Origin of the sequence: Paenibacillus sp. O199, assembly GCF_001636635.1 — a bacterium.
GTDB classification, from domain to species: Bacteria; Bacillota; Bacilli; order Paenibacillales; family Paenibacillaceae; genus Paenibacillus; species Paenibacillus marchantiae.
This window is the reverse complement of the sequence record NZ_LGRP01000004.1, coordinates 271,730-387,072: the sequence shown is the minus strand read 5'-3', so window position 1 is coordinate 387,072 and position 115,343 is coordinate 271,730. Positions and strand designations below refer to the sequence as shown.

The following is a 115,343-nucleotide window of genomic DNA, read 5'->3' as shown; positions in this document are numbered from 1 at the left end:
GCCGCCGGTGACAACGGCGCCACTTCCTCAGCCAGCAGCTTGAACCCTTCGTCCTGCTGCTGCACTTTGGCGCGCACGACGAGCAGTTCACCTTTCCCGACATGCTGCTGGCTGCGCCGCCATACTTCGGGAAAGAGAACCACTTCACAGCGTTCGATCTGGTCTTCCAGCTCCATGAACGCCATAGCCTTACCCTGTTTCGTCGTAATCGACTTCACAGACACAACCATCCCGGCTGCCACGGCCATCGTATCGTCAGCCGCTTCCGTCAGCTCCATAATGCGATCTGCGCCGCTGGATTCAAGCACATCTTCATAGTCATCTAATGGATGACCAGATAGATACAAACCTAACAGCTCACGTTCCAACTCCAATTGCTGACTCCCGGAATAAGGCGGAATTTGAGGATATTCAATCTCCCAGTTCGGCGTCTCGACAAAATCAAACAATTGAATTTGCAGATCCTCGCGTTCTTTGCGCCATTTCAAAGCCGCTTCCACAGTCTCATCCAGCATGGCAAGTAATTGGGCACGGTGCCCAGGCAATGTGTCAAAGGCTCCCGCCTGAATAAGCGATTCAATTACACGTTTGTTGCATACCCGCAAATCGACGCGACGACAAAAATCGAGCAAACTGTCGAACGGTCTTTCCTGCCGTACAATCATAATACTTTCCATCGCCTGGGTGCCTACATTTTTCACCGCAGCCAGACCGAAACGTATCGCCCCGGTTGCTGTATCTGCATCAGAGTTCTGATTCGACAATCCATCTTTCTCCTGTACAGCAGACATTTCATGCTGTTCAGAATGCGAGGACTCCTCTTCCCCAGTTCCATGCAGACGTTCTGCTGTAGAAACAGTCACTACGCCCGAATTAATCCGATCCTCGGACTGCTCTGGCACAGCCGTCGCTGCCTGCCACTCATAGGCACTACCGTCTTCGTCTGGTGAGGGACCCGGGTCATCTGGTAGAGGTGCTTCACCGTACTCCGCTTGTCCGGAATAATGATCATCAACATGTATGGCATGTTCCATCGTAGAACTTGCTGTACCGTCCTCCCCATGTTCTCCCTCTAAACGTTGGGTTTCCGCCGCTTGTCCAGCCTTTGTTCTGTTGGATGATGCAAGTACAGGTGTAAACAGAATGCCGCTCTCATTCACATCTGGTGGAAGTACTTCAATATCCATGCGACGGCATTCCACAACGTACTCCGCTACTTTGCGGTGACTGCCCATAACGGCTGTTAACATCGATGCCATAAAATGAATGGGATAATGTGCTTTCAGATAAGCCGTCTGGAAAGCAAGCACGCCATACGCAGCGGCATGAGCACGCGGGAAACCGTAGTTGGCAAACTTGACGATCATGTCATAGACCAGGTCTGCCTCCGCTTCACTGTATCCTTGCTTAAGACTGCCCTGGACAAAATGTCCACGTTCGAGATCCAGTACTTCCCGTTTCTTCTTGGAAACCGCTCTACGGAGCAAATCCGCTTCGCCGAGAGAGAAGCCCGCCATCCGGGAAGCAATCTGCATAATTTGTTCCTGATATACAATGATGCCGTACGTATCCTTGAGGATGGACTCCAGATCCGCATGCGGGTAATCCACTTCGATCTGTCCATGTTTGCCCTGAATGTATTTGGAGATGAATTCCATTGGGCCCGGACGATACAAGGCCAGCACGGAAATAATATCTTCAAATACACTTGGCTTCAGCTCCTTCAGGACACGACGCACTCCTGCGGATTCGAGCTGGAATATCCCCATCGTGTCGCCTCGACCAAGCATCTCATATGTGAGTGCGTCGTCATCCGGAATATGACGAAAATCCGGAATTTCGCCATTTTCCCCAATCCAGCGCAGACAGCGTTCAATAATTGAAAGGGTACGCAGACCGAGGAAGTCCATTTTGAGCAGTCCAATAGCCTCCAGGTTTCCCATGGAATATTGCGTTAAGGCCGTTCCCTCACTGCCCTCCTGAAGCGGAACAGCATCCGTCAGCGGATCACGGGAGATGACAACCCCCGCCGCATGTGTGGAAGCATGACGAGGCATACCTTCCACCTTCATGGCCATATCGAGCAATTCACGTGTTTTCGGCTTGGTCTCATACAAAGCCTTTAGTTCAGGGGTGGCTTCCATTGCCCGCTGAATGTTAATACCAAGCTGTGCAGGAATCAGCTTCGCTGCCTTGTCCACCTCGCCGTAAGGCACATTCAGTGCACGTCCGACGTCCCGAACGGCTGCACGGGCAGCCATCGTACCAAAGGTAATGATCTGGGCGACATGGGCTTTGCCATATTTTTTCGCCACATATTCAATGACTTCGTCCCTACGTTCATCGCTGAAGTCGATATCAATATCCGGCATGGAGATCCGTTCCGGATTCAAAAACCGCTCGAAGAGCAGGTTATACTTCATGGGATCAACGTCTGTAATACGCAAGGTATAGGCAACCAGACTACCTGCCGAGGAGCCACGTCCCGGTCCGGTAACAATTCCCTGCTGGTGAGAATAGGCGATAAAATCCCACACGATCAGAAAATAATCCGAGAATCCCATACTGTCTATAACCCGGAGCTCATAATCCAGCCGCTGTTCAAGTGCGGCTCTGAGCTCCGAGTCCGTCCAACGTGATGATTCACTATAGCGCTCTTCCATTCCCTCTTCGCACAACTGACGCAGATAGGTAGAAGGACTTTTCCCTTCAGGAAGCGGTCTGTACTCCGGCAAAATGGATTTGCCGAATTCGAGCTGCAACTCACATGACTCCGCGATGCGAACCGTATTCGCCAAAGCCTCGGGCACATGTGGGAACAAACGCGCCATTTCTTGTTCACTCTTGAGATAGAGCTGATTGGTTCCAATGCGCAGCCGATTCTCGTCATCTACCGTTTTCCCTGTTCCGATGCAGATCAACACATCCTGAAGCTCAGCGTCCTCTTCGGACAGATAATGCGCATCATTAGTCGCCACCAATGGAATATCCAGTTCTGCTGCCAGACGAATCAGCTGAGGGTTCACTCTTTTTTGCTCAGATAGCCCATGATCCTGCAGTTCCAGATAGAAATCGGCACCAAAAATATTTTTGTAACGCAGCGCCGCACGCTTTGCCTCTTCCTCTCGTCCATGCAGCAGATGCTGGGGAACCTCGCCTCCCAGACATGCACTTAAACAGATGATACCCTCGTGATGGGCAGCCAGACTCTCCATATCAATACGTGGTTTGTAATGGAAGCCTTCCAAATGTCCGATGGAGCATAGTTTCATCAGATTTTGATAACCCGTCATATTTTTGGCTAGTAAAATCAGATGATGGATCGGCTGATCCTTGCGGCTTCCCCGCTCTTTGCGAGACCCGGCAGTCATATAAGCCTCACATCCAATGATCGGCTTAATTCCCCGCTCGACGCATGCTTTATAGAAAGGAATAGCACCATACATTACACCGTGGTCGGTCAATGCCAGCGTAGTCATTCCGAGATCCGCGGCCTTATTCACGAGATCCGGTATACGCGCAGCGCCGTCCAGCAAACTATATTCACTGTGAACGTGCAAATGCACAAAAGAACTCATGTTTTTTTCTTCCTTTCGCCATGGACAGTCGCATCAACCTTTTTGCATCAGGTTACTGCACTGTCTTCTTCTATCCGTATTTTTCATCCTTCGGTTCAGACCGAAAGTCGTTTTCTGTATTCATGTAAAATGCTCTATTAATGAAATGAATGAAATATAAGGATTCATCCTAATGGAGCGCGTTTTATTATTCTATTTTATCATAACGTTCGGGGGCACGCCCATACAATAGAAGTACAAGCCGCTCCCCCTGTTACGGACCGAAGACAGGAGGTGTGCTGCTGGGTCTGAAAGGGGTGTTGCCGGATGAGCACATTTTTGTCCAAAGCTATTCTTGATTTCTTCATTGCGTTTGGGATCGTGCTGGGCGGCGCGATGATTGGAGGTATAGGAGCGGTGGTCTCTCTCCAGCCTCCGACACAGACGATGCTTGATGTCGCTGGGAAAATTAAAATTTGGGCGCTCGCAGCGGCCGTTGGCGGTACAATCGATCCGATGCGGGTGATCGAAAGCAACGTGCTGGACGGCAATCTGTCTCCGGCAGTCAAACAAATTTTGTACTTGATATCCGCCTTTATGGGCGCACATATGGGTACTGAACTGGTGAAATGGGTTTGCGGTGGAGGACGGGGTTAGCATGACTCCAGGACAGCGCCCATGAGAATCCCGCCTTTTTCACGTTACCGCCCGCTTATGCGCATGACTGCTGTCTTTGTTCTGGGAATGATCGCCGGTTGTGTCGTGTACAACGGTGTATTTCACCTGAGTTACAACGAGTTGTGGCTCAACAATCAGGAGTTGCAGCTTCAGCTGCATCAGAATGAGGAGGATATTAAAACGCTGAAAAAATACAGTAAACGCCAAACCGTCATCAAGGAAATCAAGGTCCGTGCAGAAGACTCTGACAAAGGTCCGGACGAGGCCTCCCTAAAAGTGATGTTGCAGAAACTGGGGGATGAACTTGAGGTGCTCCGGGGTCGCGACGTCTTCAATATCGATGAGTACAGCAAAATGACGCGGATTATGCTGAACCAAAAAGTGTATACGGTCAGAGAAAAGGAATATACCGTCCAGGTGAAAACGATGCTGGTGATGGAAGGTGTGCTGCAAGTTTGGGTACAGATTCGGATGCACGTTCCGGCTTAGGAAATGGATGACAGCCCCGGAAAAAAACTGCCCTTGCCCTCTGCCTGCATGGTACAATAAGGGCAGTAAATGCTTTCCAGAAAAGGAGCTGCGTCTTTGTGTTCATCGATGTACTCAAATATGCCCTAATCGCCATCTTTGCCCTGGCCATGGTCTGTTCAGCTCTGAACAGCATTCGTTCGCGCAGGACCACTGATCCCATCGCCATAGGTCTTTATCGCTCATGGACCAACATCTGGATGGGTAGCATGCTGATTATTCTTTCCCTCATCCTGATGTTTGTGTTTACCGGTTCTACGCTATCCGTTGTTGTGGAAGCGCTATTTCTGATTATGGGAGCGTACAATCTGTTCGCCGGATTACGTAACCGCAGTTACTATGCCCGTCTTCAGCAGCATGCAGACGGTGGAACTGGCAAGACATCCGGACAATCTGCCTGATGCACTTAGCACGATGTCATTGCTTTTTGCCAAAAAGAGAGTATCCTCATCTATCGAACAAGCCTGAACCACGTCGATTTCGGGGTACAGTTCGCTCTTTCGATAAGAGGATACTCTCTTTTTCTAGGCATGGTCAATGGATTGCAGGGTCATTACCGCTTTGCATACAACATTCCCATCACGGGAAATGACAATATCCATTTTGCAGGTCCGACGACTTGTCTCCAGAATAATGGGACGAACCAGAATCTGATCTTCAATCTGTACCGGACGAACAAAATACGTTGTTACATTATCCACGACATGGTCGTTTCCTGTAACATCCCAGGCTGCGCGCCGTCCCGCCTGTGTCATCACATTCAGCAGAACGCCTTCCGAGATGGTACCAAGGTCTGTCGCCATCTGCGGAATGATGAATCCGTGGAAAAACAATTCGTTCTGCTCTCCGCGCTCTTCCGCAAACCCGTTCCAGATCAGATGATCAAACGTCTCTCCAAGCTGTGGCTGCTTCTGTGCATCACGCATCGCCTGCAATACTTCCTTACGTGTGACGGATGCAATCAGTTTACGGTTCCGATCTACAATCGGCAGGAAGTCAATGCCTTCCCACGTCATGATCTGTGCAGCCGAAGCCAGTGAGGTTTGCAGCGAAGCTGTGATCGGGCGGCGTACGACACACTTCTCAATACTCTGATCCTCTTTTAACTCACTCACATCTTTCAGACTGACAATACCGATAACCCGGTTCCATTCATCTACTACCGGGAAGCGATGCTCTCCCGTTTCGGAAACCAGCAGATGAAAATCCGCGGCTGAACTGGTCACCTTTAGCACCTGAAGGCGGGGTTTCTGACCGATAATATCCTCTACCAACATAATCTTTTTCTTAATCAGTCGATCAAAGATCGCACGGTTAATCATTGAAGCCACTGTGAACGTATCATGTCGGGAGGAAATAATGGGCAGACCCAACTCATCAGCCATCACTCTCACTTCACGGCTTGTACCGAAGCCACCTGTAATTAATACACCGCGCCCTGTTCGAGTGCGAGGGAATGTGCATTGTCCCGGTTACCAACAATCAACAGGCTTCCCGCGTCAATGTATCGGGCCATGGCCTGCTCTTTCATCGCACCGATCACGTACTTGTGAAGCGGTTTGGCTAGACCGTCACTTCCACCCAGCACATGACCTTCGACGATGGTTACCACATCGGCAAAAGTCAGCTGCTCGGTCATACCGCGAGGTCTTTTCTCGATCCGCACTGTTCCAATTCGTTCCTTGGTCACGACCAGGCCGAAGTTCTCTGCCTCTTTTACCGCACGATATGCTGTTCCTTCGCTTACCCCCAGCTCCCGCGCCAGTCCGCGCACCGATATTTTACTGCCTACCTTCAGTTGTTCAATATGTTGAAGCAATTGTTCGTGCTTCGTCACGTTTTCTTCCTGTCCGTCCATCTGTACCACCCCCGAAGATGCATCTGTACTATTCTGTATCTATTATAACACGACCTTAGGAAAATAACCCCATTCTACGTACCTTTCTCCTAAAGAACCTCGCTACATGGATCTGAATAATCGGAGCAGCAAATTACGGGCATAAAAAAAGACCGGTTCCTTTTATGCCAAAGGGAATCCGGCCTTACTTAGACAGATAGAACCATCTCTATTACCATGTCGTATGTGATCCAAACCTTATACAGATTTGCTCTGCTCCTGCTTGTCCACCAGTTTCATCTCCCACTGCCGCAGCTTTGCCCGTCGAACAGCTTCCAGTGCACGCTTCTTCTCTTCATCCACACCAAGAATAAAATGCAGATGTGCACCAATGATTAATAACGAGAACAGCACCCATACGATGCCAAAAATATTAACCCAGTCCATTCCACCAGCAAAGGAAATCCGCGGCAACGCAATAACCAGCATCGACAACGCGATAACCAGATAGATCACATGTTTTGCTTTCTTTAACCTTTTCACCATTCACAGCTCCTTCGTTCTTGATCGACTCTATATGTCTAGTCTATGAACGATAAGGAGCTAATATGAGAGGTTCAGGCAAAAAAACGGGACAAGGTTTAAGTTTAGGCTTCAGCGCCACCGTACAGATGACCCAGGCTGTCTGCAATAATTTTGTTCACGTCTTCGATAATGACACTCAGGCGACGTTCAGCGTCAAACAGACGACGGATATTCAGGTTCAGGCTCAATACTTCGAACAGTTTCTCCATTTTCTCCATTTCGTCCGGTGCAGGCATATCCCCACTCATCATACGTTGTTGCAATTCCATCTGTTGATCACGAAAATTATCCAGCATAGCCTTTGCTTCCGGGTCTACTTCGATCAGCTTCATCGCAGAAGTTATTTCTTCCACCTCGCTACTTTCTCTCAGTGCTTTGGCCAAATCATTGGCTTTGTCATAAATGTTCACTATAATTCCTCCTCAAATTGGGTTGTTCTTCTGTTATTCATTCGTATTCATTCGCATTCTCATCGCAACGTTCACCCGTGTTAATACACGTATTTCACTTCCGTCAAACAAAGGTTGCGGAAACATGCCATCCATTACCTACCGAGCATCAAATGCATTTAATCCAAATGGGTCAATCACCAAGGGTTATATGTCCTCATATGATGAAGCACATGCCATGTTCAGATGCCGTTCAACTTCGAGATCAGACATCAAGTTGCCGCCCGGAAGGAGATCCGTGATGTCCACTAAAAAAGTAACGATTCAGGTTACCGGCTCGGGCATCCTGCAGGACGACGTCATCATGCTCGGTGAAGGGCTGCTCAAGGCGCTTAAAATCCCTTCGGGAAGGCCGCTTCAGCTGCAATTCGGCTCTTTCCGCCGTGAAGTTACTGTCATCCCTGTTCCCAGGTATGACGGTCTGCGCATCAATCAGACGGTAGCCAGCAAGACCGGCCTTGTTTCCCGTTCGGTCCTGAGCATATCTTATCGTTCAACCAGCCGTACTTTGCGTCTTGGACCCTACATCAGTGTATTGGTCAGCCAGGATTACCCCGATCAGCCCGATCGGCCCTTTGGCTCCATCACGATGTTCTGTCAAGAACTGGTGAACGCCTGCCGGAAGAAGGGCGCCTATGTATCCTTTTTCACACCGGAGGATATTGGAGCGGTAACGGGTTATATGAAAGGCTGGGTGTATGATGACGGCTGGAAAAAGACCGTTCTGCCTATAGCAGACGTCGTCAATAACCGGCTGACGTCCCGTAAGCTTGAGAACAAACCTAGCGTACAGCATTTTATGAAAGAAGTAAAATCGCTCTACGGTACACAAACCTTCAACGAAAAGTTTCTGGACAAAAATGAAGTATTCGATGCCTTGAAGTCCATTTCAACACTGAAGAGGGTACTACCCGAATCCCATTTGCTCAAAGCTTCCGCCACACTCAAAACGATGTGCAATCGATATCCGGTTGTCTTTCTGAAGCCTGTTCGCGGGTCGCTTGGCAAAGGTATCATCCGGGTCTCTCGTCAAAGCGACGGCAGCTTCCTCACCCTCGCTACAAGCGTTGGGGGGACCCGAAAACAAACGTATGCTTCTCTGGATAAACTGTATGCCAGTCTGTCTGGGAAAATGAAAACAACGCGCTACCAGATCCAACAGGGTCTTTCCCTGATTGATAACAGCGGCAGACCCGTAGACTTCCGTGCGCTTGTGCAAAAAAACCGTACGGGCAAATGGAGTGTCACTTCCATCGTCGCACGTATTGCAGGCGGCAGTCACTATGTATCCAACCTGGCACGAGGTGGAAGTCTCAGCACCGTCAAGGAAGCTGTAGCCAAAACCCAATTATCCTCATCAGCCAAAGCTTCTGCGTATGCAGGATTGCATACGGCGGCGCTGGATATCGCCAAAGGCATTGAAGGTGCCATCCCCGCCCATTTCGGTGAACTCGGCATCGACCTTGCCTTGGACACCAGCGGAAGGGTCTGGCTGCTTGAAGTAAACTCCAAACCATCCAAGAACGATAATACGCCACTTAGCGAGAGCAAAATCCGGCCTTCGGTCAAAGCGATGCTGGAATACTCCACCTATCTGGCCGGATTCTGAAGAGTCATCCATTAGAGGAGGTGCAGCGGCATGTTCCTGCAACATCAGACAAACACACTAGCCATCCTGGTTCGGGCAACAGAAGGCTCGCCTCCTTTCGTGGATGAACTCTTCTGTCGTCGTCTCAGTTTGGAAAGCGACCGTTACGGCCTAAATATCATTGTGCTGGCCGTAGCGAATAACCCCAGCGTATCTCGGCTCACACAGGGCTATGTATTTGACAGAGGAGAATGGAACATCGTGCCTCTTCCTGCTGTGGACCTAATCATGGACCGCTGTCTGCTCCCACTTCCCAGAACATTCAAACAGCAGCTTCAGCAGCTAGTTTCCTCAGGCAACGGACACCACGGTCGTTACTGGTCTGCTTCCTTGCCTGGTAAATGGAAGGTATATCGCGCCTTGTCTACTGATATAAGACTGCGTGCTCTTCTTGCGCCTACGACACTTCTTCAGTCGGATACCCGATGGGAGAAATGGCTGGAGCGCTGGCCGAAAGGCATTTTCTTCAAACCTGTATCGGGCACCCATGGTAAAGATACGTTTCGCCTTTATCGCGAAGATCACCACACCTCCTGGATTATGGAGGGCAGAAATACTCGCAATGAATTGATTCACCGTACATTTGAGCATCGCCAGGATGTCTCTGCCTGGCTGGATTCACACAAGGCCGGTAAAAAGATGATCTTACAGCCGTACCTGGAACTGAGTCATCACGGACGACCATTCGACATTAGGGCCTTGATGCAAAAAAATGGGCAAGGACGCTGGTCTCTAACCGGATGTATGGTACGGGAAGGGCCGGCTGGCTCACTCACTTCCAATTTGCATGGAGGGGGAAAGGCGTACCCTGTGCATCCTTATCTGCTGGAACGATATGGGAGCAAGCAAACCAGCACTCTACTGGAGAAGATCAGGCAGGCTGCTGCCCGCATCCCTACCCTGTTGGAAAGCCAATTTGGCAGACTGGCCGAACTGGGTCTTGATTTCGGAGCAGATGTTCAGGGTCGCCTCTGGCTGATCGAAGTGAATTCGAGACCGGGACGTTCCTCATTCGCAGAGGCGGGTGACCCCCGTATGCACAGTCTGACCTACACCCAGCCGCTTGCCTATGCCCGTTATTTGCTGCAACAACATGTTCTCACGGACGTGAAGCGTCCAATGAAAATGCCGAATACATCCAGCACAGCTGGCCTGAAACCCATCCCGATTCACGGCGGTTGAGGCACGCAGCGCCCCGCTGCCATGGAGCCGAAGGATCTTTTCAGGATAGGAGGATAAATCATGAGTTTGACCTTTTGCAATCTGCATTTCACACAGCAACCGGATAAAGTGGTTTATGTATCCAACGCATTAATGAAAAGCCTAAATCTAACCGGCAAAAAAACGATTCATCTGCGGTTTGGCCGTGACCGGGTGCCCGCAACCATCAAACCGATCAAAAAGGCTGGCAAACATCTCTATCTCGCTTCTGGCATACGCAATCTGATGAACGTTCCGAAACGGGGCAGCATCTACCTCCGCAACTTGCAGAACGATGAAGTCCAGTTGGGTCCACTGATCGGGGTGCTGTCTGACGGACCTTCGTCTGGCTCCAATCCGTTTGGTTCCCGTACCGGTTTTATCAAACAACTGCTCCGCGAAGGAAGCCGTAAATCCTATATTTATGCGTTCACTCCAAGAGATATCAACTGGCAGAACGAAACGGTGTCCGGTTTTTTCCTTAATGACAATGGAAGCTTCAGTCGGAAAACGGTACCTCTTCCAGACGTCGTGTATAACCGATTACCCAGCCGTCGCTCTGACTTCTCACCAGCGATCAATCAGCTTCGGGAGCGATTCGTTCGGCGCAAAATTCCTTTCTTCAATTGGAGTTTCTTCAACAAGTCGGATATTTATAAACTGCTGGAGAACGACCCGGCAGCAGGACGCTATATACCTGAGTCCATCACCAACCCGACGGTAGAGCAAATGAAAGAAATGCTGGAACGCCATCAGTTTGTCTATTACAAACCAACAGCGGGAAGTCTGGGCAACGGTATCTATCGATTGACCTACTCTCCCAAACGTGGATATTTTGCCCGATATCGCAAAAAAAGCGGCAACGCACTTCTGCGCTTCGGCTCATTTAACAGCCTGATGCGCATGCTTCAAGGCAGACATGGCAAACAACTTCGCGGTTATGTTGTTCAACAAGGCATCCGGCTTATTGAGATTGACGAATGCCCCATTGATTTTCGTTTTCACATGCACAAGAATGGCAACAATCAATGGGTCGTCGTTGGAATCGGCGCCAAAAAAGCTGGTCGCGGCAGTGTAACCACACATATCAAAAACGGCGGCTCCCTGATGACACCTGAGCAGGCACTCAAACGAAACTTTGGTGACCGCTCTGGAGAAGTGCTTCAGCATGCCAAATCTGTCGCTATTACACTGGCCCAGGCGATTGAAACCCAGCACCAGCATCTGATTGGTGAGATTGGCTTTGATCTGGGCATTGATCAGGAGGAACATGTATGGATGTTCGAAGCGAACGCCAAACCCGGCCGCTCCATTTTCCGTCACCCTTCGCTGCGGCTGGAAGGAAAATCATCGGTGGAGCACATCCTGGAACATTGCCTGTATTTGAGCAAATTCCGGAAGAAAGACGGCATTTGATGAGCTTGCAGGATGATTTTAGACCCGTTATTGCTATCCTGACCATGCATGATGATCAACGGATGTTCAGAGGAAACCATCAAAACTTCCTGGATATTGTGCAGACGGGCGAAAATATGGGATATGTGGTGTACGTCGTGACTGTAAGAGATTTAAACGTGAGCGGCCCCACCGTAAAAGGATACACGTACAACAATGGGAGTGGGAGATGGACTTCACAGTCCTTCCCCCTTCCCCATGTACTCTACAATCGGATTCCCAACCGGGAAGATGAACGCAAATCTTCAGTACAGCGAAAAATTGAAGAATGCATGCATTCTGGAATCGAACTGTATAACCCGTTTTTTTTCAATAAATGGAATCTGTTCGAATGGCTTAAGAAATCCAAATCCACCCAGCAGCTGGTCCCCCATACTCGCCGGATGCGAACAGCAACTGCTCTCGGGACGGTGCTGCGATCACATCCCTACCTATATCTGAAACCAGAGAGCGGCAAGGCCGGCAAAGGCATCATGATGCTCAAGTTCCAGGAAAAAGAACGTCTTCCTTACCGACTTAAAATACAGAGTACCCGAAAAAGCACCACGTACAAAGCAGCAACCCTTTCCAAGTTATGGGCAAGAATTCGCAAGGAGACCGGTCACACGCCCTATATCATGCAACAGGGTATTGAGCTGGCGTCATCTCACAAGCGCCCATTCGATCTCAGGGTACTCGTGCAGAAAAACGGCAAGGGACAGTGGAGCGTAACCGGTGTTGGCGCCCGTCTCGCTGGCTACCGAAGCATTACCACCCACGTTCCGCGTGGAGGTACGGTGGAGGACCCGGAGAAGCTGCTCACCGATCTCTTCGGGGAAGAAATGTCGAATACACTGATGAAGCGGGTGAAGTCCACTTCATTGTTGATCGCGAGACAAGTGGAACGAGGCTCAGGGCATACGCTCGGTGAGATGTCCATGGACCTGGGCGTTGACGATCTGGGCGAGATCTGGTTCTTTGAAGCGAATGCAAAGCCGATGAAGTTCGATGAACCGCAGATTCGGCGGAAGTCACTGGAACGTATTTTTCAGTACAGCGCCTACCTTGCCCGTCAGTCCAAACGATGATGAACAGGAATAACAGCAAAAGAAGGTGATTGTTTGTGTCCTCACCTGTTCTGGGCATTATGACGTTGTACTTAAATGAACATCGCGCTCTGGAAGAACGGAGCATATACCGCAGAATGATCCTTGAAGGGCGCAAGCGGGGACTCGATATATATGTGTTCACACCTGCCGATGTACATCCAGGAGGCAAACAGATTGAGGCCATGGTCTTTCATTCGGGAAAAGGCTGGTCCCGGGAATGGCGTTCATTCCCGGATATCATCTTCGACCGCTGCCGCATACAGCGCAATCGCAGATTCCAGCAGCTGCTTGCCTTTCGGCAAAGGTATGGTCACTTGCTCTTTCTCAACCGCCCATTGCGTAATAAGTGGACCATCCATCAGACACTCTCGGCGAAATCAGCCTTTCGTGAGCATTTGCCCGACACTTTTCTGTATCAGGATATGTCCGACGTCAATCGAATGCTGAAGGCCTCCTCCCTGCTCTACCTGAAGCCCATTAATGGAACCGGAGGGCGCGGAATTCTCCGCATCGAACGCAGTGGCAGCGAGGCCAATACAGTTCTCGTACAGGGACGGGACCAGAAGCGGCGGATCATCACCCCGCGTAAAGTCCATCTGTCACGCTTGGGTTCACTTCTCCAGAACTGGAATATGAAAGACAAATATCTGGTTCAACAGGGGATTCAACTCCAGCTTCCGAATGGCCGTGTTCATGATTATCGAATGCTGGTCCAGAAGAACGGCGAAGGACAGTGGGAATTGACCGGATGTGCCGGACGGATGGGTGCGGAGAAAAGTGTTACCTCTAATCTGCATGGTGGTGGTCAGGCCATAGCGATGCACAAACTGATGAAACAATGGATCACGGATGAGAAGCAGCGAACAGAAATTTACGCAACGGCCGAGAAATTCGGGATTGATGTAGCTACGTTTCTGGAAAACACCTATGGCAACTTGTGTGAATTGGCTCTCGATTTGGCGATTGACAAGAGCGGGCACATCTATCTGCTTGAAGTGAATCCGAAGCCTGCGCGTGAGGTGTTTGCCCGCATTGGTGAGAATGATATCTATTCCAAAGCGATCACCCAACCATTGGAGTACGCCTTGTGGGTGTACCGCAATCATGCAAATACAATTCGTCCCCCTCGGGGGGTGAAGGTAACTAAACCGGTCAAACGCGTAAAAGGTAAATCCGCCACCCTCAAAAGAACCAGAGGATCCCGGTGATGACCGTCAGACTTCATTGGTAGTGAACCAAATCCTCCTTGAACTAAAAAACCGACCACTCCAATGTCCGAATGGACTAGGGGTGGTCGGTTTTTTGGGTTTTGTTCTACTCGGCTTCCCGATACAAACGAAGCAGTTCCGTAAAATCAGAGATCAGTACATCTGATCCTGCCAGTTCTTCGTCCCGTCCGAACCCTGCATAGGCACAGCCGATAACGGTCTGGTTATTCATTTTGCCTGCCTCCACATCCGAAGAGCGATCCCCTACCATCCATGCATCCTGAATCCGATGCTTCTCAAGCAGGATCTGAACCAAGTTAACTTTGGAAGCGGTCTTGTACTGTCCAGCACTATACACGCCTTCAAAGAGCGGCATGATCTCATGGGCAAAGGCCACGCCTTTGACATAGTCCTCCAGCCCGTTGCTGGCGACAAACAACCGCACACCCTGTTCTTTCAACGCTTTCAGCGTCTCTTTTACTTGTGGGTACAGCTGCGAGCTTCCCCCATCCAACCCTTCAATCTCCAACTGAAGCAGCAATTCGTCTGCACGTCGATGGGCCGCAACTGAAGCTTCGGGCATAACCACTTTCCATATATCCTCTAGCAACATCCCCAGGCTTCCCAGCATTCGTTCTTCAGGAGGAGTCTCTCCCTCAAAATGCCCTTCGGCCCGCAATGTATCAAACAGCTGATGATAGGCTGGCAACAACAGAGTTTCCGTCTGAAACAAAGTACCATCCATATCAAAAATCATTGCTTCCGGTTTACGCAATACCGTCTCTTTTGTCATGTCCAATGTTCCTTTCGGATTGGGATATGTATTCGGAATCGTTCCCCTTCCATGATAAACATAAACGTTTGGCAGTGTAAACCGCGCAATGTAAAACATCTGTATCGTCAACGCCATACAATATCCACAAACATTATACATAAATCATTCAAACTATGTACATTAATAATTTCTTTAAGTATAATACTGAAAAAATAGTTCTTTAGACACCACACCTAAAGAACTAAAAAAATCTATCATTCAAGTTTATTCGACAAATACATATACCCCAAGGAGAGGCATAACAAACATGAAAAAGCACAGGACCTTCAAAATTTTTTATAAGATTGGTTTGGGCTATTTGCTCGTACTCGCGGTGCTCGCTGGCTCTATTTTATTGATTCAAAACAGTATCAGCCAGTTGCAACGAGAACTGGACTTTCTGGTGGATCACGATATGAAGGTACATGATCTAACCTATGAGATTGAAAATATTATGGTGAACATGGAGACAGGACAACGAGGTTATGTAATTACAGGACAAGAAAACTACCTGGACCCTTATAACACAGGCGTTCAACAGAAGAATATACTCAAGGATCAGCTTGCGGTGCTTGTCTCGGATAACCCGGCACAGCAGGCACTTCTTGAAGAAATCTCAGCTAAAATGGATGACTGGATTCAAATCGCTGGCGAACCGGTTATTGCGCTTCGAAAAGCGAATGATATGGCGGCGATAAGGCAATTTTTTGTGGAGGACCCCGGCAAGAAGGATATGGATGAGATTCGCGGTTTATTGAATACATTTCGCACCAATGAGCTGGCGTTGACTGAAAATCGCACCGAAGCGCTGAAGCAAAAGAACAAAATTTTGAATTGGGAGCTTTACGGAGCGCTTATCGTTGTGGCCTTGATCTCGATCTTTGCAGCCTTGATTCTATCCCGTTCCATTGTAAAAAACATCCGAACAGTAATCCGCGCGCTGAATGACATCGGCTCCTCCAATGGCGATCTGACACTGCGCATTGCCACGCCGATGAAGGATGAAACGCGGGAACTTGCGGAGGCAGCCAATACGATGCTCCTTGGTTTGCAGCAGATGATGCTGGACGTCCAAAGCAACGCTACCACCCTGAACGCCGCATCTGACCGGCTGGATAAAGGCGTGTCCGACAGTCATCTGGCTGGAAAAGAGGTTGCCGCAGCCATGGAACGTGTGGCCGAAGGCGCAGATGAGCAAGTTGCACTTACACAGACGATGGTTGCCGCCATGGAACAATCCCTGACCGGACTCAACCGGGTTGCTGGCTCCGCATCGGAGGCTGCTGAACGCGCTGTACGCACAGAGTCCATTGCAGTCGATGGACAGCAGCGAATTAATAATGCGGTTGGCAAAATGGGGACCATCGAACAATCCTTCCTGTCTGTTCAGGGAGCCATTCATGAAATATCCAAAATGTCCGATCAGGTCATCAACATTGCCGATTCCATGTCAGGCATTGCAAGACAAACGAATCTACTCGCGCTCAATGCCGGAATTGAAGCGGCGCGTGCAGGGGAGAATGGACGCGGATTCGCTGTAGTCGCTGGCGAAATTCGGAATCTGGCAGATCAAAGCGCCACCTCTGCCAAAGAAATTACAAGCATTCTGGAGACGGTCGTAGCTGGTATACAGAGCACCGTTCATGAAGTCGAAGGCAGTACACAGCATGTCAGCGAAGGCTTACAGACGATTGAAGACGCGGGCCAAGCCTTTGCGAATATTACGCAGCACATTCAAGACCTCAGCGCTGAGATGCTGGATGTATCCGCTGTGGTTGAAGAGCTCACCACAGGCAGCGAAGCAGTAATGACATCCATTAACGAAGTATCAGCCGTTGTAGAGGACACCGCATCTGCCACGGAGGAAGTATCGGCTATGACCGAGGAGCAGCTTGCGTCGTTACAGGAAATGGCGGATACGTCCAAGCAATTGAACGAAATGTCAGATGCGCTTGATCAATTGGTTAACCGATTCAAGCTGTCCTGACCCTATTGATCAGTCCCAGATAACACAAAGAAGCAGATCCTACTCTATAGGGATCTGCTTCTTTTTTCAAAATGAAAGAACATTTAACACGAATCCTTTTCTAGCTCAGTACCTTTTTCGATCAGGATTGATCCGGATTACGCAGCGCTTCAAGGACAAGCTGTGCATGATAGCCATCGTTGAAATCGTATATTTTGGCAGGTTGGCCTTGAATACGGGCAATGACGTGTTTAAGTACAGGCAGCTGGCTTAAGGATTCATCCACTTCGACGGGAACAAGCGGCTCTCCGATGCGCCCACTCCATAGTTGGTCCCAGTTTTCCAAGGCAATCGTTCCTTCTGTACCGTAAACCACCATGGATACACGCTCTTCACCTGCAAAATGAGCAATCCCATTTAATTGAATTCGGGTTCCATCCTCTAGCTCCATCGCGGCCTGAACTTCATGTTCACATTCACCTGTATTTTGAGGAAATTGAACCTGACTGTTAATCACACGGATAGCACCAAACACATTTTGGATCATATGAATCCAGTGGATTCCCACTTCAAGAATGAATCCGCCCTGCTCGCGGCTGGTAATCCAGGCATTTTGCTGCCACGCTCGTGGCCACTGAGGGAATTGCAGAATCAGATCGATTTTGCGAATCTCACCAATCGTTTCCTGACGAATCAGCTCTTGCAATTTCACTACTGATGGTTCATGCGGCATGGAGAAATGAATTGCATGTACTACACCAGCCTTCTCGGCTGCCTCGAGCATTGCTCTAGCTTCCTCCACGCTATTGGCCAATGGCTTCTCACAGAATACATGAATCTTGCGCTTTAATGCCCCCATAACGACTGGATAATGATATTTAGGTGGAACTGCTATGTACAGCAGATCAACCGGATGTGTGTCGAGCAATTGCTTGAAATCCATATACGTCTTCGTCTCCGGATGCGAGGAAGCAAACGATGTCAAATTTTCCTCACTGGAATCGCACACTGCTACAATCTCTACTTTTTCGGATAGTTCTGCCTCTGTTGCCTGATGTATCATATGTATTCCCATTTTGCCCAGACCAATTACGGCCATTTTTATCGTTGTCATTTAACTCACTCCCATCGAATTTCAGTATAACAGAAAGCATAATATTGCCAATCCTTGCACGGGACGAAATGGAAAGCATACGCTTCTAATTTGATCTACACAAAAAAATACATCATATTATATATTATTTTACATTTAATTCTATAAATCTTGTTTATAGGTAATTCGTTGCAGGAATATATAACCAATTTATTTTCTCATATGGGACAAGACATTAAGCGTTTCCAACCTAAGAATCAGGAACTTATACTCATAAAAGCGGTTGACAAAAAACCACAAAAAAAGCTACTCTTCCTATTAACAAGGATTTATTTCCTTTTACAACCTTAGACAACGACATACACTCCAAAAATGGAACTTGACCTGTGGGTCCAAAAACCTATTTTGTGAAGCGAGGTGTCCCGCATGAGAACAGTTGCGGACTATTTGGCAGAAGCTCTGCGTAATTTAGGCGTTACTCATGTCTTTGGTATTATCGGAAAATCCATCTGTCCTGCTGTCCTGAAAATGGTCGATTACGGTTTGGAATTCATTCCAGGTCGCCATGAATCCAGTTCAGGCTTTGCCGCATCGGGCTATGCCCTCCAAACAGGGAAACTGGGTGTGGCCTTCGCCACTTCTGGTCCGGGCGGAACCAACTTGCTCACCGCTGCAGCCCATGCCAAGGCCAATAATTTGCCCGTCCTGTTTATTACGGGTCATCAATCCATTCAGGAATTGGGGCTTCCGCAATGTCAGGACTCTTCTTCCTACTTGGCTGATCTGGCGGAGATGTTCCGTCCTGCCACGCTATTCAGCAAACTGGTGGAGCGTGGTGATCATTTCAGCACCATATTGAATCACGCCCTTTCCATTGCACTCGGTCCCAACAAAGGGCCCGTCCATCTCTGTCTTCCTTTTGATGTACAAACCGAACAGCTTGCTGACTTTCGGGTTGTCATCCCGGAGCCAGAACCCCTGATTAGCGTATCCAACTTGAATCGTATCCTCCCCTTACTTCAACAGTCCAGTCATCCTTTAATTATTGCAGGCAAAGGCGTCAGCCGCGCCAGAGCCCATGATGAATTGCTCCATTTTGCCGAACATTTCAATATTCCTGTCATTACTTCTCCTGGCGGAAAAGGTGCCATTGCTTGGGATCATCCCCTATATCATGGGCCCTGCGGTGTTGGTGGCTTCCCTCATGCAGATGAACTACTGAATCAAAGTGATCTCTATATCGTACTCGGTTCACGTCTAAGTGATATGACGATCTGTAATTTGAAGCCTGAGAACCATCCTGCACATCTGATTCAATTCGACGCTGATCCTACATTCGTTGGTAAAATACTTAACGCTCAAACCTTACATATCACCGGAGACTTGAAGGACAACCTGCAGTTTTTGCTCGGTACACTGACAGAACAACCTATTGTTCCAAAAGAAACGACAACTGTAGATTACACCGTACCTCTCCCGGATCTGCCGAACCTGTCCCTGGCATCCGTGCTGGAAGAAATGAGTGAACTGCTTCCATATGATCATAAGCTGTTTGTAGATGATGGTAGTCATGGTTTTCATGCCGTTCAACGATATAAAGTCAAGAAACCCGGCAGCTTTGTGTTTGACGCCTACTTTGCCTGCATGGGTAATGCCATCGGCATGGCTATTGGGGCCAAGACTGCCGCACCGGAAGAAACCATCGTATGCATTACAGGTGACGGATGCTTCATGATGCTTGGAACCGAGATTAACACTGCTGTATGCAACAATCTGCATGTCATCTTCATCGTCGTGAACAATAAACAGCTGGATATGGCACTGAAAGGCATGGAAAAAACAACAGGCCGGATCGATGGCACCTTGTACGAGGTTCCCGTGGATGCGGCAAAGTTTGCGGAGTCTCTCGGCGCTGTTGCTTTCCGGGCGGAAACACGGGCCGAATTCACATCTGCTCTACAGACCGCGCAGCAGCTGAACCAAGTTACTGTAATTGAGCTTCTTACCGATCGCGACGAGATTCCACCCACGGCTCACCGTACCGTGACTTTGAATTAGGAGGAACATAGGCATGAGTGAACAAGTAACTCAAGGATTGGAGCGTTTTGCAAAGCTTTCGGGTGAATATGGTGCAAAAGCATTGGCACCCATTAAGGATCAGTTCCCTGAGCTCGCCGAGTTTATTATGGGAACGGCTTACGGTGATATTTTTCAACGTACCACCATTACCGATCAATGGAAGGAAGTTGCGATTATCTCCTCACTGATCTCACAAGGGCAGTATGAGCAGTTGGGGGTTCATTATACGATGGCGCTAAGTGTCGGTGTAACTGTAGATCAGCTCAAAGGAATTTTGCTGCATCTGGCACCTTGTGTTGGAGCACCGCGGATCATCAGTGCTTTTAATATATTGCTCGCTACACTGGATGAAATCCAATAATTCACTCTTCTACATTTTTATACACGATTCGACTTTTTTATTGATCTTATTACATCTCTACCTTTATAATATGGTTAAATTATCCTTCGAATCCGCCTACATCTCAGAAGCATTCAGCGAGGGCCTCAAGGCCTATGTCTTGGTGAGCGGGATAGCCTTAACTCATTTAAAGGAGAGATAACAATCATGGGAAGTTTTATACTGAATACTGACGTTCCGAACAAGGTGTTGAACATTGAACTGGAGGGCTCTTTCTCTCAAGAAGACGGTTTACGTTCCATCTCGGCATATCAGGACACGATCGCTCCGATTAACACCAAGGAGTATGAGTTGAATATTGATTGCAAAAAGTTGAATGTTACCGCTCCGGAAATTGTGCCTCTTCTCGAGGGCTGCCTGCAGATGTTCAAAAAAGATGAATATAAAAAAGTGGTGTTGACGCTTGAGAATAATGCCATTCTGAAAATGCAGCTGTCCCGTCTTGGACGGTCTGTCGGACTGGAAAATCTTGAGATCATCTCCACGGTTACGACCTAATAAACCAGGCGGACAAGCTGAGGGTTCACCCATCCGCTCAGAAGGAGAATGAAGATGGCTGGAATTCGTATTGTAGATATCGATATCTATCATCCAACGAACAAGGTGGGCAATGACTTTTATATTGAACATTTTGATGCAAGAGGTGTAGATATTCGGGGATTGTTAAAGGCACTTGGGCGTGATACACGTTACAAAATTGACAACGATGATGAAAACTCACTAAGCATGGCCTTTGAGGCCGCCAGTAATTTGCTCGAAAAGACCGGACTCACCGGTGCCGATATCGATCTGATTGCTTATGCAAGTCAAACGCCGGAATACATCTTTCCTACGAATTCCTTAATGATTCATCGCCTGATTAACGGGGCATCCCATACGATCTGCATTGATAGCAATGCCAACTGTGCGGGCATGACCGCAGCCTTTGAACAAGTTAGCCGTCAGATGATGAGCAATCCCAGAATTCGTCGTGCTTTGATTATTGGCTCGGATTACGTGGCTCCTCACGCCAGTCCGGATGATCCTGTATACTTCGCGAACTTTGGGGACGCAGCAGCAGCTGTCATTGTTGAGCGGAATGAGCAGGCTGTCGGTTTTATTGACTCGATCTATCAGACCGATACCTGTGTGTACGGCAATTCTCTTTTCCCGGCACAAGGTCTTGCAAAACTGGGCCAAACCGGTGTTGACGCAGGAGCCTTCCATGTCAAATTCATACCGTTTGATGATTCCATCTGTGTAGGTGCAGCCTCTGAATCGATTCGAACTTTGCTGAGTCGTAACGAGATAGGAGCCGACGAGATCAAAGCCGCTTGTTTCTCCCAATTATCTATTGGCAATATACGTGCTGTATCCGAAAACATTGGCATTGGCGAAGATATTGCCGTCTACATCGGAGACGAGTTCGGGTACACCTCAACCAGCAGTCCGTTTATTGCATTACATCGAGCCATTACATCCGGCCAAATTCAGCGTGGTGATAAAGTGCTGTTCTGGACAGTCGGAGCTGGGTGGCAAAATGTTGCCATGGTCGTTGAATACTGAGAGCTTGACACGGAATTCCAAAAAGCAGGGCAGCCTTTTTTAACAAAAAAAGGATGGTCCTGCTTTTTTATTATTTTATATTTGAATGATAACTTACATTGGATAACATTCCATCCCCATTACTTCAAAACCAACGAGGAGCATGCTCTAAACGTTCCTTTCATCGCAAAAACCGCTCCCTTTGCAGAGAACGGCAATGAGAATGATATGTTGTCCTCATCAGAAAATCTTCTTTGTCTCCCGATCATCCTTAAGAATCTCGACTGCCTCACGAAAACGCAAGGAATGCACAATCTCCCGTTCCCTCAGAAACTTGAGACTGTCCTGTAGATCCACGTCATCCGTCAGATCGATCAACCACTGATATGTAGCCCGAGCCTTCTCTTCCGCTGCAATATCCTCGTACAAATCTGCGATTGGATCCCCTTTCGAAGCAATGTAGGCTGCTGTAAATGGTACACCGGAAGAATTCGTATAGAACAAAGCAGAATCACGCTGTGCATAGTTCGGCCCAAGCCCCGCTGCTTCCAGTTGCTCCACAGTCGCATCCTTTGTCAGCTTGTAGATCATTGTTGCAATCATCTCAAGATGAGCAAATTCCTCCGTCCCTATATCATTCAACAGCCCGATAATCTTGTCCGGAATTGTATACCGCTGGTTCAGATACCGCAGGGCAGCCGCCAGTTCTCCGTCTGCGCCTCCATACTGTTCAGCCAGCAATTTCGCCATATGAGGATCACATTTGCTAACCCGAACGGGATATTGCAATTTTTTCTCATACACCCACATGCAGACGCCTCCTCTTTTAAATCAAATCCTACCTGTTACGATCCCTCGAGTTCCCGGCCTGGAACGACTGCAAGGAAACCCGAGGATGTTATCTCACACTTGCCAAGGCCATGGTGTCTGGGACCATTCCCACGGATATTTGGAGAAAGCATGCCCAAAGTTCATCAGCGGTCCGTACAATTGCTGAAACTCATGTGCCACTCTCATCCGCTCCTGGCTGAATTTGTTGTATTGCTCGATGCTTTGATAGTCGCCCGGGTGGGTATCCAGATACAGATTCAGCTCAACCAATACAAAATCCAGGGCCTGAAGTTCCTCCAGCAGCTCATAGTATTTTGCATCACAGGCTTTGGGTGCTTCAGGTTCCATCTGCTTCCACCTTCCTTCCCTTCGAGCTCGCAGGTGTATAAGGACTGTATAAAGCAGGCCACAACGTTCCAATTCTTAAAGCTTCTGCGGGACTGTACTGCGGCCAGCCCATCGGCTGAAATGGGATAAACAATTGCGGAGGAACCAGGTACGTCCGAATCGTCTTCGGTGGACATGGATCAAACGGCCCCACAAAAGGGGCGTAAGCACGAAGCTGCGGATCTGACACAGAACAACGCCTCCTTCATCACTGATTTGGTACATTCGACATCCCTACATTACAAGCTTTCATTTCCCGTCTCTATAACCATATGTCGCTGTCCCCCAAGTTAATCCCATATTTAGCGGAACGCAAAAAAAGACCTTCGAACAACTTCCCCCGCTGGGCAGTGTCCAAAGGTCACTTCATTTGATATGGCGGCATAAGCATCAATGATTATTTCATCAATACTCAGTCCCTGTTACGTTCACGATCATCATCCTGCATCGAACCTGGTTCCTTTTCTATTTCCACCTTATCTTCTTCAGGATCGGGTCGCTTATATACCTTCACACGGGTAATTCGGAGACGGGTGGATTCTTCCACTTCAAAGACATAACCGTTTTGCTCCCGTGTTTTACCTTTGACCGCGCTGCCTTCCAATTCCTTGAATAGCCAGCCGCCAATCGTATCGACTTCCTCATCCTCAATGACAGCTCCTGTCCATTCATGGACCTCTTCAATCAGGGAACGACCATCGATGGAAAAGGCTTCTCCACTGCGCTCCATATGCGGACGTTCGTCTTCGAACTCATCATATAGATCACCAACGATCTCTTCCAAAATCTCTTCAGCAGTCAGCAAGCCGGCTGTACCGCCATATTCGTCGACCACCAGCGTCATCTGGGAGTGCTTTTTCTGCATCAAACGAAGTACATGACTGATCTCCATCGATTCAGGAACATTCAGAATTGGTCGAACAAGCGCAGCCAGATCATGCTGCTGGGCTGGTTCAGCGAGAAGCAGATCGGTAATGTGGATAAATCCGATAATCTCATCCTTATCCTCAACAGCTACAGGGTAACGGGAATGCTTCGTTGCATTAATGATTTTCAGGTTTTCTTCCAGCGACATATGAGTGTACAGACAGTCCATATCCGTACGTGGCAGCATAATTTCGCGTGCCAGCATATCGGAGAAATCAAAGATGTTATCCATCAGTTTGATTTCATCCTTGTCGATAACACCACTCTTCGCACTTTGCTTCATCAAGATGCGAAGCTCATCTTCCGAATGGGCCTCCCCTTCGCTGGCGGGTTCAATGCCCGCCAAACGCAGCAGTGCATTGGCTGATACGTTCAGTACCCAGATGAATGGGAAGAAAATTTTATAAAATAACAGCAACGGTGCGGATAGCAACAAAGCCACTCCGTCTGTTTTTTGAATCGCCAGAGATTTGGGCGCAAGCTCACCCAGCACAATGTGCAAAAACGTAATAATACAGAAACCAATGATGACCGATACCGTGGATATAAGTCCTGTATCCGCTACACCAAGCTTGAACATTAGAGGTTCGACCAGCAATTCGGAAATGGCCGGTTCACCTAGCCAACCAAGCCCCAGCGATGTCAGCGTGATTCCGAACTGGGTTGCCGATAGATAGGCATCCAATTTACCATTCACCTTCAGTGCATAACCAGCCAACTTATTCCCTTCACTCTGTAATTGAGTGAGGCGTGTTTGTCTAACTTTGACCAGAGAAAATTCCGCTGCGACAAATACACCATTCAAAAATACGAGCAGAAACACACAGACCAGATTAAAAACCAACTGCCCAAGATGAAATTCGGTATGAATACCCAAGTCGAAACTCCCCTTTTCTCTCTATTTCAGGAATACACCTGGAATATCAACGTGTAATTGCTTTTCTCGATTTGAAATCCACACCTTTATAATACATATCTGCCACCAGCAGATTCGGACCGCAGCAAGAAGCAGCATCACAATGACAGTTCACTGTCTGATTCAAAGGATGTTCCGCCGACCACTCATGGAATACGTCATCCAGCTTCCGGTCACGAATGTTGCCAAACGCCGGGATGTCGGCAAAATCGGTAACATACACGTTCCCAGTGAACATGTTCACGTTAACGCGGTTACGACCATCGGGATCATTACGAACCGTCACTTTAGGCTCGCTATACAGGCGGTTGATCAGTTCGCGATCCTGCTCTGCTGCACTGCATGCGAAGAACGGAAGTGTACCAAACAGCATCCACATATCCTTGTCACGCACATCTAACAAACGATGAATTGCTGCTCTCATATGATCAAGGGAAAGCACCGGCAGCGAAGAAGCAAAATTCGAATTATACATCGGATGCACTTCATGACGGACACAGCCCATCTCACGGATCAATTGATGAATGCCCTCAAGCTTGTCATGAGTACGGAAGTTAATCATGGACTCCGCAGAGATAAACATGCCCGCTTCACTGAGTTTTTGGGAATTTTCAATCATTTTCTCATACATCTTCACCGCGACTTCCCGTTTTACAGGTCTACCACTGTTGGCAAACCCAACTTGGTGAAAGTCATCGGCATTCAGATAATTGAATGAGATATGCATAACGTCCAGATAAGGCAGAAGCTGCTCGTACCGACGGTAATCCAGCGTCAGATTGGAGTTAATCTGGGTACGAATGCCCCGTTCCTTGGCATATTTGAGGAGCGGAATGATCATCTCATCCACGGTCTTCTGGCTGAAGCTCGGCTCACCACCCGTCAGACTGATCGTCTGAAGGTGCTCAACCTCATCCAGCCTTTTAAGCATCAAAGGCAGCGGAAGCGCAGGTGCTTCGCGCATCGTTAACATATCTCCTACCGCACAATGCTCGCAGCGCATATTGCACAGATGAGTCACGGTCATTTCTACACTGGTCAGCACATGGCGTCCATATGTACGCAAAGAGCCGATCGGATCCCAAGGATCATTAGTCGGCGATAAAGGCATCGGTTCTACCGATCCTGAGTTTAGCATGGTCATTGTTCTTCACCTTATTCCTTTTATTAACCTAAAAAGTTTTATTTACAACATACCCCGTCTGCAACTTTTGGAGTTATCTTTAATCATAGCACAATTTCCTGTGCTCTGGCATGAGCATGCTCTGTCCATTACATGACAAAAAACGCCCGCGTAATATCAAGGCCTTGCTGGCCCGGATATTACGAAATGAGCGTTGACCCATTCTCCATTTGACGTCAGGATATCAAAATAATTCGCCACGCGCTGAAGCTGGCGTAGCGTCTTCCACACCCTCAACACCTGTAATCATAACAGACAACGCTGTAGACAGATCGATCTCGTAGGGTGCACTTAATGTCTGTCCGTCTGCATCCTTGAGAACACGAATACGTGGTCGTTGCGGAATGCGCGTATGGATGTCTGCAACAACCCCGACCTCCCCTGTACTCAGCGTGACGGAGATACCTAAGGGATAAATGGCTACGCAGTCACGGAACTTCTCCAGCATTCGCTGTTCATATAAAGTTCCTGAACCCGTGTATAATACTTCCACAGCTTGATGTGGCAGCAAAGCTTGTTTATATACCCGATTGGTTGTCATCGCATCATACGAATCGGCAAGAGCTAGCCATTTGGCGTACTCATGAATCTCTTTGTCTTTCAAACCAAAAGGATAGCCGCTGCCATCAATCCGTTCATGGTGTTGTAATGCGCAATGGGCAGCAAGGAGCGGTATACCCGGTTCGTCTTTGAGAATACGATGTCCATATGTAGTATGCTGCTGTATGATTTTAAATTCCTCATCGCTCAATTTGGCAGGCTTGTGCAGAATTTCTGGAGCAATCTGTGTTTTTCCAATATCATGTAACAAGGCACCCAGACCAATCTCCATTAATTGCTGGCGGGTATAACCCGATGCCACACCAAGAACCAGCGTATACACACATACATTAAGAGAATGATTATACAGGTCAAAATCACTGGCGTTCATATCCATAAGCATAATCATTGCTTCCTTCTGACTGCCGATGTCCTCCAGAATCGTATTCATTAACCCGCTAAGTGCTTTTCCGAAGTGTGGGATTCGGCTTTTGGTTTTGAGACCCGACATACTCTGAAACTGCTGTTTGATCTCAACTAACGCTCTGCGCCTGGTCTCTTCCTGCAGCATATCCGGAATGATGATATCCTCTGTTGCTGCATCCGAAATATACACATATCCAATCCCCAGGTCCTTCAGACGTCCAATCAACCGACTGGTCAGCTCCACTCCCTCACTGAGCAGAACCAAACCCTCTTCACTATAAATTCGTTTCCCCAGCTTCATGCCAGGCTGCAATAGGTTTATATGTACTAAACGCACAGCCTATCCTCTCCCGCTCCGTAGATGTAATTTCCACTAGCCGCCGCTTCAGCAGAAGGCAAGTACTTGTTAGATTTTATGCCAACGGGATCGCAGGCTGTCATCCAGCGCCCCAGGCCTTTTTAATTCCGTTTCGAGCAGGTCACGTATGAATTCAGGAAGTCGATACGATATATCCGTTCCAAGAGCAAGGGACGGATATCCCACGTTAAAGGTAAACATGTCGAGTGTTCCTACCACATATTCATGTTCATCATGAACCGGCTCGCCCTCAATATATATGGCACGGATTTTCTCATATGGAGGCGAATGGGGGTCATACTCCACATCCATACCATCCATGCACAATGTTCCTAAAATATCCCCACGAAATCCAAACCCGATAATCGGTTTACGTGAAAACTCTGAAAACAGGGACTGCTCCAGAGCCTCCCGAATCTGAATTCCATTCAAGCATATTGTACAGGCATTAATGGGAGATGGACATAGGGAATGTAACATTCCCTTCGTGATATTCCCCTGCGGAAGATTTCCAAGGAGCTGCCCGGCGTTAACAAGAGACAACTGCGCTCCAGTGAACTGCCGAACTGCCTGGGCAAGCAATGACGCAAACGGTGACTCATGATCGTAATCAATGGTCAGCGTCCTGTCCGTAATAACGGCTGTTTGGACCAGCGCACGCTCAGCTTCCGTCCGGTGTGTATCTATAGCCAGCGATACGCTTTCTTCGAGCAACATGTTCTGGACCGGAACACAGCCGCTGCTCACCAGTGTAAGTTCATTCGCTTCATATTCCCGCTCCAGTACCACCTTACCGAGCCACTGGCCAAACTTGCCTGCCGCTCCAAGCACCGTCTGACCAATGATTAATGGTTCTTCCAGTACATGATGTGTATGTCCGCCCAGAATGACATCGATGCCCTGGATCTGTTCGGCCAATCTGCGATCTGTGGAAAGCCCCAGATGAGACAAAATAACGACTACATCCACCTGAGGACGCAAAGCTTCAACTTGCTCACGCAGCGTCTCTACCGGGTCCAATACATCCCAACCCAACAATTCATAAAAAGCGGTAAAGGGTGCTGTAGCACCAAGCAAACCGATGCGAAAAGGCCCCTTCTCCAAAATGAGAGAGGATTTCATCCAGACTGGTGGCAGGCCTGTAGCCTGGTCCACAACATTTCCACATACAACAGGACACAGAAGTCCAGAGTAAGACTGCGCCAGTTGCTCGGATGTAAATGTTAGTCCTTCGTTGTTTCCGATCGTTACCGCATCATAACCGGTCAGGTTAATGACATCCACGTTGGCTGCCCCCAGGGTACCCTCCGTCTCAACTGCCATCCGGTCCATATGATCTCCGATATCCACTACCAGAAATTCTCCAGCCTGTTCCTTCTCGTATCCGATCATGGCGGCGATGGAGCTCATGGAGCCAAAATGACTATGAATGTCATTGGTGTGTAGAATCGTTAATGTTTGCGCCTTCTTGGTGCTCATCACACCGCCTCCCTCATATCGTCGATAACGTACATTCCTCTAATGGATAAGCATAACATTTTCCGCGTCGTTATGATATATTTATAGGGTTTAGAGATTAAAAAGAGGTGAGTAATTTCCATGAAATTAACAATTCAACTATTTGCAGGAATCGCTGAACGTCTGGGCACATCCCTGCTTGAATATGATTATCCCGGAACGGATCCAACTCCTATGCAATTAAAAGAAAAACTGGGCCTTGCTTACCCTGAAGCGGCTGCTCAAATACGTGTTTCTTTTCTAGCAGTAAATCAGCAGTATGCTTCTGCCGATATTATAATCAAGGCCCAGGATGAACTCGCCTTAATTCCCCCTGTATCGGGAGGAGATGGTTCCCATTTGAATGGTGACGGACATCGTTCTACCCATCCTGAGCATCGTACGGATGACGGATTATTCCTGATCACCCAGTCCCCGCTGTCCGTCGAAGCTACAACGGAGCTCGTCATTACGGCAAACCATGGAGCTGCCCTTACCTTTGTTGGCACCACCCGTGAAATGACCGGACAACAACGAACGGTTCATCTTGAATATGAGGCCTATGTACCTATGGCACTTTCTCAGATGGCAGCTATCGGTAGTGAAATCAATGAACGCTGGCCAGGCGTAAAATGTGCGATTAGCCATCGGATTGGGAAGGTAGACGTAGCAGAGATCAGCGTCGTTATTGCCGTTTCCTCCCCTCATCGCAGTGACTGTTATGACGCAAGCCGTTACGCGATTGAAAGACTCAAACAGAATGTACCCATCTGGAAAAAAGAAATATGGGAAGATGGTTCCGAGTGGAAAGGTCATCAACTAGGACCCTGGAACCCTACAGACAATTAAATAACTAGTCATTCGACCTGTTCGACGGGTGATGAAATTAGTAAATAAGTCGTTGTCAACCCATTTTTTTCTTGTTATTATAATCATATATGTCGATATTAGTCGAGGAAAAGGTGGTTTATACGTGAGAGTGCATGTTACTGATCTTAAAACTGGCGACCTGTTAAAAAATGATGTGTACAACAGTTCGGGTCTCCACATGCTGATGAAAGGTTCCACACTCAGCGACGATGATATTGCCAAGCTGCTGCAGCACGGAATCGATTACGCAGATGTAGAGCATACAACATCTGACCTCCACTCTGATGCACAAACCTTACCTTCCGATCAAACCCGTCTGTTAACTAACCTGTTTAACGATACGATCAAAGGTACAGAATCTCTGTTTGGACAAGCGATGGAGAAGGGTTTTATTGATGAGACTCAGGTCGATGAAATACTGATAACCCTAACGGGACAGCTTGAAAAACAAAAGGACGTTGTCTCCTTGCTGCTGATGCTTGACGGGGATAACGACTATACCTACAACCATTCCTTACAAGTCGGAATGCTCGCTTTTTATATCGCCGGCTGGATGGGCTACAATCCTGAGGAGTGTCTAACCGTGGCCAAAGCAGGATATCTTCACGATATTGGCAAGTCCAAGATTCCTTCTGAAATTTTACATAAGCCGGGCAAGTTAACGCCGGAAGAATTCGAAGAAATGAAGAAACATACGTTATATGGTTATGAGATTGTCAAAGAGTCCACTCAGGACGAGATCCTTGCAACCGTTGCCCTCCAGCATCATGAGCGCGAGGATGGAAGTGGCTACCCTTACGGACTGAAAGGTGACGAGATTCATCCATTTGCCCGTATAACGGCTGTAGCCGATGTGTACAGCGCGATGACGACTAATCGGGTGTATCAGACCAAGCAGGAATTAATCTCCGTGCTATGCGAACTGTACAGCCTCAGCTTCGGCCAGTTGAATGCTGAAGTTACGCAGGAACTCATCAAACACATGCTACCCAATTTTATTGGCAAAAGGGTTCTGCTCACGACCGGCGAAACCGGTCTGATTGTCTTGAATAACCCTGCGGATTACTTCCGCCCACTCGTTCAGACCTCTACAGCCTTCATTGATTTAGCGAAGGAAAGAGATGTAGCTATCGTTGAAATTTATATCCAGTAACCATTAGCATTTAGGTATGCGCAGCAGCAGTTAGAGTAACCCAAGCTCAAGAGAATTTCTTACACGCTTATATTATTTGACGCAAAAAAGGGGAGCCGTTAAGGCTTCCCTTTTTGTATACCGATTTGTTCATATCATATTAAATAAAGAATGCTTTAGTGATGATAACCAACAGGATGAACAGTACCAAGATCGCACCCGTGTTTGTGAACATATTGTATCCGCCTACGCCGCCTACGTTGCCCCCACAGCCATATCCTACTTCGCTCATGTGATTGCCTCCTCTTCATCAGGTATACCCTAACATATGACGTTTGCGTTGGGATGAACCGGGCGAACTGGAAACATTCAATAAATGGTTGTCTGCCTGCTTTTGCCTAAATCAATCTTCACGTATACTCCTGATCTGTTCGTTAACTTGAGGAACTGGAAGAGACCTTGATTCCCTTCTCCTTACGATACATGATGACAAGTAATCTCCAAAAGTCATAACTGCCTGTTTCGTTCATTATATATGGTTGGTAGTAATGATAAGCTTCCTCAGCCCAAGACGGACAAGCCATACTGGAAATGCTCTTCTGCTGCTGAATCCAGGCTGACTGGGATTCCAGCATCTTCTCCATCGCTGTTAATCGTGCCCTTTCCTCCGTCGTCATTGGGGTCCCCTCCTGTCCTTCAACCGTCGAACTATATTCAGATTGCAAATATATCCCTGGATCAACAACACCATTTTCACTAGCCGTGTATCCATACGAAGGGGAGCTCGTTTTGCGTACCTCATAATGCATATGCGGACCCGTGCTTTCACCCGTGCTCCCCTGGTTGCCAAGAAGCTGTCCTTGTTTCACTTGCTGTCCAACTTTCACTGCAATTCTAGAAAGGTGAGCATAACAATGCAAGTAGCCCCTATGATCCTGTACTGCAACCGTAAGCCCGTAACCGCCGAATCCTGAGCCTGTAGCACCTTCCGCAGCAAAACGTACAGTCCCGTCCATAAATGCATGTATGGGCCCATTCCATGGCTCTGTGACGAGATCGATTCCACGATGAAATGTCTGACCGCCAGAAATAGGATGAATTCGATAGCCAAATGAACTCGTAATCCGATATCCCTTAAACGGATTTATGCTCATGTATTCACATCCTTTTCTATCATTAGATGCTTAAATCTAGTAAATGGCTTGTGCTATTGATCTTATTTTATTACAAATAAACCCAGGATAGAGCATCCCAGTTCGTTTCTACTGCAATAAAAAAAGATCGAGGGATAAACTCCCTCGATCTTTCTTGATATGCTATTTAGTTCACGTGAAACTGATTCAGCACAACTTTGCCACAATCAGAATCGACGTTTCGAAACGGGTTAGGGCAGTTGGATTAACCAATTGACCCTTCCATTTCAAACTTGATCAATCTGTTCATCTCTACCGCATATTCCATCGGCAGTTCCTTCGTGAACGGTTCAATAAAGCCCATGATGATCATCTGTGTTGCTTCTGCATCGGTCAAACCACGGCTCATCAGGTAGAAGAGTTGATCCTCGGACACTTTGGATACCGTAGCTTCATGCTCAAGCATGATGTTATCATTCATGATTTCATTGTAAGGAATCGTATCGGATGTGGACTCATTATCCAGAATGAGCGTATCACATTTGATATTGGATTTTGCGCCCTCCGCTTGGCGACCAAAGGAAGCCAGACCACGGTAGGTTACTTTACCACCATGTTTACTGATCGACTTGGATACAATCGTTGATGTTGTATCTGGAGCCAAGTGAATCATTTTCGCGCCTGCATCCTGATGCTGATTTTTACCAGCTACAGCGATGGACAGAACCGAACCTTTAGCTCCGCGGCCTTTCAGTACAACTGCTGGATATTTCATCGTCAGTTTGGAACCGATGTTGCCATCGACCCATTCCATCGTTGCATTTTCTTCAGCAACCGCACGTTTCGTAACCAGGTTGTAGATGTTTGGTGCCCAGTTTTGAATCGTTGTATAACGAACACGAGCATTCTTCTTACAGATGATCTCAACAACCGCACTGTGAAGTGAGTTCGTGCTGTAGATTGGAGCTGTACAGCCCTCTACATAGTGAACGAAGCTGTCTTCGTCCGCAATGATGAGTGTACGCTCGAATTGTCCCATATTTTCGGAGTTAATCCGGAAATAGGCTTGCAGAGGCACTTCACATTTTACGCCTTTAGGCACGTAGATGAAGCTTCCTCCGGACCAAACGGCACTGTTCAATGCAGCAAATTTGTTATCTGCTGGTGGAATAACGGTTGCGAAATATTCACGCAGGATTTCCGGATGCTCTCTAAGTGCAGTATCCGTATCCATGAAGATTACGCCCTGATCTTCCAATTCTTTTTGCATGTTGTGGTATACAACCTCGGACTCATACTGAGCCGATACACCTGCGAGGAACTTTTGCTCCGCTTCAGGGATACCCAGTTTATCAAAAGTTTCCTTGATTTCGGAAGGAACTTCTTCCCATGTTTTTCCTTGCTTGTCAGAAGCACGGACATAATACTGAATTTCGTTGAAATCCAATCCGTCAAGATCTCCGCCCCATTTAGGCATCGGCATTTTTTCGAATTGTTTCAGGGATTTTAAACGGAATTCCAACATCCATTCCGGTTCGTTCTTGATTTTGGAAATCTCCGTAACGACTTCTGCAGTCAGACCTTTACCGGTTTGAAAGATGGATTTGTGCTCGTCGCGAAAACCATATTTATACTCTTCCATTTCTGGTGCTTTTTTAGCCATCTTGCTCTACCTCCCTATCGTTATTGTACATTGTCCTCTTCGTCAATTCCTTTGCGTAAAGCATTCCAGGCCAATGTGGCACATTTGATGCGTGCAGGGAACTTGTTCACACCGGATAGGGCTTCGAGATCTTCATAATCGTCGAAATCGACTTCTTCCCCTTTCATCAGTGAGGAGAAACGGTTAGCCATGTCGAGTGCCTGATCCATCGTTTTGCCTTTGACTGCCTCGGTCATCATCGATGCCGAGGACATGCTGATGGAACAACCTTCCCCCGTATACTTGGCTTCCTGAACGATTCCGTCTTTCAGCAAAAGTTGCAGTGAAATCCGGTCGCCGCACGTTGGATTGTTCAAATTCACCGTGACAGCTTCATTATCAAACGTTCCGCGGTTCCGCGGGTTTTTGTAGTGGTCCATTATGACACGCCGGTACAGATCATCAAGTTGCATCGCCAAAATACTCCTTTGTCTGGATTAAGGCGCTGACAAGCCGGTCCACATCTTGTTCGTTATTGTATAGATAGAAACTGGCACGAGCTGTTGAACTGACTTCAAGCCAGCGCATCAGCGGTTGGCAACAGTGGTGTCCAGCACGAATGGCTACGCCACTCGCATCCAGCACAGTTGCCACATCATGCGGATGTACATCACCGAGGTTAAATGTAACCACTCCGACATGACGCTTAGCTGGCCCATAAATGGTCAGTCCGTCAATCTCGGCCATACGTTCCGTTGCATAAGCTGCCAGCACACTTTCATGATGAGCAATCTCATCCATGCCAATCTGCTCCAGGAAATCGATAGCAGCGCCCAATCCAACCGCACCTGCGATAATCGGTGTTCCACCTTCGAATTTCCAAGGAAGCTCTTTCCAATTGGATTCATAGAGACCCACATCATCAATCATTTCACCGCCGAACTCAACCGGCTCCATGGACTCCAGCAGCGCCTTTTTGCCGTAAAGTGCACCGATCCCGGTTGGTCCGCACATTTTATGGCCGGATAATGCGTAGAAATCACAGTCCAGATCCTGCACATCCACCTTCATGTGCGGTGTGCTCTGTGCGCCATCCACAACGATGACAGCACCATTGCGGTGTGCAATTTCAGCAATTTGTTTTACTGGATGAACAACACCCATAACATTGGATACATACGCGATTGCTACAATTTTGGTATTGTTCGTAATCGTCTTCTCCACATCAGCCAAATCAATGTTGCCATCCGGCTGAAGGGGAATGTATTTCAATGTCGCACCCGTTTCCTTGGCTACCTGCTGCCATGGAATCAGATTGCTATGGTGTTCCATCTGCGTAATAACAATCTCATCGCCTTCTTTGCAGACTGAGCGTCCGTAGGACGAAGCCACCAAATTCAGAGCGGTCGTTGTCCCACGGGTGAAAATAATCTCCTGTGTGCGCCGTGCGTTGATAAACTTGGCAACCTTCTCACGTGCGCCTTCATAAGCATCCGTTGCACGGCTTCCAAGCGTATGAACACCACGATGCACATTGGAGTTCTCAAATTCATAATAATGTTTAATCGCTTCGATTACAGCCAGCGGCTTCTGGGAAGTCGCTGCGTTATCTAGGTATACGAGCGGGTGTCCGTTGATTTCCTGGTGGAGGATCGGGAACTGCTCGCGGATAGCAGGGTTCATTGTCCCAGTTTCCGTTCGATGAGAGACTGCAATTGGGTACGCAGTGCTTCCAGAGGAATATCCGCCACCACCGGAGCCAGGAAGCCGTAAATGATCAGGCGTTCCGCATCCGTACGGTTAATCCCGCGCGACATCAAGTAATGAATTTGCTCCACATTGACTTGACCTACAGAAGCCGCGTGACCAGCTGTTACATCATCCTCATCAATGAGAAGGATTGGGTTGGCGTCTCCACGTGCTTTCGGGCTCAGCATCAGTACTTTCTCTGTTTGCTGTCCGTCCGCTTTGGTAGCACCTTTCTCAATCTTCGTGATTCCGTTAATGATTGCAGAAGCCTCTTCACGCATAACTGCACGTGTAATCATCTGACTTGGCGTGTTTTTGCCAAAGTGACGAGCTTCTGTTGTGTAGTTCAGTTTTTGGGAACCGGAACCTACTGCGATAACTTTGGAATCGGAGCTTGAGCCGTTCCCTTTAAGAACCGTCATCGTGTTGCTTGCAGTATCACCGTTGTTCATCTCACCAACGATCCACTCAATCGAAGCGTCGTTCTCCACCACTGCACGGCGGAAAGATACGTCAGTAACACTTGTGCTCAGTTGGTGAACTGATGCGAAACGGACTTTGGCACCAGCTTTCACGAATACTTCCACAACACCGTTATGGAATACAGGTGAAGACAGTTCGCCAGATACATAGTTATCCACATAAGTAACGGAGCTGTTGGACTCAGCAACTACAAGCACATGCGGTGCAAATGTTGCAGTAGCATCATCTGTAAGCAGTACCGCTTGCAGCGGAACTTCAATCTCTACGTTTTTCGGAACATAGAGGAATACCCCACCGTTCCAAAGTGCTGCATGCAGTGCAGCAAGGGAATGCTCATCTGCTTTCACAGCCGTATTCAGATATGGTTTTACCAGATCGCTGTGTTCGCGAACCGCTGTAGCAAGATCCGTGAAGATAACTCCTTTTGCTGCAAGATCAGCAGACAACTTGGAATATACCGTACTGGAATTACGCTGGATAACCAGACTGCCTTCCGCTTGGTCCTTAACCAGATCTTTAATGGAAGCTGGTACTTCCTCAAGGGAAGCAATCGCTTCACTAGCTTTATACGTGCCGTACTCGCTGACATTCCAGCGTTCGATTTTTTGTTTTTCCAGTTTAGGAAGCGCAAGCCCACTTGCTAGCTTAAGGGCTTCGAGACGCTGCTCGGTCAACCAGCCGGGTTCATTGTTGCTTTCCGACAAGGCGCGAAGCGCTTCAGATTCAACCGGAAGAATTGTTTGTGTAGTCATTGATTATCCTCCTCCGTTTTGTCTTTACGCTTGACCTACAGTTTCGTCTGTGATTCCCAGCTCTTCCTTAACCCAGTCATATCCTTCAGCTTCCAGACGGTGAGCCAGTTCAGGTCCGCCAGACTTCACGATACGACCTTGCATCATTACGTGTACGTAGTCAGGAGTAATGTAGTTCAACAGGCGTTGGTAGTGAGTGATGATCAGGAAGCCGCGATCTTCGCTCTTCATTGCGTTTACACCGTTTGCTACGATTTTCAGAGCATCGATATCCAGACCGGAGTCGATTTCATCGAGTACTACAATTTTTGGATCAAGCAACATCATTTGCAGAATCTCGTTCCGTTTTTTCTCACCACCAGAGAAACCTTCATTCAGGTAACGGTGAGCAAACTCAGGGTTCATGTCGAGTTCTTTCATTTTACCTTCCATTTGGCGAATGAACTTGATCAGGGAGATCTCGTTACCTTCACCACGACGTGCGTTGATTGCGCTACGCAGGAAGTCAGAATTCGTTACGCCAGCAATTTCACTCGGGTATTGCATAGCCAGGAACAGACCTGCACGAGCGCGCTCGTCTACAGCCATATCCAGTACATCTTCACCATCAAGTGTAATCGTACCTTCTGTTACTTCATATTTAGGGTGCCCCATAAGTGCAGAAGCCAGTGTTGATTTACCTGTTCCGTTCGGACCCATGATTGCGTGGATTTCTCCACCTTTCATTTCCAGGTTGATGCCTTTCAGGATTTCCTTACCTTCGATCGTCGCTTTCAAACCTTCAATGACGAAATTCGTAGCCATGTGTATTGTTTCCCTCCATTGATTAAATTGATGTTTACTGTCGAAAACGAAAAAGCACCTATTAATATCTGAACAGGGCTTCCCCTGAATTTCTCCTGTACTCCAATCTCCAAAGCAAGAATCACTTTAGAATAATTCTAAACTGATTCTCAATGATTATCAAGTCATTTCCTAAGAACTCTTGTCCCTTACAGGAAACATTATTCTATCTGATTCTATAATAAAAGCCAGATTGAATCAAATGACAAAACTTCTACGTCATAAATAGACAGTGAGAAAAATCACAGGGATTCAATCTTTTATCAAATCTGATCCTCTCAATTGAAAAAGGACCTATCCATATCATGGACAAGTCCTTCCGATAAATAACATTACATTTTGAGCGTCTCGTTAATCTTCTGTACCTGTTCGTCAAAATCCGCAACGTCCACCACCGGCGTCATTTCGCGCGGCACCGGACCATTCGGAATGGAAATCCATGAACGGCATCCGTTGTATTCAGGTAATACGGGAATCTCCATCGGTTCCTTCAAACGGTACACTCGGAGTATCAATACGTGGAGTGGATCTTTGCGTTTCCACTTTAGGCGATCTTCGGCAAAATCCGCAGTCCACATATGAAAGTCAAGAAGTCGATCCAGCATCTCCTGATCTCTGATCTCCCAATCCTGTGTCACTTCAGCATATGCTGTGAGATGGATCGTCGAAGCTTCAGGCACCCATTCGGCCAATGATTCCTCAACATAGAAATGATCAGAGGACTTTATCAGTTCTTTACGCTGATGTTCATAAGTCGGATACAGATAGAACGCTGGACTTTTCAACTCAAAACGTCGGGTTTCCTCCACAATCCCGCCTTTGCGCATCACCATAACTTGGCGACCCGTTTCCAGCGCTTTGATTGCGGAGGCCCATTCTTTTAACGCTGGTATCGTTGTGCCTATCATAAAGTTCTCCTCCCGAAGTCAGTCTTGTCAGCAGTATAGACGCTCGGCGTCGTCCTGGCAACGTGAAAGATCGGTTAGAGTAACTGTATGGTTTATAAGCCAACAAACTCGGTAAGAGGATGGAATTAGCCCAAGAAAGAGCGCAGCATCCACATATGTTTCTCCAGATCAGCTTTGAAGCCTGTCAGCATATCAGATGTTGGTTGGTCTTCTGCAGCGTCTGCCACTTCAATACCTTCCTGGTACTCGTTCGACAATGTAGCAAAATCTTCGATCAGATTCTGTACCATTGTGTTGGCATCTTCGCCACCAGCTGCTTCCTGAATAGAGGAAATCTCCAGATATTCTTTCATCGTAGCCGCTGGGCTACCTTTGAGGGTAAGAATACGTTCAGCAATTTCATCCATTTGTACAGTCACTTCATTGTAGAATTCTTCGAATTTTACGTGCAGTGTGAAAAAGTTAGGTCCTTTTACATACCAGTGATAGTTATGGATTTTAACATACAGGACGTTCAGGTTTGCCACCTGACGATTAAGTACTTGTTCCACCGATTTTGCTTGATCTGTTTTGTTTTTTGTAGCCATCTTAATCCCATCCTTTTATTATAAAATTAGTCTGACATTCACTATAAGCAGGGTACCCTATTGTAAATGACAGAGATTTAACATTTCGGCACCACCAGTGGTGGGGAGCCTTGTCGGCGGTATTTCTGTCAACCGTCCGGCCTATTTGTTTTTACCCGTACACCGGAAGTTCGAAACAAGTCCAGTATGGGCTGTCTCAAAAAAAGGGTACAAAATCACAGTTATTTCCGATATACTGACATATACCAAGCAAAGAAGTGGGTTTTCCTGTTTCTTCATATATATGGAGGTGGCATTCTTGTCCCAATATCACCCTTTTACACCCCAGGATGCAATCGAACTGGCCAAAACTTTACCGGGTCCGTTTGCGGCAGATGCGAATCTGGAATGTCGTGAGATCGGTGACGGCAATCTGAATTTGGTCTTCCATATCACGGATCAGAACTCCGATAAAAGTATCATTATCAAACAGGCTCTTCCTTATGCGAAAGTGGTCGGAGAATCATGGCCATTGTCTCTGGTACGTGCCAGAATTGAACGGGAAATCCTACAGGAAGAGTATCGTCTATGTCCGGGAATGGTGCCGGAAGTGTACCATTATGATGATGATCTCGCCTTAACCGTGATGGAAGATTTGAGCGATCATGTGATTATGCGTAAAGGCCTCATCGATGGCGGAACATATCCTCTTTTTGCACAACATATTGGGGAGTTCATGGCAAGAACATTGTTTTTCACGTCAGATCTTGGCATGAACCAGCAACTGAAGAAAGAGAAACAGGGCAGATTCGTCAATCCGGATCAATGTAAAATAACCGAAGATCTGATCTTTGATGAACCTTATCGCATTGCGGAGAAAAATAATTATGAGGCTTCCATTGAAGATGAAGCGGAAGCACTTCGTACAGATGGAGAACTCCATCTTGAAGTAGCCTTGCTGCGCGAGAAATTTCTCACCCATGGTCAAGCTCTACTTCATGGTGATTTGCATACAGGCAGTATTTTTGTCACACCTGAATCCACGAAAGTCATTGATCCCGAATTTGCCTATTTCGGCCCAATGGGATTTGATGTAGGAGCCGTGCTTGCCAATCTGCTTCTCCACTACGCGTCGCTGCCAGGTCGAATTCAAGATCAGAAGGCTCTTCATGAGCGTGAAACGATTTTGCTGGATATGGTTCGTGAGGTATGGACTGAATTCGAATCCCGCTTCCGTGGTCTGTGGAATTCCGATCTGGTTGATCCTATGGCCAAAGCGCCTGGATATGAAGATCTTTATGTACAACAATTATTCAGAGACTCTGCTGGCTTTGCTGGCGCGAAAATGGTCCGTCGTATTGTTGGACTTGCGCATGTCGCAGATATCGATACGATTGAAGATGCGACACAACGTGAACGCGCTCAGCGCAAAGCGCTGGCCATCGGTAAAGCACTCATCAAGCGTAATCGCAATCTGAATACCATTGGTGAACTTCTAGATACAGTAGCTACTGCGGTTACTTCTATTAAAGCTTAACTCAAAGAATGCATATTACTTAACTCAAGGAACGGAGGAACATCCATGACAACCCCTGAACATCAGCCTCTGTCCTCCCTTATATGGAAACAGGACAAGCTTGAAATGCTTGACCAGCGTCTGCTGCCTGAAACAATTCTGATGCTGAAACTGTACACGCCCGAGGAAGTATGGGAATCCATCCACTCGATGAAAGTACGCGGTGCTCCCGCGATTGGAATCGCTGCTGCATTTGGTGTCGTGCTCGGTGCCAAGACATATGACGGACTTGCCGTACAAGGCTGGCTGGATCATGTAAAATCCATCTGTGCTCATCTTGCCACTTCCCGTCCCACCGCTGTTAACCTGTTCTGGGCGCTGGATCGTATGATGCAAAAAGCCAGTGACCTTGCTGAATCCGGTGCAAGCATCGAAGATAGCAATGCTGCTCTTGAAGCGGAAGCACTTTTGATTCAAAAAGAAGACGAAGAAGTCTGCCGTCTTATCGGTGAAAATGCTCTTCCTTTGTTCGCAGACGGTATGGGTGTCCTCACACACTGTAATGCAGGCGGACTTGCAACCGCGAAATACGGAACGGCGACTGCACCGATGTACCTCGCTCACGAGCGCGGCATCAACCTGAAAGTATTCGCAGACGAAACTCGTCCTGTCCTTCAGGGTGCACGCCTTACGGCCTTTGAGCTCCAGCAAGCCGGTATTGACGTTACTCTGATCTGCGACAACATGGCAGGCATGGTCATGTCCAAAGGCTGGATTCAGGCAGTTATCGTGGGTACAGACCGCGTCGCTGCCAATGGGGATGTAGCTAACAAAATCGGAACATACAGCGTAGCGGTCCTTGCCAAAGCGCACAACATTCCATTCTATGTAGCCAGCCCACTGTCCACCATTGACCTGTCTACGCCATCCGGAGACCTCATTCCGATTGAGGAACGTGCTGCGGAGGAAGTAACAGAAGGATTTGGCAAACGTACAGCACCGCAAGGTGTGAAAGTATTCAACCCAGCGTTTGACGTCACACCTAACGAATATGTAACAGCCATTATTACGGAAAAAGGCGTCGTTCGCGCTCCTTTCAAAGAGAATCTGGCTGCGTTGTTCGCCAAGGATGAAGCTTAATTAGTGGAAACATGTTTTATCGTTTGATATAGGATTTGTACATGTAAATTAAAGAGAGGACTTCCCAGTAGGGGAGCCCTCTCTTTAATTGTTGATTATTCAGGGATTAGATCATCTTGAGCAATGCTTCTACACCCGTCATGCCAACCGTAATGCCCATAGCTTCGGCTTCCGTTGTCACCGACTCCATAGGTGCATGCAGCAGCTGTTCCAATGTGCGCACGCCAACCGCCCGAGCTGCAATAATTTTGCGATCCCCAAGCTTCTCATTAAGTAATCCCACATCGAGTGCTCCGCACATAATATATCCTTTGGATGTATTAATCGTCAGTAATGTCGTTTTGGGCAACTTCACTTCTACCCCGACCAGAACATGTTCTCCAACCACAATCGGCTCCATCGTCACCATAATTTCCCGATACACCTCCTCTTCCACAGGTCACGATAATTGTATGCCTCATTCTGGATAGCCGTGTGGACACCTGCGGAAAAGGATTGGAAATGCATATGGTTTTACTTGATTTTGCCTAAGTGGTTGCTCATTTTCTATGTCTCCAGTACTATGATTATTGCCTTTTTAATGATATAGTGTATTGAAGCATGTTTTTGCTGACATATCTTTTAACGGGGCTGGGATCAATGAAAGAAACCTTATCCAACGAAGAAGAAATCGGCTTTTTATTCAATGTCGATATTCTTATTAAGAGCCGCTCGAATGCATTGGCACTGCAGTCCCTGTTGGAGTTCATAAACAAAGAGGAACAAATTGCAGACTTCCGGATTCAATCCGGCATAGAGCTTGGCAAAATTATTGAAGTGACACTGCAGTCCAAAAAGGACTCATTCGCCTTTCTTCATAAAGAAAGAAAAAAATCACAATCCAATGCAAGACAGAAGAACACTTCACCAAATCAAGCGACGGCTTTAACCGTTCCAGTCACACCACAAAGTGAAATCGAAACACCTGCTTCCCAGAAAGCTCCTTCAACCGAAGCATCCAACACTACCAACGGAAATTCATTCGATGTATGGATTGATACCCTTATCAAAGAAAACCGTCTTACTCGGATCGTTGTGAACAACAAGAACGGCCGGCATCAAAGCATTCCATGCCGAATCTTGAATTTTGATCGGGATACCAGCATTGTAAGCGTCTACCATGTGGATGAAAAACAAGTGTATACGTTCCGAACCAATGAAATTGATGAGTTTCTCTAACTCAATGAGCATTCAAACAAAAAGCAACTTACGGGGGAATTCCATAACATTTCCCAGGCAAGTTGCTTTTTTAGGTATTCATTCATGTAACAATGAACTGGTACATCGTACGTTGGCCATAACTATGCCCATCCATTGTAAATCATCATGAGCGATCTTTTCCCCGCTGCCACACGTCTATTGCTAATAACAACCATCCGACAATAAAGGCTACCCCGCCAATTGGGGTGATGGCTCCCAATATTTTAATACCTGAAATACTCAGTACATACAGACTACCCGAGAATATGATAATTCCGATAAATAGCAGGCGTGCTGCCCACTTGAGCTTGGTGGACGGTCCAAGTTGACCCGCTGTAAGACCAATAATCAGCAGTGCGATTGCATGTATCATGTGGTACTGCACTCCGGTTTCATACACGGCTATGGCGTCTGCACCAATTTTTTCCTTGAGCATATGTGCACCAAACGCACCAATAGCTACCGAAAGCATTGTCAGTACAGCACCAAGCATCATCCATTTCCGTTGCATTTAACTTCTCTCCCTTAATTCATCTCTCAACTATTATTTTAGCGAATCCTTGCAGTGTTTACCAGCCAGCTCCGATGCGGAAGGCATTTATATGTCTGGTTATATATACTTTGTTGCGCTTTTGCCTCAAAATCGACGAAAACTGGCGTTAAACCTTGATTTTTATCGATTTTTATGGAAAAGTAAAAAGGAATGCCTTTCATTCTCTTGCTGAGAATCATAATACCCGGATTAGGTTAATTACACTCATGCCACGATTAAGGGAGGGATACACCATTTATGGATAATCACAATAAACAGAATAACAATAATCCTTATCAATCCGGTTCCGGCACGGATTATTCAGATCCCAATCATGACAACCTGTTTACACCTTCCCCTTCCTCCCTGGAAGATCCATCCATGGGTCGATTGAAACATTCCGGGCCTGGTATTGCAAGTTTTGTGATTGGATTGGTCTCAATCATTGGTTACATGCTGATTTTTTTTTGCCACAATGGCTATAAACAGTTCAATTGGCGTTGTAACCACACGGATCCAAGTGGAGGAGATTGCATTACATCCAGCAGTTGTTCTGGCTTCTCTGGCTGTTCTAGTTTGTCTGATTCTTAATCTGGCCGGAATCATTCTCGGCGTGATTGGGCTTATTCTCAAAAATCGAAAAAAAGTCTTTGCTATTATTGGAACCATCCTCAGTGGAGCCATGATCCTGGCGTTTGCAGGGCTTATTATTGCAGGTATCTATATGATGTAGAAGCGTATATCCGCTTTACATTCATTCTTCAAAAATGATAATGAAATAACACTGATTCATCTCAACATGATCCATTTGATCCATTCTATTGCCAAATTTTCGTATCCAAAGGAGATTGACATGTCACGAATCAAAATTTTCACGGACAGCACAAGTGATCTGGCCCCAGCATGGATCCAGCAGCACGATATCGGTATCATCCCTTTATATGTCGTGTTCGGTGAGGAATCACTGAAGGACGGTGCTGAAATTAAGCCGGAGCAGCTCTATGAACGTGTAAGCAGGGATGGGCGTCTGCCCAAAACAGCAGCACCTTCACCTGCTGATTTCATGACGGCATTTCAACCTTACATAGAACAAGGGTATGATATCTTATATATCAGCTTGTCCTCTGAACTTTCGTCAACTTACCAAAATGCAAGATTGGCCAGTTCCGAGTTCCCGGAAGGTCGTATCTCTGTCGTGGATTCTCTGAATCTTTCTTCCGGAATTGCCCTGCTGGTGATGAAGGCAGTTCATGCAGCAGAAAAAGGGCAAAGCCTGACGGAGATTACACATCTCGTTGAAGCCATCAAGCCAAATGTGCGAACTGAGTTTGTCATCGATACGTTGGAGTATCTGTATAAAGGTGGACGCTGCTCGGGCATGCAAAACCTGATTGGCAGTCTGCTGAAAATTCGCCCCGTCATTCGGGTAGCCGATGGCAAGATGTCTCCTGCCTACAAAGTCCGTGGCAAACGGGAAAAGGCGCTGGAACAAATGCTGCAAAACACACTTAACCATAAGGAACAGATCGATCGCGATCTCGTTATCGTCGTGCATACCATGGCCGAGGAAGACGCGCTTGATTTGCAAAAGTCTCTGCAGGAGCAGACTGGAGCACGAGTGGAATTAACTACGGCTGGTTGCGTTATATGTAGTCATTGTGGTCCCAAAACGATCGGTATCATTTACAACACGGTTTTATAAAAGGCCTCTCATCACACAGCATGTTTCCTTAATGATTAGAATCATGTCTGCTGAAACCATTAAAGACCAAGCCAGAAAGGGCATCCCAAGCTATCTTAGCTCAGGATGCCCTTTTTCTATTGTAAACATGTAACATTAATAACTTTTTGTTTTCAGGTCGTTCAAACTTTTGAACGCATATCCTTGCTTACGTGCCTCATCAATGATGGAAGCTAGCGCCTCCGTGTTATCCTTCGACACAGAGTGAAGCAGAATGACTGCTCCCGGATGAAGCTGTTTCAGGACCTGCTGACGTGCATACTCTGTCCCACGTTGCACTTTGGTATCCCAATCTTTATAAGCAACAGACCAAAACACATTAACGTAACCTTGGGCGTGGCTCTCTGCAAGCGTCCGGTTGTTAAAAATGCCACGTGGTGGCCGCAAGAAGGTCGCTTGCTGTCCAGTCAACCGATTGACCTCAGATCGTACCTGATCAAGCTCTGTTCTTATTTTTTCATTGGAAACTCGAGTCATATCGGGATGGCTCCAGGAGTGGTTACCCACAATATGGCCTTCTGCCGACATTCGCTTCACCAATTCAGGCTGGTCTTTCAGATAATGTCCGGTGACAAAAAAAGCAGCTGGCACCTTTTTGTCGCGCAGAACATCCAATATAGCTGGCGTAAACCCATTTTCATAACCGTTATCAAACGTAAGATACAGCTCTTTCTGTTTTGTATCCCCCAGGAAAATGGCATCATTATGCTGCAATATCTCCTTAAATCCTTCCTGATCAATGGAAGGCAACTGGCCGTTTTGGCTCTTTTTGAAGCCAAAATGATAAGCTCCATTTATTGGCGATGCTTCAGTATGTGCCGGTAATGTACCGAACGTCAATACAGCCAGCAGCATGTAAAGAACCATTCGCTTCATTGCTATCCGCTCCTGTTCCTGAAAAATTCGGTTTGTCGTTTCCTATCACGAACACCTTCAGGTAATATGCCACAGGAACAGCTAATGTATGTAAATTTCGATTACAGATCGCATCACATACTTACACACCATGGAGCCCCGGTTCTCATTTCTCCGTTCAAAACCGTTTATTGTCTCGCTCGGGATGATGAAACAATTCAAGTAAGGTCTGAGGTTTTCCACTGGAAGCCAACCATTCTCTAACCATCTCTATTGCACGTGTCTGACCATCACCACTATCCCGCCAGGTTAGCAGCTCAATTACTTTAATAATCAGGGCAGACATATTATGATTATCATGCTCAGAGCGATCTGCGCGCAATTTATGATATAGAGCCTCCTGCTCCCAATCAAGTAAAATCTCGTCACCAATGGTAGGCTTCATTAATGTGTATGCTCTACCACACTCTGAACAGCGAACCGCACTGACCTGCTCTTGAGTAAAGATAGCGCGAATATCCTGATCGCAATCCGCGCACTGAAAATATACCTGTATGTTGTGTATGTTATTGTTCATGTTGGTCTTCCTCCTGCTATGTATGTACTACATCTATACCCGAATTGTCGTTGATTCACGCTAAATTCCGCCAAATTCAGAAGGTGCTATAATCTTGTAAATATGTTAAAATATTATACATATCATAAGTAGGAAGAGGCGGATATCCATGTCAAAGGAAGAGCGTAACATTACTTGGCAGCAATCCAGCTTAAACAGGCAGGACAGGGAAAAACATAACGGTCATCGTAGTCGTGCCTTATGGTTCACCGGCTTATCCGGTGCAGGAAAATCCTCGCTGGCATTTGCTCTGGAGCAGTACCTGTATGAAAAAGGGGTTCATTGTTACGTACTTGATGGGGATAACGTACGTCATGGACTGAATCGGGATCTTGGGTTCACGGCCGAGGATCGGCAAGAAAATCTGCGCCGAATTGGTGAAGTATCCAAGCTGATGGTAGATGCCGGGTTATTTGTTCTTTCCGCCTTTATCTCGCCAGATGCACAAGACCGGAATATGGTTAAACAGCTTTTTGAAGCTGATGATTTCATTGAAATTTATGTTCGTTGTTCGATCGAAGAGTGCGAACGACGTGATCCGAAGGGACTTTACAAAAAGGCCCGCAGCGGTGCCATTCCACATTTCACAGGGATTTCGGCCCCTTATGATATTCCAGAAGATCCTACACTCATCATTGATACCGAAGAGCTGTCCATCGAAGAGGCCGTGCATGAAATTGTGCAGCATCTGGAACGTGTTGGTGCTTTTCAGCTGCCGCAACCTGTTAGTAATGCCATCGTTCACTAAATGCAAATGGCAATCAGATTGAATTACTTTCCAACTACACATACTTCAAAGGCGCTGCCTTTAATGGCGCGCCTTTTTACTTTATTCATTTCCGGATTTACCGAGAGACTCATTGCCCCACGACACCTGCCTGCATGTTTAACAGTTTGCTGAACGTGCCTACCGGATCAGTAGACAATTGCTGATAACCCCCTTGTTGGATAACCCGGCCCTCATCCAATACAATCACTCGATCTGCTGTTCGAATAGTGGATAGTCGGTGGGCGATAACAATAACCGTCACATGCCCTTTCAGGCGCTCGAGAGCCTCATGAATGTGCTGTTCATTCTCACTATCCAGCGCACTCGTCGCCTCATCCAATACCAGTACAGAAGGGTTCCGAAGCATGGCGCGGGCAAGCACCAAACGCTGACGTTCACCGCCGGACAGGCGGATGCCCCGATCACCGATAATGGTATCCAGTCCTTGGGGAAGTTTGCGGACAAACGCTGCAGACGAAGAAAACTGTAGTGCTTGCCACATCTGTTCCTCACTGGCATTTGGATCTACCAGACGCAAATTTTCACGAATACTCGTATGGAACAGAAAAGGGTCCTGAGAGACATAACCGATTGAACTTCTCCAGGCTAACAATCGATTCTCGGTTAACGGCACCCCATCCACCAAAATCTGACCACTCTCCGGACGTATGAGTCCCATAATCAAATCAATCATCGTGCTCTTCCCGGCTCCAGACTTGCCTACAATGGCTGTCATACCTCTCGCTGGGATGGATGCATACGCTTCGAATAACGAGTAGGTATCGCTGCCTTCGTAGCGATAATTCACTTGCTGACACTCGATGGACTCCTTAAGTACCAGGGGTTCAATAGGTAGCATATTGCCATCTTTCTGCTGCTCATTCAGCTTGGCCTGGGCCTTCATTCTAACCGAACGAGGGCCGGGAATCGTTGACTCCTCATCATATGGTTCACTAGCATTACCCGTTTTTTCGCTAATCTCACGGCTTTTCTCGGTCTCTGTCTGTAACTCTCTGACAATCTGAAACGCGGGCAGCATCGAACTCATATACTCCAGATTGGATTGAATGGATGTAAATCGTGGCCACAACCGTGAAAAGATCAGAATGATGAGCAACAAACTTGCCGGAGGCACAGCGAGCACATGCAGGGATAAATAGATAAAAGCAGCAATAATGACAGCCGCCGATATTCGATGAATCAATTGTGTGCCACTGTTCAACTGGCTGAACTGAATCACATTACGTTCAATCCGCCCACACATACGTTCAAACCAGCTAATATGTGATTTTTCAAGCATATTGCTTTTAATGTCCTTGATTCCGTTAAAGTGCTCTGTAATGCCGTTATAATAGCTCTGGGAATATTCCGACGTCTGATCCCCAATCTGTTTTGCTCGTTTCACGAATTTTCTCAATACAATAAACAGTACCAATCCGCAGACCAAGACAAGGGTAGTTAACTTGGCAGACAACCAGAAGGCCAGGCCGATTTGAATGCCGGTGAAGATCAAGGAAGCAGCCATTTGCAGCATAATATTCGTTCCCTGACTGACACGGGCGAGTTCGGTCGTTAATATATGATTAAAATCGGATTTTCGTTTTTGGAGAAAAAAAGACCACTGCGCCATAATGATGGCACGATAGGTTTCCATGCGCAGCGTTCGAACAAATTGCTGCTGAATTCGAGTGTTGCGAATCGTCTGAAGACGTTGTAGCCACGCCTGTCCAGAGACAATGAGAACAAAGGTCAACAATACAAGCAGCAACCGGCCATTTTCCGGAAAACGATTTAAAAATTCAGATATCCAGGGTAAGTGCAGACCTGTTGAACCCATTTCAAAAATACCAATAAGACTTAACATCGGAACGAGCATATAAATGCCTATTCCTTCCATCAGACTGATGCAGATCATGCCCAGCAGGTTCCAATATAACACTGGGCCCGTTACACGATGCAGTTTCCGCATAAAGAATTGTAATTCCGAAATCATACGTTATCCCCTCTCCGTCATCGTGTTCCTTTTGATTCGCCGCCAGAACCAGAGAAACGGACGTAACGGAAAATACAAAAAATGCAGTGAACGCGGAAGTGGTAGTTGGTCTACATCCCAGGTACTCGGATACAAACGTTCGATAAAGAAAAACAGCTTCTGCCTTGTGCTTCGCAGTGCGAACAGATAGGAACGATAACTCTTTACATCTGCCGGGCTCTCAATCATCTCATTCATGAACACTACGCCGCGTCTGGCTAATTTCTCTCCCGCACGTTCGTGAGCAGACAACAAAGCAAGATAATTGGCATCCAAAGGGGTGTCCATTAATACCGAAGCCAGATGAAGAGCTTGTGAACCGATAGATAATCTGCCTTCTGCTTTCAGGCGTCGCTCCACTTTTTTGACATCCAGTGGCATATTGCGAATCATCTGGTCGATATCCAGTAACCAGCGCATTCTGAACCACCCGTGTCTTGCGCCGTGCGTCACCAAATATGCCCACAGATCCTCCCTTTCCAGCATACGGACAGGCGTCTGGGTATAGGTGCTGAATCGGCTGCGTTTCCACAATAATTCAAAATCGGTTTCTCTTCCGGAATCCGGGTTAAGCCGCCAATGGATCTCGACTTGGGTTCTTTTGACCGGGTGTTTGTAACAGATATGATGTTCCCGCCATTTCCAGCTGGCAACAGTTGGTGTTCTCTTGCCTTCCTTTGATTCGTAACCAAGCGATCCAAGGATCTCTTCCGCAGACTCCACATCATCAAAGGGAATGAGAATGTCCAGATCTTTAGAGGTCCGCAATGAAATATCTCCGTATAAATCATGTGCCAGCGCGGGCCCTTTGAGCGTAATATTCCGAATGCCTCGTTCACGAAAAGCACCACACACCTGCTCCATTTCGGCTGTCAGATGTAACATGCGGAACGTATTGACTGTATATTGCTGCTTCAGGTTTTCCACTACAAAAGCGGGAATAAGCGCTGAATCCAACTCTTTTATGTTCAGATAGAGAACAGAGTACAGTCGATGATGATGGGCGAGCTGCAAAAAGAGCTGCCAGTCCATGTCCTTCATCCGTATTTGGGCGTCCTCAGGGGTTATTGCTGTTAGATCGCCTTTAATCATACTCAAAATCAGCTTAAGCTCCTGCGGAAAATCCGCTGTATATTGTTCCCACTCATGTATCGTAGACAATCTCCCCAGCTCCCTTCTCAGGACACCGTTTGCCAAACACGCCGACAACCGTATATTGGTCCATTGTATCTGCTCCAGTCACAATCAATTTCCCACTTCGCAGCCATGCATGAGCCATCATTTGGCCTTGTTTATTCCGTGCAGTACCCATATATAGAGTACTCTCCATTTTACGGCGTTCCAGCATCTTCATCGCTGCGATTGCCATGACAAGGCAACGACTCTCCCATAATGTATGCCTGCTAGCAATGAGTATAGCTTTAGAAATATTTCGTATTGTCGTCACATCACTTCGATTGAGTCCCGTCATCGGCGTTTCGTACATGGGTGTACCGAGACCAGGAGCAATCTTGGCAAAAGGCATCGCCTTTAGTATTCGTGCCCATCCAAGGTGGACATAAGCTTCCCATACCAATCCACGAATTTCACGCGGCAATGAACGATATGCTTTTATTTTTCGCAACATGGTCTACTCTCCGCGGGTAACGTCAATTAATCCTTCATGCGTCAAATGCTCTAGAAATTGTACAACCTGCTCACGGCATATGTCTGGTTCAATCTCATATTCTGAAGCTAACACTTCAACCAATTCAGTCAATGTTCGTTCTTGGCTGATTAGATCCCAGATTCGTCCACCTGTGCTGCCCAGATTATAGTACTTGCCGTTATGGATGCTCATCATGACTTTTTCCCCGCCCATGTCACTGACAAGATTGCCTTCCTTACGCAACACACGGTCTTCCCCATTCATTGGCTTCGTTGCTGTCATTGTCCCGTATACACTCCTTTGCGCGCATATTCTGTAATTCGGTCAGCCATCTCAAATGCCGTAAAATCAGAGCCTGACCTCGTGATTCTGAAAACTTCAATACCGGCGGACAGCCGTGAAACCGTCTCGAACAGCCATTGTGCCAGACCCTGCCTGGAAACAAGTCCACTACGAAATGTATGAGAGCACAGCATGTGAAGGCGTTCCAATCCGGCAACTTCCTTCAGCTGTACGGGTTTCAGCATCTCTTCCGGTTTCGGATCAAGTTCAAACACAGCGGCAAGCGGAACAGGTCTATCATGAAAATAGTGCTGAACCGGTATCGCGTATTTCGTAATTTCCGCATGAACCGTTGCGTAATCCTGTTCCTTCATGCCGAATCCGTCTAGACTAGGCTGCCATAACTTTTGCTGCGGATAACCCGGTGATACGATTGCTCTTCCTCCTGCATCCCATGTCAGTGCCACGACATCATCCGTTAAGAGTGGAAAGCCGCGTGAGGCAAGTGCAGCTGATAAAGTGGATTTGCCTGCACCCGAGTGTCCAACAAATGCATAAGCCCAACCATCAATGACCACCGCACTTCCGTGGAGCGGAAGAATGCCGCGCTGCATCATAATGACGGCCATACATGTGCCCAGCACAAATAATCTAACCTTTTTGTCATCTGCTCCCACTTGAGGGGATACCACGATACGGCGTCCTTGTTCCATGAGAAACAGACCTGTATCTTCGATCCGAAAAAAAAGACTGCCATTCCGGGATACAAAGTTATCACTCCCCAAATCCCACGCTTCCCACTGTGCCGCCAAATCAGCTATTTCAATGTGTACGTCCGTATAGGCAGCTAGAGAATCTGTATCGTTCTGTACGATTTGGAGTTCAGGCATTGGGAATTGGCTCAACCAAGACAAGCCATACGCTTTATACTGCACAGGCAACAATGAATGACTCCTCCTTCGCAATTCTGCTTGTAAGTAAAAAAGCCCTTATATTCGCATTGCTCAATATAAGGGCGGAGGCGAAAAGTTGGAATATTGTCCTTTCCGCCCTTCTAAGTATGATGGCACATGTTAAAACTAAACAACTTAGGAAGTTGGATCGTAGAGATCAGCATCGTGGACAGTGATCCAGTCGATCTGTCTGTAACCTACTCCTGCCATCGTTTGGTTCACTTCCAATACTTCCAGTGCTGGTGCTTGCCATTCCTTTTTTTCCATTTGCATCGTGTTCACCTCCTCTCGTGAGTCAACTGATTAATGAACCTGTAACCCGGTTCATATCGCTACGCCCACTAGCTACATCAGAACTTTCGGATGAATCGATACACGATCAGGCTATGCATCATCAACCGCAAGTCGGGGTGGGAAGCGAGCTCCGGCCGAGGGTTTGGAAAATTCGCAAGTGCGGACTTGATTCGCTCTGTGTTCAATATGCCAGCGACCCGGCTGTCAGAACATAACGCACGCAATTCGGCAGTAAAATCACCCCAATTGGGAATCATGCGGTGCAACCAATCCGCGGGCTGAACACCGCGCACTCGCTGGTTTAACCTCACTTTGTCAGGCAGCTCAGGCGATGTAGCCCTCCGAATCAAAGCACGGTCCGTTCCTTGATTAACATATTGTTCAATCGGTACAGACAGACAGAAACGAATCACTCTTGCGTCACTCGTAGGATCACGCTCCCACGCCCGATAACGAAGGGAGCATTTGGTGGCGACAGCACCATTTTTGTTCGCAATGGCCAGGTTGTTGAATTTCTCTGCCCGTACTTTGAGCGCATCTGCCTGCGCACCACCTTGCAGAACGATAATTGATTTGAGCCGATCCAATACGCCTGTTCTTCTAGCAAACTCCGGATGGATTAATTGCACCGATGCGGCTTGGGCAGCTCCCTTTGACATGGATTTAAACAATTCCGGATACGCTTTACGGCCCGTAATTTTGGCAATTCGTGAGAACTTCATCCCGGTTCGTTCACTGTACTGCTGCATTTCCCGTAGCCACCGGAACCAGCGTCCGCTTTTTAGCAAACTGGCGTAATAATCTAGTGCTGGGCCCCAGGAGACCGTGAAGTTACCCCGGGCTCCAGTCAGTAGAATGCCTGCATCCTGCTGGCTCGCTTTTTCATAAAAACCACGAATCCAGAAGGAATTCTCAAAGTATTTATAAGGCATTTCCATAATATCAAGCCAGGTGTCCACTTCACTAAGTGGGCTTCTTCCCTCAAAATCAAGATAATTCTCTGTGATATTACCCACATGATTAACCGTAGACTGGATAAACGGTCGTTCATCTGCTAACAGTGTTTTCGATGTATAATCCGTGAAGTCAGGCACCGGAACATAGCTATACGCATTTAACGTTTTTCCCTGTCTCCGCAGTGTTCCTGAGGCAAATCCAACCACAGCTCCGGAATCCAGCCCTCCGCTTAAAGCAGCAGCCACCTGTCGATGCGTTCGCAAACGCGATCCAACAGCTTGACCAAATACCTCGCGGAATGCTTCTACATATTCCCCATCGGACTTGAGCCGTAGAGTCTCCACTTCGTCCCAGCGATGATATTGTTTCTGTTCCAGCCTTCCATCCCTGAAGCTAAGCGTATGGGCAGGGGGCAGCTGGCTCACTCCGCGATAGACGGTAGAATGGATATCTGCTGAGTCATGCATGTCGGGAATGGCAAGAAATTCGGACAACCAGATCTCATCCAGTTCTTTATGTACACCTTCCAATTGCAGCAACGGATTCATTAAGGTACAGAAGGCAAACCGCTCACCATCATGCCGAAAATAAAAGGATCTCATGCCCGTAATATCTCTGGCAGCGAAGAGTCTACGCTTGCGATCATCCCAGATTGCGAAAGCGAAATCGCCAAGCAGTTTCTCTGCCATATGTTCATCCCACCGCTGATAAGCTCGCAAGATCAGTTCACTATCCGACAATCCGGCTAACTCCGCCCTCGATATGGACAGTTGATCTGCCAGCTGCTCCCGATTATCCAAAATGGCATCCGCCGTGATAGTCAGACCACTCACTTCATCATATAAGGGCAATTGCTCGTTGACCGACTCCGGCGTAATCCACTGGGCGTGGCAGCTTAGAAAAGCTTCATTGCCTTTCCATACTCCCGTTGTATCCGCCGGAACGTGGCCCAGACTGGCATATAAGCGCCAGCTGTCCTCCCATAACGCTTGCTGACCATCGGTGTGAACAATTCCTGCTATAGCGCTCATGACTTTCCTCCCCGGAGTATCTTGCGCTGTGAAGCCCAGGCGCTTATCTGGTTCCCAAACGGAATCAAGGATTTGATACGCTGAATCTTGCTGTGAGCAGACGCAAGCTGTACCTTCAACCGTTCCCGCTCATTGTACCCTCGCTCCAGCCGATTATCGGCTGCACGTAATGCGGCTTCCAACTGCCTGATTGTTGCCAGTGCGGCCAGTGTCGGGTCAATTGCATCGGGTTCATTCGCTGCCTGATTATCCCTGTTTTCATCTGGAGTATTGCTCACTAGGTCTACAGGCTGCATCCGGTAACCTTGCTGCCAGCTGCTGCCCGTTGCTTCGGAGAATTGACGCGTTAGCTTGGATATGACTTCCTCATCCGGGCCAGCTTCGTAACGTACACCCGTCCATCGCTCGGCTTCTTCGAGCTGTTCACTGTAGCCCATCCGATGGAACAGATCTGCGCCTATCACTCGGCAATAGAATTCAACTTCCTGTGGATCGAGTATTTTTTTCCAGTTGTTAACAGAATCTTGATGAGCTTCCTGATGCGAGGACAGAAATGGATCACCGACACCCATACTATAGAACATATTGGACTTTGTACTGTCCACAAAGCGTCCATATTGCTCAATTCCCTCTTCATATCCGATGCCAAGAAAACCGCATAGCTTTTCCATTTCGTCCCGAGGGTTGGAGACAAGTTGTTCGTACTGAACTTCATAGGCATTCGTGTGTTTGTCCGCAAAATAATCGTTCAAACGGAGCATACCCAGTGTGAGATCAACTGCTTTCATATTAAGGTTCGGACTCTGCAAGCTGCGAATCAGTTCGAATCCTTCTCCTGTATGGCGGTTTACCTTTTTGTAGGAAGCAGCTATGGCAAGGGGGTTACGCTGGAGATGAATGCGCTTGGACTGTGGAAACAGGCGATCAAGCCATTCCAGCATATAATAGTAACGAGGAGATTTATCTACGATGAAGTCTGCCCCACTCCCCTCCAGAAATCCGTTATAGATTTCAAGAGCAAAGCTTCTGCACGCCTTCTCAAAACCTTCGTCTGATACCATAGCGCTGTAAAACTGACGGATAATTGCACTTCCACCATAGGGGCGGGAATCAGCCTTCTGCAAATCTACAAGATTCATCAGAAACCACATCTCCTGTGTGGCAAATACACGGCTGTGATTTTGCAGCATCACGGTGGATAGCGAACTTCCACTGCGAGGTACACATAGTAGTAAGACAAGTCCGTTACCATGAACATCTACCAATGGCAGCCTCTCCTCTGTAAAATTAAAATAAGCATGCAGTTGGTATAGCTCTTTATATCAAAATCCGCTAATAATCCTACTTGGGAATAGGTAATATGGATGATGTACTTTCGACAATTTTTAGATACGATATGTATTCATACTTTTACTCTATGATACAAAATGTATCATGTCAATCTTTTATTTTCACCTTTTCATAATATCTTTCTATCCACTCTATTCTGTTCTCTGTCGTTTAAGCACTTATACTTATTCTATGACCCTCAACATCTATAACTGTTGCATAAACATGAAAAAGCTCCAGAGCAGTTTACGAATAAACAGGCCCACGGAGCTACTATTATTAATGATGAACATTCTATAAAAGGTTAATAACTACTCATCCAGTCGATCTTGCCTCTGAGCTTTTCCCCGATATGGGACGATGCATCCATCCCTGCCCTTCTTCCTGATCCGCCTGAATCGCATCCGACATCCCCTGCTGCACTTTCACAGTCACTAGCACTGCAATCCCCACAGCGAAAAAGAAAATTAGAGACAGAATCCCCCAACGGGTTGACCCTGTTAATTGGCCTACCCAACCAAATACAAACGGCCCAAAAATGGAAGAAAATTTGCCTGTAATATTCACAAATCCAAAATACTCTCCAGTTCTGCCAGCAGGCATCAAATTGCTAAACAAAGAACGCGCTGTCGATTGACTTACGCCCTGCACTACGCCAACCAGCCCAGCGAGCAGATAAAAATGGATGGCAGATGTCATGAAATATCCTAAGATAACGATGCATATGTAAATGGACAAGCTTATCATCAACACCTGCTTCGCGCCCCAACGCTGTGCCCATGCCCCCAGCAGCAATGTACAAGGAAATCCGATAAACTGGGTCAGTAACAAAGCAAGCATCAGATCTGCTGTCCCGATCCCAATGCTTGTTCCATAAATCGTTGCCATCAGGATAATCGTGTTAATGCCATCATTGAAAAACCAGAAAGCAACCAGCATGCGCATCAGCTGCGGAAAACGCCGGATCTGGCGAAAAGTTTGGCCAAGTCTGCGCACGCCCACACCGGCATATGCTTTCCATGACTTGGGCATGTCCGGTGCTGCAGGACGGCGTGGTGCATGGCGGAATAACGGAATGGAAAATACCAACCACCACAACGCTACGGAGATAAAAGCAAGTCTTGTTCCCGCAAGTGTGCTCGCCATCCCAAACCACCCAGGCTGCTGAATCATGAGCATATTGATCGCAAGCAACAATCCTCCACCAATATAACCATAAGCATAGCCTTTAGAGGAGACCATATCTCTTCGGTCCGCTGATACCAGATCAGGCAGCATCGCATCATAGAACGTGTTACCACCCGCAAAACCGATTGTCGAAATGACCAGCAGTGCAGAAGCGAGCAGCCAGTCTCCCTCCCCAATGAAGCTGAATCCGAGTGTTGCAACGATGCCAATGATGGAGAATACTCGCAGAAAATCACCTTTGCGCCCCGATAAATCCGCTAATGTCCCCAGCAAAGGGGTTAACAGCGCTACACATAACATGCCGATGGAATGGGTGTACGCCAGATATGATGCTGCAGTATCTGTATCCAGTGTAGCTGCAGCCACGGAAGCGTAGAAGACGGGAAGAACGGCTGCAAGTACCGTCGTCGCATAGGCCGAGTTGGCCCAATCATACATAATCCATGCCTTAACTGCCCGTTTATTCAAATGGGATCCTTCCTTTGCACACATCCCTCTGAGGGATGCCAAGTAAACACCTGTCCCTATTGTAAAGGAAGTTCGTCACACTTGTTCATCGTTTCTGTAAAAAAGTTCCGGACGATCTGTACAATTTTAGTTGATCCCGGAAGGCAAACTCGCGTAATTGTATCATTTTATCTACTCACGCATCACATATCGTCCCCGCCCGTGAATATACTTAATTACCGACAGGCCAAACTGTGCCGCGTAATCAATGGGGGGTGCCTACATGTCAAATTCACACCAGCCTTACTCGTTCGTCGTATCCCGGGAAGATTGGTCGCTTCACCGCAAAGGGTACCAGGACCAGCAACGCCATCAGCAAAAGGTTAAAGATGTCATCAAGCAGAATCTGCCTGATTTGATTACTGAAGAAAACATCATTATGTCCGATGGACAACAAATCATCAAGGTACCAATCCGCAGTCTGGATGAGTACCGTTTTGTGTATAACTACCAAAAGCAAAAACATGTGGGGCAGGGAGACGGTGACAGTCAGGTCGGGGATGTCATTGGTCGTGATCCCGCTTCGAAGAAACCAGGCAAAGGTGAAAAGGCCGGAGATCAGCCCGGGCATGACATTGTTGAAGCCGAGGTGAGCATCGAGGAATTGGAAGATATGCTTTTTGCGGAACTGGAGCTTCCGGATCTGAAGCAAAAAGACAAGGATCAGATTGAGACACATACAGTGGTATTCAACGATATTCGCAAAAAAGGCATGCAGTCCAATATTGACAAGAAACGCACCATATTGGAGAACTTGCGCCGCAACGCCACTACCGGCAAACCGGGTATTCACCATATCAGTCCAGATGATCTGCGTTACAAGACGTGGGAAGACAAAATTATTCCACAGTCCAATGCAGTCATTATCGCCATGATGGACACTTCCGGGTCCATGGGCTCCTTTGAGAAATATTGCGCACGCAGCTTTTTCTTCTGGATGACCCGTTTCCTCCGCCGTCAGTATGAGAAGGTTGAGATTGTTTTCCTCGCCCATCATACCGAAGCCAAGGAAGTGACCGAGGAGGAATTTTTCACCCGCGGCGAAAGTGGAGGCACCATCTGCTCCTCTGTATATATGAAGGCACTGGAAATTATTGATAGTCGTTATCCACCTTCCAGCTACAACATCTACCCTTTCCACTTCTCGGACGGAGATAACCTGACCTCAGATAATGAGCGGTGTGTCAAACTGATTGGTGAATTGATGAAGCGCAGCAACATGTTTGGATATGGCGAGGTGAACCAATACAACCGCAGCAGCACACTGATGTCCGCCTATCGTCATATCAAGATCGACCAGTTCATGTATTATGTGATCAAAGAAAAAGGCGAAGTGTACAAAGCTTTGCGCAGCTTTTTCCAGAAACGGGAAGGAGGCAGCGTAAGATGACAGATGAAATCCGCGACCTTGAATACGCCATTGCCGAGATTATGGAGATTGCCGATGGATTCGGCCTGGATTATTATCCGATGCGTTATGAAATATGCCCTGCCGATATCATCTATACCTTTGGAGCGTATGGTATGCCGACCCGGTTCAGTCACTGGAGCTTCGGGAAAACTTTTCATAAAATGAAGATGCAATATGATTTTGGACTCAGTAAAATTTATGAGCTCGTAATCAATTCCAACCCTTGTTACGCCTTCCTGCTGGATGGCAACTCGCTGATCCAGAACAAGCTGATTGTCGCACACGTGCTGGCTCACTGCGATTTTTTCAAAAACAATGCTCGCTTCTCCAAGTCGAATCGTAATATGGTGGAGAGCATGGCCGCGACGGCTGATCGGATCAGCAACTATGAGATGGAATATGGTACAGAGGCTGTTGAAGCGTTTATCGATGCCGTTATTGCGATTCAGGAACATGTTGATCCACAGTTGATCAAACCCCGCCATTTGGACAAACAACGTTATATGGAGATGAAAATGCGGGAGCAGCGTGGGGAGAAAACGCCAAAGCCGGAAGGTCGCTATGATGACTTGTGGTCCCTTGATGATACCCAGCCCGAGGAAACACCTGCGGAGGGAATACAAGTGCATCACTTCCCACCAGAACCGGAAAAGGATGTCATGTGGTTTATCCAGGAATTTTCCGAAGTGTTGACTGATTGGCAGCGGGATATTATGAGTATGATGCGTGAGGAAATGCTCTATTTCTGGCCGCAGATGGAAACGAAAATTATGAATGAAGGCTGGGCCTCCTACTGGCATCAACGTATTATACGGGAGCTGGACCTGAACAGTGAGGATACGATTGAATTTGCCAAACTGAACTCTTCCGTCGTGCAGCCATCCAAGCAAAGTTTGAATCCCTACTATTTAGGGCTGAAAATATTCGAAGATATTGAACGTCGCTGGGATAACCCGTCCCGCGAAGAAAGAGAACGTTTTGGGCGTCAACCAGGGCAGGGTCGTGCCAAAATGTTTGAGGTACGCGAATTCGATTCCGATACCTCATTTATCCGCAACTACATGACCAAGCAATTAACCGAAGACCTCGACCTCTACGTATTCGAGAAAAAGGGCCCGGACTGGAAAATTACCGACAAGTCCTGGCAAAACATACGGGATCAGCTTGTATTTTCACGCATCAACGGTGGTTCTCCGTATCTCGTCGTTCAGGACGCCGATTACCTGCGCACCGGAGAACTCGTGCTCAAGCATCAATACGAGGGCATCGAGCTGGATCTGAAGTATATGGAACGGACCCTGCCTTATCTGTACCGCCTTTGGGGGCGTACCGTCCATGTGGAAACACGGGTGGAAGATAAACCGATCTGGTTCACATATGATGGCAAGAAGCACCACCGCAAGTTTTTATCATAAGAACACAAAAAAGCGGCAAGTCCCTGGCATAAGGCGGGGACTTGCCGCTTGGCATTTCAGTGAACTTAGAGAATCGATGGAGTTCCATGCAGCCGCAGTGGCACAAAAAAGTCATGCTCCACTTCGCTTGCCGGCAATGGACGACTGAAATAATATCCCTGAATTTCGCGGCAATCATTTTGCATCAGAATATCCAGCTGTCCTTTCGTCTCGATCCCTTCCGCGATCACTTCCATCTTCAGATTTTGAGCCATCGATATGATCGTGGCCACAATCGCCTGATCACTCCGGCTCTCCGTAATATCCGTCACGAAGGAACGGTCAATCTTTAACTTATGAATTGGAAAATGCTTCAAATAACTCAGCGAGCTATATCCTGTCCCGAAATCATCCAGGCTGATTTTGACTCCAAGCGCTGTAAGTTCATTCAGAATACCTGTGGATACGGATGCATCCATCATCATGCTCTCTGTAATTTCCAATTCAAGATAGCGGGCATCGAGGCCCGTCTCCGTGAGTGCATTTTTGACCTGCTCCACTAGGTTGGATTGATGAAACTGCTGACTAGACAAGTTAACGGATACCGGAATGAGTGGACCGCCACTGGCATGCCAAAGTTTCATCTGTCTGCACGCTTCGCGCAATGTCCAGTTCCCGATCTCATAGATCAGGCCTGTCTCCTCAGCTAGTGGAATGAACACATTCGGAGACAGAACGCCTTTGTCTGGATGATTCCAGCGAATCAAAGCCTCCACGCCGATCATACGGCTGTCTTCTGTACGTATCTGGGGTTGATAATACAAGACCAGCTCATCTCGTTCCAGTGCCTTGCGCAAATACCCTTCCAGTTCAATTCGTTCATACAGCTCCGAATCCAGTTGGGCCGTGTAAAACTGAAAACCGTTCTTGCCGTTTTTCTTGACTTCATACATGGCAGAGTCTGCATGCTTCAACAACGCATCCGCTCCTGTTCCATGATACGGATACATTGCGATCCCGATGCTGGCTGTAACGTAAAAGTCATTTTCCTTTAATCGATAAGGTAGCTGAATCGCTCGAACAATCCGTTCGGCCAGTTCGGCCACCCGTTCTTCATTCCCCTGCTCATTGGTAACAACCAGTGTGAATTCATCGCCCCCCATACGAGCAAGCATGACATTATCCGTCGCGTTCGGGTCTGAATCTTGGATTGCACTCATAATTCTGCTGCTCACTTCTCGAAGAAACATATCTCCAATGGAATGTCCCAGAGAGTCATTAATCATTTTGAAACGGTCAATATCCATCACCATAACCGCAAATGAACTTCCTGCTGCCCCCGAAGTCGCGATCGTGCTCTCCAGCACATCATCCAGCTTGCGTCGATTAGGGAGCCCGGTCAGCGGATCATGCAGAGCCTGATGGCGGATGCTTTCCTGAGCCTGTTTCTCCTCGGTGACGTCTTTAATCAGGATATGGCTTCCCTGATGTTTACCATCAATCAGTACAGGTACTACAGCGATACTTAGATCAAGAAGATTTCCCTGAACGTTTTTCATTTTGCCCATGAAATGCTGCTGCTCACGGCTATCATCATCCCATTCCACATGATGCATTTCACTTGCCCAATGAATATCAACATGCTGTGAAATCTCATCAATAGAATGATGTATGATCTCTCTTTCCTGGTATCCTGTAATACGTGTGACTGCAGCATTAATCCCCTTGATAGCCCCTTGCTTATCCACCGAAATAATGGCATCTGAATGGTTTTCGTACAAGGCTTGATACCACTGTTCATTTTCATGAATCCGGCGATCCTTCTGAGTTAGACGCTGATTAATAAAGATACCGAACAAGGTCAACCCTAATGCAATAAAAGTACCCGCTGCGATCAGATACGCAAGAAGTGAAGGCTCAATCTGCATCCCCGAACCAGCCATTGCATCATGTGCATGATGAAATTGTGCAGCTGACATCCCCGTATAATGCATTCCCGAGATGCCCAGCCCCATAATGAGTCCGCTACCCATCTTGTACACCCATGTATAACGTGACTGATGCTGCCGGAAGAAAAACATGAGCCACAAGGCAGCAAATGAAGCTAAAGCTGCGATCAGGATGGATAACAACACTATGCCTGGTTCATATGTGATGGTAACCGACATGGCAGCCATTCCGATGTAATGCATGCTGCTAATGCCTGCGGTCATGAGCACCCCTGCGATCAGGAGCTTGCTTATTTTACCTGACTGCTGACCTGCAATATTTAACGCAACACCAGATGCAATGATTGCAAGCAGAACGGATAGAAAGACCTCACCTGTGGAATACGACACATGCATAGGAAGAACAAAAGCCAGCATGCCCACAAAATGCATGGACCAAATTCCCAAACCCATAGAGACTGCGCCGCAGGTAAGCCAGACATTTCGGGACATGCCCTTAGCCAGACTTACTCGGCCCGCAAGGTCAAGCGCTGCATAAGAAGCCAACGCTGCAATAATGTAAGATAAAATAACCAGTTCTAAGTTGTACGTTCCATGTAGGTGCTCCACTCACTTTGTCCTTTCAACCGGGAAATGCCTTGTATGTATGCAAAATGTAAAAAAAAGCGAGTGCGCTGTCTGGATGACAGGCACTCCCTCCACATCATTTGTCTGGAGACCACCGACTTATTATAAAGCCAAAGTCATACATCTCTAACCCGTTAATATTGATGTATATAGTCTAAACGTCCCAGACGTGAAAATCAACACTTTTTTCCAGATAAAACGAATGTTTAATATTGTCGAATTCCCATTCACCACGCGCCTTGAAGGCGCTTATCCCTCCATGCCATCCTTTCCTCACCACCTTATTCACCTTGGACCAGTTTTGCCTTCTTGCGAACTTCTTCGGTCATCGTCTGTTCATAGCCCTTCACATCGAGCTTGTTGAATTCCTTCACATATTCATCCCAGACCTTGTTAAAGCCAGCCGGACTGGTGAGGACTAGTTTGGGTACATATTTCTTTTGCAAATCTGTACGTTTCTGTCCATAGATTTGGGCTGGGGAACCTTGATCAAAAGCAATGCTCCAAGCCGGGTACCATGGACGTTCATCCGGCGCAGCGAACAGTTGAGAGAACGTCTCCACGCCATACTTCTCCAGAATGAGCTTATCTCCATCCGTATAGGAGAATTGGGCAACTTCGGGTTGTCGTTCTACACCGACAGAATTACCGTCAGGCAGAGTCGATCCATTACCGTAACGCGGCCAGCTGTACTCAAAATATTTGAATCCGAACGATTGACGGAACTCATCTGAATCTGTTTTCCGGATCATTTCCGCAGAGCGCGTAAACCGCCCCTTGTCATCCACTTCGTAGGTTTCTCCTTCGATCCCCCAGTTGGACAGAATCTGATTCTCATCCGTTAATAGGTTATCGAAGAATTGGATGATACGGACCGGATCTTCTGCACTTACGGTAATGCCAATCCCCCGGTTATTAACAAAGCTCGGCGGATCAGTATACTGATCCTTGGTGTTTGCGTCATACACAATCGGCAGTGCCATATAACGCAAATCGTCATTACCGGCTTCCTTCAGATTGTTCATTTCCTGCCCTACCTGCCAGGCATAATCAAAGAATCCAAGCACTTTCCCACTGGTCACTTTCGCAAGATACTGGTCATAGTTATCGACAAAGGAGGACTTATCAAACAGCCCTAATGAATTCATTTCATTCAACTTCTGCATCCAGCGTTTGGTCTCTTCGGTAAGCCCATAGTCCTTGGCTTCCTGTGTCTGCATATCCACCATAATGGCTCCATCATTCGGATAACCTGCAAGGTGCATGGCCGGATTAGTGATCGTAAAAAATTTATCATCATACGTCAATGACAGGAATCCAGTCAATCCTTCATCCTTATGTTTGTCAGCGTATTGTTTAATCAGATCCATGTATTCATTCAGTGTGGTGATCTTTGGATATCCAGCCTCCTTTAATACACGACGCTGTACCCAGAAGGCACCTTGATCCACATTCGGATTAGGCAGATAGTTTCCAACCACTGCGCTCATGGGCAGAAAATAAATGTTGCCATCTTCCTCTTTCATCAGGTTGTAGTACGACTCATACACCCGTTTAATGTTGGGTCCATACTGATCAATCAGATCGTTGAGAGGAATAAATGCACCCGTATCCACGATTTTGTCAATAGCCCCGTCCGGGACCATCACATCCGGGTACTTGTTGCTTGCAATCATCGTTCCAATTTTGGTATTAATATCACCAACCAGGTATTCAATTTTGAAATTAACCCCGGTTTGTTCCTCCAGCTTTTTGCCGATTGTGGTTTCATTTGTATTGATGTCCTTGCCTGAACCCGCTTTAAAATACGAGAAAGTCACTTTCTCTGTGCTTACTTTGCCGTCTCCCCCCGCTCCAGCTTCCGGTTTAATCTCACTTCCTCCCCAGGAACAAGCCGTCACCATGGTTAAAGCTAATACTGCCGGCAGCCAGCGCTTCAGCATGTGATTAACCAATATGAACGCACCCTCTTTCCCCCCTCTAATGTAAGCACTTTCATTATAAGGTTAATGACAAACTTTGTTTACCGGATAAACTATAGGTTTATGCCTTAGAATGTTTAATGCTTTGGTGGATTGGATGAATCTTCAAGGGGTAAACCAATTTCCACACGTGTGCCTGCCCTAGGAGCGCTATCGATCTGAATATGGAACCGGCTATCGTAGATCAGCTTCAGACGATAGATGACATTCTGTACACCTACGCGATCACCCATAGCGTCTTCCGTTTTCACGTAAGAGAGCAGCTGCTTTCTTTTGTCCTCTGTCATACCTGCCCCGGAATCCTCCACCACACAGATCAGTTCTGTACCTGTTCGTCGAATACAAAGCCGAATTTCCCCGCCTTCCTTCAGTGGTTCGATACCATGAATGCTGGCATTTTCAACAAAAGGCAACAATGTCATCTTGGGAATGGAACAATCCGCAGCCTCTGGGTCCAGATCAATCGTATAATCCAGCTTGTGACCGAAACGATATTTCTGGATTTCAAGAAAACAGGTCACATACTCCAATTCCTCCCGTATGCTGACTTTATCCCGATTCCAGGTGAGGGCATTTCGAAAAATTTTAGCCATATGATAAATAATTCGTGCCGTCTCATCCTCATCTTTCATGAGGCTGCGCATACGGATGGTCTCCAGCGCATTAAACAAAAAGTGTGGATTAATCTGGCTCTGCAATGCATTTAATTGGGCATGCCGCCGCTGTAACTCCAAATTTTTATGTTGAATGTCTGCTACATAGACGTCGTTAATCAAACGATGGATCGTCATCATCATGCGATTGAATTCGGCTGTAAGCTGCCCAATCTCGTCCGACGATTCAGGCTGTCTGATCGGTTCAAATCGCTGATGCTTCACTTTTTCCATGTGTTTCAGTATTCGAGCCAGCCTCACGTGGATTGTGCGTGTCATCCAGATAATAATCCAGGTCGGCAGTATCAGATTGATACAGGCCAGCACAACGACAAGGTGACTGGGTTTGCCCAATTCCTTGTAAATTTCGGATTCATCAAACACTCCGTTGATTTTCCATCCCTCCATTTCACCGGACAATGGATAAGCCATTTCGAACTCTTTCTTACTTTGTTGATCCATGACATCACTATAATTCACGAGTTGACTGGACCATGGGATACCAGAATCCGTCGAGTAGTCTATTTGTCCAGCCGGATTAATCAGATACAGGTTGCCCTGTACATTAAGGTTGGTGAAAATCTGGCGAATCGTCGATGGCTTCAGATCCAATCGTATGAACTTTTCCTTCCACCCGGGCAGAGCTTCATAATAATTGAGTTTGCGTAAAATGCTGAACGTCTGCCGATTCCCTTCAGGACCGGATCTCATCAGAATGGGTGCGGAATGTTTACTGTTTGCCAGCAGCCTGTATGGCTCGGACTGTCGAACCTCTTCGGTTAGAAACTCAACTCCCCCGGAAGGCAGTACACTTTTGTTATCCACATATATCGTCAAACCTTGGAGGGAGCGGTAACCGGAGTAATAGGTATTCAGGATTTTGCGAAGATAAGAATCGTAGGCTTCGATATACTGAACCGGATTGGTGTAATTCACATCCAGCATGTCATTCAGTATACTATCCGTATAAAAGCTTGAGGAAAAATCGGCCGCATTGCGAATTTCCCCCATAAATTGACTTCGAATCTGTTCCATTCCTTTGGAGAGGTCAGCCATTCGCTGGGATTTTACGTTCGCTATAGTCACCTGATAGAAAATAACATTAGTTAGAATAACGGGTACGAGTACAAAGAAGAGATATAAGATCAGCATTTTATCGCGTAAGCGGATATTATTAAAAAAGTTGAGCTTCACGCTTTCATCTCCCTACCCTTCATCCATGATGCGATTTCGATATTCCGTAGGAGCGCATGATTCCTTTTTCTCAAATTGAGTCGCGAAATAATCACTGCTTCCAAACCCAACCCTCTCGGCAATTTCATATACTCGCATATCCGTCTGACGCAGCAGCTTCTTGGCTTCCTCCATCCGAAGTTGAAGCAGGAAGTCGTTGAAATACACGCCATACACCTTGCGGAAGCGTTGACCCAAATAGACCGGATTCATGTAAAATTCGGAGGCAATACTTCTCAAACTAATATTGCTGCTGTAGTTGGCTTCAATATAATGTTTGATTTTCGTCATGGCACCCCTGTGATTGTACTGACGCTGTTCCGCCAGCTTCCGCGCTGAATCCAGCATGAAAACCGTCAACAACTGTCTGGCCTCAGCCAACGTTCCCCGATCTGCTTGCCATGCCAAAATTAGCTTGAACGAAGGTATCTCTTTCACATTCGCCTCAGCCGATTTCAGAATCGATAGAACCGCTGAGATCAGTTGGTGGATTGCAGACGTCACTGCAACAGGAGCGTAATTGGCCGTTCTCATATCGGTGAACCATTCACCCATTGCATACTCTAACGCCTGAATCCGTTGTTCCTCCATAAGTGTCAGGAGCTCCTGCTCCTTTTCATGATCGATATGCACCCACTGTACAGACTCATGCAGCATGTCATCATACAGAACGATCCCACTCTTCTCTGAAATAAATTTATAGGAAATCGCCTTCAGTGCGGTTTGATAGGCATGTCCAATGAGTAAAGGTTCATAACAAACCTTCCCGATATATATGCATACAGAGTCATGACCCATTTCGGCGAAGCAGGATTGCATTTGCCCGGCAACCGCATGTAGATTCATTGAATAAGGGCGTAGATGTTCCGGAGTTAACAGAACTCCGATACGTTCGCCGTGCTCTTTTACATGCAGATATGAGCGATTTGCATACATCTTTCCAAGAACAGACTGCACAATCCGGCCAAAATTTTCTCCGTTCCTGGCCCCCGGCCCCTCCTCTTGAACAGTATCCGAAACCTGGAAATGTGGCGTGTTATTCTCAAACAGCAGATATGCCAGCGGATCGTTAGCACTTGTACCCGTCAGTTCAATCCATTGTTCAACCGTTTCCAAATCCGATTCGCCATAAATAAACTGATTAAGTAATCTGACGTATTCCTGCTCACGTCGGGTTTGTTCAGCATGCTTGCGCCGATTCAACTCCTCCGCCAACTTGCGTAAAGTCCCTTCCAGTTCAATCTCATCAATTGGCTTCAAAATATAATCCTGTACCCCGTACCTCACGGCCTGCTGGGCATAAGCAAAATCATTATATCCACTCACGATGATAAAATAGGGCTGTTTGCACTTATTTAGAACCTGCTCATTACGCTCAACCGTGCGCCGGATCAATTCCAGTCCATCCGTCTCCGGCATACGTATGTCCGTAATGACAACGTCAGGCTGTAGCTCTTCGATCCGGGTACTAGCCTCATCCCCATCATTCGCCTCTCCAGCCACTTCGAACCCGCATGCTTCCCAGCGGATCAGTTTTCTAAGTCCTTTTCGTGCGTATACTTCATCATCAACCAGCAGTACCCGATGCATGCCCATCACCCTTCCCTTTGAATGACAATTGCAGTGTCCCTATATTCATCAGTAAAGAAAGCGATTACATAAAATTTTGTATTATTCTGCCTTTTATTGTTAAGGTCTGTGTGGTAAAAAGTCAACAGCTTTTCCTGCAAGCATTGCACAACAACTTCTGATATCCGTTATTCCCCAAAAAGAAATGGCATACCAAAAAAGCACAGCCCATAGGCTGTGCTGGTTCGAAGACCTCTACGATTGCACAGGTGCAGTCGTTTGACGAATCACCAGATTGGATGGCTCCGTTATGACTGGTGGAGTATAAGCAGGATTTTCAATCATGGCGATCAGATATTCGATGGATTTGATTCCAATGGAATGAATGTTTTGATTAATTGTGGTCAACCCCGGTTTGAACACTTCCGCATAGTATGTGTTATCAAATCCAACAACAGATACATCCTCAGGCACCCGTAAACCATGCTTCTCAATTTCGTGGATCGCACCAAAAGCAGACATATCTGAAGCACAGACAATCCCCGTAGGCTGGTCCTTCAATGCAAGCAATCGGCGAGCTGCCTTACTGCCACCATCGAAAGAATAGTCACAGACCTCCAGATACACCGTTGAATATGGAATGCCGCAGACTCGCAAACCTTCCCGATATCCATCCAGTCGAAGATTCGCTACGGCAGGCCCAAGTGTACCTGAAATATAGGCAATTTTCTGGTGACCCAGTTCATGCAAATGCTTCACACTCATGGCAATGGCATTTGCATTATCCGTCGTTATGTATCCTGCCCGCTTGCCAAACAAGTCGGTATCAACGAACATCGTCGGAATCTCAGCAGTAACCAATTCCTGAATACTCTCGTTGTCTCTTCCTTCCCCGAATACAACAACGCCATCCACATTTCGGCTGCGGCAATGTTTAATAAACGAGTATGTCGGATCATCAAAACGTGTAGATAAGCGAACAAGATCGTATCCGCTGTTTTCCAGCGCTGTTTTGATTCCTTCAAGCAACTCCGATACAAACGGATTGGTAAAAGGAACCGTCAACAATACACCTACCGTCCAAGAACGGCGTTTTACAAGTCCACGTGCAACCACATTCGGTTGATATTTCAATAGTTCGATGGCTATATTGACTTTTTTGCGAGTTTTGTCACTTACATCGGGATAATCGTTCAGCACTTTGGAAACGGTTGCAACAGATACGCCCGCCTCTTTGGCCACATCATGGATAGAAGCCACCTGATCACCTCAACCTCTTTCAAATCCCCTGTCTCCGGCTGCATTCACTATAACATCGGCAGGTTTGTCTACCCATTATAGCTTAAAACAGCCAGAAACGGTATCTCAGCTTCCAGCCAGTATTACCGCCTATTCCTGTTGATCTAATTTCCTGAGATCAAGTGCCAGTTTCTCCATAGTGGTAGCAAAAACCGCAAGCTCTTCTGAACGGGATGCCTGACGCCTTGCTCCCGAAGCAGTGTGCTCTGACTCCTGTTGAACACTGCCCAGCTTCTTCATGATCTGTGCCAAGTTCGACTGAATTTTTCCTTGAGCTTCTCGGGAACTAGCCGCAAGCTTGCGAACCTCACTGGCAACCACCTCGAATCCCCGTCCAAATTCTCCTGCATGTGCAGCTTCAATGGCGGCATTCAAACCCACTAGATGACTCTGATCCGAGATTTCACGAATGATCTCACCCATTTTGCCAATCTGATGAATTTCCTTAGTCAGCTCTTCCAACAGTCCATTGGCCTGATCCTGAGAGGCAGCCGTTTCTCTGGCCACATCAGAGATCGCCTGAGCATTTTCGTTCAATTCACTAATCATGCCCGTCAACTGCTGGGTAATCTGCGTGATCGCCAGCAACGTATGCTGCTGATCTTCAGCGAGTTGATTTAATTTTTCCTTTTCCTTCTTCTCGTAAGCCTCCAATACAAGCTGTGAGTCGAGGTTGAACATTTTACTAAGGGCCTGAATGACCACATGCCAGCGTTCAGGAATGACTTGCTGGAATATGCTTGTTGCAATATCGAGATAAACCATATACGTGCCCAAGTAATAATCTTCGGACAAACCAATGCGGGAATGGACCAGTCCGATTGCAATGCGCTGTTCAATGTATGCATCATCAACTACACCATCGGTCATGGATAACCAGTATAGCTTTTGTGTTTCCTTCAAACGATCAATGGAAGAGAAGCGGGCAATCAGATCGACCAAATTCGGATAATTGCCCACATGATTGTAGAAGTGGTCCACCACTTCGTCCACGACTTTCTCAAAAGCAGGTCGATGATCAGCAAGCAATTGCAGATCTCCGGCGGTCAATCCAATATAATCAAGTTGTTGTTGTCTTGCTATAGCAATACTCATAACTAGTTCTGTCAGCTCCTTAATAACCACAAAAAATATTAAATTGTAAATATCTGTATCGATTATAGACTAAATGACCTAATTTAACATATACCATAAGAACTAATTTGTCATGGAATTGACCTTCTTTGTCAGTTTATTAGTCTTAATTGTACATCTCCCCCATATAAAAAGACCCCTGACCCTGCTGTGAAGGAGCCTCACAGCAGGCGTCAGGAGCCTGATCCGGAATGGTTCGTTGCAGATTAGCGATTCAACAGGCTGCCCACATAACGGAGCAGTTCATTCGCGCTGGCTGCGGTATATCCATGTTCTTCAATCAAACGTTTAATCACTTCATTCATTCGTTTCAGTTGCGTCGCATCTGGTGTCTTGGTTGAAGTTGTAATCTTCACAATATCCTTCAAGTCAGTGAACAGTTTCTTTTCAATAGCTTCACGCAAACGATCATGACTGCTGTATTCGAACTTCCGTTCCTTGCGGGAATAAGCCGAGATGCGGATCAATATCTCTTCCCTGAAAGCCTTTTTGGCATTTTCGGAAATACCGATCTGCTCCTCTATCGAACGCATCAAGCGCTCATCCGGGTCCATCTCCTCATCCGTCAGTGGATCACGAATTTTGGCCCAGTTGCAGAATGCCTCGATATTATCGAGGTAATTTTCGAACAGCGTTCTGGCCGACTCTTCGAACGAGTAGACAAATGCTTTCTGCACTTCCTTCTTCGCCAGCTCATCATATTCTTTCCTAGCCAGGGCAATAAAGTTCAGATAACGCTCACGTTCCTCTTTTGAAATCGAAGCATGCTGATCCAGACCATCCTTGATCGCCCGGAGAATATCCAGCGCGTTAATGCACTGAAGGTTTTGCTTAATCAAAGCACTGGATATCCGGTTGATGACATAACGCGGGTCAATGCCCGACATGCCTTCATCCAAATATTCATTTTGCATCTCACGCAGATCAGCTTCTTTGTACCCTTCGACTTCTTCACCGTCATACATCCGCATTTTTTTGACCAGATCCATGCCTTGTTTCTTCGTTTCTTTCAAGCGGGTAAGTATGGAGAAAATGGCTGCAGTCCGCAGGGCATGCGGTGCAATATGGACATGCTTCATATCACTTTGCTGAATGAGCTTGCCATAAATCTTCTCTTCCTCGGAGACCTTCAGGTTGTAGGGAATTGGCATGACGATCATCCGGGATTGCAAGGCTTCATTCTTTTTGTTGGAAATAAATGATTTGTACTCGGATTCATTCGTATGCGCCACAATCATTTCATCCGCACTGATCAAGGCAAATCGGCCTGCTTTAAAATTTCCTTCCTGCGTCAGTGATAACAGGTTCCACAGAAACTTCTCATCACATTTCAGCATTTCCTGAAATTCCATCAATCCACGGTTGGCCTTGTTCAATTCACCGTCAAAACGATAGGCGCGTGGATCGGACTCGGAGCCGAATTCAGTAATGGTTGAGAAGTCGATACTTCCCGTCAGATCGGCAATATCCTGGGATTTGGGATCGGATGGACTGAATGTTCCGATTCCCACCCGGTTATCCTCGGAAATGGTGACCCGTTCCACTCGCACCTTGCTAATATCACCGCCATATTCGGTCCGAAGACGCATCTGGCAGGATGGGCAGAGATTGCCCTCAATGCGGACACCGATCTCCTTTTCCACTTCGGGACGAAGCTCCAGCGGAATCAGATGCAAGGGCTCCTCATGCATTGGGCATCCGTCAATGGCGTATATAGCACCCTTCTCTGTGCGGGAGAATTGTTCAAGGCCACGTTTCAGCAGCGTTACCAGTGTTGACTTACCTCCGCTGACCGGACCCATAAGCAGCAGAATCCGTTTGCGAACATCCAGACGGCGTGCTGCCGAGTGGAAATATTCTTCCACCAGCTTTTCAATGGACCGATCTAGCCCAAAAATCTCCTGTTCAAAAAACTTGTACCGTTTGTGCCCCCCAACTTCTTCCACGCCAAATGATTCAATCATCTGGTACACTCGTGCGTGAGCCGTCATTGCCGGAGTCGGGTCCTCTCTCAGCAGTGCAATATAATCTTCAAATGTCCCGTTCCATGATAAACGGTCACTCTCTGCCCGATGTTCCGCAACGCGTTCAAAAATATTCATGCTTGGTACCTCCCATGGCTCCTTTAGTGTGATTGTCAACCATTCCGAATGGTATGAAGAAATCAATAGAATTACGGCTTGTGCTTGAATACCAATCTTGCGGTCCGGATTAGTCCCGCCACCCTCTGTCCAAACATCATGTATTGTTGTGAAAAGTGTATTACATACCTATGCGGCAAATCGGATAAGTTGACCTCTTTTTTTCGATCTGCAGGTCTTAATTTGAGGCTTTCCCTGTTCTATCAGACATCTTGTGCGCTCAGAAAAAAAAGAACGGATATGATATAATGAAGGTTCTAAATTCAGAAAACGGAACAATAGATGGCCAGAGACGAGCCACTTCAGGAAAGGAGCAGAAACGATGGCAGTAAAGTACGAAACCGAGTTATATTCGCCTGTAAAGGCTTTTTTCGAACGACGCGGCTACGACGTGAAGGCTGAAGTCAAACATTGTGACCTGGTTGGGGTCAAATCGGATCAGAATGAACCACTCATTGTGGAGATGAAAAAAACATTTAATCTGTCTCTGCTGTTACAGGGAATGCAGCGCCTGAAGCTCAGCCCCTTCGTGTATCTGGCAGTTGAGCGGAACCGCAGCAAGCGTGGTGCCGTGAACCAGCGCTGGGGCGAATTGACCGCACTGTGCAGACAACTTGGGCTAGGGCTTATCACCGTTACGTTCTACAAAACCAAATCACCTCTGATTGATGTGCTGTGCGAACCTGCTGCCCAAGCTCCTATGTCTGGTAGCGGCAGCACCGGTGTCCGTAAAGGCGGTATACGGCGGCAACGACTGCTGAAGGAATTCGACGAGCGAAGTGGTGACTACAACACAGGAGGAAGCACACGCAGGCAGCTGGTCACCGCTTACAGGGAAAAAGCATTACGTGTAGCTTCCGCCCTTCGCGCTCAGGGAGAAGCCTCCCCCGCCTCGATCAGTAAACAGACAAGTGTGGGTTCCGCTGCGGCCATTTTGCAAAAAAACTATTATGGCTGGTTCGAGCGCTTATCCCGTGGACGATATGTGCTGACGGTTAAGGGTGTGCAGGCACTAACTGAGCATGCTCACATGCTTGAGGATAATGATATGATTGAACGGAGTATAAATGAACTAGAAATGGATATTTCCTTGAATCAACATGACGACAGTGAGCTTGAGTTTATTGCGGAAGTAGCGGAGCCCTACCTGATCCATGGAAAGAATGACTGAGGCAACAGGTAACGTAGCTTCATGCAAAATGAAGATGCGAAAAAGCCCATCATCTCGAATGGAGATGATGGGCTTTTTCGTGTTTCTATATATTAGGCTATTAGAAGCTTGCTGCTACTTCGGAAGCCAATTTCAGACCTGCTGCTACGATCTCTTGGGAACGGTCAGGTGAAGCATTGTGGCCTTCAACGATAACCAGTTCAGGGTTTTGGATACCCCAGAAGTTCAGTACATTTGTTACATATTTAACGGACATTTCAGCGGATGCCATAGGCTCTACGGAGTAAACTCCGCCACGTGCGTTCAACAATGCCACTTTTTTGTCGCCTACCAGACCTACAGGGCCTTCAGCAGTGTATTTGAACATTTTTCCAGCTTGGCTCAGGTAGGAAATGTAGTTCACCAGTGGTGCTGGAACAGTGAAGTTCCACAGTGGGAATGCAAATACTACTTTGTCTGCTGCCAAGAATTGATCTTGCAATTGTGCTGCCAGTGCAGCTGCTTTTTGCTCTTCAGCAGTTGCTTCGATACCATTAGCGGCTTTGTATCCACCTGTAATTACAGTGTTGCCGTAGTAAGGAATATCTGTATTGTAGAGATCCAGTTCGGTAACTGTGTCACCTGGGTGGGATTCTTTGTATGCGCTCAAAAATGCATCGTACAATTGTACGCTGACTGCTTGATCTGCAGGACGGTCGTTTGCTTTGACAAATAAAATGTTAGACATGTTCGTTCCCCCGTTAGTTAAAATATATGAGTGCTTCTCCTGAACTTGCAATGATTGCAGCTTATATAAAGAAAACAACAACTCATTAATACATATTATATATAAAAATGTTAGTGGATGCAATAACGTAATTACTTTGGGGGTAACCTATTTGCTTCCAAATCCAATGCCTGGAACTTCTGTTGTCCCAGGTTCCAGGCATGAATTTGACCCTACATTCTTTCTTTTCTAAATCCGGTTTAGCTCCGGGCTGTAAACTCTGTTATGGACTCACTGATCAGATTCATGCCAAGCAGCAACTCATCCCGGCCCGGATGGCTGAAGTTCAACCGGATGTACCGATGATCCTGTTCACCCGTGGAGCAGAGGGAACCGGGAAGGAAGGACACCCCTTTTAACAGCGCTGCTTTGAGCAGAGCTCCGCTGTCCAATCCATCCGGTAACTGTACCCACAGATACATCCCCCCTTCAGGAATGCTATACTGACTGCCTTTCCAACCCGGGCGCTTCAACAATTCGAGCATAAGCTTGAGTCTGGTCTTATACTCCCTGTTCAGCATGGAGAGATGATCACTCCACTTAAAAGGAGAATGGGCAAGCAGTTGATACAATAACCGCTGATTCATGGGACTGGACTGTCCGTCTGCTATCCGTTTCACGGAGGCCATAGCCTGGATCAAGGCCGGATGTCCGGCAGCCCAACCTGTACGCAGGGCAGGTGCTACAGTTTTGCTAAACGAACCAATGTAGAGAACATGTCCACCCTGATCCGCTGTATCCAGCGCAAAGAGGGAAGGATATTTCCGGTAGAAGTCTGCTGGTTCCAATCCATCGAAATGAAGTTCACCATAGGAGTCATCTTCCACGAGCAGCACTCCGTAGCGTGAACACAGATCAAGCACAGCCTCACGCCGTTCCATACTCCAAAGCACGCCGGTTGGATTGGAAAAACTGGGTGCAGCAAAAAGCAGCTTCGGTCTCACCTGCTGCATGTGATGCTCCAAAAGGTCAGGCAAAATGCCATCCCCATCGCCTGTGACGGGCACGATTTTGGCACCTTGCATCTCCAGAACCTCGAGACAGCCTGGAGAGGTAGGATGCTCGACCAGTACGGAATCTCCAGGCTCAAGCAGCAAACGCATCACAAGATCGATGGCCTGCTGAGTCCCTGTGGTCAATAAAATCTGCTCCGGGACTGTCCGTATGCCCTTGCGAGCATTCCAATCATTGTCCAGCCATTCTCTCAACGGTCTGTACCCTGCCGGCTCGCCATACTGCAATGCGGAGGGTCCGGAACTAAATACAGACACCGCTGCTTCTTCCAGCAGTTTGAATGGAAACAGCTCCTCCGCAGGCAGTTCTTCTGCCAGAGAAATGAAATAATCCCGACCAGACATCTCACGTATGTCCCTCAGCGGTGATGTCAAAAGCCTGTTTGTACGGGAGGCGAAGAAATACTTCATCGGTCCGTTCCCCTTTCATCCCTAATCCGAACTGTGCTCGCAGTCCGTAGCCCCTACAACCTATTCCTGTTGGACACTGAATATGACCAGACCGGAAACTTGACGAGTCATCGTATATAGGGATTCATGGAACCATGCTCGTCAGGATACGGTTTTGGTCTGCCTCGCATATAAAGCGTAACGTTCAATCGCCTGTGCCCTGCTGCTTACATCCAGTTTCACGTATATTTTACGCAGGTAATTATCAATCGAACGTCTGCTAACGTTAATCTCACTGGCTATTTTATCATAGGTTACGCCCTGAACAATTCTTTCCATGATAAAAGTTTCGGTTTCTGTTAATTCAACAATAAGTTCTTCTGCAGGAGATTCGACGGGCTGAGCCCACTCTGAACTGGCTAACCATGATAAAGGAATGGATACACATCCCTCACGCAACCCGGAAATCAGATGAATCAGCTGGCTAGGGGAAGCCTGTTTGGACAGCATACCACTAGCACCAAGACTGATCAGATGACGAAATAATTTTACATTGTCCTCGTCCGTTAGAATAATGATGTGACTATGAGCCGACAGATTTTTCATTTGGGATATATACTGATCCGCCTGGCCCTCAGGAAGCCGGTAATCCATCAAAATCAGATCGGGCTGGTGAATGTTCACCAGGTCAAGACCTTCGGACCCGGTCGAAGTCATCCCCCGTACCAACAGATCCTGCTGTTCTTCCAAAATCAATTTTGTTCCCAGCATGCTGGTGGGGTGGATATCTACGATGACCACCTGCCATACTTTTTTCATTGTTGTTCCCCCTGTTATGTATTGGACAAATTCCTTTTCTACCATCAGCCATGATAATGCCTCTATCCTTGCGACAGTCCGTGTATAGAAGAAGTAAAAGTCGGATAATGTCGAAAAATAGAAAAACACTTGATACAGCTGTAAGAACAGCTCTATTTCTACTGTATTTTGCTGTCGTCACATCAGGACTTTTGTCTTCCCAAGCGAAGAAAGATCAAAATATAGTATAAATTTCCTGCATTTCTATCTAAAAAAGTCGAAAAACTTGCCCAAAGTTCCTACTTATTGCATCTATAAGAAATTGTATCCTAGGACTTCCTTCCGATGCAATCTCTTTTTATCCTATTACTCAAAGAATTTCATTTTTGCGTAATCAATAGTGGCATGATAGAATGAGGACTGGAAAATTTTTTGTACCTATAAATAACCAGGAGTGATGATATGAAACCTTCTGTCCAACCTTCTGACATCCATCACACCCGGAGCGCCAAAGGTAAGGCCGGATCTTCAGTCAAGCTGTTTCTGGTCATGTGGATTGTTCTCATTGCACTTGGAGTACTCGGAACCTACTATTATAGTAACCACCTCCAGCAACAGATGATTAATCAGCTTCAGACCCATAATCAACAGCAGATTGCAGCGCTCAAAGCCGACTACGAAAAGCAGCTAACAACGATATCCAAGGAAGTAGCGGACCTGCAGGGCCAGGTGCAGTCCTTTAATGAATTACTGACTTTCACCAAGGATAATGCAAACGATAAAACCGACAACAGCAACAAATTGTATACCCAACTGAGCGAAGTCAAAAAACAACTGGAGACACTCCAGAAAAAGATGGACCTGCTCAAATGATTACACCCGTAAAAAAGGTTAATCGTTTATTTATGCTTGCACTTGCTCCTTTTGTTGGATTGATGTTATGCATGCTGCTGATTCGTCCTCCGCTTGAACCGGGAGACTTCATTCATTCCGGTCTGGCTGAAGAGAATGTTACACCCCGGACCCAGGCAATTAGCCAAGAGCTTGCAGGGGCAAAAGAAGCTGCTGTTCAGACTTCTTCTTCTATTAAAAGAACAACACAGCTGTACAATCAGACAACGAGTACGATGTCGACGCTTGTACAGAAGGCTACGGTTCAAGCCGCTCGCCCGGAAACGATCTACAATCAACGGATCTCATCCAAGCTGGGCGTTCCGTTTGAACGGATAGACAGTGATCGAGTTACGATTGAACTCTATAGGGTCAATCCAGGCGCCTATAAAGGCTATGCGATGAAAATCAAGCTAAAAGACCCCACGGCCATGAAGATGGCTCTGGACAGCGAGCCAGGCCGATCTGAGACAACTATGCAAGCGGTCAAGCGCAGCGGTGCCATTGCCGGAATTAATGCCGGAGGATTCGCCGACAGCGGCGGAAAACGGTATCCGCTGAGTACTACCGTTATGGACGGCAAGTATGTGAATGGTTTTCAGGCCAGCTTTAAGGATCTGTTTTTTGTAGGTCTTGATAATGCCGGTAAGCTGGTAGGCGGTAAATTTTTCGACAAAAGTTCCCTGGATCGCCTACAACCCCAATTTGGTGCCACATTTGTACCCGTGCTCTTGCAGAATGGACAAAAAACGGTCATTCCCGCCAAATGGAAAGTTTCACCCAAGCGGGCTCCACGCACCGTGATCGGCAACTACAAGGACGATCAATTGTTGATTATCGTTGTTGACGGGTATAACGAAGGGGGCAGCTCAGGAGCCACCCTGGAAGAGCTGCAAGGACGTTTGTACAAACTTGGCGTCATGGACGCCTATAATCTGGATGGCGGCGGATCGTCCTCACTCATCGTGAACAACCGGGTTGTGAATAACCCTTCGGATGGGAGCCTCCGACCGGTACCTACTCACTTTTTATTTTACAAATGATGGAGTGAAGCATTTCTTTTCTTCCTATAATGGTTATAATAGAAGTAAAGATTTTGCAGGAGGTGCTATGGTATGTCATTTTCACTGACATTTTGGATTATTGCAATTGTATTGGCTCTCTTCCTTACAGGCATTCTCACTTCATCCTACAACAATGACAAAACTAAGGGCCTTTAAGGGCCAAGCCTCTCCTGGTGAGAGGTTTTTTCATTTTATAATGGGTCAAATAAACAAGCTAAACAAGAGACAAGGCTTAAAAGAATGCTTCAATTCTTCTAAGCCTTGTCTCTTGCTGTACAGTCGTCGTTTAACACAACATCCATGGAATGAAGAGGGGGCAGCGTCGTCAATAGCTAACCGCCTTTTCACCTTGGGCTTGTGCAAGATATGCTGACTGTACCTTGCTGTTTACCGACCCGCCCTCCACCAGTGTCACGTAGATGCGTTCATGATCAACAGGCTCTCCGGCAATAATCTTGATTAATTGTTCGGCTGCCAGTGCGCCCCATTTTCGTTTGGAATAATCAATCGTGACCAGTCTTGGCTGCACATATTTGCTAAGTTCAATATTATCAAATCCGATAATATCAATCTCCTGACCAATGTTTAACTCGCTATCAGCGAGCCGGTCACACATCCCAATCGCCATCTCGTCATTGAGACAAAACACCCCAACTGGTTGAGTATATTCCTGAATAATACGTTCGGCTGCCCGTTCTCCGCCACTCTTCTCGAAATCTCCGGTAATTTCGATCCATTCCACATTCGCTTCCCGCTCCGATACTTGCCTCACAGCCTTCAACCGCTGAGCCGAGTCAAATGAACCTTCAGGACCTGTCACGACATAGATCTTCGTGTGTCCCTGTTCGATCAAATGCTCCATCGCAAGGGTTGCTCCTGCCTTGTTATCCAGTAGAACCTGATTAATATTGGGGTGATCCAGTTCCCGGTCAAGAACGACAATCTTGTGTCCTATGTCTGCATATTGCATTAGTTCCTTGCTCGCAAATGTATGATCCAGAATGACAGCACCATCAATCATTCGCTCCGGAAGCATTCGATGAGATTGTTTCCCGCTGCACACAATCAGGTCGTACCCTTGCGCGTTACATACAGATTTCATACCACTAAGTAAGTCTCCATATACATCCCCGCTAAAATCCGTCAGAAATACACCCAGAATTTTGGATTCTCTCTTCTTCAATGTTCTGGCAGCAGCATTGGGAACATAGTTCAGCTCTTTGGCGATAGCCAAAATTTTGGAACGGGTCTCATCTGTCACTTTGTTGCTACCATTCAGAGCGTATGACACGGTAGAGATCGAAACTCCCGCCTGTTTGGCGATATCCTTGATACTGACCACATTCTTCGCTCCCCTGTTATGTTCATCAGGCCCTTCGAAATCGAAGGACCTGACATCTAAAATATTTATACTTGATAAAATGGACTAACGTTTACACGATTAACTGTAAATCTCAATCACGTTATTCTCGCTCAGGCTCTGTTCAAGCTCCTTACGTGAAATACGCAGTCCACCAAGACGATAAGGTTGTTGCAACCTAGTCGCATCCAGTTCCTTGCCATTCAGCACAATACGTTGTACGGCCTCTCCGCTGAGATGATAGACGAAGGTTACCTTTTTGCCGGCAAATTGGAAATCAAAATGCAAGCCATCCAAGCTGACAGGTAACACAGGGTCCAGAACCAGATCTTCTTCCTCCTGGCGAATACCCAGGGCGTTCGAAATGAGCTGATTCATGTAGATTCCCGGTCCACTGGAGTAGATTCTCCAGCCGCCCTTCACCTGCACATCTCCGGTGCGAAGCTTATCGAACTGCTCCTGCGCTGCATAACGGTTGTTGAATTTCCCGTCAGAACTGCTGAAGTAGGCATTACTCTGGCGTAGATCTGCGTTAGGAACAGCTTCCTGAATACCCACTGGATTGATAATGCCCAGCCCATTCCAGACCTCATCCGGGTTGCCCAGCTTCGCCATGGCTTCAATATAACGGATGTGAGCATGAACATATTGCAAGCCCACTTCACGTCCGAAGTTGGATGCCTGCTCTGCACGTTTGAAATGAGTGCTGACGCCGCCATCATATTGTGCTGGACGATTCATCAATCTGACACCATCCGGGCAGTACAGCTTGTCCTTGATCAGTTCATAATGGGATTGCGCTTGCTCAGGTTCCAGCAACTCGGCAATCATGCTGCGTGTCATCGGCAGCAAACGGTACTGAATACCTGTCTCGCTGTCATCCGGATGCAGCATGCGCTTCGCTTGTGCCGGATCTTCCATATATACAAAGCCCGGAATCACATCGGTATCCAACATATACTTGCTGAAGTCCCTTTTCACACCCGCTGCCATATCGCTTAATTCCGAAGAAAGCTCCGGTTTCACAGGCGCAAGCGCTCTGGATAGCTGCTTCAACGTTTGATAGGTGAGCGCCACAGTCCAGCTGCTGACCATATATTGCTTCAATTGAGCATTGGCAGGCTGTAATGTATCGTCCCAGTCCCCGTCACCATATGAAGAGAGGAATGTATCATGCAGGAAATGACTGCGGATATACTCCAGTTCTTTCTGGGCATGCTCCAGCACGCTGGCTGTCTGATCAGTAAAGTCAAAACCATGTTTTACGGTATAAGGTACTTCCTCATTCAGAATCGAATAATCCTTGGTGGCAATCAGATAATCACTTAGCACTTTGAGAGGCCAAACAATAATGTCACCATGGCTTTCTTCCTGCTGAACTTTGAAATAACGATCGAACATAAACCATTGCGGCCAGTTACCGTCATCCTCATACTGATGCGAATATACCGTCTTCAGAATGTCGCGAACCTGCTCATACTTTTGTGTAGCCATAAAGTATTCGACCGGACCCTGGCAGACATCCCGTGTACCCCAAGCTGCACCGCCATATTGCTCCAATCCGTGAGGAACAGAGTAATGCACCAGCATATTGTGGGTGTACCACCATGCAAGAGCATTCACTTTGAACAACTCATCTGCTCCTTGCTTCTGAGGTTGAGACAAATGGAACCCATTCATCACTTCTGCATAGAAGGTACGATAAGCTGCCACTTCCTCTTCGAAGCTGCGTGTCGAGGATGCAATCTGTCCTCCTTCCAACAGCCCTTGAATGGTCAATGTCCATTCAGCACTGCTGTCCAGTCGTAAAGTCGTCAGTGAGTCGTCGCCTGCGTTTACTCCACTAGCCAGTTCAGTCTCATCGCCAACCGTCACTCCTGCTCCGCTTACCCGCATGCGGTACTCCAGATTAGGATATACTTCGGCACTGAGGGAGCTGTGATCTGCCTTGAAGATCAATTCACCATTCTGCTCCGAAACATGAACAGGAAGTTCATATTCATTCACATTCATCGTAATCTGATTGGTAATCAAGTATCGATAAGCTATTCCTTTTTCCGACTTCACATGAAGATGTACTTCAGGAGTATCCAAAGTTGTATAATTCGTGATAATCAGCGTATCCTCAGCTGTTTTGTAATACCAGCGAACATAGTTGAAGCCCATTTCAAACAGGGAAGGCATCGTGAGTAGGTGGAAGATTCCTTCAACCTCGACGTAGATCCGCTGACCGGATGATTTGGGTATGTTGAGTGCGCTACGTGCATTGCTCATCATTTTATTGAAGTTCGTATTTCCCACAACCACATGGGAATTGAAGATACCATACATATAGGAAGACGTTGTGATTACGTTCTGACCCAGCTTCACATTGTTACCACTCATCAGAATATGTCCATGCGGACGTTCCACACGCATTTCCTTTTCCTTGAGCACAATATGCTCATACGTATCTGTAAAGAACGCCAGCAATTTACCATCCGCGCGCTCTTCTTGATGTCTCTTCGAAGCCGGGAAACGGGAATTCACTTCTTCTTCGGTCATCGATAAAGTAGGCAAGGGTTCACCCACTACCGGATGGAGAGATACTTTTGGGAATACGTTGGATACTGCTTGTACCGTGCTTGCATTCTCTTGACGCTTCGCTTCATACTCGTCCCAAGCCTGTTGGAGAACATCCTGGTATTCGAGTTCCTTCACCGCTTCAGCGTGGTTAGACTGAAAGAGTCCATAGAACACAAAGCGAGCTTCGCCACTCAACACCACTTTTTCGGACTGCAGGGCTGTATATGCAAATTCATACTGGTACACTTCATTCGCAAGTGTTGGCTTACCCAGACTTTCAGGGACATTCGTCTCCTTGTAACTCAAGCCAAAGAACTGAAATCCATCTGTGGAGTAACCTGCTGCACGGGTTAATGAACCCTGTTGAAGATAAGGAAAAGCCCCGCCCTGCGGTTGATTCTGCCGTGAAGCTACGATATATCCAAGTTTCGCATCCTCAAATACGGCATGGTCAATATATTGCGACAAGTAAGCCTCATTGCTGCGTACCGCACCTGGATCGGCATTGCCGACATCCTGGCCATAGACCACGTCGACCTCTTCTCCATTACCGTTTACGGTTACATCCCAGAACCATACACCTTTTGTTGTTGGAGCAAATACAACCTGATAGCCTACACCCTCAGCGGTACCTGTCCATACCATACGACTGCTGTCGGTGCTCACCTGGCTGTCGGAGTGAATGCCAAGCATTGGCACAAAACGAATGCCGGATTCACTGTGAAAACGCAAGTATAGATTGTTCATGGAGCCGTCCACCGGACTAGCCATCCACTGATTAATCATCGTTGTTCCACTTACAGCCTTGAACAAATCACCGCTTTCCCAGAACGTAAAGCACAGGTCGCCGGATTGTACGTTGATTTGAGATTTATTCATGGTCTTCATATATCTATTCATATCCTCCTATCCTGCCTTGTTCCCTGCTGCTGAACAGAAGAGAAGAAGGCAGTGCAGATTTGCTGCTTTTGTATGATGAGTTCAATCATTCATCGATATGAGGTGTATCCCATTACACCAGCTTGAACGTGCTCTCCAATGTATCGCGGCTATTCGGCCCTACGAAAATGTGGAATGTTCCATTATCACTGCGATGACTCAAATCGGAATGATGATAACGAAGCTGTTCTTCGTTTAATGTAAATGCAGCCGTACCACTTTCACCCGGTGCGAGTGACAGCTTGACATACCCTTTCAGCTCACGCATTGGACGTACAACTTCACCAGTGACATCACGTACGTACAACTGAACCGTCTCTACGCCAGCACGTTCGCCAGCATTGGTTACACGCACTTGGATTGTCAGAGGTTGATCAGCAGTCATTTCATTGCTTGAAACTTCCAGGTCACCATACTCAAACGAGGTGTATGACAAGCCGTAGCCAAACGGAAGCAGCGGATCATTCGGACTATCAATATATTTGGAAACATAACGCTCTTCCGTCTTTTGCGGATTGAGTGGACGTCCTGTATTAAAATGATTGTAATATACCGGTATCTGACCTACAGATTGCGGGAAGGACATCGTCAGACGCGCAGATGGATTCACCACACCTGTCAATACATCGGCAATGGCCGCTCCACCCTCACTGCCCGGGAACCACGCTTCAAGCACAGCATCGGATTCTTCAAATACACCATGTAAGTCCAGAGGGCGACCGTTGAAAATAACGCTGGCGATTGGTTTGCCGGCTGCTTTGAGCTGTTTAACCAATTCCAGTTGAGCTGCTGGCAAACGAATATCCGTACGCGATCCACCTTCACCACTCATTTCGGAATCTTCACCAAGTGCAAGCACGATCAGATCAGCTTTGCTTGCTACTTCAAGCGCTTCAGCAATCTGTTCAGCCGTGATCGTGTGAACGTTGCTGCCTTGAGCCATATGAACTTTCCCGGCAGTAAGACGTTCCTGCAAAGCAGTTCCGAGTTTAACGGCATCTTCTTTGACACCTTCACAGGACCACCATCCGAGAATGTCTTCACTTTGGGCAAAAGGTCCAATTAACGCTACATTGGCTTCTGGCTTCAGCGGAAGCACGTGATTATCATTTTTCAACAATACAGCAGATTTGGTTGCAAGCTCATACGATACCTGACGATGTTCTTTCGAGAACACGATCTCGCGCTCACGCTCCGGATCCGCTGCACGCAGTGGATTATCGAACAATCCCAGCTTTTCTTTCAGTTGCAGAATACGCAGCACCGCTTCATCAATGAGCTTTTCTTCCACTTCTCCGTTCTTGATCAACTCTGGCAGATGATGAACATAACAAGGTGTCATCATCTCGATGTCCACTCCTGCACGAATGGCGCGGTATGCAGCTTCACGATCATCTTCAGCTGCGCCATGAGCAATCATCTCGCGAATGGAAGCCCAATCCGAGATCAATACACCATCAAAGCCCCACTCGTCACGCAAGATATCACGCATGAGCTTCTCATTTCCGCTCGCTGGAATACCCTCTACAGTATTGAATGAAGCCATAACCATTTCGACGCCTGCATCCAGTGCTGCCTTGTAAGCCGGTAAATAGTACTCACGCAAGTTGCGTTCAGACATGTCGACCGTGTTGTAATCACGACCACCTTCTGCTGCCCCATATGCTGCAAAGTGTTTTACACAAGCCGCCAGACGATCCGGCTCATCCTTCAAACTGTCGCCCTGATATCCACGTACAAATGCCGCAGAGAACAGACTGTTCAAATAAGGATCTTCGCCTGTCGTCTCCATTACTCGACCCCAGCGCGGATCACGAACAAGATCGACCATCGGTGCAAAAGTGACATGGAGGCCAGATACGGCGGATTCACGTGCTGAAATCTCAGCACTTTTCTCAGCCAGTTCGGTGTCCCATGAACAGCCAATGGCTAGCGGGATGGGGAAAATGGTCTTAAAACCATGCACGACGTCCGCCATGAACAAGAGCGGAATGCCGAGACGGCTTTTTTTCAGGTAAGCTTGCTGTACATCTATAATGGCCTGTGCACCAGACAATCCCAGAATGGAGCCACTGGCATCCACGGACTGCTCCGTGATTCCCATCTCTTCCATTGGACCTGTGATCTGACCTTCAACATTGGTTCCTTCATAAAAGTTAGCGGTCAGCTGAAGCAGCTGGGCCGTTTTTTCTTCCAGGGTCATTTGGTTTACAAGGTCTAGCAACTGCTCGTTATTCATAGACATTATCCTCCACTACATGTTGTTGAAATAAAGAACCCGGCTGCGTTCGGGGAGAGACCGCGCACCGGGTTCGATTGGATGGGACAGACAGAACACACCTGTCATATCCCATCTTGCTAATTACTGAATGATTACTTGAATTCTTTGTTCAGTTCATCCAGATAAGGTTGAACCAGGGACATTTTACTGTTTACCCATTCTTTCCAGTTCGCTTCAAGATCTCCATTTTTGAGGATCAAGTTGGCATATTCATTCTGGTAGTCGAATGAAGCCTGACTTTTAGCTTTGGAATCGTACAGGTTGATATCCCAGTCGTATGTTGCGAGTGACTGACCTTCTGTACCGAGTTTTGCTTTTTCCTCGAACAGCTTCACAGCTCTATCACGATAATCCTTTTTAATTGCAGGATTTACAACACTAAAGTCGTCACCCAGCAGGTACAGACCTTCGAAACGTGCTGGGTATTTGTCTTCCAGAACAGTTCCTTCTGGCAGCAAGCTAACCAGTTCTTTGTTTTCATCATATTTCCAATCTTTACCTTCGAAGCCCATGTTGATGAGTAGTTGTCCTTCTTTGGTAGTCGAGTAGTCGATCAGATCCATGATCCGTTCGAATTTCTCGTCACTGATGTTCGGATTGAAGATCAATGCAGACCAGAAGTTCGCTTGCTCCATGTTGCGGTATTTCCCATCATCGCCCAATACGATTGCTGTGTGTACCAGGTCATCACTATCTACACCCAGATTCTTTCTCATATCAGAATCCAGACCTTGTCTGTACGAAGCCAGTCCGCCCAGACTTGTTACTGCAGCTGTACCTGTTACTTTGAAGTTGTTTTGACCTTCATTGTTTTTCCATGTGTAGAACTCAGGATTGAGCAAGCCATCTTTGTAGGCTTTTTGCATCAATTTAAGTCCTGTCAGAGTTTCAGGATCTGATGGTCCCCAGTGGAACTGACCATCTTCTCCTTTATAGAACGGAGAGTCAGTCATGGCATGCACACTGTTCGGCATAATGATATTCGTCATGGCATCTGCCGCATTGTAGGACAGAGGTACAAGTTTGTTGCCCACTTTGCCTGGATCTTTTTCTTTCACAAGCTCAGCGTATTCATTCAATTCAGTAGTTGTATATGCATCTTTCAGTTCGAAACCAACCGCTTCAGCCCAGTCTTTACGAAGCGCAATGACACCAATTTGGTTCGTCAATGGGTCAGCAGGTTTGTTCTCGAAATAGATTGGTCTTGGCAGGACGTATGTTCCACCCGTCAGTTCTTCCAGCTTGTCTCCAAGACCGGTCAACTTGTAGGCTGCTGCCACGTTAGGCCAGCGTTCTTTCCAGTCATCCGGGAATTTGTAGAACAGGCCTTGATCAATACTGTTCATGGCATCGCCATGCACGTAGTTCCATACTGCTACATCCGGCAAATCGCCAGAGTTGATCCACAGACGAAGCTTCTCGCCCCATGAATCCCAATCGATATAGTTGTAATCCCATGTTACATTGAACTTGTCTGTCCAGAACTTGTGGAAGTCATTATCCAAGTTCCCGTTTTTAATTTCTGTCAGGTTAGCTACTGAGATGGTCAGGTTGTCTTTGTAATTTCCCTCTGCATCTTTTTCGTTACCACCTGAAGCTCCTTGGCTGGAACAAGCGGTCACCATCAGCATAACTACACTAAGCGTGATGGCAAAGAGAGCTCTTACTGACAACTTTTTGTTCGTTTTCATGTTTTACCCCCATGTTTTTTAGTAGAATTTTAATGCAAAATCCTATACGTATAATCAGGTCTTGATAGCCCCTGTTAATACCCCTTTGGCAAAGTGTTTTTGCAGCATTGGGAAGAAACACATAATTGGTACCATGGTGACAAATACTGCCGCCATCTTCATACCCATTGAGAAATTGCTTGCTTGGGCAGCATCCACACTGGATGCATTGGATGCGTTCGTCTGGGATGTGACGATAATGTTTCTGAGTACATTCTGGAGCGGTAACTGATCCGCTTTTCGAAGGAATATCATCGCATCATACCAACTGTTCCAGTACGCCACACCGTAGAACAACGTGATCGTAGCCATGATTGGTGTTGCTAGTGGCAGAACTACCGAGAACAGGATTCTCCACTCTCCTGCACCATCCAGTCTCGCCGATTCCATCAGCGATTCAGGCAAGGTATAGAAGTAGTTCATCATCAGAATCATGTTGAAAGCACTAAAGCTTCCCGCCAGAATAACGGACCACAGCGTACCTGTAAGGTGAAGTGATTTCATGATCAGGTACAGCGGTACAATACCACCATTAAAGATCATGGTGAACAGTACTAAGAAAAAGAGAAATTTCTTGAACGGAAATTTGTTGCGACTAAGGCCATATGCCATGCTTGTTGTCAGGAACAAGCTGAGTGGCAAACCGATGACTAGCAAAATAATTGTATTTTTGTACCCCGACAGAATCGTTCCGTCAGCGAACAACGCCTTATAGGAATCCAATGTCCATTCTTTAGGGAACATCAAAAATGGATTGTCAGCATATTCTTTTTGTGTTGCGAACGAGATCATAATGACATTCCAGAACGGAATCAGAATCATCAGAGCAAGCACAAGTAAAATGGCGAAAATAATGTAATCGAGAAATGTCATTTTTTCTGTACCAATTCTCGGTTTTTTGTTAGACTTCTTACTCATTTCATTTTTCCTCCTCTCTTATCGGAACAAACCGTCTCCGCCAAGCCACTTGGCAAATCTGTCTGCGAGAAGCAGCAAGACCATATTCACGAGGGAACGGAACAAGCTGACCGCTGTCGAGAATGAGAAGTCCGTTGAGGACTGGAACGTAATCCGATAGATATATACATCCAATACTTCCGATACATTTTTAGTTGCGGCATTTGCCAAGTTGAAGATCTGGTCGAAACCGGAAGACATCAATCCACCAACCGACAGAATGAACATGACGGTGATTGTTGGAAGTATGTTTGGCAATGTAATCTTGAACATCTGCTGCATACGGGAAGCGCCGTCAATCTGCGCCGATTCATACTGATCCTGATCAATACCGGAAATGGCTGCCAGGAAGATAATCGCACCCCATCCGCTTGATTTCCAAATATCCGTCAACAGCAGCATCGGTACAAAGTTAGACTCGGAACCAAGGAAGTTAATGGTTGGCAATCCAAGCAAACCAAGTGCGCTGTTTACCAGTCCGTCATAAGCCAAGACGTTGATGACTACCCCGGATACGATGATCCATGAAAGGAAGTGAGGGAACGTAAGAACCGTCTGGAACCACTTTTTCCCTCTGCGCATCCGCAATTCATTCAACAACAGGGCAAGAATAATCGGGAACGGGAACTGAATAATCAGTTTTAGAATGTTGATGTACAGCGTCCGCCATACCGCGTCAATAAAGGTTGGATCCCGGAAAACGTATTTGAAATTCTCAAATCCGCTCCATGGGCTTCCCCAAATCCCCAGGTTTGCCTTGTAGTCTTTAAACGCAAGAGACAGGCCACCCATTGGCATGTAGGCAAACAGGATCAGCCAGACGAGCCCTGGAATAAGCAGGGTGTACGTCATTCTGTGCTTCCAGATTTCACTCCAGAGCGAATTGCCTTTCAAGTTTCCCTTCAGCTTTTTGCTAGGTCCTTCGGCTGCAGGTTTCAAATTGCATCTCCTCACTCTACTTTGGTCTTGTCGTTATACAGAAAATCAAACATTGTTCTCAGGTGTTGCTCCCAGAATCTCCATTCATGGGTACCCGGTGTCTCCACATACCGAAACTCAAAATTCGTTTCCTGCATGTATTCCGCGAATTTGCGATTCATATCCACAAACGGATCAATGTCACCACAACAACTCAGAATATCCGGTAAATCTCCACCTTGCTTCAACAGCTTGGCAGACAGTGCGTACAGGTCCTGATCAGGTTTTACCTGTAACCGTTCTCCAAAAACCGCTTTCATTTCCTTGATCATGCCTGATGGCATCTCCGGATCGTGAAGCCGGGTCTGAATATCAGTTACACCTGATAAGGACACCGCTTTGCGGTACCTCTCGGGATATGTCAGTGCACATTTCAATGCACCGTACCCACCCATGGATAGACCGGCTACGAAAGTCTTTGCCGGGTCTGTATTGAGATTGAGCTGACGCCTGCAGAATTCAGGCAGCTCCTGAGTGATGTAATGGAAGTAATTCAGGCCGTATTCCATATCGGTGTAATAGCTTCGGTTCGCTTCCGGCATAATGATGGTACAGCCATATTGTTGCGCATACATTTCAATTGTAGTCAAACGTTGCCATGTACTTGCGTTATCGCCTGCCCCATGCAGCAAATATAGCGTACCGCCTGAAGTGTCTCCGGAGTCACTGGACACTACATGTATGCTTGTATTCATGCATACCGTAGGCGATCCGGTTTCGATCGTTATATGCGCCATATGTAACCCCTTTCATCGTCGGCTGCTGTCTGTAAACTTCTGTTTCTCTGCCTTTTTGTTGCAACTTCCAGTGATTCCCCCGTATTTCGCTCGGTTATCGAAACGATTTTCTCGAATCGTTTCAAAACATAGCCAACGTTGATTTACTTGGACTTGATTACAACACATTTTACGTGGAAGCGATTTCTTCGAATCGTTTCGAATAAATCATAATCCCGAAGTACAAACCCTGTCAATAACCTTTTTACAAATTTCGCGCTTTTTTCTCAAAAAACTGATTTTCCGTGATAAAATTTGCGTCAAAAGGCACTTTTAATTTGAAACAATTTCCTTTAAGTAACCGTTTGCACCTATTCATTGACATTGAACTTCGTTTGTACTAACATAAGTTCTAATTTTTGATCCAGATTGCGGAAACGTTTCACCAACAGTTAAAATTCTTCTTTTTTAGAAAGGATGTTAAGATGTCTAGTATTATTAATTCTTTTGTTCATCATATAGATGAGCAGCAGTTAAACGTTCATTCTGTTCGGGTATTGCAGAGAGGGGTTACAATCGGAGCGTGGGATCGCACCAGCGATATGCGCCGCTTACAGCATTCTGTCAGCAAATCGTTCACCTGCATGGCGATTGGACTTGCTTTAGATGCGGGCACACTTACACTTGAATCCAGACTAGGAGACTATTTCACATCACCAACACCTGCTTCCCATTTAACAGCCTTCCCTCCTGCGGACCTCACCCTGTACGATTTGCTGCGAATGTCATCGGGGCATGACGTACCTGTGTTATGGGCAGAAGAGCGAGCCACCCTTCCTGAGAAAGATTGGGCGAAATATTACATGTCCCTTCCTTTGAACAGAGTTCCTGGTGAAACGTTTACATACAGCAGTGCAGATACGTTTATGATCTCCGCCATGTTCCAGGCTGCCTCTGGTCAAACCGTTAAGGACTATCTGACTCCCCGGCTATTCGAGCCACTGGGCATTACGAATGTAGAGTGGGAGACTTCTCCCTTAGGCATTACATTGGGCTGTGCGGGCCTGCAACTCACCAATGAGGAATTAGGCAGGTTCGGTCAACTGTTGCTTCAGGAGGGCCACTGGAACGGCGAGCAGCTCATTCCTGCGGAATGGATCCGATTAGCGACAACACAACAGATCCCTACACCAGGAGACGGCGACTGGGGACAAGGTTATGGATATCAATTCTGGAGATGTTCCCATAACGCTTACCGTGCTGATGGCGCCAATGGTCAACTATGTGTTGTCCTACCGGAGCTGGAGTCCGTCGTTGCCATCAATAGTGATGAACAAAATATGCAAGCCATTCTTGATCATGTATGGTCAGATATATTGCCTATTCTGGAGGGGAACATTTGATTATACGAGCAGCCACTCAGGCAGATTATGCGGAGTTGAGAATCATCTATCTCGAGTCGCGACGTGCCCGGTTCCACTGGGCTAAGCCGGAAGAGCTGTCCCTACAGGATTTTGATACAGACACCGTTGAAGAATATATCCTCGTGGCTGAAAATGAAGAAGGACAGCTTCTCGGCTTCGCTTCGCTATATCTTCCCGAGAACTTTATTCACCTTCTGTTTATCCATCCCGGTTTTATCGGCGGGGGTACAGGTTCACGCTTACTTGATGCGTCAATTTCACTTATGCAGCAGCCTGTTCGATTGAAATGTGTATCTGATAATCATAAAGCAATTGGCTTTTACGAACGACAGGGTTGGAAAAAAGTCATTGAAGAAGGTATACCCGGGGAGAAATATTGGGTGATGGAGTACGACTCTAATAGCTGATTCCATTCGTTTGATCCCGATAAACAACAAGAAGTGGAAAAGCTTTTCCCACACAAAAAAAGTATCATGACCTTCAGAGGCCATGATACTTTTTATTTTACCCGTGCTGTGGAAGCTGGGTCATTTCATCTAAACATTGTGCGCATATGTAACGCTCTTTGAACTCATTGACTTCTTCCATCGATCCACAAAAAATACATTTTGGACGGTATCTCTCTAGAATGATATGGTCCCCTTGTACTAAGATCTCTACAGGATCTCCCTCATTCATTTGATACCTTTTACGCAAAGATTTAGGCAATACGATCCTACCCAATTGGTCAACTTTGCGAACGACTCCAGCTGGCTTCATAGCTACGGCACACCTCTCCTATCTTACTCTAAATTTCTAGGTACATTTGTACTATGTTTATTAATTCGCCAAGATTTTGTCGAATCCTGCTGGAAATAAACATTTTTTGTCCTTTTTTTTGAAAAATGTTTTTTTAGCGAATTCTAACCGTCACTTATACGCGAATTGGATTAATCAAGACCCGGGAAATTAAGTTGACGCAATGCCTCATACACAATGATTGCTGCTGAGTTTGACAAGTTCAATGATCTAACATCACCTGTCATCGGCATCTTCATACAAGTTTCTGGATTAGCAGCAATTAACTCTGGAGGAAGGCCTTTGGTCTCTTTACCGAACACCAGAAAATCTCCATCCTGAAACTTAAAATCGCTATAACGGTTCTTTGCCTTCGTGGTTGCGTAGAAGAAACGCCCTTCAGGATACTGTTCCTGAACCTCGGCAAACGAATCATGATATTCAATATGAACGGCATGCCAGTAATCCAGACCCGCGCGTTTCAGTGTGGCATCATCCGTACGGAATCCAAGTGGACGCACGAGATGCAAATGTGTGCCGGTAGCCGCACATGTACGAGAAATATTGCCCGTATTTGCCGGAATCTCCGGTTCAACCAGAACGATATGTAAAGCCATATGTGTTCAATCTCCTTTTCATTTCATGTAAACGACAATTCTCTAATCTTAAAGAAAAGCCCTCCACACGTCAATGTGGAAGGCTCTGGTAAAACACAAGTGTAATGCTTGAATTCACAACTCGCTGCCAGGTTATTTATCCATTAGTCTTCTGGAAGTGGGACATGAAGTCCGTAAGTGCTTTAACACTTTCATATGGAGCAGCATTGTAAATGGAAGCACGCAGGCCGCCAACACTCCGATGCCCTTTCAGACCAACAAATCCTTCTTGCTCCGAAGCCTTGATAAACTGTTTCTCCAAGTCCTCGTTAGCTAAGCGGAAGGTCACATTCATCAGGGAACGATCTGCCGGATTTACACAGCCACGGTAGAAGTCTCCGGAGGAATCGATCGCATTATAGAGCAAATCCGCTTTCTTCACGTTCTTCTGTTCAATTCCAGCCAATCCGCCTTGTTCCTCGATCCATTTCAGAACCTCGTTCACCATGTATACGGAGAAGGACGGTGGTGTATTATAGAGAGAATTGTTGTCCACATGTGTACTATAACGAAGCATCGTCGGAATCGTTTTAGGAGATTCACTAACCAGTTCTTCGCGAGCAATAACAACCGTAATCCCTGATGGGCCCAGGTTCTTCTGTGCACCCGCATAGATCATGCCGAATTGATTAAGGTCAAACGGTTTGCAGAAAATGTCACTCGACATGTCGGCAATAAGTGGAACTGAACCGGTATCCGGGAATGACTTGAATTGAGTTCCCTCAATTGTTTCGTTAGACGTCAAATGAACATAAGCTGTGCGATCCGGGAAGCTAAGATTCGACACATCCGGCAATTTCATATATTTATCCGCTTCGGAAGATGCAGCGACCTGCGTCTCCCCAATCAGTTTCGCCTCAGACAGTGCCTTCTTGGCCCAGCTGCCTGTCATGACGTAACTGGCTGTCTGCCCTTCCCCGAGCAGGTTCATCGGCAGCATGGCGAACTGAGTGCTGGCTCCGCCCTGAAGGAAGAGGACCTTGTATCCCTTGGGGTTGCCTAGCAGAGACAACAAACGCTCCTGAGCTTCATTATGTACAGATTCGTACACCGCTCCACGGTGAGACATCTCCATAATCGACATCCCTGTATTCCGAAAATCAACAAATTCTGCCTGAGCACGCTCCAGAACCTCAAGTGGCAACGCCGCAGGTCCTGCATTAAAATTATACGCTCTCTTTGTCACAAAATCCCCCGCCCTTTCCATCCGTAGCTGACATATGAAGTGAATATTATCGCTATGATATCAGTATTCCCTATCTGCTTCAAGGGCAATAAGCACCGAAGCTGCGAATCAGGGTTATCAAATTCCTTTATCACCCTGCAAAGTTAATGCACTACATCGTTCAATTCAAGGAAAAGCCTCCGAGAGCGAGTCCCGGAGGCTTTACATTGGGAACAGTTTCTGTTCCGACTGGATTAGCAGTCGAAGTAGAGGCTGTACTCATGCGGATGAATGCGAATTGCCACTGCTTTTGCTTCGTCACGTTTGAGGTTGATATAGTTTTCGATGAATTCTTTCGTGAAGACGCCGCCTTCAGTCAAGAATTCGTTGTCCGCTGCCAGAGCGTCAAGCGCTTCTTCCAGGGAAGCTGGCACACTGCGGATATTTTCTTTGTCTGCATCAGACAAATCATAGATGTTTTTGTCGAGTGGACCATATCCAAGCTCAGTTGGGTTGATTTTGCGTTTGATTCCATCCAGACCCGCCATCAGCATTGCAGCGAATGCCAGATAAGGGTTAGCTGTGGAGTCCGGTGTACGGAACTCGATACGACAACCTTTTGGTGTCACAGCTGCAACCGGAATACGTACTGCTGCCGAACGGTTACCTTTGGAGTAAACCAGGTTAACCGGTGCTTCATAACCAGGTACGAGACGTTTGAATGAGTTCGTACTAGGGTTAGTCAAAGCAATCAGAGCTGGTGCGTGGTACAAAATGCCTCCGATGTAGTGCAGAGCCATTTCGCTCAGGTTTGCATATCCCGCTTTGTCATAGAACAATGGGGAATCGCCATCGAAGATGGATTGGTGAACGTGCATTCCGCTACCATTGTCACCAAACAGTGGTTTTGGCATGAATGTTGCTACTTTACCATATTGACGTGCAGTGTTATGCACGATGTATTTGTATACAAGCAGGTTATCTGCTGTTTTCTTCAACGTATCAAAACGGAAGTTAATTTCGGCTTGACCAGCTGTCGCCACTTCGTGGTGATGACGCTCGATCGACAGGCCCGCTTCTTCCAAAATGCGACACATTTCACTACGAATATCTTGTTGTGTATCCACTGGAGCTACAGGAACGTATCCGCCTTTAGTGCGAACTTTGAAGCCCAGGTTACCGCCATCTTCCTTACGGTTGGTGTTCCAAGAAGCTTCTTCGGAATCTACGAAATAGGAAGAGCTGTTCGTGCCGCTCTCATAACGTACATCGTCGAAGATGAAGAATTCGGATTCAGGTGCGAAAAATGCTGCTGTACCTACTCCGCTTTCTTTCAGGAACTCTTCGGCTTTGACTGCGATACCGCGTGGGTCACGCTCATAACGCTCGCCATCCGGAGTGAAGATATCACACATAACATTCAATGTAGGGTGTGCTGTGAACGGATCGACAAAAGTCGCTTCAGGATCTGGAATCATAACCATATCGGACTCTTCAATTCCGCGGAAACCTTGAATAGAAGAACCATCAAAGGCTACTCCATTTACAAAAGTGTCTGCGTCAACTGCCGAAGCTGGTAACGAGATGTGGTGCGCACGACCGGATAAATCTACAAAACGAAAATCTACCCACTCGATGTTGTTCTCTTGAATTGATTTCAATACGTTTTCAACCGACATGTATTCGTCCTCCCAAATATTCCGAACATTAAACAACCCCGCTAAGAAAATGTCCATATTCGAATTTTTTTCTGTCGTCATTATAAAATCTCAAATGTGACATCGTCAATACTTATGTAAGGTATTTTTTGCAACTATGTAAGCTATGCTAACATTTTATAAACCTATTGATTTCACTTAACAACGTAAATACACTATATTTAACTGGTTTAATGCGGTAAAGCAGGGGTATATTTAGCCTAAATTATGGTAATAACATTACATCATAAATGTTTCTTATCACCTATGATTAATAAATGCGTTCAAGGCTCCAAATAACATAAAAACCGGACATTTTGTCCTAGCCTCATTCTCATCGAACGGAGCCAGGGCAGATGCCCGGATGATATATATTACCTATACTATGAAGATCAGTTATACGCCTACTCGTGCTGGAAAGAACTCCGCCGGTTGTTTGGCTGTGTTGAATGTTTTACCCACGATTGGTGCCAATTTCTCCAGATCCTGAAGCAGGTTGGCAAATTGGTCAGGGAACAAAGATTGCACGCCGTCACCCGTCATGGAATTATCCGGGTCCGTATGCATTTCGATAATTAGGCCGTTAGCACCAGCAGCAACAGAAGCCTTCGTCATCGGTTCAACCAGCTCACGGCGACCCGTACCATGACTTGGGTCCGAAATGACTGGCAGATGACTGAGAGACTGCAGAACAGGGATGGCCGACAAGTCGAGCGTATTGCGTGTGTAGGATTCGAATGTACGAATACCACGCTCACACAACATTACATTCGGGTTGCCACCCGCAAGAATGTATTCAGCCGCATTCAACAGCTCATCATAAGTTGCACTGAAACCACGTTTCAGCAGTACCGGTTTGCCACACTCACCCAATTTGCGCAGCAAATCGAAGTTCTGCATGTTCCGTGTACCTACTTGCAGAATGTCTGCGTACTCGGCACAAATATCCACATATTCAGGCGTCATGACTTCTGTAATGGTCAACAGGTCATGTTTCTTGCCTGCTTCAGCCATCATGATCAGACCTTCAACACCCGTTCCCTGGAAGCTGTACGGACCTGTACGTGGCTTAAATGCACCACCGCGAAGCACCTGTCCACCGGCTGCCTTAACCAGCCCGGCAATCTCATCAATCTGTGCAGCTGATTCAACCGCACAAGGTCCGCCCATAACGACGAGTTCTTTGCCGCCAATATCTACTCCTTTGATGGAGATTACGGTATCTTGAGGATGGAAGTCACGGCTTGCCAATTTGTAAGACTTCGAAATCTTGACGACATTCTCCACACCTTTCATTTGACGGAGATGCTCAGCCATTTTCGGCTCTACTTTACCAATCAAACCAATGATGGTGCGGTCCTCTCCACGCGAGATATGAACCTGAAGCCCTTCCTTTTCAATTGTAGCGACGATATCCTGAATATGTTCCTCCGGAGTAGCTTTACCTGCAATAACGATCATTATAAATCCCATCCTTCCTTGTATGAGAGCGCCTAAGCGCGTCTGATTTAATCTCCAAAACTCTTCTTCACTTAAACGCTTGTTCGCTTTTAAGCTTTTATCCACTAAAGTAAATATAACATATTCACCCTTTTCAGTCAAGCCGACTCTTATCCCCCTTAAAAAAAAGAATCCTGCAGTCAGTCACCGGATTTCGGCTCTGTACTGCAGGATTCTTATAATAATGTTTGTTTACGTTGTACGAGTCTTTTCCCTTACAGGAGGTAATAGCTTGCTCATATTCACCGTACGCTTGATTTCCCATGTTTCCGGCTTGTCATGTTCATATTGCTCCAGATACAGGATGACTTCCTTCGTGATCGGTGTTGGTGTAGATGCGCCCGAAGTAACCGCCACCTTATTCACACCTTTCAGCCATTCCTGCTGAATCTCAGCCACATCTGATACACGATATGCCGTTACACCCGCAATTTCCTCCGATACTTGTGCAAGTCGGTTGGAGTTATTACTGCGAGGATCACCGACAACAATGACCAGATCGGCTTGCCCTGCCTGTTCAGCAACAGCTTCCTGACGTACTTGGGTAGCCAAGCATATCTCATTATGAATTTCTGCGCCTGGATACTTCTCCAGAAGACGGCTCATAATGTGTTTAATGTCCCATTGGCTCATCGTTGTCTGATTCGTAATAAGGATTTTGCCGGGAGGTACGTTCAGTCCGTCAATCTCCTCTTCCTTCTCGATCAGATGAACATGATTGGGTGCAACACCAACCGCACCTTCAGGCTCTGGATGGCTCTTTTTCCCGATATAGATAATGTCATATCCTTCAGCCGTCTTCTCTCGAATAAGGTCATGGGTTTTGGTTACATCCGGACAAGTTGCATCCACTGTAGTCAAACCTTTATCACGTGCCATCTTGCGCACTTCCGGAGATACACCATGGGCAGTAAAGATCACTGTTCCGCTCTCTACTTGGCTCAAAATATCAATCCGGTTCGGTCCGTCCAGTGTAATAATGCCCTCATCTTCAAAAGAGTCCGTCACATGTTGGTTATGCACAATCATACCCAATATATAAATAGGCCGTGGTAGGTCCAGATTGCGTGCCGCCTGGCGCGCGAGCACCATCGCATCCACAACTCCGTAACAATATCCCCGCGGCGAAATTCGTAGTACTTCCACTTGGTTGCCACCCGCTTTCTTTCTCGGCAAAGATAGCCGATGTAATTGCAGTCCTGTCTATTATAACCTTATTCGATAGGCGGAGCAAAGACAACCGGCAACCAAATGATAAAGGTCGTTCCTTCTCCACGTCTGGTTACAACCTCGACAGACCCTTGGTGTTCCTCTATGATCCACTTGGCGATCGACAGTCCCAGACCTATGCCTGGTGTGGCACCGCGCGACTCATCCGCCCGATAGAACCGGTCAAAGATAAATGGAACTTCATCCCGATCCATTCCGATGCCCGTATCACTGATGCGCAGTCCCACCTGACCTTTATAAAGTATTGCATCAAGCGTAACCGAGCCATCTGGAGTGTACTTGAAAGCATTCTCGATAAAAATAAACAACATTTGCTGCAAATAGTCCTTGCTGCCGTTCACATAAATGCCATTCAAAATCGATAGATCACCTGGACGCCAGTCAGCCTGGTGATCAAGGAATTGCGATCTTCGAGCCACTTCCTGCACCAGAATCTGCAACGGGATCGGATTCAGTTCGATTTTCTGTCCTGTATCGGCTCTGGCCAAAGACAACATGTCACTGATCAGTCTGCTCATGCGTTTGCCTTCATCCGCCATGTCCTCTATCGCTTCAAGCGACATTTGTTTAACCGTTTCTTCGTCCAGATTCGGTCGGTCCGTGCTCTCCTGATCCCACAGCTTCTTAAGGAAGTCCACATTGCCACGGATCGTGGTCAGCGGTGTACGCAGCTCATGTGAAGCATCAGATACAAATCTGCGCTGAGCTTTATTCGTCTCCTCGAGCCCGCGGAATGACAGCTCTGTTCGTTCAAGCATATTATTAACTGTTTCAATCAGACGTCCAATCTCATCCTTTGGACCCGTGTATTGAATACGCACACTAAGGTCATCCCCGGATTGAATCTGATTGGCGGCATCAATCACATTGACGAGCGGACGCATCGATTTACGAGCCAGAATCAGACCCGAAGTAATGGCAAGCGCCATCGCTACAAGCCAGCCAAAGACCAGAATATTTCGCAGAGCCTCCAGCAATCGTTCCTGGGAACTAACATTAGCACCGACTTGAAGGAGCCCCCTTATTTCATTGGTCCCCTGAAGAGACAAGGGCTGTTGATTCACCAAGAAAGGGGTCCCATTGACATAGATCTTGGATATCCCACGCTTTTTCTGGATCTCATTGGATTTCACAACGGGAAATTGAATCTGAAGCTTCTCCATATTGCCTGAGATTTTACCAGATCTGCTCTGGTAGTCCCACAACTGGATGTATATCTGAGCTTCCTGAAGCTGACTTTCTGTAAAAGGGTCCAGGTCCAGCGACTGTGAGAGCGGATTGACACCGATCTGATTCGTTATTCGTTCACTTTTATCTTTCAGTTGCTGTTCCACTTCTTGATACGTATTAAAATAAACAAAAGCGTAGATCACAACTCCCCAAAAAATGAGCACGGCTGCCAAGATGCCTGAATACCACGCGGTTAATCTTAACCGAATGGACATGTCAGGAGTCACCCCTCAAAATATAGCCGGCTCCCCGGATCGTCTGGATCAAACGTTTGCCGCCGTATTCTTCGGTTTTTTGTCTGAGCATGGCAATATACACTTCGAGCACATTGGATTCACCACTGTAATCATAACCCCAGATTTTATCCATAATCAGATCACGGGACAGCACACGTTTCGGATTTTGCATGAACAGATTCAGCAATTCGAACTCCTTGGCAGTCAGTTCCAGACGCTGACCGTCACGCAACACCTCACGAGAATCATTATCCAGAATAATATCCTCATACATAAGTCGATTATCAGGCGTGTCTGCTATATCCGCTTTACGACGCAATAAGGCACGGACACGAGCCAACAGTTCTTCAAGTGCAAACGGCTTCACGAGATAATCATCTGCACCTGTATCGAGCCCAATTACCCGGCTCTGTACTTCATCTTTGGCAGTGAGCATTAGCACGGGCACTTTGCTCCCCGCTTCTCTGAGTCTGCGGCATACTTCAAACCCGTCAATTTGCGGCATCATGACATCAAGAACCACGATATCCGGCTCTTTATCCATTAGCTTACTGAGGCCCTCCGCCCCATTCGAAGCTGTCTGTACCTCATATCCTTCAAAAGCAAGTCCCCGCCGAAGCATGGAAACGATTTTTTCATCATCATCAACAATCAGAATAGTTGAGCGCATGGTCTTTCTCCTTTATCCCTTAACGTTTTAATCTTATTGTAACAGCCAAAAGCGCAATCTGCATCTTTCCAAACACCTTGTTGCGTTGCGAGTCAGACCTTGATGGAGTACAAACGAATATAGTGCAAAAAAAGCGAAAGGGCCCTCGAACCCTTCCGCTCTTCTAAACCTTATTCTATAACCCATGTTTCGGCATTATGGTTGTTGTTGCTGTTGTTGATCCGTTGTTTGTGTAGTATCGTAATCATTTTTGTTGCCGATTTTGAGTTTCACATCCATTTTTTTGCCGTCCCGAACAACATTCAGTGTCACTTCACTGCCAATTTCCTGTTTCTTGATGAAATCAATCAAATCCTGACTTGTGCTGTATGCTGTGCCATTGGCACCTGTGATGATGTCATAAGCACGCAGGTCTGCTTGGTAAGCAGGGGATTGATAGATCGTGCTGGCTACAACTGAACCTTCAGTGATATCCGTTCCCATCTGTTTAGCCACTTCAGGCGTAAGGGCCATCAGAGATGCACCAATGAACGGTACGGGCTCTTTGGGAACTTCTTTATTTTCTTTCAAATATTTAACCGCATCCGAGATTACACTCGAAGGAATGGCAAACCCAATACCCTGTGCATCCGCGCTAACCGCAACGTTCATACCAATGACTTCACCATTCAGGTTAAGCAATGGTCCACCGGAGTTACCAGGATTGATGGAAGCATCCGTTTGTAACAAGTGGCTGTACTCACGAGTTTTGCCGGTTTCTTCGTCCGGAATGCTGATGGTACGTTCTTTCGCACTCAACACACCTGCAGTAACTGTGTGTTCAAATCCTTCCGGGTTACCAATAGCTACAAGCCATTCACCAACTTGAGTACTGTTAGAATCGCCCAGTGGAGCGACAGGGAAAGCATCATCGCCACTGTTTTTCTCAATTTTCAATACGGCAAGGTCAAGGTCGAAGCTGCTTCCCAGCAATTTTGCTTCATACGGTTTGCTGTTGTTCTCCAGCGTTACCTGAATCACATCTGCACCCTGAACCACGTGTTGGTTCGTCAGGATGTAGCCTTCTTTGTCAAAAATAAATCCGGAACCAATGCCAAGCGGAACCAACTGATTGCTGCTTTGTTGCTGTTGCTGCTGATTATTTTGGCCTTGGTAGCTATCTGTTCCACCATTGCTTCCGTTACCAAAGAAGTATTGGTACAATGGATCGCTCATCGTAGAACCACCCTGGCTGCTGCTGCGTGTAGACTGCTTGGCAAGTGTTTCGATTTTGACGACAGCCGGACTTGTACTCGTTACTACAGAGGATACATCCTCTTTGCCCGTTGGCAGTAATGACGCTGTCACGTTATTGCTGCTGCCTGAGTTAGTAGGAGAAGATGACTGACTGGAGCTTTCATTGTCTGCACTTGTCAGCGCTTCCTGTGGTGTAAACATGTTTGTTCTGTCCGCTGTATACATCAGCACTGTAATGACCAGCATCCCGGCGATAAAAGAGAACAGGAGCGATCTTACGGAAGAACGTGGCCGACGGTTATTATAATTCCAATTCCCATTGTTCTTGCCGCCGTTCCCCTGATCTCCTCCGTTGCCTGAACCATTGCCGCCGCCCCCTCTGGAGGACGTATTAGCTTGATCAGATGATTCGTTATTGTAATTACTGTAGTAAGTAGGTACGGGCTTCACGGGTTCAGGTCTTGTAATCTCTACATTTCCTTCTTCACGTTGATTATGTTCCCCATTATGACTTGCTGTATCTTCCTGATTCACGGACTGAAAAGGTCCGTAAGAATAATAATAGGAGGAATCGTCCGTCCCTGATGAATTGCGATTCTCCGCTTGTTTAGTTTCATTTTCCTCGTCTTGACGGTTCGCTCTGTAATTACGTTCGTCCATGCCTCTCTACCTCCCAATCTCTTCTTCGCAAGAGATATTCTTTAACTGTCCTTATTTTGTACTTTAAACCTTAACCGTACCTTAAAAACAATTAAAAAGGAGATAAAAGCACGCTGTTATAGAACATTTTTCCCGCCAAATCTGCATTCTAACCCTTATTCTTCACCCAGCCCTGACGATGAGCGTAGATTGCCAGCTGTGTCCGATCGTCCATTTCACATTTCATCAGCAGATTGCTCACATGAGTTTTGACGGTTTTGATACTAATATGTAGTTCTTCCCCGATGTCCTTATTGGTCTTGCCCTCTGCAATCAGCAAAAGCACTTCCTTTTCCCGTTCCGTCAGGCCGGATTCGTTCTCTCTTGCTGTGCGCTGCCTGATGCCACGGGTCAATGCCTGTGATACGTCGCCTGTCATTACAGGCATACCTCGGTATGCTCCTTGCAGAGCGTAGATCAACTCTTCAGCAGATACTGTCTTCAGCACATAACTGACGGCACCGGCTTCAATCGCTTGTACCACAAGGTCATCCTCCAGAAAACTGGTCAGCATCACAATTTTCATCCCCGGAAATTCGGTCATAATCGCTTGTGTCGCTTCCGCGCCATTCATTACCGGCATCATCAAGTCCATCAGGATCAGGTCAGGCAGTTCGTTTTCTCCCAGCTTGCGCAGCTGATTCAATGCATCCTGTCCGTTACCCGCTTCCCCCATCACATGAAATGTAGGCTCCAGCATAAGATACGTTTTTAACCCCATCCGCACCATATCATGATCATCTACAATCATTACATTTACTATTCCGCTCATTCCGTTTCCCCCTCTGGTTCTTTCGGGAATTTCGGGATGAATACCCGCACCGTCGTCCCCGCTCCCGGCTTCGATATAATCTGAACCTGACCCCCAAGCTTCTCTGCCCGTTCACGCATCGTTGATAATCCGTATGAACCAGGCCGTTCCGCTTGCTGCAAAAACCCCTGACCGTCATCGCTAATGCTCATGCTGATCTGATGTTCACTCTCTCGTATGGACAGACTGACTAGACCCGCTTCCGCATGTTTGACCACATTAGCGACCGCTTCCTGAATAACAAGAAACAGCTGGTGCTCGATGGCATCGGAAATTCCGCCATCCAGTTCCAGCTCTTTCACTCCTTTTAAACCATTCTGCCTGCAATAATCCGGGAACCAGCTATCCAGCGCTTCGCCAAGATTCCTTCCCTCCAACTCCACTGGGCGAAGCTGAGCGATAAGCCCACGCATCTGCCGCTGTGCGATATGCGACATCTGAATAAGTTGCTCCAACACTTTGCTGCCATGCTCGGGATTCATCTCCAGCAAACGTGGTAAGGAAGAAGCCGACATATGCATGGCAAAAAGCTGCTGGCTGACCGTATCATGCAAATCCCTTGCCATCCGTTTGCGTTCTTCAATCACAGCGCGTTCGGATGCCTGTTCCTTTTCAATGACTTCCTGCTCACCAAGCCGCTGAAGCAATCTCATTTTTTTCTCAATCGAATCCATCATGACATTGAATTCCTGATATACCCGTCCGAAGGAGGCATCATCTGCCTCAGGCATACGAACAGCGAGATTGCCCTTGGACACTTTCAGCATGTTGAGATCCAGAAGATCAATCTTGCGTTGAAGCCGTAAGGCGGCAATATATCCCGTGATTATGGTAGCCAGGAGAACAACAGCAACATAGGTCCACGCACGCTGACGCCCTGTTCCCATCAGCACTTCCCCGTACAGCAAGTAAAACCCGCCCAAAGTAATGAGTCCGGTCAGCGCAAAATACATCATCAGTTCCCACTTATTTGCCTTGAGAATCGTTCGAATCATGCGTTAACCCACCTTGTTCACTTTGACATCTCCAATAAACACACTAACGACAATCCGTACTTTTTTTCCTGCTTCGCGATAATGCGCCGTTTCAGCCTGAGCACTGCTTAGGAATCCACCCCGTTTTTGATTTAACAGCGACATGTCCCCAATAAACGAGTTTGTCGTCACAGTCACACCGAGATCCATATCTTCAGGAACAAATACCTTCACATCCCCAATAAAAGAGGAAATGTTAATTTTCGTCTCACCGTAAGGTATTTGCGCCTTCGTCAAATCAATCACCGTATCGCCAATAAATGCCGAAATATTCATCGGTTTCAGGGAGAACACTTCCTGTCCCATATACATATCGCCGATAAATGCCGATTTGTTAATCGTATTCCCATGGCCATTATAATAATTCGAATCATCATCATAGTGGTCATCATCATCAAATGTTCCATATGCCTTTTTATTTGAACCATAACCTTTGTGCTTGTGATGATGTTGTTGATGTTTATGATGATGTTGATGTCCGTGTGATTTATGGTCTTCCTTATCTGTATAAAATGAGCCATGTGAATCATTTTTTTGTTCCTGTTCCGGTTTGCCAAATGTTTTCTCAAACTGTTCATCAAACGAAGACGGCATTTCCAGGTCCTCAGGGGACAATGGTTTATAAGGTGGCTCCGGCGGTGGAGGCGGTTGTACTTGGTCATGATGTTTCCGGTCACGACGACGAGGTCCGATCAGAACGAACAATCCCCCACCAATCAGCATTACCGGAATTAGGTAGCGAATGAACTCGCCCATGGAATAATCAATCCACCCCAGATTGCGTGCCAAGAAGTATCCACCAATCGCCAGTACAATGGCCGGTCCAATCAATGCATGACTCCCATTACGCCGAATTTCGGTTATACCTTTTACACCCCACCAAATCAAAAATAACGGCCAATATGTTCTGAACATGTATCCGATATCTATGTCATATCCCAATTGCCTGAACAATATTATTGCGCCAATCGCAATAAGAGGAATGCCAACCCACCAGCGGTCCCGCGTAGATCGTTTCATCGCTCATGTCTCCTTTGTCTGTATTCTGTATCCAGTTTACATCAGACAAGGATTGGTTAACAGCGGCGGCAGATGGAATTGATCTCAGTCTCCAGACCGAGACGGAAGGGTATTTATGTAAAATATTAAAAACACCCTGGAGAAATTCTCCAAGGTGTCTGTGCATTGATTTACTTTTGTGATTTGCCTGTGTTCTCAGTACCGAACTCAGCATTGTATTTTTCATCAGGTGTTTGGAAGTTATCCTTCACTTTGTTTTGGTGCGATTGTTTCACTTTGCTTGCTGCATTCTCTTCTCCAAACTCTGCATTGTACTTCTCGTTTGGCGTTTGTGAACCTTGAGATTTCTTAGCCACGACGATCACCTCTCTCTTCATATTTACATTGCATGTCTGCAACGCGGGGTTCGTCCCCAGAGAGTATTATGTGAAGAGTGCGCGTGCGTTATTCATGTATTAAAATTCATCATCATTATACGGCCTTGTCCAGCCATGAATCGGGTACGGATTTGTACACATCGATGGCTTCCGATAATTCTTCCAGCATTTTTTCAGTGCATTTTCCAGCACCTTGTTTGATCACCTGTACTTCGACGTCCTTTTTGCCCCATTCTTTATACACTTGCTTTGTGGTAGGGAAATAAAGATCAATTTTATTGCCCTTGATCGCCGAGCCCGTGTCTGCAACGATGCCGTAACCATAACCGGGAATATATAAAATGGAACCCAGTGGGAACAGCTTCGGATCAGCTGCAATCGTTGAGACCGTTTCTTTATCACGGCGCACCTTTACACCTGAATACGTGATTCCGTATTGAGGATGTTTTGGGCCTTTTCCGGTTGATTCCACACCTGCAGTGTATCCGGTAGCAGTCACTTTATGCGTGTCCAACACCTGTTCTGTACGCGGAGCGAGCACCGGCATGGATGGGTCAACTCCAGTCTGCTTCTCCGGAACTTCCGGCCGTGGAATAACAATAGGCTGTGGAGACCATAAAAACCCCATATAGACCAAGGTTGTGAGTTGAGCCTGATCGCTGTATTCATAAACTGCCGTTTCAGAATGTACGCCTTCAAGCTCTCCTGAAGTTTCGCTGTGCTGATTCTCCACATACATGACTTCATTTTCCTCTTCGAAGGTATATGCTTCTACCTGATTCCAGCCCAAGACTACTCCGGCGAACATTACACAACAAGAGATGATGAACCTTATGTTTTTCTTTTGAATTAAGAATTGCTTTTTCATTATAGAACCTCCCCCTTACTGCAAAGGTTTTCCAAAATGAAAAAATTCTATACTTTTCACCTATTAAGGCTTTTAAACCGGATGTCAGAAAACCAGAAAACAACAAAAAAAACCGTCTGAACCCTTGGATTTACTCCAATATGATTCAAACGGTTTTCTATTATAGAACCCACAATTCAGGATTACACCAGTCTTGTTGCAATCTCTTCTTTGAGCTGGGCTACAATTTCGTCCACAGGTTTCATGCCGAGGTCGCCTTCTCCACGTTTCCGCACAGATACACCCTCTGCATTACGTTCATTTTCACCAACGACGAACATGTAAGGCATTTTCTCAAGCTGTGCTTCACGAATTTTATAACCAAGCTTCTCGTTACGCAGATCCGCTTCAGCAGAGATGCCTGCACGTTTCAGTTTCGCTTCCACTTCACGTGCGTAGTCGTCGAAGTTGCCGGATACAGGAATAACCTTCGCCTGTACAGGAGACAACCACAGTGGCAGAGCCCCTGCAAAGTTCTCCAGCAAGAATGCAGTGAAACGCTCCATCGTACTGATTACACCGCGGTGGATAACGACCGGACGATGTTTCTGCCCATCATCTCCCACATATTCAAGCTCAAACCGCTCTGGTAAGAGGAAGTCCAATTGAACGGTAGACAATGTCTCTTCTTTGCCCAGTGCTGTCTTGATCTGAACATCCAGTTTTGGACCATAGAATGCCGCTTCGCCTTCTGCTTCATAGAATGGAAGGTTGAGTTCTTCCACAACTTCACGGAGCATGCGTTGGGACATTTCCCACATCTCGTCATTCTGGAAGTATTTCTCGGTATCCTGAGGATCGCGGTAGGACAGACGGAAACGATATTCGTGAATGCCGAAATCTTTATAAACCGTTTGAATCAGCTCAATAACACGAGCGAACTCTTCCTTGATCTGATCCGGGCGTGCGAATATATGAGAATCGTTCAGCGTCATCGCACGTACACGGTGCAGACCTGTCAACGCGCCCGACATTTCGTAACGATGCATCATGCCAAGCTCGGCAATCCGGATCGGCAGATCACGGTAGCTGTGCATGCTGGACTTGTACACCATCATGTGGTGAGGACAGTTCATCGGACGAAGAACAAGTTCTTCATTGTCCATAACCATTTTCGGGAACATGTCATCCTGATAGTGCTCCCAGTGACCTGATGTTTTGTACAATTCAACATTACCCAGCACCGGTGTGTACACATGCTGATATCCGAGGCTCTCTTCCAAATCCACGATATAACGCTCCAACGTCCGGCGCAGCTTGGCACCATTAGGCAACCAGATTGGCAGACCTTGTCCAACCAGTTGGGAGAATGTGAAGATTTCGAGTTCCTTACCCAGTTTACGGTGATCCCGTTTACGAGCTTCTTCCAGGAAGTGCAAATGCTCATCAAGCTGTGCTTTTTTCACAAAAGCTGTACCGTAAATACGTTGCAGCATTTTGTTTTTGCTGTCTCCACGCCAGTAAGCACCGGCAACATTCATCAGTTTGAATACTTTGATTTTGCTGGTGGATGGTACGTGTGGTCCACGACACAAGTCGAAGAATTCACCTTGCTCATAAATAGTGATAACACTGTCTTCTGGTAAGTCACGAATCAATTCGAGCTTGTAAGGATCGCCCACTTCTCCGAAGATTTTGATCGCTTCCTCGCGGCTAACTTCCTTACGTACAATCGGCAAGTTCTCATTAACAATACGTTCCATTTCCTTCTCGATCTTTTGCAGATCTTCGGGATTGAGAGGTTGTTCCAGATCCATATCATAGTAGAAACCATCTTCAATGACAGGACCAACGCCGAGATGTACCTCTTTGTTTCCATATAAACGCTTCACAGCTTGAGCGAGCAAGTGAGCTGTACTATGACGCATCACTTCCAGGCCTTCTGGTGAATCCAGTGTTACGATCTCCACCAATGCTCCCTCATGAAGTGTTGTGGACAAGTCCACCACGATTCCATCCAGTTTGCCGGCTACGGCATTTTTGCGAAGTCCGCTGCTGATCGAAGCGGCCACATCTTCAATGCTGCTTCCGTCGGCATACTCACGAACCGAACCATCGGGTAGTTTAATGTTAACTGCCATTTGTCTCATTCCTCCTGTAAATTCAACCTCTGTCCATACATGATCATGGATGGATAATCTATTGCTGTTCCTGCAATTTTTGCAAAGGAACGCAAAAAACACCCGTCCCGGCAAAGGGACGAGTGTTGTATACTCTCGTGGTTCCACCCTAATTCAGCTGCTTCATCCGTATTGGAAGTACAGCCCTCATTGGCATGACGGTAACGGGCATGACCCGGCATATCCTTACTCATGGATGACTACCTGTATTATAGAGGCAATATTTATATCCATTTTCAAAACTGCAGCTACAAAGGGGTAAACCAAACGTGGCATCCGGAGGAAATTTCAGCCTAGTTCCCTCTCTCTGCACTGACCGTGCGTATGGTTCTTGTCTTTGTCAACGCTTTTGTTTATTGTTCCATAACAACCTCAAATAAATATCATGGATCAACAGTTATTATAATTGCCGATATCACTTGCGTCAAGACCTGTCAACAATCCGGAGCGCAGCACTTCACACTCAGGGCAATGATGGCATAATTGCACTTTGTCTTCAAAGATCTGACGGATCGTAGAGATGATAGGCAGATCTGGAGTGCGTGTATGCAGCATGACCTTTTCAGGCGAGATGGAGATCAGCGTACTCACGATCATGTCTTCGATATCCATTTCCAATTCAAGTCCAGGCATCTCTACAACGACCTGTTCATCCTTTTGTACGGGCAGCACATTAAGTGCAGCATCCAATACTTGAAATTCATGCAAACCTTTGTGTATCAAATGTACAAGAGGTACTTTCGCCTCCTGAAAGAACACAAAATATTTGAGTAGCCCCATAAACTCTTCATATTGACGATCCATCCAGAATTCATCCAGCGCATATTCTACCAGCTCATGAAGTTCCTGCTTATATGGCCGAATCCGGAAATTAAGAATGCCTTCAAGATTAAAAAAATGCACCTCTTCCAAATCTTGCTTCAAACCATTGGCCAAAGTGGTACGGCGACGCTCGCGCAGGCCTGGCTGATCCAAGTCACCATTGAATAATAAAGGCATGCAAATCCGATTTACCTTCTCCACCTCATGTTCATCCATGACTGAGCAGGCCTTTGAGATCATCTCTTCCACCATAATACGTTCACGTGTATCCATGATGTAATCTGCAAGTCCAGTGGCAAGCAAATCACTGATCTGAGGCAGCCACTGCTGGAAGTCAGCGTGATTCTCATTGCCTCTGCATACCCAGGCCGCTCTTCCGTCATTATGTTTGAAGGTGAGCCGAAATCCTCTTTTGCTTATATGTAAACCTTTGGTTTTTTCCTTCACACAACGATAAAATTGATCCGCTTCCTCCTGCCCTGATACATCGGTCCATACGGCGAACAGTTCCATAAGAATCACTCCTTTCCTTCCTGTTCAAAGTATATGGCAAGGCTGATAGGGATATACGAAGCGGATTGATGGAAAGCGTGTCATGATTTCTCAGTATATTATCAATCTGTTTGGAGTTAAGACAAAAATGTGTTATTATTTTTATAACAGTATGTTTCACGGAAAAGGGGGGAAGCCAAAATGAGACAACAACCAAGAATACTCCGTTACGCTTTTATTATCATTTTGTGCGTATTCCAAGCGTTGTCCTTCCCTATTCCGATGCAGTCGGAATCCGCTGTCGAGGTAACCGTTGAGACGACTTCCAACAAGGAAGTGCTTGTCCACACATTGGAGTCTCAGCAGAAACCTGCCATTCGCAAATACCCACAAGTCATGTCGAAGTTGATTGCGGTCACGCATAACAAACCTGTCTTTCTTGTGCTCGCTTTGTTGCTAATGCTGCGAATTCCTACACCGCGTCTACCCTTTAAACCGTTGATTTGTCTGTTTAAACGCAGATTATTTCTGCTACCCATCAAATTCACCAGTATGTATGTATCTCCCACCCCTATAGCACCAAAATACGTGAACGCTCTTAACTAGCCTTTACACCGTATTTTAGGTTGCTTTGCATGGAGACACCTCTGTCTGATAGACGGTGTGCTTGTGCATAACTTTTAACCCTTTTAGCAAATGTTAGATATCGATCAGCCTCATTGGCAACACCTATTTGTTAGCATCTATTTTGTTATCCCCATTTTCATTAAAAATTCACAACACAAGGCTGTGTGTCAGGAGTCCCTGGCTCTGTTTACCCGCATCATTTAATGTTCCTAAGTTCAGCTGTTCATTCTATTTTCGGGAAATAAGCCTGTCTTCTGTGGCCAGCCCTCAATTTAAGGAGGCATACTATCCATGGATGTACGCGAAACAGATTTGCCGGGAATCGGCAAGAAATTTCAGATTGAAACGAGCAGTGGAGATAAAATTATTGTCATTATTCACGATGACGGTCGCCGGGAAATGTACCATTTTGAGTACGATGATCCAGACCAAAGCATCTCCATGATTACACTTGATGACTATGAAGCAAGACAGATTGCTGCCATCGTTGGTGGATTGACCTATAAACCAAAGCAGCTTGAAAATATTGAAGTAACGTTTGACGATCTGATTATTGAATGGTACAAAATCGAGCCATCCTACGGATGTATCGGTAAATCTATTGGTGAACTGGACGTACGTCAAAACTCAGGGGCAACGGTTATTGCCGTTGTAGAGAAGAATCACAAAAAACATATCAGCCCCGGTCCGGAGGTCGTGATTAGTGCAGAGTCCACGGTAGTAGCCGTTGGCGAACGCAATCAGCAGAAACTGTTTAAATCCCTCCTCCTGACTGGAAGGGGGTAAATAGATGGATCATTTGATATTCGAAGTAGGTCTGGCCCTTGTGCTCATTGCGGCAGCCGGCCTTTTATCGGCAAAACTAAGATTTTCGGTCGTTCCGTTTTATATTCTGATCGGGATGGCTGTTGGGCCACATGCTATGAAAATCTGGCATCTGGACTTCCGTTTCATTGAAAGTCAGCCGTTTATTGAGTTTATGGGCCGCATTGGTATTCTCTTCCTGCTCTTCTATCTAGGGCTGGAATTCTCGGTTGGTCGTTTGATCAAATCGGGTAAATCCATTGCAGTCGGCGGGTCTATCTATATTGGGATTAACTTCACGCTGGGATTAATATTCGGTTTTATGTCCGGTTTCCCAGTTGCAGAAGCACTTATTATCGCAGGTATAACTACCATCTCTTCCAGTGCCATCGTGGCCAAGGTACTCGTGGATTTGAAACGAACGGCCAATCCTGAAACAGAGATGATATTGGGTATTATTATGTTCGAAGATGTATTCCTCGCTGTATATATCTCGATCTTGTCCGGACTTGTGCTTAGTGATTCATCCTCCATCGGAGGCGTCATCATGTCCGCACTTATTGCTCTCGGATTCATGCTTATCGTGATTATCCTTGGACGCAAAGCAACACCGCTACTAAACAAATTGCTTAAAATTCGATCGAATGAGCTATTCTCTCTCGTTGTATTCGGAGCCTTGTTCCTGGTAGCCGGCTTCTCTGAAACCATTCATGTTGCCGAAGCGATTGGTGCATTACTGGTTGGTCTGGTGCTTGCTGAAACAGAACACGCGAAACGGATTGAGCACTTGATTCTACCGTTCCGTGACTTCTTCGGAGCAATCTTCTTCTTCAGCTTTGGATTGTCCATTGATCCGTTGTCCTTGGGTGGCGAAGCCGTATGGTTAGCTCTGATTGCAGTTGTTATTACATTGTTCGGTAACTTCCTGGCAGGTATGATGGCCGGACGCAGTGCAGGACTATCGCCCAAAGCATCGGCGAATATTGGATTAACCATTGTGTCACGGGGTGAATTTTCCATCATCTTGGCCAACATGGGTAAAGCCGGAGGACTGTTGCCAATGATTCAACCGTTTGCCGCGCTCTATGTCCTAATTCTGGCCATTCTGGGTCCTTTATTAACCAAAGAGTCCAAACATGTATTCCGTTTATTGGATAAAATATTCAAGTTCAAGGATCCTCGGAAAAAGAAAGAAGAACCAAAGGTTCTACAGAAAGAAGGATAATTCCTTATGTCTGTACAGAACAGACACACTAACGTACTTCGCGGCTCTTATGCCGATCTTTCTGTGACTAACCCAGGGAGAATGGCTCGAAAGCCGCACTAAGGAGGATGACCTATGAAAGCACCTCTGATATCGGCTAATCCGGTGCCACAAACCGCCAAGACCAGATTATCATCTGCCCGTCGCATGTTGAATTTATTGTTTGTAATCGCGGGTGGAATTCTGGCCTCCGTGGGACTTGAATTGTTTCTACATCCCAATAAGATCATTATTGGAGGCATTACAGGTATCTCTTCGTTGTTCGCCCACTGGACCGAAATGAGGATTGGTTTGTTCCTGTTTTTGTTCAACGTTCCGTTTATCTTTCTGTCCTATAGACTCGTGCAAAAGAAATTCGTACTGGTCACTGTTCTGGGTTTGGTTGTCTTTTCGATTGGTGCCATTGTGCTTCATCCCATGCCGCCGCTTGTCGAGCACCCGCTGGCAGCCGCCATGTTTGGCGGATTATGTCTCGGTCTAGGAATCGGTCTAGTCGTGCGGTATGGTGGGACACTGGATACGCTGGAAATCGGTGATCCGTCCTCCCGTCCACCTGAACGTGTATTTAGCGGGAAACGGATGCTTATCGAAAAAATAATCATGCTGCTCAACTTGTTGATTCTAACCGCCGCTGGTGTTGTCTTCGGTTGGGATCAAGCGATGTACTCGGTAATTGCTTATCTCATTGCATATGAAATGGTGTATATTGCATTCCGCGGATTCACAGCTAAGCGCAAAATATGTATTTTAACTACACAAAGCGCTCAAGTTGAAAAAGCCATCCGTAAACGGCTGCGCCGTGAACCTGGAACATTGGCTGCTTCAACGGATCCAGGGCATCCAGCTGTCGCTGAAGGTTGGATCCAACACGTTCCGGGAGCGCTCTACTATGAGATTCATTTCCTCGAAATGATCTGGCTCAAATCCATTGTGCGTCATATTGATCCACATGCAGGTATTGTGACAAACCCGGAAAAATAATAGCTCATGTAAGTTGAACTAAAGATATTTACACTGACACTACGATGACAGAACAACCTTCCAATCGCTGTTATCCCCAGATTTTTTCGATTCCCTTTTCTGAAGGGAAAAATCCGGGGATAAAGGCGAACGCTTCGCTTATTCAGGTTTTTTCTGTCCTCTTCGTTATCGTGTAATTTTAATTCAACTTACAAAAAACGCTCTCTTCCCTTATGGATGGACAGTATTGTCCAGTAAGGTCAGAGAGCGTTTTTTTCTGTTATCAGACTTACTTGTTATTATAGCTCAACGATGGCTTTGACTACATGTGAATCTGACAATAACCATTGATCTATTGCAGTAGGTAACTCATCAAATTCCACTCGGTGTGTGATATACCCATCCATGCTTAATTTCTTTTGACGCAAGGTCGACAGGACTTGTTCAAAATCTTCACGGGTTGCGTTTCGACTGCCCAAGATACTCATCTCCCGCTTGTGAAATTCGGGGTCATGAAAGGTAATATCCGCTTTCACCAGTCCCACGAAAATAAGTTGACCACTATGAGCAACATATTGAAGCGCCTCATTCATCGAATTCACGTTACCTGTTGCATCGAAGACAGCTGTAGCATAGTCGCCTCCCGTAATTTCAGCCACTTGTTGTACAGAATGTTCATTGGCCTGTACCAGG

The 115,343-nt window shown here is 46.7% G+C and carries 101 protein-coding genes and 1 pseudogene (1 of these 102 cut by a window edge); 32 read left to right on the top strand and 70 right to left on the bottom strand.

From position 1 onward, the window contains the following. Window positions 1-3,578: part of a DNA polymerase III subunit alpha coding region (locus tag A6049_RS09060; RefSeq protein ID WP_095206023.1), annotated on the bottom strand (this coding region is incomplete at its 3' end). 32 nt of the annotated region lie to the left of the window's left edge; the window shows 3,578 of its 3,610 annotated nt. A 306-nt stretch (window positions 3,579-3,884) separates the two neighbouring features. On the opposite strand from A6049_RS09060, the gene A6049_RS09055 reads away from it, so the two are divergent. The 3 genes from A6049_RS09055 (at window position 3,885) to A6049_RS09045 (ending at window position 5,164) form a co-directional block, all read left to right on the top strand. After that, window positions 3,885-4,214 carry a YtrH family sporulation protein gene (locus A6049_RS09055; protein WP_024629128.1) on the top strand — a complete coding sequence of 110 codons (330 nt, stop codon included), beginning with the start codon at window positions 3,885-3,887 and terminating at the stop codon, window positions 4,212-4,214. A gap of 21 nt (window positions 4,215-4,235) precedes the next feature. Beyond that, complete coding sequence (locus A6049_RS09050; protein ID WP_063564310.1) at window positions 4,236-4,724, top strand: sporulation membrane protein YtrI; 489 nt, start codon at window positions 4,236-4,238, stop codon at window positions 4,722-4,724. A 98-nt stretch (window positions 4,725-4,822) separates the two neighbouring features. Beyond that, on the top strand, window positions 4,823-5,164 hold the full coding sequence (locus tag A6049_RS09045; RefSeq protein ID WP_179132321.1) for a YtpI family protein: 342 nt from the start codon (window positions 4,823-4,825) through the stop codon (window positions 5,162-5,164). Window positions 5,165-5,287: 123 nt separating this feature from the next. Here A6049_RS09045 and A6049_RS09040 read toward each other — a convergent pair. From A6049_RS09040 to A6049_RS09030, 3 genes and pseudogenes are all read right to left on the bottom strand, one after another. Further along, window positions 5,288-6,621 (bottom strand): annotated as a pseudogene (locus A6049_RS09040) (DRTGG domain-containing protein). Window positions 6,622-6,858: 237 nt separating this feature from the next. Further along, window positions 6,859-7,146, bottom strand: coding sequence for a hypothetical protein (locus A6049_RS09035; RefSeq protein ID WP_063564309.1), 288 nt, complete (start codon window positions 7,144-7,146; stop codon window positions 6,859-6,861). Window positions 7,147-7,247: 101 nt separating this feature from the next. Continuing rightward, complete coding sequence (locus A6049_RS09030; RefSeq protein WP_024629123.1) at window positions 7,248-7,595, bottom strand: YlbF/YmcA family competence regulator; 348 nt, start codon at window positions 7,593-7,595, stop codon at window positions 7,248-7,250. A gap of 280 nt (window positions 7,596-7,875) precedes the next feature. Here A6049_RS09030 and A6049_RS09025 point away from each other — a divergent pair, with 280 nt between their 5' ends. From A6049_RS09025 to A6049_RS09005, 5 genes are read left to right on the top strand one after another with little or no spacing between them, the layout of a single operon-like run. After that, entirely contained in the window at window positions 7,876-9,243 is a 1,368-nt protein-coding gene (locus tag A6049_RS09025) for a YheC/YheD family endospore coat-associated protein (protein ID WP_063564308.1), read from the top strand. 30 nt (window positions 9,244-9,273) lie between these two features. Beyond that, the gene (locus A6049_RS09020; RefSeq protein WP_063564307.1) at window positions 9,274-10,464 is read left to right on the top strand and encodes a YheC/YheD family endospore coat-associated protein; all 1,191 of its coding nucleotides are present in this window, start codon (window positions 9,274-9,276) and stop codon (window positions 10,462-10,464) included. 60 nt (window positions 10,465-10,524) lie between these two features. Beyond that, window positions 10,525-11,898 (top strand): YheC/YheD family endospore coat-associated protein, encoded by a 1,374-nt coding sequence (locus A6049_RS09015; RefSeq protein ID WP_063564306.1) that lies wholly within the window; start codon window positions 10,525-10,527, stop codon window positions 11,896-11,898. Further along, window positions 11,898-13,004 carry a YheC/YheD family endospore coat-associated protein gene (locus tag A6049_RS09010; RefSeq protein WP_063564305.1) on the top strand — a complete coding sequence of 369 codons (1,107 nt, stop codon included), beginning with the start codon at window positions 11,898-11,900 and terminating at the stop codon, window positions 13,002-13,004. Before A6049_RS09015 ends, A6049_RS09010 begins: the two co-directional genes overlap by 1 nt. A 35-nt stretch (window positions 13,005-13,039) precedes the next feature. Next, window positions 13,040-14,233 carry a YheC/YheD family endospore coat-associated protein gene (locus A6049_RS09005; protein WP_063564304.1) on the top strand — a complete coding sequence of 398 codons (1,194 nt, stop codon included), beginning with the start codon at window positions 13,040-13,042 and terminating at the stop codon, window positions 14,231-14,233. Between the two features lie 106 nt (window positions 14,234-14,339). Here the strand turns inward: A6049_RS09005 and A6049_RS09000 are convergent, their stop codons facing one another. Further along, window positions 14,340-15,026: an HAD hydrolase-like protein gene (locus A6049_RS09000; RefSeq protein WP_063564342.1), complete on the bottom strand. Its 687-nt coding sequence runs from the start codon at window positions 15,024-15,026 to the stop codon at window positions 14,340-14,342. A 289-nt stretch (window positions 15,027-15,315) separates the two neighbouring features. Between A6049_RS09000 and A6049_RS08995 the strand changes: the two genes are divergently transcribed. Next, window positions 15,316-17,034 (top strand): methyl-accepting chemotaxis protein, encoded by a 1,719-nt coding sequence (locus tag A6049_RS08995; protein ID WP_063564303.1) that lies wholly within the window; start codon window positions 15,316-15,318, stop codon window positions 17,032-17,034. 121 nt (window positions 17,035-17,155) lie between these two features. Here A6049_RS08995 and A6049_RS08990 read toward each other — a convergent pair whose 3' ends face one another. Next, entirely contained in the window at window positions 17,156-18,127 is a 972-nt protein-coding gene (locus A6049_RS08990; RefSeq protein WP_063564302.1) for a Gfo/Idh/MocA family protein, read from the bottom strand. A gap of 405 nt (window positions 18,128-18,532) precedes the next feature. Between A6049_RS08990 and A6049_RS08985 the strand changes: the two genes are divergently transcribed. From A6049_RS08985 to A6049_RS08970, 4 genes are all read left to right on the top strand, one after another. Continuing rightward, a complete protein-coding gene (locus A6049_RS08985) occupies window positions 18,533-20,164 on the top strand; it encodes a thiamine pyrophosphate-binding protein (protein WP_063564301.1) in 1,632 nt (543 codons plus the stop codon). A 13-nt stretch (window positions 20,165-20,177) separates the two neighbouring features. Next, window positions 20,178-20,546, top strand: a complete 369-nt coding sequence (locus A6049_RS08980; RefSeq protein ID WP_024629113.1) for a carboxymuconolactone decarboxylase family protein — start codon at window positions 20,178-20,180, stop codon at window positions 20,544-20,546. A 186-nt stretch (window positions 20,547-20,732) separates the two neighbouring features. Further along, on the top strand, window positions 20,733-21,083 hold the full coding sequence (locus tag A6049_RS08975; protein ID WP_063564300.1) for a hypothetical protein: 351 nt from the start codon (window positions 20,733-20,735) through the stop codon (window positions 21,081-21,083). 54 nt (window positions 21,084-21,137) lie between these two features. Then, complete coding sequence (locus tag A6049_RS08970) at window positions 21,138-22,130, top strand: 3-oxoacyl-[acyl-carrier-protein] synthase III C-terminal domain-containing protein (RefSeq protein WP_063564299.1); 993 nt, start codon at window positions 21,138-21,140, stop codon at window positions 22,128-22,130. A 219-nt stretch (window positions 22,131-22,349) separates the two neighbouring features. Here A6049_RS08970 and A6049_RS08965 read toward each other — a convergent pair whose 3' ends face one another. The 7 genes from A6049_RS08965 to A6049_RS08935 form a co-directional block, all read right to left on the bottom strand. Further along, window positions 22,350-22,919: a manganese catalase family protein gene (locus A6049_RS08965; RefSeq protein ID WP_063564298.1), complete on the bottom strand. Its 570-nt coding sequence runs from the start codon at window positions 22,917-22,919 to the stop codon at window positions 22,350-22,352. Between the two features lie 93 nt (window positions 22,920-23,012). Beyond that, complete coding sequence (locus A6049_RS08960; RefSeq protein WP_063564297.1) at window positions 23,013-23,288, bottom strand: spore coat protein CotJB; 276 nt, start codon at window positions 23,286-23,288, stop codon at window positions 23,013-23,015. Further along, window positions 23,278-23,517: a spore coat associated protein CotJA gene (locus A6049_RS08955; RefSeq protein WP_063564296.1), complete on the bottom strand. Its 240-nt coding sequence runs from the start codon at window positions 23,515-23,517 to the stop codon at window positions 23,278-23,280. The genes A6049_RS08960 and A6049_RS08955 overlap by 11 nt, the downstream gene beginning before the upstream one ends. Before the next feature lie 222 nt (window positions 23,518-23,739). Next, the gene (locus tag A6049_RS08950) at window positions 23,740-25,125 is read right to left on the bottom strand and encodes a hemolysin family protein (RefSeq protein WP_372829737.1); all 1,386 of its coding nucleotides are present in this window, start codon (window positions 25,123-25,125) and stop codon (window positions 23,740-23,742) included. 52 nt (window positions 25,126-25,177) lie between these two features. Next, a complete protein-coding gene (gene yfkAB, locus A6049_RS08945; protein WP_090808721.1) occupies window positions 25,178-26,314 on the bottom strand; it encodes a radical SAM/CxCxxxxC motif protein YfkAB in 1,137 nt (378 codons plus the stop codon). A 223-nt stretch (window positions 26,315-26,537) separates the two neighbouring features. Further along, window positions 26,538-27,656: an HD-GYP domain-containing protein gene (locus A6049_RS08940; protein WP_063564294.1), complete on the bottom strand. Its 1,119-nt coding sequence runs from the start codon at window positions 27,654-27,656 to the stop codon at window positions 26,538-26,540. Between the two features lie 69 nt (window positions 27,657-27,725). Continuing rightward, complete coding sequence (locus A6049_RS08935) at window positions 27,726-29,156, bottom strand: bifunctional metallophosphatase/5'-nucleotidase (protein WP_063564293.1); 1,431 nt, start codon at window positions 29,154-29,156, stop codon at window positions 27,726-27,728. A gap of 120 nt (window positions 29,157-29,276) precedes the next feature. Between A6049_RS08935 and A6049_RS34380 the strand changes: the two genes are divergently transcribed. Further along, window positions 29,277-30,023, top strand: coding sequence for a molybdenum cofactor biosynthesis protein (locus A6049_RS34380; protein ID WP_063564292.1), 747 nt, complete (start codon window positions 29,277-29,279; stop codon window positions 30,021-30,023). 124 nt (window positions 30,024-30,147) lie between these two features. Then, window positions 30,148-31,197, top strand: a complete 1,050-nt coding sequence (locus tag A6049_RS08925; protein ID WP_063564291.1) for an HD-GYP domain-containing protein — start codon at window positions 30,148-30,150, stop codon at window positions 31,195-31,197. Window positions 31,198-31,336: 139 nt separating this feature from the next. Here A6049_RS08925 and A6049_RS34005 read toward each other — a convergent pair whose 3' ends face one another. The 9 genes from A6049_RS34005 to A6049_RS08885 form a co-directional block, all read right to left on the bottom strand. Next, entirely contained in the window at window positions 31,337-31,468 is a 132-nt protein-coding gene (locus tag A6049_RS34005) for a YjcZ family sporulation protein (RefSeq protein WP_211754048.1), read from the bottom strand. A 142-nt stretch (window positions 31,469-31,610) separates the two neighbouring features. Next, window positions 31,611-32,330 (bottom strand): M23 family metallopeptidase, encoded by a 720-nt coding sequence (locus A6049_RS34375; protein WP_063564290.1) that lies wholly within the window; start codon window positions 32,328-32,330, stop codon window positions 31,611-31,613. Window positions 32,331-32,574: 244 nt separating this feature from the next. Next, entirely contained in the window at window positions 32,575-33,972 is a 1,398-nt protein-coding gene (gene sufB, locus A6049_RS08915; RefSeq protein ID WP_024629097.1) for a Fe-S cluster assembly protein SufB, read from the bottom strand. A 20-nt stretch (window positions 33,973-33,992) separates the two neighbouring features. Next, window positions 33,993-34,424 carry a Fe-S cluster assembly sulfur transfer protein SufU gene (gene sufU, locus A6049_RS08910; protein ID WP_063564289.1) on the bottom strand — a complete coding sequence of 144 codons (432 nt, stop codon included), beginning with the start codon at window positions 34,422-34,424 and terminating at the stop codon, window positions 33,993-33,995. Further along, window positions 34,414-35,634, bottom strand: coding sequence for a cysteine desulfurase (locus tag A6049_RS08905; RefSeq protein WP_063564288.1), 1,221 nt, complete (start codon window positions 35,632-35,634; stop codon window positions 34,414-34,416). Before A6049_RS08905 ends, sufU begins: the two co-directional genes overlap by 11 nt. Then, a complete protein-coding gene (gene sufD / locus A6049_RS08900; RefSeq protein WP_063564287.1) occupies window positions 35,631-36,935 on the bottom strand; it encodes a Fe-S cluster assembly protein SufD in 1,305 nt (434 codons plus the stop codon). The genes A6049_RS08905 and sufD overlap by 4 nt, the downstream gene beginning before the upstream one ends. Window positions 36,936-36,959: 24 nt before the next feature. Then, complete coding sequence (gene sufC / locus A6049_RS08895; RefSeq protein WP_063564286.1) at window positions 36,960-37,739, bottom strand: Fe-S cluster assembly ATPase SufC; 780 nt, start codon at window positions 37,737-37,739, stop codon at window positions 36,960-36,962. 371 nt (window positions 37,740-38,110) lie between these two features. Further along, on the bottom strand, window positions 38,111-38,686 hold the full coding sequence (locus tag A6049_RS08890) for a DUF1802 family protein (RefSeq protein ID WP_063564285.1): 576 nt from the start codon (window positions 38,684-38,686) through the stop codon (window positions 38,111-38,113). Between the two features lie 125 nt (window positions 38,687-38,811). Further along, window positions 38,812-39,273 carry a Dps family protein gene (locus tag A6049_RS08885; RefSeq protein WP_063564284.1) on the bottom strand — a complete coding sequence of 154 codons (462 nt, stop codon included), beginning with the start codon at window positions 39,271-39,273 and terminating at the stop codon, window positions 38,812-38,814. Between the two features lie 298 nt (window positions 39,274-39,571). Here A6049_RS08885 and mtnK point away from each other — a divergent pair, with 298 nt between their 5' ends. Both mtnK and mtnA read left to right on the top strand, forming a co-directional pair. Then, entirely contained in the window at window positions 39,572-40,789 is a 1,218-nt protein-coding gene (mtnK, locus tag A6049_RS08880) for an S-methyl-5-thioribose kinase (RefSeq protein WP_063564283.1), read from the top strand. A gap of 45 nt (window positions 40,790-40,834) precedes the next feature. Continuing rightward, entirely contained in the window at window positions 40,835-41,908 is a 1,074-nt protein-coding gene (gene mtnA, locus A6049_RS08875; RefSeq protein WP_063564282.1) for an S-methyl-5-thioribose-1-phosphate isomerase, read from the top strand. A gap of 106 nt (window positions 41,909-42,014) precedes the next feature. On the opposite strand, the gene A6049_RS08870 is transcribed toward mtnA, so the two are convergent. Further along, window positions 42,015-42,317 (bottom strand): YunC family protein, encoded by a 303-nt coding sequence (locus A6049_RS08870; RefSeq protein WP_017689545.1) that lies wholly within the window; start codon window positions 42,315-42,317, stop codon window positions 42,015-42,017. A 230-nt stretch (window positions 42,318-42,547) separates the two neighbouring features. Here A6049_RS08870 and A6049_RS08865 point away from each other — a divergent pair, with 230 nt between their 5' ends. After that, the gene (locus tag A6049_RS08865) at window positions 42,548-43,126 is read left to right on the top strand and encodes a hypothetical protein (RefSeq protein ID WP_063564281.1); all 579 of its coding nucleotides are present in this window, start codon (window positions 42,548-42,550) and stop codon (window positions 43,124-43,126) included. Window positions 43,127-43,271: 145 nt separating this feature from the next. Here A6049_RS08865 and A6049_RS08860 read toward each other — a convergent pair whose 3' ends face one another. Next, entirely contained in the window at window positions 43,272-43,658 is a 387-nt protein-coding gene (locus A6049_RS08860) for a DUF423 domain-containing protein (protein ID WP_063564280.1), read from the bottom strand. Window positions 43,659-44,154: 496 nt separating this feature from the next. Here A6049_RS08860 and A6049_RS32925 point away from each other — a divergent pair, with 496 nt between their 5' ends. Beyond that, entirely contained in the window at window positions 44,155-44,412 is a 258-nt protein-coding gene (locus A6049_RS32925) for a hypothetical protein (RefSeq protein WP_145921909.1), read from the top strand. Window positions 44,413-44,532: 120 nt separating this feature from the next. Further along, window positions 44,533-45,381: a DegV family protein gene (locus tag A6049_RS08850; protein WP_063564278.1), complete on the top strand. Its 849-nt coding sequence runs from the start codon at window positions 44,533-44,535 to the stop codon at window positions 45,379-45,381. Window positions 45,382-45,516: 135 nt separating this feature from the next. Here the strand turns inward: A6049_RS08850 and pdaA are convergent, their stop codons facing one another. Together pdaA and A6049_RS08840 are read right to left on the bottom strand one after the other, a co-directional pair. Beyond that, on the bottom strand, window positions 45,517-46,296 hold the full coding sequence (pdaA, locus tag A6049_RS08845) for a delta-lactam-biosynthetic de-N-acetylase (protein ID WP_063564277.1): 780 nt from the start codon (window positions 46,294-46,296) through the stop codon (window positions 45,517-45,519). A 157-nt stretch (window positions 46,297-46,453) separates the two neighbouring features. After that, window positions 46,454-46,852 carry a hypothetical protein gene (locus A6049_RS08840; protein WP_063564276.1) on the bottom strand — a complete coding sequence of 133 codons (399 nt, stop codon included), beginning with the start codon at window positions 46,850-46,852 and terminating at the stop codon, window positions 46,454-46,456. 148 nt (window positions 46,853-47,000) lie between these two features. Here A6049_RS08840 and cysC point away from each other — a divergent pair, with 148 nt between their 5' ends. Beyond that, window positions 47,001-47,639 carry an adenylyl-sulfate kinase gene (cysC, locus tag A6049_RS08835; protein ID WP_063564275.1) on the top strand — a complete coding sequence of 213 codons (639 nt, stop codon included), beginning with the start codon at window positions 47,001-47,003 and terminating at the stop codon, window positions 47,637-47,639. A 109-nt stretch (window positions 47,640-47,748) separates the two neighbouring features. Here cysC and A6049_RS08830 read toward each other — a convergent pair whose 3' ends face one another. The 9 genes from A6049_RS08830 to A6049_RS08795 form a co-directional block, all read right to left on the bottom strand. Then, window positions 47,749-49,653, bottom strand: a complete 1,905-nt coding sequence (locus tag A6049_RS08830; RefSeq protein WP_090808705.1) for an ABC transporter ATP-binding protein — start codon at window positions 49,651-49,653, stop codon at window positions 47,749-47,751. Between the two features lie 3 nt (window positions 49,654-49,656). Further along, complete coding sequence (locus A6049_RS08825; RefSeq protein ID WP_083584711.1) at window positions 49,657-50,853, bottom strand: nucleotidyltransferase domain-containing protein; 1,197 nt, start codon at window positions 50,851-50,853, stop codon at window positions 49,657-49,659. After that, window positions 50,837-51,319 (bottom strand): lasso peptide biosynthesis B2 protein, encoded by a 483-nt coding sequence (locus A6049_RS08820; RefSeq protein WP_063564274.1) that lies wholly within the window; start codon window positions 51,317-51,319, stop codon window positions 50,837-50,839. Before A6049_RS08820 ends, A6049_RS08825 begins: the two co-directional genes overlap by 17 nt. A gap of 3 nt (window positions 51,320-51,322) precedes the next feature. Beyond that, on the bottom strand, window positions 51,323-51,622 hold the full coding sequence (locus A6049_RS08815) for a lasso peptide biosynthesis PqqD family chaperone (RefSeq protein ID WP_063564273.1): 300 nt from the start codon (window positions 51,620-51,622) through the stop codon (window positions 51,323-51,325). Next, window positions 51,619-52,566 carry an aldolase gene (locus A6049_RS08810; RefSeq protein ID WP_095206022.1) on the bottom strand — a complete coding sequence of 316 codons (948 nt, stop codon included), beginning with the start codon at window positions 52,564-52,566 and terminating at the stop codon, window positions 51,619-51,621. Before A6049_RS08810 ends, A6049_RS08815 begins: the two co-directional genes overlap by 4 nt. A gap of 144 nt (window positions 52,567-52,710) precedes the next feature. Further along, entirely contained in the window at window positions 52,711-52,848 is a 138-nt protein-coding gene (locus A6049_RS32920) for a paeninodin family lasso peptide (protein ID WP_175383968.1), read from the bottom strand. Window positions 52,849-52,925: 77 nt separating this feature from the next. Further along, entirely contained in the window at window positions 52,926-54,857 is a 1,932-nt protein-coding gene (locus A6049_RS08805; protein WP_063564271.1) for an asparagine synthase-related protein, read from the bottom strand. Beyond that, window positions 54,854-56,122 carry a sulfotransferase family protein gene (locus A6049_RS08800; protein ID WP_063564270.1) on the bottom strand — a complete coding sequence of 423 codons (1,269 nt, stop codon included), beginning with the start codon at window positions 56,120-56,122 and terminating at the stop codon, window positions 54,854-54,856. The genes A6049_RS08805 and A6049_RS08800 overlap by 4 nt, the downstream gene beginning before the upstream one ends. A 379-nt stretch (window positions 56,123-56,501) precedes the next feature. Continuing rightward, on the bottom strand, window positions 56,502-57,842 hold the full coding sequence (locus A6049_RS08795; protein ID WP_063564269.1) for an MFS transporter: 1,341 nt from the start codon (window positions 57,840-57,842) through the stop codon (window positions 56,502-56,504). A gap of 262 nt (window positions 57,843-58,104) precedes the next feature. Here A6049_RS08795 and yhbH point away from each other — a divergent pair, with 262 nt between their 5' ends. Beyond that, window positions 58,105-59,271, top strand: a complete 1,167-nt coding sequence (yhbH, locus tag A6049_RS08790) for a sporulation protein YhbH (protein ID WP_063564268.1) — start codon at window positions 58,105-58,107, stop codon at window positions 59,269-59,271. Next, complete coding sequence (locus A6049_RS08785) at window positions 59,268-60,707, top strand: SpoVR family protein (RefSeq protein ID WP_063564267.1); 1,440 nt, start codon at window positions 59,268-59,270, stop codon at window positions 60,705-60,707. The genes yhbH and A6049_RS08785 overlap by 4 nt, the downstream gene beginning before the upstream one ends. A 65-nt stretch (window positions 60,708-60,772) precedes the next feature. Here A6049_RS08785 and A6049_RS08780 read toward each other — a convergent pair whose 3' ends face one another. The 7 genes from A6049_RS08780 to A6049_RS08750 form a co-directional block, all read right to left on the bottom strand. Next, window positions 60,773-63,244 (bottom strand): bifunctional diguanylate cyclase/phosphodiesterase, encoded by a 2,472-nt coding sequence (locus A6049_RS08780; protein WP_063564266.1) that lies wholly within the window; start codon window positions 63,242-63,244, stop codon window positions 60,773-60,775. Between the two features lie 299 nt (window positions 63,245-63,543). Next, window positions 63,544-65,205, bottom strand: a complete 1,662-nt coding sequence (locus tag A6049_RS08775; RefSeq protein ID WP_063564265.1) for an ABC transporter substrate-binding protein — start codon at window positions 65,203-65,205, stop codon at window positions 63,544-63,546. 116 nt (window positions 65,206-65,321) lie between these two features. Further along, window positions 65,322-67,091, bottom strand: coding sequence for a sensor histidine kinase (locus A6049_RS08770; protein WP_342671815.1), 1,770 nt, complete (start codon window positions 67,089-67,091; stop codon window positions 65,322-65,324). Between the two features lie 12 nt (window positions 67,092-67,103). After that, window positions 67,104-68,720, bottom strand: a complete 1,617-nt coding sequence (locus tag A6049_RS08765) for a response regulator (RefSeq protein ID WP_205411999.1) — start codon at window positions 68,718-68,720, stop codon at window positions 67,104-67,106. 234 nt (window positions 68,721-68,954) lie between these two features. Further along, window positions 68,955-69,959, bottom strand: a complete 1,005-nt coding sequence (locus tag A6049_RS08760) for a LacI family DNA-binding transcriptional regulator (RefSeq protein ID WP_063564263.1) — start codon at window positions 69,957-69,959, stop codon at window positions 68,955-68,957. Window positions 69,960-70,088: 129 nt separating this feature from the next. Further along, on the bottom strand, window positions 70,089-71,093 hold the full coding sequence (locus A6049_RS08755; RefSeq protein WP_063564262.1) for a globin-coupled sensor protein: 1,005 nt from the start codon (window positions 71,091-71,093) through the stop codon (window positions 70,089-70,091). Between the two features lie 245 nt (window positions 71,094-71,338). After that, window positions 71,339-73,234, bottom strand: coding sequence for a PrkA family serine protein kinase (locus tag A6049_RS08750; RefSeq protein ID WP_063564261.1), 1,896 nt, complete (start codon window positions 73,232-73,234; stop codon window positions 71,339-71,341). A gap of 361 nt (window positions 73,235-73,595) precedes the next feature. Between A6049_RS08750 and A6049_RS08745 the strand changes: the two genes are divergently transcribed. Further along, a complete protein-coding gene (locus A6049_RS08745) occupies window positions 73,596-74,444 on the top strand; it encodes a DUF2161 domain-containing phosphodiesterase (protein WP_063564260.1) in 849 nt (282 codons plus the stop codon). A gap of 100 nt (window positions 74,445-74,544) precedes the next feature. Here the strand turns inward: A6049_RS08745 and A6049_RS08740 are convergent, their stop codons facing one another. The 3 genes from A6049_RS08740 to A6049_RS08730 all read right to left on the bottom strand — a co-directional run bounded on the left by A6049_RS08740 (window position 74,545) and on the right by A6049_RS08730 (window position 77,432). Continuing rightward, on the bottom strand, window positions 74,545-75,171 hold the full coding sequence (locus A6049_RS08740) for an FMN-dependent NADH-azoreductase (protein WP_063564259.1): 627 nt from the start codon (window positions 75,169-75,171) through the stop codon (window positions 74,545-74,547). A gap of 239 nt (window positions 75,172-75,410) precedes the next feature. Next, on the bottom strand, window positions 75,411-76,634 hold the full coding sequence (locus A6049_RS08735; RefSeq protein WP_063564258.1) for an aminotransferase-like domain-containing protein: 1,224 nt from the start codon (window positions 76,632-76,634) through the stop codon (window positions 75,411-75,413). Window positions 76,635-76,775: 141 nt separating this feature from the next. Next, window positions 76,776-77,432, bottom strand: a complete 657-nt coding sequence (locus A6049_RS08730; RefSeq protein WP_063564257.1) for a response regulator transcription factor — start codon at window positions 77,430-77,432, stop codon at window positions 76,776-76,778. A 441-nt stretch (window positions 77,433-77,873) separates the two neighbouring features. Between A6049_RS08730 and A6049_RS08725 the strand changes: the two genes are divergently transcribed. After that, window positions 77,874-78,284: a hypothetical protein gene (locus A6049_RS08725; RefSeq protein WP_063564256.1), complete on the top strand. Its 411-nt coding sequence runs from the start codon at window positions 77,874-77,876 to the stop codon at window positions 78,282-78,284. Further along, entirely contained in the window at window positions 78,281-79,345 is a 1,065-nt protein-coding gene (locus A6049_RS08720) for a phosphodiester glycosidase family protein (protein WP_063564255.1), read from the top strand. The genes A6049_RS08725 and A6049_RS08720 overlap by 4 nt, the downstream gene beginning before the upstream one ends. 346 nt (window positions 79,346-79,691) lie before the next feature. Here A6049_RS08720 and A6049_RS08715 read toward each other — a convergent pair whose 3' ends face one another. The 7 genes from A6049_RS08715 to A6049_RS08685 all read right to left on the bottom strand — a co-directional run bounded on the left by A6049_RS08715 (window position 79,692) and on the right by A6049_RS08685 (window position 90,913). Further along, a complete protein-coding gene (locus A6049_RS08715; RefSeq protein WP_063564254.1) occupies window positions 79,692-80,708 on the bottom strand; it encodes a LacI family DNA-binding transcriptional regulator in 1,017 nt (338 codons plus the stop codon). A gap of 99 nt (window positions 80,709-80,807) precedes the next feature. Further along, on the bottom strand, window positions 80,808-84,179 hold the full coding sequence (locus tag A6049_RS08710; protein ID WP_063564253.1) for a GH36-type glycosyl hydrolase domain-containing protein: 3,372 nt from the start codon (window positions 84,177-84,179) through the stop codon (window positions 80,808-80,810). 124 nt (window positions 84,180-84,303) lie between these two features. Then, entirely contained in the window at window positions 84,304-86,469 is a 2,166-nt protein-coding gene (gene bglX / locus A6049_RS08705) for a beta-glucosidase BglX (protein ID WP_063564252.1), read from the bottom strand. 134 nt (window positions 86,470-86,603) lie between these two features. Continuing rightward, window positions 86,604-88,202 carry a type 2 periplasmic-binding domain-containing protein gene (locus tag A6049_RS08700; RefSeq protein ID WP_063564251.1) on the bottom strand — a complete coding sequence of 533 codons (1,599 nt, stop codon included), beginning with the start codon at window positions 88,200-88,202 and terminating at the stop codon, window positions 86,604-86,606. Between the two features lie 54 nt (window positions 88,203-88,256). Beyond that, window positions 88,257-89,159: a carbohydrate ABC transporter permease gene (locus tag A6049_RS08695; protein WP_063564250.1), complete on the bottom strand. Its 903-nt coding sequence runs from the start codon at window positions 89,157-89,159 to the stop codon at window positions 88,257-88,259. An 18-nt stretch (window positions 89,160-89,177) separates the two neighbouring features. Then, window positions 89,178-90,137, bottom strand: a complete 960-nt coding sequence (locus A6049_RS08690) for an ABC transporter permease (RefSeq protein ID WP_063564249.1) — start codon at window positions 90,135-90,137, stop codon at window positions 89,178-89,180. Window positions 90,138-90,148: 11 nt separating this feature from the next. After that, window positions 90,149-90,913 carry an alpha/beta hydrolase gene (locus tag A6049_RS08685; RefSeq protein WP_063564248.1) on the bottom strand — a complete coding sequence of 255 codons (765 nt, stop codon included), beginning with the start codon at window positions 90,911-90,913 and terminating at the stop codon, window positions 90,149-90,151. A 464-nt stretch (window positions 90,914-91,377) separates the two neighbouring features. Here A6049_RS08685 and A6049_RS08680 point away from each other — a divergent pair, with 464 nt between their 5' ends. Continuing rightward, window positions 91,378-92,295: a serine hydrolase domain-containing protein gene (locus A6049_RS08680; protein WP_063564247.1), complete on the top strand. Its 918-nt coding sequence runs from the start codon at window positions 91,378-91,380 to the stop codon at window positions 92,293-92,295. Then, window positions 92,292-92,723 (top strand): GNAT family N-acetyltransferase, encoded by a 432-nt coding sequence (locus A6049_RS08675; RefSeq protein ID WP_063564246.1) that lies wholly within the window; start codon window positions 92,292-92,294, stop codon window positions 92,721-92,723. Before A6049_RS08680 ends, A6049_RS08675 begins: the two co-directional genes overlap by 4 nt. A gap of 97 nt (window positions 92,724-92,820) precedes the next feature. Here A6049_RS08675 and A6049_RS08670 read toward each other — a convergent pair whose 3' ends face one another. The 17 genes from A6049_RS08670 to A6049_RS08590 form a co-directional block, all read right to left on the bottom strand. Beyond that, window positions 92,821-93,075 carry an AbrB/MazE/SpoVT family DNA-binding domain-containing protein gene (locus A6049_RS08670; RefSeq protein WP_024629045.1) on the bottom strand — a complete coding sequence of 85 codons (255 nt, stop codon included), beginning with the start codon at window positions 93,073-93,075 and terminating at the stop codon, window positions 92,821-92,823. A 170-nt stretch (window positions 93,076-93,245) separates the two neighbouring features. Further along, window positions 93,246-93,710: a tRNA (uridine(34)/cytosine(34)/5-carboxymethylaminomethyluridine(34)-2'-O)-methyltransferase TrmL gene (gene trmL, locus A6049_RS08665; RefSeq protein WP_063564245.1), complete on the bottom strand. Its 465-nt coding sequence runs from the start codon at window positions 93,708-93,710 to the stop codon at window positions 93,246-93,248. Between the two features lie 136 nt (window positions 93,711-93,846). Further along, entirely contained in the window at window positions 93,847-94,956 is a 1,110-nt protein-coding gene (gene serC, locus A6049_RS08660) for a 3-phosphoserine/phosphohydroxythreonine transaminase (RefSeq protein ID WP_170867852.1), read from the bottom strand. Between the two features lie 212 nt (window positions 94,957-95,168). Continuing rightward, window positions 95,169-96,593, bottom strand: a complete 1,425-nt coding sequence (gene glnA, locus A6049_RS08655) for a type I glutamate--ammonia ligase (RefSeq protein ID WP_063564243.1) — start codon at window positions 96,591-96,593, stop codon at window positions 95,169-95,171. A 414-nt stretch (window positions 96,594-97,007) separates the two neighbouring features. Continuing rightward, window positions 97,008-98,072: a 3-deoxy-7-phosphoheptulonate synthase gene (gene aroF, locus A6049_RS08650; protein ID WP_063564242.1), complete on the bottom strand. Its 1,065-nt coding sequence runs from the start codon at window positions 98,070-98,072 to the stop codon at window positions 97,008-97,010. A gap of 231 nt (window positions 98,073-98,303) precedes the next feature. Further along, on the bottom strand, window positions 98,304-99,257 hold the full coding sequence (locus A6049_RS08645) for a 4-hydroxy-3-methylbut-2-enyl diphosphate reductase (protein WP_063564241.1): 954 nt from the start codon (window positions 99,255-99,257) through the stop codon (window positions 98,304-98,306). Between the two features lie 68 nt (window positions 99,258-99,325). Beyond that, on the bottom strand, window positions 99,326-100,786 hold the full coding sequence (locus A6049_RS08640) for a sensor histidine kinase (protein ID WP_063564240.1): 1,461 nt from the start codon (window positions 100,784-100,786) through the stop codon (window positions 99,326-99,328). Between the two features lies 1 nt (window position 100,787). After that, window positions 100,788-101,477 (bottom strand): response regulator transcription factor, encoded by a 690-nt coding sequence (locus tag A6049_RS08635; RefSeq protein WP_063564239.1) that lies wholly within the window; start codon window positions 101,475-101,477, stop codon window positions 100,788-100,790. A 195-nt stretch (window positions 101,478-101,672) separates the two neighbouring features. Beyond that, window positions 101,673-103,373 (bottom strand): S1C family serine protease, encoded by a 1,701-nt coding sequence (locus A6049_RS08630; protein WP_063564238.1) that lies wholly within the window; start codon window positions 103,371-103,373, stop codon window positions 101,673-101,675. 148 nt (window positions 103,374-103,521) lie between these two features. Next, window positions 103,522-104,184 (bottom strand): response regulator, encoded by a 663-nt coding sequence (locus A6049_RS08625; RefSeq protein ID WP_063564237.1) that lies wholly within the window; start codon window positions 104,182-104,184, stop codon window positions 103,522-103,524. After that, entirely contained in the window at window positions 104,181-105,218 is a 1,038-nt protein-coding gene (locus A6049_RS08620) for a HAMP domain-containing sensor histidine kinase (RefSeq protein ID WP_063564236.1), read from the bottom strand. The genes A6049_RS08625 and A6049_RS08620 overlap by 4 nt, the downstream gene beginning before the upstream one ends. Before the next feature lie 3 nt (window positions 105,219-105,221). Beyond that, a complete protein-coding gene (liaF, locus tag A6049_RS08615; protein ID WP_063564235.1) occupies window positions 105,222-106,277 on the bottom strand; it encodes a cell wall-active antibiotics response protein LiaF in 1,056 nt (351 codons plus the stop codon). Between the two features lie 170 nt (window positions 106,278-106,447). After that, window positions 106,448-106,633 (bottom strand): hypothetical protein, encoded by a 186-nt coding sequence (locus A6049_RS08610; protein ID WP_063564337.1) that lies wholly within the window; start codon window positions 106,631-106,633, stop codon window positions 106,448-106,450. Window positions 106,634-106,748: 115 nt separating this feature from the next. Beyond that, window positions 106,749-107,522, bottom strand: a complete 774-nt coding sequence (locus A6049_RS34370) for a 3D domain-containing protein (protein ID WP_275078617.1) — start codon at window positions 107,520-107,522, stop codon at window positions 106,749-106,751. Window positions 107,523-107,704: 182 nt separating this feature from the next. Continuing rightward, complete coding sequence (thrS, locus tag A6049_RS08600; RefSeq protein WP_063564234.1) at window positions 107,705-109,642, bottom strand: threonine--tRNA ligase; 1,938 nt, start codon at window positions 109,640-109,642, stop codon at window positions 107,705-107,707. 5 nt (window positions 109,643-109,647) lie between these two features. After that, complete coding sequence (locus tag A6049_RS08595) at window positions 109,648-109,875, bottom strand: hypothetical protein (RefSeq protein ID WP_063564233.1); 228 nt, start codon at window positions 109,873-109,875, stop codon at window positions 109,648-109,650. A 196-nt stretch (window positions 109,876-110,071) separates the two neighbouring features. Beyond that, window positions 110,072-111,016 (bottom strand): putative sporulation protein YtxC, encoded by a 945-nt coding sequence (locus tag A6049_RS08590; RefSeq protein WP_063564232.1) that lies wholly within the window; start codon window positions 111,014-111,016, stop codon window positions 110,072-110,074. 180 nt (window positions 111,017-111,196) lie between these two features. Between A6049_RS08590 and A6049_RS08585 the strand changes: the two genes are divergently transcribed. The 4 genes from A6049_RS08585 to A6049_RS08570 all read left to right on the top strand — a co-directional run bounded on the left by A6049_RS08585 (window position 111,197) and on the right by A6049_RS08570 (window position 114,671). Beyond that, on the top strand, window positions 111,197-111,601 hold the full coding sequence (locus A6049_RS08585; RefSeq protein ID WP_063564231.1) for a hypothetical protein: 405 nt from the start codon (window positions 111,197-111,199) through the stop codon (window positions 111,599-111,601). Between the two features lie 312 nt (window positions 111,602-111,913). Next, the gene (locus A6049_RS08580; RefSeq protein WP_053780467.1) at window positions 111,914-112,408 is read left to right on the top strand and encodes a cation:proton antiporter regulatory subunit; all 495 of its coding nucleotides are present in this window, start codon (window positions 111,914-111,916) and stop codon (window positions 112,406-112,408) included. 4 nt (window positions 112,409-112,412) lie between these two features. Next, on the top strand, window positions 112,413-113,651 hold the full coding sequence (locus tag A6049_RS08575) for a cation:proton antiporter (protein ID WP_063564230.1): 1,239 nt from the start codon (window positions 112,413-112,415) through the stop codon (window positions 113,649-113,651). 114 nt (window positions 113,652-113,765) lie between these two features. Next, window positions 113,766-114,671 (top strand): YitT family protein, encoded by a 906-nt coding sequence (locus tag A6049_RS08570; RefSeq protein ID WP_063564229.1) that lies wholly within the window; start codon window positions 113,766-113,768, stop codon window positions 114,669-114,671. Window positions 114,672-114,949: 278 nt separating this feature from the next. On the opposite strand, the gene A6049_RS33990 is transcribed toward A6049_RS08570, so the two are convergent. After that, window positions 114,950-115,343 (bottom strand): zinc-binding dehydrogenase (locus A6049_RS33990; protein ID WP_240321351.1); only part of this gene is annotated, 394 nt, incomplete at its 5' end.

Coding starts and splice junctions, on each gene's coding strand:
- sufC (WP_063564286.1), bottom strand. CDS start 37,739: ATGGCTACGAATTTCGTCATTGAAGGTTTGAAAGCGACGATCGAAGGT.
- A6049_RS08685 (WP_063564248.1), bottom strand. CDS start 90,913: ATGGCGCATATAACGATCGAAACCGGATCGCCTACGGTATGCATGAAT.
- A6049_RS08570 (WP_063564229.1), top strand. CDS start 113,766: ATGAAAGCACCTCTGATATCGGCTAATCCGGTGCCACAAACCGCCAAG.
- A6049_RS09020 (WP_063564307.1), top strand. CDS start 9,274: ATGTTCCTGCAACATCAGACAAACACACTAGCCATCCTGGTTCGGGCA.
- A6049_RS08670 (WP_024629045.1), bottom strand. CDS start 93,075: ATGAAGCCAGCTGGAGTCGTTCGCAAAGTTGACCAATTGGGTAGGATC.
- A6049_RS08695 (WP_063564250.1), bottom strand. CDS start 89,159: ATGAGTAAGAAGTCTAACAAAAAACCGAGAATTGGTACAGAAAAAATG.
- A6049_RS08985 (WP_063564301.1), top strand. CDS start 18,533: ATGAGAACAGTTGCGGACTATTTGGCAGAAGCTCTGCGTAATTTAGGC.
- bglX (WP_063564252.1), bottom strand. CDS start 86,469: ATGAATAACGAGCAGTTGCTAGACCTTGTAAACCAAATGACCCTGGAA.
- A6049_RS08635 (WP_063564239.1), bottom strand. CDS start 101,477: ATGCGCTCAACTATTCTGATTGTTGATGATGATGAAAAAATCGTTTCC.
- A6049_RS08710 (WP_063564253.1), bottom strand. CDS start 84,179: ATGAAGACCATGAATAAATCTCAAATCAACGTACAATCCGGCGACCTG.
- A6049_RS08935 (WP_063564293.1), bottom strand. CDS start 29,156: ATGAGCACCAAGAAGGCGCAAACATTAACGATTCTACACACCAATGAC.
- A6049_RS08850 (WP_063564278.1), top strand. CDS start 44,533: ATGTCACGAATCAAAATTTTCACGGACAGCACAAGTGATCTGGCCCCA.
- A6049_RS08680 (WP_063564247.1), top strand. CDS start 91,378: ATGTCTAGTATTATTAATTCTTTTGTTCATCATATAGATGAGCAGCAG.
- yfkAB (WP_090808721.1), bottom strand. CDS start 26,314: ATGACCATGCTAAACTCAGGATCGGTAGAACCGATGCCTTTATCGCCG.
- A6049_RS09025 (WP_063564308.1), top strand. CDS start 7,876: ATGTCCACTAAAAAAGTAACGATTCAGGTTACCGGCTCGGGCATCCTG.
- A6049_RS09035 (WP_063564309.1), bottom strand. CDS start 7,146: ATGGTGAAAAGGTTAAAGAAAGCAAAACATGTGATCTATCTGGTTATC.
- A6049_RS08840 (WP_063564276.1), bottom strand. CDS start 46,852: ATGAACAATAACATACACAACATACAGGTATATTTTCAGTGCGCGGAT.
- aroF (WP_063564242.1), bottom strand. CDS start 98,072: ATGATCGTTATTGCAGGTAAAGCTACTCCGGAGGAACATATTCAGGAT.
- A6049_RS08755 (WP_063564262.1), bottom strand. CDS start 71,093: ATGAGTATTGCTATAGCAAGACAACAACAACTTGATTATATTGGATTG.
- A6049_RS08725 (WP_063564256.1), top strand. CDS start 77,874: ATGAAACCTTCTGTCCAACCTTCTGACATCCATCACACCCGGAGCGCC.
- glnA (WP_063564243.1), bottom strand. CDS start 96,593: ATGTCGGTTGAAAACGTATTGAAATCAATTCAAGAGAACAACATCGAG.
- A6049_RS08580 (WP_053780467.1), top strand. CDS start 111,914: ATGGATGTACGCGAAACAGATTTGCCGGGAATCGGCAAGAAATTTCAG.
- A6049_RS08975 (WP_063564300.1), top strand. CDS start 20,733: ATGGGAAGTTTTATACTGAATACTGACGTTCCGAACAAGGTGTTGAAC.
- thrS (WP_063564234.1), bottom strand. CDS start 109,642: ATGGCAGTTAACATTAAACTACCCGATGGTTCGGTTCGTGAGTATGCC.
- A6049_RS08620 (WP_063564236.1), bottom strand. CDS start 105,218: ATGATTCGAACGATTCTCAAGGCAAATAAGTGGGAACTGATGATGTAT.
- A6049_RS08775 (WP_063564265.1), bottom strand. CDS start 65,205: ATGCTGAAGCGCTGGCTGCCGGCAGTATTAGCTTTAACCATGGTGACG.
- A6049_RS08730 (WP_063564257.1), bottom strand. CDS start 77,432: ATGAAAAAAGTATGGCAGGTGGTCATCGTAGATATCCACCCCACCAGC.
- A6049_RS08870 (WP_017689545.1), bottom strand. CDS start 42,317: ATGGTGACGATGGAGCCGATTGTGGTTGGAGAACATGTTCTGGTCGGG.
- cysC (WP_063564275.1), top strand. CDS start 47,001: ATGTCAAAGGAAGAGCGTAACATTACTTGGCAGCAATCCAGCTTAAAC.
- A6049_RS08995 (WP_063564303.1), top strand. CDS start 15,316: ATGAAAAAGCACAGGACCTTCAAAATTTTTTATAAGATTGGTTTGGGC.
- A6049_RS08640 (WP_063564240.1), bottom strand. CDS start 100,786: ATGTCCATTCGGTTAAGATTAACCGCGTGGTATTCAGGCATCTTGGCA.
- A6049_RS08720 (WP_063564255.1), top strand. CDS start 78,281: ATGATTACACCCGTAAAAAAGGTTAATCGTTTATTTATGCTTGCACTT.
- A6049_RS08585 (WP_063564231.1), top strand. CDS start 111,197: ATGAGACAACAACCAAGAATACTCCGTTACGCTTTTATTATCATTTTG.
- A6049_RS08735 (WP_063564258.1), bottom strand. CDS start 76,634: ATGAAGTATTTCTTCGCCTCCCGTACAAACAGGCTTTTGACATCACCG.
- A6049_RS08595 (WP_063564233.1), bottom strand. CDS start 109,875: ATGAGTAAGGATATGCCGGGTCATGCCCGTTACCGTCATGCCAATGAG.
- A6049_RS08860 (WP_063564280.1), bottom strand. CDS start 43,658: ATGCAACGGAAATGGATGATGCTTGGTGCTGTACTGACAATGCTTTCG.
- serC (WP_170867852.1), bottom strand. CDS start 94,956: ATGGAAAGGGCGGGGGATTTTGTGACAAAGAGAGCGTATAATTTTAAT.
- A6049_RS08575 (WP_063564230.1), top strand. CDS start 112,413: ATGGATCATTTGATATTCGAAGTAGGTCTGGCCCTTGTGCTCATTGCG.
- A6049_RS09015 (WP_063564306.1), top strand. CDS start 10,525: ATGAGTTTGACCTTTTGCAATCTGCATTTCACACAGCAACCGGATAAA.
- A6049_RS08590 (WP_063564232.1), bottom strand. CDS start 111,016: ATGGAACTGTTCGCCGTATGGACCGATGTATCAGGGCAGGAGGAAGCG.
- A6049_RS32925 (WP_145921909.1), top strand. CDS start 44,155: ATGGCTATAAACAGTTCAATTGGCGTTGTAACCACACGGATCCAAGTG.
- A6049_RS34375 (WP_063564290.1), bottom strand. CDS start 32,330: ATGAGCATAAATCCGTTTAAGGGATATCGGATTACGAGTTCATTTGGC.
- pdaA (WP_063564277.1), bottom strand. CDS start 46,296: ATGAAGCGAATGGTTCTTTACATGCTGCTGGCTGTATTGACGTTCGGT.
- A6049_RS08785 (WP_063564267.1), top strand. CDS start 59,268: ATGACAGATGAAATCCGCGACCTTGAATACGCCATTGCCGAGATTATG.
- A6049_RS08965 (WP_063564298.1), bottom strand. CDS start 22,919: ATGTGGGTGTATGAGAAAAAATTGCAATATCCCGTTCGGGTTAGCAAA.
- A6049_RS32920 (WP_175383968.1), bottom strand. CDS start 52,848: ATGCAAATGGAAAAAAAGGAATGGCAAGCACCAGCACTGGAAGTATTG.
- A6049_RS08960 (WP_063564297.1), bottom strand. CDS start 23,288: ATGGAACCTGAAGCACCCAAAGCCTGTGATGCAAAATACTATGAGCTG.
- A6049_RS08700 (WP_063564251.1), bottom strand. CDS start 88,202: ATGAAAACGAACAAAAAGTTGTCAGTAAGAGCTCTCTTTGCCATCACG.
- A6049_RS08740 (WP_063564259.1), bottom strand. CDS start 75,171: ATGTCTAACATTTTATTTGTCAAAGCAAACGACCGTCCTGCAGATCAA.
- A6049_RS08765 (WP_205411999.1), bottom strand. CDS start 68,720: ATGCATCGGGTACTGCTGGTTGATGATGAAGTATACGCACGAAAAGGA.
- A6049_RS08890 (WP_063564285.1), bottom strand. CDS start 38,686: ATGATAGGCACAACGATACCAGCGTTAAAAGAATGGGCCTCCGCAATC.
- A6049_RS08805 (WP_063564271.1), bottom strand. CDS start 54,857: ATGAGCGCTATAGCAGGAATTGTTCACACCGATGGTCAGCAAGCGTTA.
- A6049_RS08990 (WP_063564302.1), bottom strand. CDS start 18,127: ATGACAACGATAAAAATGGCCGTAATTGGTCTGGGCAAAATGGGAATA.
- trmL (WP_063564245.1), bottom strand. CDS start 93,710: ATGGCTTTACATATCGTTCTGGTTGAACCGGAGATTCCGGCAAATACG.
- A6049_RS09055 (WP_024629128.1), top strand. CDS start 3,885: ATGAGCACATTTTTGTCCAAAGCTATTCTTGATTTCTTCATTGCGTTT.
- liaF (WP_063564235.1), bottom strand. CDS start 106,277: ATGAAACGATCTACGCGGGACCGCTGGTGGGTTGGCATTCCTCTTATT.
- A6049_RS34370 (WP_275078617.1), bottom strand. CDS start 107,522: ATGAAAAAGCAATTCTTAATTCAAAAGAAAAACATAAGGTTCATCATC.
- A6049_RS34380 (WP_063564292.1), top strand. CDS start 29,277: ATGAAATTAACAATTCAACTATTTGCAGGAATCGCTGAACGTCTGGGC.
- A6049_RS08885 (WP_063564284.1), bottom strand. CDS start 39,273: ATGGCTACAAAAAACAAAACAGATCAAGCAAAATCGGTGGAACAAGTA.
- A6049_RS08970 (WP_063564299.1), top strand. CDS start 21,138: ATGGCTGGAATTCGTATTGTAGATATCGATATCTATCATCCAACGAAC.
- sufB (WP_024629097.1), bottom strand. CDS start 33,972: ATGGCTAAAAAAGCACCAGAAATGGAAGAGTATAAATATGGTTTTCGC.
- A6049_RS08980 (WP_024629113.1), top strand. CDS start 20,178: ATGAGTGAACAAGTAACTCAAGGATTGGAGCGTTTTGCAAAGCTTTCG.
- A6049_RS09000 (WP_063564342.1), bottom strand. CDS start 15,026: ATGACAAAAGAGACGGTATTGCGTAAACCGGAAGCAATGATTTTTGAT.
- A6049_RS08625 (WP_063564237.1), bottom strand. CDS start 104,184: ATGAGCGGAATAGTAAATGTAATGATTGTAGATGATCATGATATGGTG.
- yhbH (WP_063564268.1), top strand. CDS start 58,105: ATGTCAAATTCACACCAGCCTTACTCGTTCGTCGTATCCCGGGAAGAT.
- sufU (WP_063564289.1), bottom strand. CDS start 34,424: ATGCAACTTGATGATCTGTACCGGCGTGTCATAATGGACCACTACAAA.
- A6049_RS08905 (WP_063564288.1), bottom strand. CDS start 35,634: ATGAACCCTGCTATCCGCGAGCAGTTCCCGATCCTCCACCAGGAAATC.
- mtnA (WP_063564282.1), top strand. CDS start 40,835: ATGACAACCCCTGAACATCAGCCTCTGTCCTCCCTTATATGGAAACAG.
- A6049_RS34005 (WP_211754048.1), bottom strand. CDS start 31,468: ATGAGCGAAGTAGGATATGGCTGTGGGGGCAACGTAGGCGGCGTAGGC.
- A6049_RS08865 (WP_063564281.1), top strand. CDS start 42,548: ATGAAAGAAACCTTATCCAACGAAGAAGAAATCGGCTTTTTATTCAAT.
- A6049_RS08820 (WP_063564274.1), bottom strand. CDS start 51,319: ATGTTGCGAAAAATAAAAGCATATCGTTCATTGCCGCGTGAAATTCGT.
- A6049_RS08745 (WP_063564260.1), top strand. CDS start 73,596: ATGGCAGTAAAGTACGAAACCGAGTTATATTCGCCTGTAAAGGCTTTT.
- A6049_RS09050 (WP_063564310.1), top strand. CDS start 4,236: ATGAGAATCCCGCCTTTTTCACGTTACCGCCCGCTTATGCGCATGACT.
- A6049_RS08815 (WP_063564273.1), bottom strand. CDS start 51,622: ATGACAGCAACGAAGCCAATGAATGGGGAAGACCGTGTGTTGCGTAAG.
- A6049_RS08830 (WP_090808705.1), bottom strand. CDS start 49,653: ATGATTTCGGAATTACAATTCTTTATGCGGAAACTGCATCGTGTAACG.
- sufD (WP_063564287.1), bottom strand. CDS start 36,935: ATGACTACACAAACAATTCTTCCGGTTGAATCTGAAGCGCTTCGCGCC.
- A6049_RS09010 (WP_063564305.1), top strand. CDS start 11,898: ATGAGCTTGCAGGATGATTTTAGACCCGTTATTGCTATCCTGACCATG.
- A6049_RS08630 (WP_063564238.1), bottom strand. CDS start 103,373: ATGGACGAACGTAATTACAGAGCGAACCGTCAAGACGAGGAAAATGAA.
- A6049_RS08750 (WP_063564261.1), bottom strand. CDS start 73,234: ATGAATATTTTTGAACGCGTTGCGGAACATCGGGCAGAGAGTGACCGT.